Raw genomic sequence first — 113,348 nt, 5'->3', positions numbered from 1 at the left:
TCATCGGCCTGCTGCAAGGGCGCAACTTCGGCAAGCTGGTGGTCAAAGTGTCAGAGGCGTGAGCATTTGACGCCACCCGGAGGCGCGGGTATAAACCGCGTCTCGTTGTTTTTGTCAGGCGTTTACCCCATGAGCTTCAGCCCACTGATCCGCCAACTGATCGACGCCCTGCGCACCTTGCCAGGCGTGGGTCAGAAATCCGCCCAACGCATGGCGCTGCAACTGCTGGAGCGTGACCGCAGCGGCGGCACCCGGCTGGCCCAGGCCTTGAGCCAGGCCATGGAAGGCGTGGGCCACTGCCGCCTGTGCCGCACGCTGACCGAGCAGGACCTGTGCCCGCAATGCGCCGACCACCGCCGTGACGACACCCTGCTGTGCGTGGTGGAAGGCCCGGTGGACGTGTATGCGGTGGAGCAGACCGGCTACCGTGGCCGCTACTTCGTGCTCAAGGGTCACCTGTCGCCGCTGGACGGCCTGGGCCCGGAGGCCATCGGCATTCCGCAACTGATGGCGCGCATCGAAGCGCAGGGCACCTTCACCGAGGTGATCCTGGCCACCAACCCTACGGTTGAAGGCGAGGCCACGGCCCATTACATCGCCCAGCTGCTGGCCAGCAAGGGCCTGGTGGCCTCGCGCATTGCCCACGGCGTGCCGCTGGGTGGCGAGCTGGAGATGGTCGACGGCGGCACGCTGGCGCATTCTTTTGCCGGGCGCAAGCCGATCAGTCTTTGAATTGGCGGTGCGGCGGACGCGGCCTGCGGCCGCTGCTACACAACCCGTAGCAGCGGCCGCAGGCCGCGTCTGGCATTACATGTCGGTCAACGCAAAGTTGGTCAGGCAGAACGTCGGAATACCCATGTCTTCCAGGCGCTGGGAACCCAGCAGCTCCGGCAGGTCGATGATCGCGCTGGCTTCATGCACGCGCGCGCCCATCCGGCGCACCAGGTTGGCGGCGGCGATCAGGGTGCCGCCGGTGGCGATCAGGTCGTCGAACAGAATCACCGAGTCGCCTTCGCACAGGCTGTCGGCGTGCACTTCCAGGAACGCTTCGCCGTATTCGGTCTTGTAGCCCTCGGCCAGCACGTCGGCGGGCAGCTTGCCCTGCTTGCGGAACAGGATCAGCGGCTTGTTCAGCTCGTGGGCGACGATGGAGCCGATCAGGAAGCCGCGGGCGTCCATGGCGCCGATGTGGGTGAAGTCGGCGTCGATGTAGCGGTGCACGAAGCTGTCGATCACCATGCGCAGCGCCTTGGGCGACTGGAACAGTGGGGTGATGTCACGGAAGATGACACCGGGCTTGGGGAAGTCCACGACGGGGCGGATCAGGGATTTGAAGCTGAAGGTATCGATAACCATCGTGGGAAGGTCCTGGCAGGCAAAATATGCCCGCCAGTATACCTGTTCGATCGGTCAGGTCGAAATCAGGCTTCCAGGGTGCCGCCGGCCAGGGCGCACAACTGGATGGGGTCGAGGATGTGGATCTCCTTGCCCTCGGCGGCAATCAGCTCGCTTTGCTGGAAGCGTGTGAACACCCGCGACACCGTCTCCACGGCCAGGCCCAGGTAATTGCCGATCTCGTTGCGCGACATGCTCAGGCGGAACTGGTTGGCCGAGAAGCCGCGGGCGCGGAACCGCGCCGAGAGGTTGACCAGGAACGTGGCGATCCGTTCGTCGGCGGATTTCTTCGACAGCAGCAACATCATCTGCTGGTCGTCGCGAATCTCCCGGCTCATGACGCGCATCAGCTGGCGCCGCAGCTGCGGCAATTGCACGCTCAGTTCGTCCAGGCGTTCGAAGGGTATTTCACACACCGAGGTGGTTTCCTGGGCCTGGGCGGTGACCGGGTAGGCCTCCGCGTCCATGCCCGACAGGCCCACCAGTTCGCTGGGCAGGTGGAAGCCGGTGATCTGCTCTTCGCCACCGTCGCTGAGGCTGAAGGTTTTCAGCGCGCCGGAGCGTACGGCGTACACGGAACCGAAGCGGTCGCCCTGGCGGAACAGGTATTCGCCTTTCTTCAGCGGGCGGCCACGCTTGACGATCTCGTCCAGGGCGTCCATGTCTTCCAGGTTCAACGACAGGGGCAGGCACAGGGGTGCCAGGCTGCAATCCTTGCAGTGGGCCTGAGTGACAGTACGTACTTTTACTGGCTCGGACATCAGTTCAAATCCTTTGGAAAAACACACAATGACTGTAAGGGTACGCTTTTGAAACGTATGAGACCAGCCGCGGTTTAGTCATGGAAAGCGCCTCATGTTATTTATTTCATTGTCGATACAAATGACATCACGCTATCCGCATGGAGCCTTGCGATGCTCACTTTCGACCCGCGCAACACGCCGACCACCAGTCAATGGCAGATTCATGACAGTAATCCGCAGCCCGCGGCCAGCAATGATGGCACCGAGCCTGCAGCCACGCCGGCGGTGTCCGTGACCCTGTCTGCGGTAGGGGTGAGCAAGGCCGCGAGCCAAAGTAACAATAAGGACATAGAGGAAAGCGGGTTGCCGCCGACCATCCAGCAAACCCTGAAAATGATCCGCGAATTGAAGAAGCAGTTGGCCGAGAAAATCGCCGAGCTGCAGGCCCTGGTCAACGACAAGGACTTGCCTGCACAGCAGCGTCAGGCGCGTATGGCCGCGCTGCAAAGTGCGATCAACGCTATCAACGCAGCGTTGCTGGTGGCCACCAACAGCCTGGGGCAAGCCATGAAGGACCAGAACCTGTCGCCCGAGCAGGTGATCCAGGCCGGGGCGCTGGCGGCGAAGTAAGCCGGCGAGCTCAGATGACACGGGAGAAACGCTGGCGGTTGTGCGGTTCAAGGTGTGCGTCGAACAGCATGCACAATGAGCGCACCAGCAGGCGGCCCACCGGGCGTACGGTCATGCCCGCGTCGTTCAATTCAATCAGGCCATCGGCGGCCATGGCCTGCAGTTGCGGCCAGATGTCGGCGAAGTAGCCGCGAAAATCCACGTTGAAGCGTTGCTCGATGTCGGCAAACGCCAACTCGAAATGGCAGATCAGCTGCTGGATCACCGCCCGCCGCAGGCGGTCATCGGCGCTGCAGCCCAGGCCACGGGCGGTGGCCAGCTGGGCATCGGCCAGGGCGGCCTGGTATTCGTTGAGGTCGCTGCTGTTCTGGCTGTAGAGGTCGCCCACCTGGCTGATGGCTGACACGCCCAGGCCGATCAGGTCGCAATGGCCGTGGGTGGTGTAGCCCTGGAAGTTGCGCTGCAGCTGGCCTTCTTCCTGGGCGATGGCCAGGTCGTCATCGGGCAGGGCGAAATGGTCCATGCCGATGTAGCGGTAGCCGGCGCCGGTCAGCTGCTCGATGGTGCGCTGCAGCATCTGCAGTTTTACCCCCGGCGGTGGCAGCTCGACGTGGTCGATGCGCCGCTGGGGCATGAAGCGCTCGGGCAGGTGCGCGTAATTGAACACCGAGAGGCGGTCGGGCTGCAGCTGGATCACCTCGTCGACGGTGCGCCCGAAGCTCTCGACGCTCTGGCGCGGCAGGCCGTAAATCAGGTCCAGGTTCACCGAGCGGTACTGCAGGGTGCGCGCGGCCTCGATGATGGCGCGGGTCTCCTCCAGGCTCTGCAGGCGGTTCACCGCGCGCTGCACCTGCGGGTCGAAGTCCTGCACGCCGATGCTGACGCGGTTGAAACCCAGCTCGCGCAGCAGGCCCATGGTCGACCAGTCGGCCTCGCGCGGGTCGATCTCGATGCCGTAGTCGCCACTATCGTCCAGGCGCAGGTTGAAGTGGCTGCGCAGGGTGGCCATCAGTTGGCGCAGTTCGTCATGGCTGAGAAAGGTCGGCGTGCCGCCGCCCAGGTGCAACTGCTGCACGGGCTGGCGCGGATCGAGGTGGCAGGCGATCAGCTGGATTTCCTGTTCCAGGCGTTGCAGGTAGGGCTGGGCGCGACCGCGGTCCTTGGTGATGACCTTGTTGCAGGCGCAGTAGTAGCAAATGTGCGCGCAGAACGGCAGGTGCACGTACAGCGACAACGGGCGCATGGCCTTGCGGCTGTCGCGCAGGGCATGCAGCAGGTCGAATGAGCCAACCTGGTTGTTGAATTGAACCGCGGTTGGGTAGGACGTGTAGCGCGGGCCTGGCTGATCGTGACGGCGGATCAGGTCAGCGTCCCAGACAAGGGTGTCGAGCATGCGGGTTCCCCGGGTTTGCGTGCATGCTCGCTAGTCTAGGGACGCCCGTGCCAACCGGTATTGACGTGCATCAAGCGCCGCTCAATGGCCCATCAGCCAGTGCTGGTGCGGGCCGGGCAGGGTCCACAGGCCAAACGCGATCACCAGCAGGCCACCGGCCGCACGCACTCCGCGCCGGCGCAGCAGCTGGCGAGTGCGCTCGGCGGCCAGGCCGGTGGCCAGCAGGACCGGCCAGGTGCCCAAGCCGAAGGCCAGCATCAACAGCGCGCTGCGGCCGGCGTTGCCCTGGCTGGCGGCCCATAGCAGGGTGCTGTACACCAGCCCGCAGGGCAGCCAACCCCATAGCCCGCCCAGCAGCAACGCCCGCGGCAGGCTGCTGACGGGCAGCAGGCGCCCGGCCACGGGCTGGATCAACCGCCACAGGCCACGGCCCAGGCGTTCGATGTGCACCAGGCCGCTCCACCAGCCGCCCAGGTACAGGCCCATGGCAACCAGCAGCAGCGCCGCCACCACCCGCAAGGCCATGGCTGCGGGGCTGGTGGCCAGCGCCCAGCCGGCCAGGCCCAGCAGCAGCCCGGCGCAGGCGTAGCTGCCGATGCGCCCCAGGTTGTAGGCCAGTAACAGGCGCAGGCGGCGGCCGCGCTGCTCGGGCGGGATGGCCAGGGTCAGGGCGCCCATCAGGCCGCCGCACATGCCCAGGCAATGGCCGCCGCCCAACAGCCCCAGGATCAGCGCCGAGACCAGTTGCGGCGCCAGCTCAAGCATGGGGCGGCGCCTTGTCCTTGAGGGCGTTGTCCTTGGCGGTGTTGGCCTCGTCGACGGCGGCCTGGTGGCGTGGGTCCTGGTCGTCGAACAGGATGCTGTGGGCCGGGCCGTCGAGGTCGTCGTACTGGCCGCTGTCCACTGCCCAGAAGAACACGTAGATGGCGATGGCGACCACCACCAGTGCGGCAGGAATCATGATGTAGAGGGCGGGCATGCAAGCTCCGGTGTCGCAAGGGTGGCGGGCGTCGCTGCCGGGCGTCGGGGCGCGGGCACCCGGGCCAGGCGCAGGGCGTTGAGCACCACGGTCAGGGAGCTGGCCGACATGCCCAGTGCCGCCCAGATCGGCGTGATCAGCCCAGCGGCGGCGAAGGGCAGCATCAGGCCATTGTACAGCGCCGCCCACACCAGGTTCTGGATAATCACCCGGCGGGTGCGACGGGCCATGTGCAGGGCCTGCACCAGGGTGGCCAGGCGGTTGTTGAGCAGCACGGCGTCGGCGCAGGTGCGGGCCAGGTCCGTGGCGCTGCCCATGGCCACGCTGACATCGGCGGCGGCCAGCAGCGGCACGTCGTTGACGCCGTCGCCCACCACCAGCACCTTGCGCCCTTGGCCGCGCAGGCGCTGCAGCACGGCCAGCTTGGCGTCCGGCGCCAGGCTGCCCTGGGCCTGGTCGATGCCCAGGGCGGCGGCGACGCCGTGGACCATGGGCGAGCTGTCGCCGGACAGTAGCCAGGTCTGCCAGCCGCGGGCACGGCAGGCGTCCAGCAAGGCCTTGGCGTCCTCGCGCAGGCGGTCATCGAGGCCGAACCAGGCCAGCGGCTGGCGGTCGTCGGCCAGCAGCAGCCACTGGCCGTGGTCGTCGGGTGGCATGGGGGCCGGGCTGGCGCTGAGGGCGCAGGCCCAGGCCGGGTTGCCGATGCGCAGCGGTTGACCCTCGACGCAACCCTGCAGGCCCAGGCCCGGCTCGCTGCGCACTTGCTCGGCCACCAGTCGCGCGTGACCGAAGGCACGGGCGATGGGGTGTTCTGAGCGGCTTTCCAGCGCGGCAGCCAGGGCCAGGCTATGGTCACCGTCCAGGTGCGCCAAGGGGTTGATGCTGGTGAGTTGCAGGCGGCCCTCGGTGAGCGTGCCGGTCTTGTCGAAGATTACCGTGTCGACCTGGTTCAGGCCTTCCAGCACATGCCCGCGGGTCAGCAGCAGGCCCAGGCGGTGCAGGCTGCCGGTGGCGGCGGTGAGGGCGGTGGGGGTGGCCAGCGACAGCGCGCAGGGGCAGTTGGCGACCAGCATGGCCAGCACCACCCAGAACGCGCGGTCGGCATCCAGGTGCCACCACAACAGGCCGATGGCCGCCGCGCAGCCCAGGGAAAACAACAGGAACCACTGCGCCGCGCGGTCGGCCAACTGCGCCAGGCGTGGCTTTTGCGCCTGGGCGCGTTCCAGCAGGCGGACGATGGCCGACAGCCGGGTGTCGCTGCCCAGGGCCGTGACTTCGACGGTCAGGCTGCTCTCGACGTTGAGGGTGCCGGCGGTGACGCTGTCGCCGGGCTGGCGCGGCAGCGGCAGGTATTCGCCGGTCAGCAGCGACTCGTCGACGCTGGACTGGCCGTGGAGGATGCGGCCGTCGGCAGGAATCACCGCGCCGGGCAGCACCTGCACGCGGTCGTGCAGGGCCAGTTCAGCCAGCAGGATGCGCTCGGCATGGCCTTGGCCATCCAGGCGCAGGCACGAGGGTGGCAGCAGGTTGACCAACTGCGCGGTGGCCGCCGCCGTGCGTTCGCGGGCGCGGCGCTCCAGGTAGCGGCCGGCCAGCAGGAACAGGGCGAACATGCCCACGGCGTCGAAGTACAAATCGCCGCTGCCGCTGATGGCGGTCCAGATACCCGCCAGGTAGGCGCCGCCGATGGCCAGCGACACCGACACGTCCATGGTCAGGTGGCGGGTGCGCAAGTCGCGCAGGGCGCCCTGGAAGAATGGCGCGCAGCTGTAGAAGACGATGGGCGTGGTGAGGAACATCGCCACCCAGCGCAGGATGGTGTGCAGCTGCGGGCTGAGGTCGATGTTGAATTCCGGCCAGGTGGCCATGGTTGCCATCATCGCCTGGAACCACAGCAGGCCGGCCACCCCCAGCTGGCGCAGGGCGCGGCGGTTGTCGGCGGCCAATTGCTCCGCGGCGCGGTCGGCCTGCCACGGATGGGCGGCGTAGCCGATGTGGCGCAGCTCGGCCAGCAGTTGGCTCAAGGTGTGCTGGTCGTCCGCCCATTGCACGAACAGGCGGTGGTTGGACAGGTTCAGCCGCGCCTCGACCACGCCTGCCAGGCTGCGCAGGTGTTTTTCGATCAGCCAGCCACAGGCCGCGCAGGTGATGCCTTCGACCATCAGGGTGGTGTCGCGCAGCGGGCCCTGGGCGTGGACGAAGCCCTGCTGCACATCGGCGCGGTCGTACAGCGCCAGTTCGTCGGGCAATTGGCGGGGCAGTGCCTGGGGGTTGGCCGAGGCCTGGTCGCGGTGCTGGTAATAGCTGGCCAGGCCACCGTCGACGATGGCCTGGGCCACGGCCTGGCAGCCCGGGCAGCAGAAGTCGCGCGGCTGGCCCAGCACCGTGGCCGTGAACGGGCGGCCGGGTGGCACGGGGAGGGCGCAGTGGTAGCAGGCGGTAATCATGCTTGCATCAACGCTGCGGTGCTTCGGCGGCCTGCAGGGGCTCGTCGCCCAGGGTCAGGGGCTTGTCCGGGTTGACCTGTTCTTCCTCGAACAGGCGCCAGGTCTTGCCGCCCTGTACGCCTAGCAGCTCGACGAAACGCCGGCCCTGCACCTGGTCCACCACATGGCCCACGTAGCGGCCGTTGCCGGCGGCGTTCAGGTCGATGCGACGGTCTTTCTCCGGCTGCGTCGGCGACACCAGGTTCAGAGTGATTTGCGCTGGCTGGCTGGCGCCGCTGAGCTGCACGTCGACCTCGCCGGTGAGGCTGTCCAGGGTCACGTCGGCGCGCTGCTTGAGGTCCACCGCCAGCTGCTCGCGCTCCAGCGAGCGGGCGATGCCCTTGCCGGCCTCGTAGTAGTTGTCGGTGACCAGGTTGTCGGGGTGCTCCACGGCGATGGTCACCATGGACAGGGTGAGGGCTACCGAGCAGGCCAGCATGGCGATGAGTATCCACGGCCAGAGGTGCTTGTACCAAGGGGTGGCGGCGTCAGCCGTGGCGTTGAACATGGGGGTTCCTTAGCGTACTTGGGGGCCGATGAAACGGCTTTTGGCCTGCACATGCACCGCGCCGTCGTCGGCGTCCTTGAGGCTGAAGTACACCTCGTTGGTGCTGGAAGGCAGTTGTTCGGGGGCTACCGACAGCTCGGCGGGCAGGCTGACGATGTCGCCGGCCGCCACGCGGATTTCGTTGCGGCCCTGCAGGCGCAGGTCGGGCAGGCCGCTGGCCTCGATCACGTAGGTATGCTCGCGCTGGTCCTTGTTCATGATCTTCAGGCTGTAGACGTTCTCGATGCGCCCTTCGGCGTTCTCGCGGTACAGCACGCGGTCCTTGCTCACGTCGAAACCCACCAGCGAGCGGGTCAGGAACGCCCCGGCCAGCACGCCCATCATCACCAGCAGCACCACGGCGTAGCCGATCAGCCGTGGCCGCCACTTGTGCGTCTGCTGGCCGGACAGGTTGTGCTCGGTGGTGTAGCTGATCAGCCCGCGCGGGTAGTCCATCTTGTCCATGATGCTGTCGCAGGCGTCGATGCAGGCGGCGCAGCCGATGCACTCGATCTGCAGGCCGTCGCGAATGTCGATGCCGGTGGGGCACACCTGCACGCACATCGTGCAGTCGATGCAGTCGCCCAGGCCCTGGGCCTTGTAGTCCGCGTCCTTCTTGCGCGGGCCGCGTTTCTCGCCGCGGCGCGGGTCGTAGGAGACGATGAGGGTGTCCTTGTCGAACATCACGCTCTGGAAGCGCGCGTAGGGGCACATGTAGATGCACACCTGCTCGCGCAGCCAGCCGGCGTTGCCGTAGGTGGCCAGGGTAAAGAAGCCGACCCAGAAGTACGACCAGCCGTCGGCGTGGCCGCTGAAGAAGTCCCCGATCAGCTCGCGGATGGGCGAGAAGTAGCCGACGAAGGTCATGCCGGTGACGAAGCCGATCAGCAGCCACAGGCCGTGCTTGGCGGCCTTGCGCCCGAACTTGCTGGCGCTCATGGGCGCCTTGTCGAGCTTGATGCGCTGGTTGCGGTCGCCTTCAGTGACCTTCTCGCACCACATGAAGATCCACGTCCACACGCTTTGCGGGCAGGTGTAGCCGCACCACACGCGGCCGGCGAACACGGTGATGAAGAACAGCCCGAAGGCGCTGACGATGAGGATGCCCGACAACAGGATGAAGTCCTGCGGCCAGAAGGTGGCGCCGAAGATGTAGAACTTGCGCTCCGGCAGGTTCCACCACACTGCCTGGTGGCCGCCCCAGTTCAGCCACACGGTGCCGAAATACAACAGGAACAGGAACGCCCCACCCACCCGCCGCAGGTTGCGGAACACCCCGGTGAAGGCCCGGGTGTAGATCTTCTCCCGCGACGCGTACAGGTCGACGCTGTCGCCTTTCGCGGCCGGCGGGGTGACATCATGAACCGGAATCTGCTTGCTCATCAGTGAGCCTCACGGTGGGGCGCGGTCGTTAGATCCTGTAGCAGCGGCCGTTAGGCCGCGTCACAGGCGCCGCATAGTGCCAGGCACGGCCAGTGTGTTGCCGGACGCCGCCTGGCGGCAGCTGCTATGGGTTACTCCTGGGGCTTTTCGTCTCCGTGGGAAAGGCTGTACACATACGCCGCCAGCAAATGCACCTTGTCCTTGCCTTGCAGCAGTTCCTGCGCCGGCATCTGGCCCTGGCGGCCGTAGCGGATGGTCTGTTGCAGCTGGGCGAAGCTTGAGCCGTAGATGAACGCCTGCGGGTGGGTGAGGTTGGGGGCGCCCATGGCCGGCGTGCCCTTGCCTTCGGGGCCGTGGCAGGCCACGCAGTTGGCGGCGAAGATTTTCTGGCCGTTGGCGGCATCGGCCTTGGCGTCGTCGGGCAGCTTGCGGCCGTCGAGCTGGCTGATGACGAAGGCAGCGACGTCGGCCACGCCCTGTTCGCCAATCACCTCGGCCCAGGCCGGCATCACCGCGTGGCGGCCGCCCAGGATGGTGGTCTCGATGGTGGCGGGCTCGCCGCCCCAGCGCCAGTCCTCGTCCGTCAGGTTGGGGAAGCCGTAGGCGCCCTTGGCGTCGGAACCGTGGCACACCGAGCAGTTGCTGGCGAACAGGCGGCTGCCCATTTTCAGCGCCTGCGGGTCCTTGGCCACCTCTTCGATGGGCATGGCCGCGAACTTGGCGTAGATCGGCCCGAAGCGGGCGTCAGCGCGGGCCATTTCCTTTTCCCACTCGTGCACGCCGGTCCAGCCGGTCTTGCCGTCGGAAAACTGCTTCTTGGTGTCGTTGTCCAGGTACTGGTAGCCGGGCAGCAGGCCGGTCCAGCTGCCCAGGCCGGGGTACAGGCTCAGGTAGCCGAGGGCGAAGATGATGGTGCCCACGAACAGCATGAACCACCACTTGGGCAGCGGGTTGTCGTATTCCTCGATGCCGTCGAACGAGTGGCCCACGGTTTCCTCGGTGGCCTCGCTGCGCTGCCCGCGGCGGGTGGAGAACAGCAGCCAGGTCAGGGACACGATGGTGCCCAGGGTGAGGACGGTTACGTACAGACTCCAAAACGTTGTCATTGCTTGTCACTCCTGGACGCGCGCGCTTGCGCCTGGGCTTGTTCCACCTTGGCGATGGCGTCGGGATCATCGGCGAACGGCAGCAAGGTGGCTTCGTCGAAGTCCTTCTTGCGCCGGCCGCTGAACACCCACAACGCCAGGCCGATAAAGGCCACCATCACCACGACGGTGCCCAGGCCTCGGATGGTTCCGATATCCATGTGCGTCACCGTTTGCTCTTGATGAGGGTGCCAAGGCCTTGCAGGTAGGCCACCAGTGCGTCCATTTCGGTCTTGCCCTTGACGGCCGCCTCGGCGCCGGCGATGTCGGCGTCGGTGTAGGGCACGCCCAGTTCACGCAGCACTTGCATCTTCTTCGCGGTCAGGCTGGCGTCGACCTTGCGCTCCACCAGGAACGGGTAGGCCGGCATCACCGACTCGGGCACCACGTTGCGCGGGTTGTACAGGTGCGCGCGGTGCCAGTCGTCCGAGTAGCGCCCGCCCACGCGGGCCAGGTCCGGCCCGGTGCGCTTGGAGCCCCACAGGAAGGGGTGGTCCCACACGCTTTCGCCGGCCACCGAGTAGTGGCCATAGCGTTCGGTCTCGGCGCGAAACGGCCGGATCATCTGCGAATGGCAACCCACGCAGCCGTTGGCGATGAACACGTCGCGGCCTTCCAGCTCCAGGGCCGGGCGCGGCTTCATGCCTTCGATGGGCTTGTTGGTGACGTCCTGGAAAAACAGCGGGACGATCTGGGTCAGGCCGCCGATGGCCACGGCGATGACCATGAAGAAGGCCAGCAGGCCGATGTTCTTCTCGAGCACTTCATGTTTCATCAGTGAGCCCCCACGACGGCGATCTGGGTGGCCGCCTCAGCTTCTTCAGGCGTGGAGGCGCGCACGGTGCGCCACACGTTATAGGCCATCAGCAGCATGCCGCTGGCGAAGAACGAGCCGCCCAGGGCGCGCACGATGTAGCCAGGGTGGCTGGCCTGCAGGGCCTCGACGAAGGAGTAGGTGAGCGTGCCGTCGTCGTTGATGGCGCGCCACATCAGGCCCTGGGTGATGCCGTTCACCCACATGGAGGCGATGTACAGCACGGTGCCGATGGTGGCCAGCCAGAAGTGCGCGTTGATCAGGCCGATGCTGTGCATCTGCGCGCGGCCGAACAGTTTCGGGATCATGTGGTAGACGGCGCCGATGGAGATCATCGCCACCCAGCCCAGGGCCCCGGCGTGCACGTGGCCGATGGTCCAGTCGGTGTAGTGGGACAGCGAGTTGACCGTCTTGATGGCCATCATCGGGCCTTCGAAGGTGGACATGCCGTAGAACGCCAGTGACACCACCAGGAAGCGCAGGATCGGGTCGGTGCGCAGCTTATGCCAGGCGCCCGAGAGGGTCATCATGCCGTTGATCATGCCGCCCCAGCTGGGCGCCAGCAGGATGATCGACATCACCATGCCCAGCGACTGCGCCCAGTCGGGCAGGGCGGTGTAGTGCAGGTGGTGCGGGCCGGCCCAGATATACAGGGTGATCAGCGCCCAGAAGTGCACGATGGACAGGCGGTAGGAGTAGATCGGCCGCTCGGCCTGCTTGGGCACGAAGTAATACATCATGCCCAGGAAACCGGTGGTGAGGAAAAAGCCCACGGCATTGTGGCCGTACCACCACTGGATCATGGCGTCGGTGGCGCCGGCGTAGGCCGAGTAGGACTTGAACAGGCTGACCGGCAGCGAGATGTGGTTGACGATGTGCAGCATCGCCGTCACCAGGATGAACGCCCCGTAGAACCAGTTGCCCACGTAGATGTGCTTGGTGTTGCGCTTGACGATGGTGCCAAAGAAGGTGATCGCGTAGCAGATCCACACGATCGCCAGCAGGATGGCGATGGGCCATTCCAGCTCGGCGTATTCCTTGGTGGTGGTGTAGCCCAGTGGCAGGGTGATGATGGCGCTGACGATCACCGCCTGCCAGCCCCAGAACGTGAACGCCGCCAGGCCGTCGGAAATCAGCCGCGTCTGGCACGTGCGCTGCACCACGTAGTAGGACGTGGAAAACAGTGCGCAGCCGCCGAAGGCGAAGATCACCAGGTTAGTGTGCAGGGGGCGCAGGCGGCCGAAGGTGGTGTAGGGCAGGTCGAAGTTGAGCTGCGGCCAGACCAGTTGCGAGGCGATGAACACCCCCAGGCCCATGCCGACGATTCCCCAGACCACCGTCATGATGGCGAACTGCCGGACCACCTTGTAGTTGTACGCAGTCGGAGCGATTACTGTGCTCATAGCGGGTTATCCACGGTTCAGGTGTTGTTATTGAATTTATAAACCGGCCGCAGTATGGAGAATGCAAAGGGGTGATGCAAGAGTTGCTAGCAATCATCGCTAGCAATTCTTGTCGGTCGCTCCGACGTCCACGTGGCGGGCCTTCCAGCGTTGCTGGGGGCTTTGCCGGGGTTGCTGGCGGAGGGGTTTCTGAACATCCGGAAACATATCCGTCCAGCCCAGTTTTCAACGCTATGAGCTTAGTCGCTGTGTGGACATACCGCACGCGTGCGCTGCCGCGTGGCGGCACCGACGTGGCATCATGGCGGCCGTTATTTTTTCACGGTGGAACCAGCATGAAAGAGCCGCAGCCTTGCAGCATTGACCAGGATCAATTGGCCGCGCTGGCCCAGGCCCGGGGCTGGCTGTGGAACGCGCCACAGGGCGCGCCTGTGGCCTGCCTGATACTGGCCCACGGCGCGGGCGCGCCCATGGACAGCGGCTTCATGGCCAGCATCAGCGAGCAGCTGGCGGCTAGGGGCGTCGGCGTGTTGCGCTTCGAGTTCCCCTACATGGCCCAGCGCCGCCTGGACGGCGGCAAGCGCCCGCCCAACCCCAAGCCCAAGCTGCTGGAATGCTGGCGCGAAGTGTACACCGAGGTGCGGCCGCTGGTGACCGGCACCCTGGCGATGGGCGGCAAGTCCATGGGTGGGCGCATGGCCAGCTTGTTGGCGGACGAGTTGGGCGCTGCGGCGCTGGTGTGCCTGGGGTATCCGTTCTATGCCGCGGGCAAACCGGAGAAACCAAGGGTTGAGCATCTGGCGGCGCTGGCGACGCAGACCCTTATCGTGCAAGGCGAACGCGACGCGCTGGGCAACCGGGCGGCCGTGGAGGGGTATGTGTTGTCAGGAAAAATCGAGCTGTGCTGGCTGGTGGCGGGGAATCATGACCTCAAGCCATTGAAGGCGTCGGGGTTCAGCCATGAGCAGCATATCGAGGCAGCGGCGCAGGCGGTCGCGCGGTTTCTACGCTGACCCGTGGCAGCGATTGTCTTGAAACGGCGTCGTCTGCATCGCGACTAAAGTCGGCTCCTACGCCGTACGTGGTAGGAGCCGGCCTTGGCCGCGATACAGGCGACGCGATCTACGAGGTACACGGGGCCCCGTAGCAGCGGCCCGAAGGCCGCGTCACAGGCACCGCGTGATTCCTGACGCGGCCTTTGGCCGCGGCTACGGGAGTTTTAGCGGTTGAAGCGTTCTACCAGCGAGTACTGGCTGTGCGCCGTGCGGGTCAGTTCTTCGCTCAGCAGGGCGGAGTTCTGCGCCTGCTCGCTGGTCTGGTCGGCCAGGTTGGCGATGGTGCTGATGTTGCGGCTGATCTCCTCGGCCACCGCGCTCTGCTCCTCGGTGGCAGCGGCGATCTGGGTGGTCATGTCAGTGATGTGCGCCACTGCCTCGCTGATACCCACCAGCGCCTGGTCGGCCTCCAGCACCCGTGCCACGCCTTCTTCGGCCTGGCGGTGGCCGGCTTCCATGGTCTGTACGGCGTTGCCGGCGGTCTGCTGCAGCTTGGCGATCAGCGCGTGGATCTGACCGGTAGACTCGCTGGTGCGCTGCGCCAGTTGGCGCACTTCGTCGGCGACCACGGCGAAGCCACGGCCCATCTCGCCGGCCCGGGCGGCTTCGATGGCGGCGTTCAGTGCCAGCAGGTTGGTCTGGTCGGCGATGCCCTTGATCACGTCCACCACGCCGCCGATCTCGTCGCTGTCCTTGGCCAGCTGGGTCACGGTCTGGCCGGTCTCGCCCACCACCACCGACAGGCGCTGGATGGCTTCGCGGGTTTCGCCGGCAATGCCACGGCCCTGGCTGGTCAGCAGGTTGGCCTGCTGGGTGGCGTCGGCGGTGCGCTGCACATGGCTGGCCACTTCCTGAGTGGTGGCGGCCATCTGGTTGACCGCGGCGGCCACCTGTTCGGTCTCCACGCGCTGGCGCTCCAGGCCCTCGGAGCTCTGGTGGGCCAGGCCGTCGGACTGCCGGGCCTGGTCGTTGAGGTGCTCGGCGGTGTCCTGCAGGCGGGTGAGGCAGGTCTTCAGGCGGGCGTCCTGGCTGAGGATGGACAGTTCCAGGCGCGCCTGGGCGCCGCGGCTGTCGGTGTACATCTGCGCGATCAGCGGGTCGGAGGTGGTCTGTTCGGCCAGGCGCAGCAGGCGCTTGATGCCCCGTTGCTGCCAGCTCAGGCCCACCAGGCCCAGCGGCACCGAAAGCAGGGCGGCCACGGCGAAGCCCCACCAGCTGCCCAGCCAGCTGCCGATCAGGAAGCCGACCTGGCTGACCAGAATGAACGGTAGCCAGTCCTGCACCACCGGCAACCAGCGGTCGCGGCGCGGCACGGCGGACTTGCCACTGTTCAGGCGTTCGTAGAGTGATTGGGCGCGACGAATCATCTCGGCGCTGGGCTTGACCCGCACCGACTCGTAGCCCACCACCTGGTTGTTGTCGAAGATCGGTGTGACGTAGGCGTTCACCCAGTAGAAGTCGCCGTTCTTGCAGCGATTCTTGACGATGCCCATCCACGGCTGGCCCTGGCGCAGGGTGGCCCACATGTGCTCGAACACTGCCGCTGGCACGTCCGGGTGGCGCACGGTGTTGTGCGGCGCACGGATCAACTCGTCACGGGAAAAACCACTGATCTCGACGAACGCGTCATTGCAGTAGGTGATCATTCCTTTGGCATCGGTGGTGGAAATCAGGCGCTGCTGGGCAGGAAACGTCCTTTCGCGCTGGGTGACGGGCTGGTTGTTACGCATGGCTGTGGGGTTCCGCAAGGCTTTCACAGGTTGTCGGCCGCGGCGCCACAAAATTGAAATTAAATTTCCCTGGTAGTCGCCACGGAACGGGCGACGCGCCCAATCCGTAGCAGCGGCCGCAGGCCGCGTCAGGCAGCCAGACGCCGCCTGCGGCAGCTGCTACGGGATCAAGGGGTCATGAGGCGATCAGCTGGCGCAGCACGTAGTGCAGGATGCCGCCGGCCTTGAAGTACTCCACCTCGTTGAGGGTGTCGATGCGGCACAGCACCGTCACGTTTTCCTGCTTGCCGTCCTCGTGGGTGATGCGCAGGGTCAGGTCCATGTGCGGGCGCAGGTCGGCGCCGCTAAGGCCAGTGATGTCGAGGGTTTCGCGCCCGCTCAGCTTCAGGGTCTTGCGGCTCTGGCCATCCTTGAACTGCAGCGGCAACACGCCCATGCCCACCAGGTTGGAGCGGTGGATGCGCTCGAAGCTCTCGGCGATCACCGCCTTCACGCCCAGCAGGTTGGTGCCCTTGGCCGCCCAGTCGCGGCTGGAGCCGGTGCCATATTCCTGCCCGGCAATGACCACCAGCGGCGTGCCGTCGGCCTGGTAGCGCATGGCCGCGTCATAGATGGCCAGGCGCTCGCCCGTGGGGATGTAGTAGGTGTTGCCGCCTTCCTCGCCGTTGAGCATTTCGTTGCGGATGCGAATGTTGGCGAAGGTACCGCGCATCATCACTTCATGGTTGCCGCGGCGCGAGCCATAGGAGTTGAAGTCGCGCGGCTCCACGCCTTTCTCCCGCAGGTAGCGGCCGGCGGGGCTGTCCGCCTTGATGTTGCCGGCGGGGGAGATGTGGTCGGTGGTCACCGAATCGCCCAGCAGCGCCAGCACCCGGGCCCCCTGCACGTCGACCACCGGCTTCAGCGCGCCGGTGATGTCATCGAAGAACGGCGGGTGCTGGATGTAGGTGGAGTCGTCCTGCCACACATAGGTAGCGGCCTGGGGCACCTCGATGGCCTGCCACTGGGCGTCGCCGGCGAACACCTCGGCGTACTCCTTGTGGAACATGGCAGTGTCGACGCTGCGCACCGCGTCGGCGATTTCCTGCTGGCTGGGCCAGATGTCGCGCAGGTACACCGGCTTGCCGTCCTTGCCGGTGCCCAGGGGTTCGCTGCTGATGTCGATGCGCACGCTGCCGGCCAGGGCGTAGGCGACCACCAGCGGCGGTGAAGCCAGCCAGTTGGTTTTCACCAGCGGGTGCACGCGGCCCTCGAAGTTGCGGTTGCCCGAAAGCACCGAGGCCACGGTCAGGTCGGCCTGCTGGATGGCCTTCTCGATGGGCTCGTCCAGCGGCCCGGAGTTGCCGATGCAGGTGGTGCAGCCGTAGCCCACCAGGTCGAAGCCCAGGGCGTCGAGGTACTGGGTCAAGCCGGCGGCCTTGTAATAATCGGTCACCACCTTCGAGCCGGGCGCCAGCGAGCTCTTCACCCAGGGCTTGCGCTGCAGGCCTTTTTCCACGGCCTTCTTCGCCACCAGCCCGGCGGCCATCATCACGCTGGGGTTGGAGGTGTTGGTGCACGAGGTGATGGCGGCGATCACCACGGCGCCGTCCTTGAGGTGGTGGGTCTGGCCCTGCCAGCTGTACTGCGCCTCGCCGGCCTGGGCAGCGTTGCCCACGGCCACGCCACCGCCGCCTTCGCTTTCCAGGCGGCCTTCGTCCTTGCTGGAAGGCTTGAGCTGCAGGCCGATGAAGTCCGAGAACGCCTGGGCCACTTTCGGCAGCGCCACCCGGTCCTGGGGCCGCTTGGGTCCGGCCAGGCTGGCTTCAACCGTGCCCATGTCCAGCGCCAGGCTGTCGGTGAACAGCGGTTCCTGGCCTGGCAGGCGCCACAGGCCCTGGGCCTTGGTGTAGGCCTCCACCAGTTTTACCGTGGCCTCGGGGCGGCCGGACAGGCGCAGGTAGTCCAGCGTGACCTCATCCACCGGGAAGAAGCCGCAGGTGGCGCCGTATTCCGGGGCCATGTTGGCGATGGTGGCGCGGTCCGCCAGGGGCAGGTCGGCCAGGCCGTCGCCGTAGAATTCGACGAATTTGCCCACTACGCCTTTCTTGCGCAGCATCTGGGTGACGGTGAGCACCAGGTCGGTGGCGGTAATGCCTTCCTTGAGCTTGCCGGTGAGCTTGAAGCCGATCACCTCGGGAATCAGCATCGACACTGGCTGGCCGAGCATGGCCGCCTCGGCCTCGATGCCGCCCACGCCCCAGCCCAGCACGCCCAGGCCGTTGATCATGGTGGTGTGCGAGTCGGTGCCCACCAGGGTATCGGGGAAGGCGTAGGTGCGGCCGTCCTCTTCCTTGGTCCACACGGTGCGGCCCAGGTACTCCAGGTTCACCTGGTGGCAGATGCCGGTGCCCGGCGGCACCACGCTGAAATTGTCGAAGGCGCTCTGGCCCCAGCGCAGGAAGGCGTAACGCTCGCCGTTGCGCTGCATTTCGATGTCGACGTTTTCGCCGAAGGCCTGGTTGTCGCCGTATTTGTCGACCATCACCGAGTGGTCGATTACCAGGTCCACCGGCGACAGCGGGTTGATGCGCTGTGGGTCGCTGCCGGCCTTGGCCACGGCGGCGCGCATGGCGGCCAGGTCGACCACCGCCGGCACGCCGGTGAAGTCCTGCATCAGCACGCGGGCAGGGCGGTACTGGATCTCGCGGTCGCTGCGGCGGTCCTTGAGCCAGGCGGCCAGGGCCTTGAGGTCGTCGCCGGTGACGGTCTTGGCGTCCTCCCAGCGCAGCAGGTTTTCCAGCAGCACTTTCAGGGACATGGGCAGTTGTTGCAGGCCACCCAGGCTCCTGGCGGCTTCGGGCAGGCTGAAATAGTGGTACTGACGGTCGTCGACCTGCAGGGTCTTGAGGGTCTTCAGGCTATCAAGCGAGGGCATGAAATCACTCCTTGGCGGCTGCCGCGAAGGTCCGCACGGCACGGACCCAGGGCATAAAGCGTAGCTAGCTATCATTACACCTGACTGTCCAGGCGTGTCGCCGGTTCCGAACTTCCTTTAGAATGCGCCGATTTCGGCAGCGCGCCAGTGGTGCGCTCGCCATGGCGGCGGCCTACTGTCGGGGCGCCGGTCCAGGAGTGGTTGATGAATACCCTGTTTATGCACTGCCGGCCGGGCTTCGAAGGCGAAGTCTGTTCCGAAATTTCCGAACTGGCCGCGTATTTCGACGTGGCTGGCTACGCCAAGGCCAAGCCGGCCAGCGCTTTCGCCGAGTTCGTCTGCCATGAACCGGCGGACCTTGAGCGGCTGATGGACGAGGTCAACTTCAGCGACCTGATCTTCCCGCGCCAGTGGGCGCGTGGCGCGTTCGTGGAACTGCCGGAAACCGACCGCATCAGCGTGCTGCTCGATGCCCTCGGCGCGTATCCGACCTGCGGCAGCCTGTGGCTGGAAGTGCTGGATACCAACGACGGCAAGGAATTGTCGACCTTCTGTCGCAAATTCGAAGGCCCGCTGCGCAAGGCCCTGCTCAAGGCCGGCAAGCTGGTGGAAGACGATGACCTGCCGCGTCTGCTGCTGACCTTCCGCAGCGGCCGCGAGGTGTTCCTGGGCCTGGCCCCGGCGCACAATTCGGCCATGTGGCCCATGGGCATCCCGCGCCTGAAGTTCCCCCGCGAGGCGCCCAGCCGCTCGACGCTGAAGCTGGAAGAGGCCTGGCACCACTTCATCCCGCGCGACGAGTGGGACGCGCGTCTGTCGGAAGACATGACCGGCGTCGACCTGGGCGCTGCCCCTGGCGGCTGGACCTACCAGTTGGTGCGCCGCGGCATGCTGGTGACGGCCATCGACAACGGCCCCATGGCCCAGAGCCTGATGGACACCGGCCTGGTCACCCACCTGATGGCCGACGGTTTCACCTACAAGCCGCGCCCCACCGTGGACTGGATGGTGTGCGACATCGTCGAGAAACCAGCCCGCAGCGCCTCCCTGCTGGAAACCTGGCTGGGCGAGGGCCTGTGCCGCGAGGCGGTGGTCAACCTGAAGTTGCCGATGAAGCAGCGCTACGCCGAGGTGCGCCGCCTGCTGGAGCGCATCGCCGACGGCTTCAAGGCCCGCGGTATCGAAGTGGAAATCGGCTGCAAGCAGCTGTATCACGACCGCGAGGAAGTGACCTGCCACCTGCGCCGTATCGACACCCCGACCAAGAAGGCCCCGCGCAAGGGGTGACCTGCGCCCGGGCATTGGCTGACAATGCCCGCACGTTTCTGGAGATTTGTATGTCTGAACCTGCTGAACTGGCCGTGGATGGCGTGCTCGACGCCACCGGCCTCAACTGCCCGGAACCGGTGATGATGCTGCACCAGCACGTGCGCGACCTGCCGGCCGGCGGCTTGCTGAAGGTGATTGCCACCGACCCCTCCACCCAGCGCGACATTCCCAAGTTCTGCGTGTTCCTGGGGCATGAACTGGTGGAGCGGCGTGAAGGCGAGGGCACCTACCTCTACTGGATCCGCAAGAAGCTCGATTGATGAGTGTGGGAGCTGGCTTGCCAGCGAGCTGTTGAAGCCCGAAAAGCTCGCCGGCAAGCCGGCTCCCACAACAATCACAACCGATAGAAATCCCGCGCATTGCCCCACAGCACCATCTGCGCACCATCGTCCCCCAGCATGTCCTCCACCAGCCCCAGGTCCTCGACCTGGAACGGCCGCGGCGCCCGCGTGGACGGCAGGTCGGTGCCGAACATCAGTGCGTGGGGATTGGCCGCGTAAATGGCCTGCAACGCCGGCCCCACGGGGAAATCCACCCGGCCGAAGCCGCAGGCCTTCACCCGCACGCCGCGTTCGGCCAGGCGCAACAGCGTGGGCAGGCCGTCACGGCTCAGGCCCAGGTGGTCGATGCTGACTTCCGGCAGGCGCAGCAGGCGCGCCTCCAGCGCGTGCAAATCACGGGAATCGACGTACAGCTCGGCGTGCCAGCCCAGCAGTTCATGCACGCGCTTGGCGAAGGGCTCCAGCTTGTCCAGCTGTTCGGAACCACCGCGCTTGAGGTTGAAGCGCAGGGCGCGCACGCCGTGGCGGTCCAGGTGCTGCAGCTCGGCGTCGGTGACTGAAGCCGGCAGCTGGGTCACCCCGACATAGCCGGGCCCCAGCCGCGCGAGGGCGTCCAGCAGGTACTGCTGGTCGAACACCTGGAACGAGCCCGACACCACCGCGCCGCCACATACGCCCAGCGGCGCGACCTGGGCCTGGTAGTCGTCCACCGTGTAGGTGGGGGGCAGGTAGCCGTCATTGGCGACCAGCGGGAAGCGCGGGTCAATGATGTGGCAGTGAGCGTCGAATACCGGGCGGGTCATGGCGCGCTCCAGGGCGTGATCAGCGGGCGATGTGGCTCACGTAGGTGCCGGTGCCGTCGAGAATGTTGCGCAGGGTTTCCTCGACTTCAGCCAGGTCTACCTGGCCCTTGTCATAGTGGATCACCAGTTCGGCGTCGCCGTTCAATACGTCGGCGTCATCGGCGGCCAGTTCGAACTTCAGGGTGTGCTCGTCCAGGGTGACCTTGAAGTCGCGCACGTAGCACGGCTCTTCTTCGCCCAGGGTGAATTCCACATCGTTGTCATCGGCCATGCGGGTGATGAGGATCATGCCGCCTTTTTCATCGTGGCAGCACACCAGCGCCATGTTGTCTTCTTCGTCGTCACAAGGGTTGACCATCAACTGGCTGGCTTGAAATTGCATGATTGTTTCCACGGTAAGAGGGCAGGCAGGGATTCTGACACTGTTTGCGTCGAATCTGAAACCTGTGTGTGCAACGCCCTGTGTAGCTCGTACGACAACTCCGGATTGACCGAATATGTCGCAGCCCTGCAAGTATCGAAGCTGTTGCCCTGGGTAAGCTGGGGAGTCGGCAAGCGGTCCATTTTGGTGCAACGTCCAAGGCACCGGTTCGGACCCTTGCCCTCGGTGCCGGCAACCTCCGGTATCGGGTTTTTCCTCCCCTCTTGCGGCGGGTTGGCTATGGTTGATCCCAGAGGGGAACACACGCGACGCTTCATTCAAAAACAAGCCCAAGCGGAGTACCACAGATGGCGTTCTTCACCGCAGCCAGCAAAGCCGACTTCCAGCAACAACTGAAAGCGGCCCTGGCGCAGCACGTTAGCGAGCAGGCCCTGCCACAAGTAGCGCTGTTCGCTGATCAGTTCTTCGGCATCATCTCGTTGGACGAACTCACCCAGCGCCGCCTGAGCGACCTGGCCGGCTGTACCCTTTCGGCCTGGCGCCTGCTGGAGCGGTTCGACCACGCCCAGCCCCAGGTAAGGGTGTACAACCCCGATTACGAACGCCACGGCTGGCAATCCACCCACACCGCGGTCGAGGTGCTGCACCACGACTTGCCGTTCCTGGTGGACTCGGTGCGCACCGAGCTCAACCGTCGCGGCTACAGCATCCACACCCTGCAGACCACCGTGCTCAGCGTGCGCCGCGGCGCCGATGGCAGCCTGCTGGAGCTGCTGCCCAAGGGCACCCAGGGCGAGGGCGTGCTGCAGGAATCGCTGATGTACCTGGAGATCGACCGCTGCGCCAACGCCGCCGAGCTCAAGCTGCTGGCCAAGGAGCTGGAGCAGGTGCTGGTGGAAGTGCGCGTGGCCGTGGCCGATTTCGAGCCGATGAAGGCCAAGGTCCGCGAAGTGCTGCAACTGGTGGACCAGAGCCCTTATGGGGTGGATGAAGAGGAAAAGGCCGAGGTCAAGACCTTCCTGGAATGGCTGGTGGCCAACCATTTCACCTTCCTGGGCTATGAAGAATTCGTGGTGGCCAACGACGCCGACGGCGGCCACCTGGTGTACGACGAAAGCTCGTTCCTGGGCCTGACCCGCCTGCTGCGCGCCGGCCTCAGCGCCGATGACCTGCGCATCGAAGACTACGCCGTCAACTACCTGAACGAACCGCTGCTGCTGTCCTTCGCCAAGGCCGCGCACCCCAGCCGCGTGCACCGCCCGGCTTACCCGGACTATGTCTCGGTGCGCCAGCTGGACGCCAACGGCCGGGTGATCAAGGAATGCCGCTTCATGGGCCTGTACACCTCCACGGTGTACGGTGAAAGTGTCCGGCAGATCCCGTACATTCGCCGCAAGGTCGCCGAAATCGAGCGCCGTTCGGGCTTCGATCCCAAGGCGCACCTGGGCAAGGAACTGGCCCAGGTGGTGGAAGTGCTGCCGCGCGACGACTTGTTCCAGACCCCGGTGGACGAGCTGTTCACCACGGTGATGTCCATCGTGCAGATCCAGGAGCGCAACAAGATCCGCGTGTTCCTGCGCAAGGACCCGTACGGGCGCTTCTGCTACTGCCTGGCCTACGTGCCGCGTGACGTCTACTCCACCGAGGTGCGGCAGAAGATCCAGCAGGTGCTGATGGACCGCCTCAAGGCCAGCGACTGCGAGTTCTGGACCTTCTTCTCGGAATCGGTGCTGGCGCGGGTGCAGTTGATCCTGCGCGTGGACCCGAAGAACCGCATCGACATCGACCCGCTGCAGCTGGAAAACGAAGTGGTGCAGGCCTGCCGTTCCTGGCAGGACGACTACGCCAGCCTGACCGTCGAGGCGTTCGGCGAAGCCCACGGCACCAACGTGCTGGCCGACTTCCCGAAAGGCTTCCCCGCCGGCTACCGCGAGCGCTTCGCCGCGCATTCGGCGGTGGTCGACATGCAGCACTTGCTGGCCCTGAACGACAAGCGCCCGCTGGTGATGAGCTTCTACCAGCCGCTGGCGCAGACCGGCAAGCAGCAGCTGCACTGCAAGCTGTACCACGCCGACACGCCGCTGGCGCTATCCGACGTGCTGCCGATCCTGGAAAACCTTGGCCTACGCGTGCTGGGCGAGTTCCCGTACCGCTTGCGCCACACCAACGGCCGCGAGTTCTGGATTCATGACTTCGCCTTCACCGCCGCCGAAGGCCTGGACCTGGACATCCAGCAGCTCAACGACACCCTGCAGGACGCCTTCGTGCACATCGTGCAGGGCGACGCCGAGAACGACGCCTTCAACCGCCTGGTGCTGACCGCCGGCCTGCCGTGGCGCGACGTGGCGTTGCTGCGTGCCTACGCCCGCTACCTGAAGCAGATCCGCCTGGGCTTCGACCTGGGCTACATCGCCAGCACCCTGAACAACCACACCGACATCGCCCGCGAGCTGACCCGGCTGTTCAAGACCCGTTTCTACCTGGCGCGCAAGCTCACCGGCGAAGACCTCGACGACAAGCAGCAACGCCTGGAGCAGGCCATCCTCACGGCGCTGGACGACGTGCAGGTGCTCAACGAGGACCGCATCCTGCGGCGCTACCTGGACCTGATCAAGGCCACTCTGCGCACCAACTTCTACCAACCTGATGCGAACGGCCACGCCAAGTCGTACTTCAGCTTCAAGTTCAACCCCAAGCTGATTCCCGAGCTGCCCAAGCCGGTGCCCAAGTTCGAGATCTTCGTCTACAGCCCTCGCGTCGAAGGCGTGCACCTGCGTTTCGGCAACGTCGCCCGTGGCGGCCTGCGCTGGTCGGACCGCGAGGAAGACTTCCGCACCGAGGTGCTGGGCCTGGTAAAAGCCCAGCAGGTGAAGAACTCGGTGATCGTGCCCGTGGGCGCCAAGGGCGGCTTCCTGCCGCGGCGCCTGCCCCTGGGCGGCAGCCGTGACGATATCCAGGCCGAGGGCATTGCCTGCTACCGCCTGTTCATCTCGGGCCTGCTGGACATCACCGACAATCTCAAGGACGGCGGCGTGGTGCCGCCAGCCAACGTGGTGCGCCACGACGACGATGACCCCTACCTGGTGGTGGCCGCCGACAAGGGCACCGCGACCTTCTCCGACATCGCCAACGGCATCGCCATCGACTACGGCTTCTGGCTGGGCGACGCCTTCGCCTCGGGTGGTTCGGCCGGCTACGACCACAAGAAAATGGGCATCACCGCCAAGGGTGCGTGGGTGGGCGTGCAGCGCCACTTCCGCGAGCGCGGCATCAACGTGCAGCAGGACGTGACCACGGTGATCGGCATCGGCGACATGGCCGGCGACGTGTTCGGCAACGGCCTGCTGATGTCCGACAAACTGCAGCTGGTGGCCGCCTTCAACCACCTGCACATCTTCATCGACCCCAACCCGGACCCGGCCAGCAGCTTCGCCGAGCGCCAGCGCCTGTTCGACCTGCCGCGCTCGGCCTGGAGCGACTACAACACGGCGCTCATGTCCGAAGGCGGCGGTATCTTCCCGCGCAGCGCCAAGAGCATCGCCATCAGCCCGCAGATGAAGCAACGCTTCGACATCCAGGCCGAAAAACTGACGCCTACCGAACTGCTGAACGCCCTGCTGAAGGCTCCGGTAGACCTGCTGTGGAACGGCGGCATCGGCACCTACGTCAAGGCCAGCAGCGAGTCCCACGCCGACGTGGGCGACAAGGCCAACGACGCCCTGCGCGTGAACGGCAATGAGCTGCGCTGCAAGGTGGTGGGCGAGGGCGGCAACCTGGGCATGACCCAGCTGGGCCGCGTGGAGTTCGGCCTGCTGGGCGGCGCCACCAACACCGACTTCATCGACAACGCCGGTGGCGTGGACTGCTCCGACCACGAGGTCAACATCAAGATCCTGCTCAATGAAGCGGTGCAGGCCGGCGACATGACCGAGAAGCAGCGTAACCTGCTGCTGGGCAGCATGACCGACGAGGTTGGCCACCTGGTGCTGGGCAACAACTACAAGCAGACCCAGGCCCTGTCCCTGGCCGCGCGCCGTGCCTACGAGCGCCTGGCCGAGTACAAGCGCCTGATGGCTGACCTGGAGAGCCGTGGCAAGCTGGACCGTGCCATCGAGTTCCTGCCGTCCGAGGAACAGCTGGTGGAGCGCGTGGCGAACAACCAGGGCCTGACCCGGGCCGAGCTGTCGGTGCTGATTTCCTACAGCAAGATCGATCTCAAGGAAGCCCTGCTCAAGTCCCAGGTGCCGGACGACGACTACCTGACCCGCGACATGGAGACGGCGTTCCCGCCGTCGCTGGTCAGCAAGTACGCCGAGTCCATGCGCCGCCACCGCCTGAAACGCGAGATTGTCAGCACCCAGATCGCCAACGACCTGGTCAACAACATGGGCATCACCTTCGTGCAGCGGCTGAAGGAGTCCACCGGCATGAGCCCGGCCAACGTCGCCGGTGCCTACGTAATCGTGCGCGACATCTTCCACCTGCCGCACTGGTTCCGCCAGATCGAGGCGCTGGACTACCAGGTGGCCGCCGAGGTGCAGCTGGCGCTGATGGACGAGCTGATGCGCCTGGGCCGCCGTGCCACGCGCTGGTTCCTGCGCAGCCGCCGCAACGAGCAGGACGCCGGTCGCGACGTGGCGCACTTCGGGCCGCATATCGCCGCGCTGGGCCTGAAGCTGGACGAGCTGCTGGAAGGCCCTACCCGCGAGGTGTGGCAGACCCGCTACCAGGGTTACGTCGAAGCCGGCGTGCCGGAATTGCTGGCGCGGATGGTCGCAGGCACCAGCCACCTGTACACGCTGCTGCCGATCATCGAGGCCTCGGACGTCACCGGCCACAACGCTGCGGAAGTGGCGCGGGCGTTCTTCGCCGTGGGCAGTTCCCTGGACCTGAACTGGTACCTGCAGCAAATCAGCAGCCTGCCGGTGGAAAACAACTGGCAAGCCCTGGCCCGCGAGGCGTTCCGCGACGACATCGACTTCCAGCAGCGGGCGATCACCATCTCCGTGCTGCAGATGGCCGATGGCCCTGCGGACATGGACGCCCGCGTGGAGCTGTGGGCTGAGCAGCACAAGGGCATGGTGGTGCGCTGGCGCGCCATGCTTGAAGAGCTGAAGGCCGCTACCGGCACCGATTACGCCATGTATGCGGTGGCGAACCGGGAGTTGATGGATCTGGCGTTGAGCGGTACATCCAACCCGTGATCCCGTAGGTCATCTAGAAAACCCGTCGCCTGCGACGGGTTTTTTTTACTCCTGCAAACCTGCCCGCTGGAGATCTTTTCGTCCTGCAATGTGCTGGTGCCCCACGTTATGTTGGGAATGTCAGCAGCCCGCTGACAGCGGGCAAAGCCCCGCTTCCAGAGACCAGGGAGGTCATCATGAAGGCGTTGATGGGTACTTCGTTCACCGCTCAGTTGTATAGCATCACCGAAGGGTTTCGCGGGCCAGTGGCCTTTTCCCAAGGCGAGGGCTCGATCAAGAGTGGTTGGATGTTGGTGGGGACTGAGCAAGCACCCGGCCCCCGATTCAGGTTCGACTTTTTAAGCGATCAGGATGATCGCTTCCACTACGCAATCAGGGGCGCTCAAGGCGCCGGCGAATACCAGGATGCGCACCTGGGGGTCAGCCAGGGCGGCTATGCCGGCCTGTATCACGTGGCCGCTGTACACAATGAATGGAAGATTGATTTCTCCGGCCATGAGGATGACCAGACCTTCTGGTTGCGTGACTACGACGGGTTCCGTCTCGGGGTGCTGCCTACGGCTATCGCGACGGGCAGCCGTTACAGCGCTGTATACGTCAGCAAGGAGCGAGTCCTTTACCTCAATGTGCGTGAAGGCACCGTCCTACAGCTCGTCCTGCTCAACCCAGAGCCATTGATCTAGGCAAAAAGGGGGAAGGGTGATGGATTCATTCATCGGACAATACTTTGTGGCCAAGCTTTACTGCGTAACCGAGGGGCATCGAGGCTTTGTCGCCTTGCATCGCGCCAGGGGGCTCGCGGGCGGTGGTTGGCTGGTGCGCAGTGACCAGGCCACCGACGCGGCGAAATTTGCCTTCAGGTACCTGGAGCAACGCGAGAAGCGGATTCATTTCGCCATCAGTGCTGCGGACGATGCTGGAGAGTTTGCCGGTGCCTCGCTGGACGTCAGTCATGGGGGGTACCTGGGCTTGTACCGGGGAGTCACGTCGCCTGTGGTGTGGAAGTTTGAATTGGTTGGCGGCAGCACGCCGGGCCGGGCCGCGCGGTTCGTGTTGCGTGACGCGCAGGGCCGGCGTACAGCGGTGAACCCCATCGTCGAATACACCGGCAGTCGCGGCGATGCTTACTCCGCAAGAGGGCGGCGGGTGGACTACCTGAATACCCGGTCCGGCACCCAGGTTGAATTCGAGACCCGCTGGGTGCGTGCCTTGTCGCCTGCATGAAATTCCGACTTCGAGGGCACGGCATCGTCCTTGGTAACCAGCCAATGTTTCCCGATACCGTGGTGCGGGAGCCCCGGTGTTCCTGCAGCTAGGGGTGGTTTGGCTTGTCTGCGCTTTCAGGAGGCAATAAAAAACCCCGTCACCAGGACGGGGTTTTTTTATTGCCGGTCGGGCTTAGGCCTGAACCACCGGAATGTTCGCGCTGGCAGCAGCCTCGCGGAATTCGGCGATCTGGTCGAAGCTCAGGTAGCGGTAAACGTCGGCAGCCATGCTGTCGATGTTTTTCGCGTACTCCATGTACTCCTCGACGGTTGGCAGCTTGCCCAGGATCGAGGCAACGGCGGCCAGTTCGGCGGAGGCCAGGAACACGTTGGCGCCATCGCCCAGACGGTTCGGGAAGTTACGAGTCGAGGTCGACACCACGGTGCTGTTCGGCTCAACACGTGCCTGGTTACCCATGCACAGCGAGCAGCCCGGCATTTCCATGCGCGCGCCAGCCTTGCCGTAGATGCCGTAGTAGCCTTCCTCGGTCAGCTGGTGGGCATCCATCTTGGTCGGCGGCGACAGCCACAGGCGGGTCGGCAGTTGGCCTTTCACCTGGTCCAGCAGCTTACCGGCAGCGCGGAAGTGACCGATGTTGGTCATGCACGAACCGATGAACACTTCGTCGATCTTCTGGCCTTGAACGGTGGACAGCAGGCGAGCGTCGTCCGGGTCGTTAGGGGCGCAGAGCACTGGCTCCTTGACGTCGGCCAGGTCGATTTCGATGATTTCGGCGTATTCGGCGTCGGCATCGGCGGCCAGCAGTTCAGGGTTGGCCAGCCAGGCTTCCATTGCCTGGGCACGACGTTCCATGGTGCGCGCATCGCCGTAGCCTTCGCTGATCATCCAGCGCAGCAGGGTGATGTTCGACTTCAGGTACTCGGCGATAGCCTTTTCCGGCAGCTTGATGGTGCAACCGGCGGCGGAACGCTCGGCCGAGGCGTCGGACAGTTCGAATGCCTGTTCAACAGTCAGCTCGTCCAGGCCTTCGATTTCCAGGATGCGACCCGAGAAGGCGTTGATCTTGCCTTTCTTCTCGACGGTCAGCAGGCCTTTCTGGATGCCGTAGTAAGGGATGGCATGTACCAGGTCACGCAGGGTGATGCCTGGTTGCAGTTTGCCCTTGAAGCGCACCAGTACCGACTCCGGCATGTCCAGCGGCATGACGCCGGTGGCAGCGGCGAAGGCGACCAGGCCCGAACCTGCAGGGAACGAGATGCCGATCGGGAAGCGGGTGTGCGAGTCACCACCGGTACCGACGGTGTCCGGCAGCAGCATGCGGTTCAGCCAGCTGTGGATGATGCCGTCGCCTGGGCGCAGGGAAACGCCGCCGCGGGTGCGGATGAAGTCCGGCAGGGTGTGGTGGGTGACCACGTCGATCGGCTTCGGATAGGCAGCGGTGTGGCAGAACGACTGCATGACCAAGTCAGCGGAGAAGCCCAGGCACGCCAGGTCTTTCAGCTCGTCGCGGGTCATCGGGCCGGTGGTGTCTTGCGAACCCACGGTGGTCATTTTCGGTTCGCAGTAGGTGCCAGGGCGCACGCCCTTGCCTACTGGCAGGCCGCAGGCTTTGCCGACCATTTTCTGTGCCAGGGTGAAGCCCTTGCCAGTGTCGACCGGCGCTTCCGGCAGCTTGAACAGGTCGGTTGGGCCCAGGCCCAGCTCGGCGCGCGCTTTTTCGGTCAGGCCACGGCCGACGATCAGCGGAATACGGCCACCGGCGCGGACTTCGTCCAGCAGCACCGGGGTTTTCATTTCGAAGGTGGTGATGACTTCGTCGGTACCGTGCTTGCAGACCTTGCCAGCGTGCGGGTACAGGTCGATCACGTCGCCCATGTTGATGTTCGAGACATCGAATTCGATCGGCAGGGCGCCGGCGTCTTCCATGGTGTTGTAGAAGATCGGGGCGATTTTCGAGCCGAAGCAGAAGCCACCAGCGCGCTTGTTCGGCACGTAGGGGATGTCGTCGCCGAAGAACCACAGCACCGAGTTGGTCGCCGATTTACGCGACGAACCGGTACCTACCACGTCACCGACGTAGGCGATCGGGAAGCCTTCGCCACGCATCTGCTCGATCTGCTTCATCGGGCCGATGGAGCCTTGCACGTCCGGCACGATACCGTCGCGGGCCATTTTCAGCATGGCCAGGGCGTGCAGCGGGATGTCAGGGCGCGACCAGGCGTCGGGGGCGGGGGACAGGTCGTCGGTGTTGGTTTCGCCGGTGACCTTGAACACGCGCAGGCTGATCTTGTCGGCCAGCACCGGGCGCTTCTTGAACCACTCGCCGTCGGCCCAGGATTGCAGCACGGCCTTGGCGTGCTCGTTGCCGTTCTTGGCCTTTTCAGCCACGTCGTGGAAGGCGTCGAACATCAGCAGGGTGTGCTTGAGCTGTTCGGCGGCAACAGCGGCCAGCTCGGCGCTGTCCAGCAGCTCAACCATGGTGGCGATGTTGTAGCCGCCCTGCATGGTGCCCAGCAGCTCGACGGCACGTTTCTTGTCGATCAGCGGGGAGGTGGCTTCGCCCTTGGCGATGGCGGAGAGGAAGCCGGCCTTCACGTAGGCCGCTTCGTCCACGCCTGGTGGAACGCGGTTGGTGATCAGGTCGACAAGGACGGCTTCTTCGCCAGCCGGAGGATTCTTCAACAGCTCGACCAGGCCGGCTGTTTGTTCGGCGTTAAGCGGCTGGGGCACGATACCCTGGGCGGCACGCTCTTCGATGTGTTTGCGGTAGGCTTCAAGCACAGTTATTACCCTCATCAGTGGTCCCTGTCCGGGACGCTCATCCAGTCACTTCTGCGCCCATGCACCGCACGGCTTCTCGAGCCGATGAGCCGGGGCTGCAGAAATTCCTTGTAGAAGCTGCTTTCAAAGTTTTACGCCTCCAGAACGGGGAGCTGATGAGGGCTGGCGCCAGGTACTTGTGCCTGCAAATACCTGCGCCAACGCCGTTCTGTCGGATAACTGTGCTCGTGACGCTTTGAAAACAGCTTCTAGCGGACATTGGTGCCTAAAAAGGCAGCGTGATTCTACGGCAAAAAAACAAGAAAGGTAAGTTAAGCCCTACCACTTCAGGGGTGATCATCCTTAGACAAAGGGCTAACATGGCCGCCTGTCTTCTTTGTCAAAGCGTTGCCGGCCCATGTCCAATCAGTCCATCAAGACCCCCTGTGTAGGCCTCTGCTCCACGGTTTACGGGGATCTTGTGTGCCGCGGCTGCAAGCGTTTCCACCACGAAGTGATCCACTGGAACGGTTACGACGACGACGCCAAGCGCGCCGTGTGGCTGCGCCTGGAGCAACTGCTGGTGCAGGTGATGGTGGCCAAGCTCGAAGTCTTCGACAAGGACAAGCTGCGCCTTCAGCTGGAGCAACGCAAGATCCGTTTTGTGCCGAACCAGTCCGAATACTGCTGGGCCTACCAGTTGATCGCCCGTGGCGCGCGGGTGATCAACCAGCTGGAGGCCTACGGCATGGTCCTGCTGCCCGAATTCCGCGACTGGGAGCTGCCGGAATTGCGCGATGCCATTGATCGGGAATTCTTCCTGCTGTCGGAGGCGCATTACGAGCGCTACATAGCGCCCGGTTTTTTGCAGGACGCGTTTCCCGAGGCGTGAGGGCCTGTGGGAGCTGGCTTGCCAGCGAGCTTTGAGGGCCTCAAAAACTCGCTGGCAAGCCAGCTCCCACACAAACTAGCCGCGGGCCAATTCTTCCAGGTGCGCGATGATCTCGTCGGTCTTGAGCACCAGCACGTCACTCTCCAGCGCATCCAGCACCACCTCCGCGGTATTGCCGATCAGCGCCCCTGACACGCCGGTGCGGGCCACGGTGCCGATCACCGTCACGGCGGCGTTGAGCTTCTGCGCGGTGAAGGGAATCAGCACGTCCGCAGGCCCCTCGGCGATGTGCAGGTGGGCGTCGTCGATGTCGAATTCGGCCTGGAATGCCGCGCACTGTTCGCGGTAGCGCGCCTCGATGGTTTCCTTGAGCTGGAACGCCGGGTCCTTGGCCGACAGCATCGGCGAGGGGTGGGCGGCGATCACGTGCAGGTCGCCCTTGGCCAGGCGGGCAATGTCGAAGCCATGTTCGACGATGTTCGCGTGCAGGTGCCGGTGTTCGCCGTCGGCATTGCCCACGTCGACCGCCGCCAGAATCACGCCGTGGGTCCAGGGCCGCTCGCTTTTCACCATCAGCACCGCGCAGGGGCAGTGGCGCAGCAGCTTCCAGTCGCTGGGCGTGAGCAGGAAACGCTTCAGCGCGCTTTCGTGGCGGTGCTGCTTGATCACCAGGCCGCAGCCTTCGGTCTGTTGCACCTTGATGATGGTCTTCTCCAGGTTGCCCTCCCAGGCCTGCTCGGCCGTGGCGCTGAAGCCGTCGTCGTGCAACTGGCTCTTGAGCAGGGTCAGCAGGGCGCTGTGGTCCTGGTGGTGGTCGCACATCAACAGGTGCAGGTGCGCCTGGGTGACGCCGGCGATCAGCTTGGCGCGGGTCAGCGCCTGGCTGTGGGCGTGTTCAGGGTCCAGCACCACCAACAGGCTGCGGATGGTTTGCATGACGGTTCTCCCGGGCGGGTAGGGGCAGGTAGGGTTCTACTATAGACAGCCGCCAGTCCGGCCCATTGACCTCTCTCAAGCATAGCGGCTGGCGATCTGCCGTGGGGTCCGTATAATCGCCGGCTTTTGCCCCGCCCCAGGAGTCGAGCATGCTGTCTGAAATCCATGAGTTCCTCGGTTGCAGGACGCCGCAGGCGTGGGTCGACGCAGCCCTGGTGAACCAGGAAACCATGCTGGTGGACCACAAGAACTGCGAGTTCAAGGCCGCCAGCACCGCGCTGAGCCTGATCGCCAAGTACTGCACCCACGCCGACCTGATCAACTTCATGTCGCGCCTGGCCCGTGAAGAGCTGGTGCACCATGAACAGGTGATCCGCCTGATGAAGCGCCGCAACGTCGAACTGCGGCCGCTGAACGCCGGGCGCTATGCCTCGGGCCTGCGCAAGGTGGTCCGCAGCCACGAGCCGGTGAAGCTGGTGGACACCCTGGTGGTAGGCGCGTTCATCGAGGCGCGCAGCTGCGAACGTTTCGAGGCGCTGGTGCCGCACCTGGACGAAGAGCTGGGCACCTTCTACCACGGCCTGCTGAAGAGCGAGGCGCGGCACTACCAGGGTTACCTGAAGCTGGCGCATCACTACGGTGAGGCCAAGGACATTGCCAAGACCATCGACAAGGTGCGCGAAGTCGAGGCCGACCTGATCCTCAGCCCCGACCCCGAGTTCCGCTTCCACAGCGGCGTGCCTGCCTTCGCTTGACCTTTCTGTAGCCGCTGCCGCCAGGCTGCGCTGGCCCTGATGTTCGCTGCAGTTTTTCAGTGGACTCGAAGACCAGCGCAGCCTGCGGCAGCGGCTACGCGTTTGCGCCTAAACTTTTCCTTCCGCCTGTCGTCCGAATACTAAGCAAGCTAATAAATTTATTTGACATTAGCTGCCTAGGCAGTAACATCTTGTATAAATTACTGCCTAGGCAGGCTTCTTGATGAGACATTTCACCCCGGAAAATTTCCAGCGCTGCACCATCGGCCTGCTGCTGGGCCGTGCGTCGCAGGTCAAGGATCGCATCCTGGACACCCACCTGGTGCCCGAAGGTGTGACCTCGGCGCAGTTCAAGGTGTTGATTTTCATTGACATGTACAAGGTCGATACGCCAGCGGAGCTGTGCCGCTACCTGTCTTTGGACAGTGGTTCCATGACCCGCATGCTCGACCGCCTGGAACAGAAAAACCTGATCACGCGCAAGCGCTGCGCCACGGACCGTCGGCAGATCCGCCTGGCACTGACCGCCGAGGGGCATTCCCTGGCGGAGCGCATGCCACACATTGGCGCCGATGCCATGAACGATTTGGTAGGGGTGCTGGAGCCGACCGAACTGGCGGACCTGGAACGAATCTTAACCAAAGTATTGCTGGCGGCCGGGGACACCCTCACCGCCTTGCGGGTAGGTGAAAAATGAGCGGCAAGTCCTTACGCAACCGGTTCAGCCTGGTGTTCCTGGCCATGAGCCTGGCCGGCTGTGCCAATTTCCATGGCCTGAACACCTCGGGCGTGGCCACCGATGCGAAAACCCTGCAGGCCGATGGCACGCTGAAAGGCGTGACCCTGTCGCCTGCCGCCTGGCCGAAAGCCGACTGGTGGAAAAGCCTGGGCGACGAGCAGCTGGACGGTTTGATCCGCGAAGCCCTGCGCGACAGCCCCGATATGCAGGTGGCCGCGGCCCGCGCCCACCAGGCCACGGCGGCCGCCCTGGCGGCGGACGCTGCGCGCATGCCGACTTTGGATGCCTCGGCGGGCGTGGTGCGTGAGCGCCTGCCCAAGGTGCAGGACCCGCAGGGCGTGGGTGGCCTGTACGCCACCGTGCGCGAGGCGCAACTGTCGTTCAACTACAGCTTCGACCTGTGGGGCGGCCAGCGTGACGCCTGGGAAGCCGCGCTGGGCCAGGCCCGCGCCGCCGAAGTCGACCGCCAGGCAGCCGGGCTTACCCTGGCTGCCGATGTCGCCCGCGCCTACAGTGACCTGGGCCAGGCCTACATCATGGACGACCTGGCCCAGGACGACCTCAAGCGCACCCAGCAGATGCTGAACCTGGGCCAGCGCCGCCTCAAGGCCGGCATCGACAGCGACTACCAGTTCCAGCAGACCGAGAGCCTGGCTGCCAGCTCCCAGGCTTCGGCCGAAGACGCCAAGAAGCGCCTGCAAAGCGCGCGCATCGCCCTGGCGGTGTTGCTGGGCAAGGGCCCGGACCGGGCCAACGAGATCGCCCGGCCGAAAGTGTTGCAGGCCAGCGCCGTGGCGCTGCCATCGGTGCTGCCCGCCGAACTGCTGGGCCGCCGCCCGGACCTGGTGGCCGCGCGCTGGCGCGTGGAGGCTGCGAGCAAGGACGTGGCCGCTGGCAAGACCCGCTTCTACCCCAATCTGAACCTCAGCGCCGCGGCCGGCACCCAGTCGCTGCTGGGTGATTCGCTGTTCGGCGGCGCCAGCCGCCTGTTGAGCATTTCGCCGACGGTGTCGTTGCCGATCTTCGACGGCGGCCGCCTGCGCGCCGACCTCGATGCCCGCGACGCCGACTACGACCTGGCGGTGGCGCAGTACAACAAGAGCCTGGTCAAGGCCCTTGGCGATGTCAGCGACACCATCAACCAGTTGCACGCCATCGACCTGCAGATCAAGGCCCAGGAACGCGCGGCCAGCATCGCCAAGCAGTCCTATGACACCGGCACCCTGCGTTATGGCTCCGGTATCGGCAACTACGTGGACGTGCTGACCATCGAGCAGCAACTGCTGCAGGCACAACGACAACTGGCCAGCCTCAACGCCGAACAGATCGACCTGTCGATCCAGTTGATGCAGGCCCTGGGCGGCGGCTTCTCGGGCGACAGCGTCGCCCAGGCCGCCACTCCTTCCGCACACGCAACGCAGACTGAATAAGCAAGGTATCTGTCATGGCTACTGCCTCCGCTACAAACTCGCCGGACAAGGCTCCGGCAACGGAACAACCCAACGCTGGCAACCCGCGCAAGCGTAAGGTGATGCTGTTCATTCTGCTGTTGCTGGTGATCCTCGGCGGCCTGGCTACCTGGGGCTGGTACGAGGTTTACGGCCGCTGGAACGAAAGCACCGACGACGCCTACGTAAACGGCAACGTGGTGGAAATCACCCCGCTGGTCACCGGCACCGTCACCAGCATTGGCGCCGACGACGGCGACCTGGTGCACGCCGGCCAGGTGCTGCTGGAGTTCGACCCGGCCGACGCCAAGGTCAACCTGCAAAGCGCCCAGGCTAACCTGGCCAAGGCCGTGCGCCAGGTGCGCGGGTTGTACAGCAACGTCGATGGCGCCAAGGCGCAGTTGCTGTCGCGCCAGACCGACCTGAAGAAGGCCCAGGACAACTATGACCGTCGCCGTACCCTGGCCGCCGGCGGGGCTATCTCGCAGGAAGAGCTGAGCCACGCCCGTGATGACCTCAATGCTGCCCAGGCCGCTGTCGTCAACGCCCAGCAGGGCCTGAAAAGCAACACCGCGCTGGTGGATGACACCACCGTGGCCACCCACCCTGACGTGATGGCGGCCGCCGCGCAGCTGCGCCAGGCGTACCTGGCCAACGCCCGTACCACGCTGATCGCGCCGGTCACCGGCTACGTCGCCAAGCGCACCGTGCAGCTGGGCCAACGCATCCAACCGGGCACCGCGACCATGGCCGTGATCCCGCTGGACCAGATCTGGATCGACGCCAACTTCAAGGAAACCCAGCTGAGCAAGATGCGCATCGGCCAGCCGGTGGACATCACCGCCGACCTGTACGGCAGCGACGTCAAGTTCACCGGCACCGTCGACAGCCTGGGCGCCGGCACCGGCAGCGCCTTCGCCCTGCTGCCGGCGCAGAACGCCACCGGCAACTGGATCAAGATCGTTCAGCGCGTGCCCGTGCGTATCCACCTGAACCCGGATGAGCTGAAGGACCACCCGCTGCGCATCGGCCTGTCCACCGTGGTCGACGTCAACCTGCACGACCAGAGCGGCCCGGTGTTGGCCCAGCAGCCGCCGCAGAAAGCCTCGTTCAGCACCCAGGTGTATGACCGTCAGCTGGGTGAGGCCGATGACATGATCACCCGCCTGATCCACGACAACAGCGTCGGCGCCGGCAACACCGCCCAACGCTGATTCGCCGATCCGCAGGCCCCGTGCGCTCGCGCGGGGCCTGTACGCCTCCAACTTCCAGGGATTTGCGATGAGTAACGCTTCCTTCAAGCCGCCCAGCCTGCTGCTCAGCACCATCGGCCTGTCGCTGGCGACCTTCATGCAGGTGCTCGACACCACCATCGCCAACGTGGCGCTGCCGACCATTTCCGGCAACCTGGGGGTCAGCTCCGAGCAGGGCACCTGGGTGATCACCTCGTTCGCCGTGAGCAACGCCATCGCCTTGCCGCTGACCGGCTGGCTGAGCCGTCGCTTTGGCGAGGTCAAGCTGTTCCTGTGGGCCACCATCCTGTTCGTGCTGGCCTCGTTCCTCTGTGGTATCTCCACGTCGATGCCTGAACTGGTCGGCTTCCGCGTGCTGCAAGGCGTGGTAGCGGGGCCGCTGTACCCCATGACCCAGACGCTGCTGATTGCCGTGTACCCACCGGCGAAAAGGGGGATGGCACTGGCACTGCTGGCCATGGTCACGGTGGTGGCGCCCATTGCCGGGCCGATCCTGGGCGGCTGGATTACCGATAGCTACAGCTGGCCGTGGATTTTCTTCATCAACGTGCCGATCGGTATCTTCGCCTGCCTGGTGGTGCGCCAACAGCTGGCCGCACGGCCGGTGGTCACCAGCCGCCAGCCCATGGACTACGTGGGCCTGATTGCCTTGATCATTGGGGTTGGCGCCCTGCAGATCGTGCTCGACAAGGGCAACGACGCCGACTGGTTCGAGTCCAACTTCATCATCATCGGTGCGGTGATCTCGGCCATTGCCCTGGCGTTCTTCGTTATCTGGGAGCTGACCGACGAGCACCCGGTGGTCAACCTGAAGCTATTCAAGTACCGCAATTTCCGCTTCGGCACCATTGTGCTGATCCTGGGGTATGCGGGCTTCTTCGGCATCAACCTGATCCTGCCGCAGTGGCTGCAGACGCAGCTGGGCTACACGGCGACCTGGGCGGGGCTGGCGGTGGCACCGCTGGGTATCCTGCCGGTGCTGATGTCACCGTTCGTGGGCAAGTACGCCACCAAGTTCGACCTGCGCATCCTGGCAGGGCTGGCGTTCCTGGCCATCGGCACCAGCTGCTTCATGCGGGCCGGCTTCACCAACGAGGTGGACTTCAACCACGTGGCGCTGGTGCAGATGTTCATGGGGATCGGCGTGGCGCTGTTCTTCATGCCGACCCTGACCATTCTGCTGTCGGACCTGCCACCCAACCAGATCGCCGACGGCTCGGGCCTGGCCACCTTCCTGCGGACCCTGGGCGGCAGCTTCGCGGCCTCGCTGACCACCTGGATCTGGATTCGCCGGGCGGACCAGCACCATGCCTACCTGACGGAAAGCGTGACCGCCTACGACCCGGCCACCCAGCACACCATCCAACAGATGGGCGGCGCAGGGCTCAAGACCTACCAGCAGCTGGACGGTATCGTCGAGGCGCAGGCGTACATGCTCTCCACCGTGGATTACTTCACGCTGCTGGGCTGGATGTTCATGGGCCTGATCCTGATCGTGTGGCTGGCCAAGCCGCCGTTCGCCGCCAAGGCAGGGCCGGAGGCGGCAGGGCACTGATATCGGCGCCGGCCTTCCCGACCTTCAGGCTCTGTATGAAATGTGTGGAGCTTGCGTGAAATACTGTGGGAGCTGGCTTGCCAGCGAGCTTTTGAGGCCCGAAAAGCTCGCTGGCAAGCCAGCTCCCACACCGTTCATACAGAACCTAGAAAGGGAATGCCGCCAGCGACATGCCCTGTTCATCCACCTGCAACGCCCAGCCATCCTTGTCCCAATCCCCCAGCACAATCCGCCGCGCGGGCGCATCGCCCACGTGCAGCTTGTGGATGGCCGGGCGGTGGGTGTGGCCGTGGATCAGGGTGTTGACCTTGTACTGCGCCATGATCCGTGGCACCTCTTCAGGCGTCACGTCGACGATGTCGTTGGCCTTCATGCGCGTCTGCGCGCGGCTTTCGCTGCGCAGCTTGCGCGCCAGCTTGTGGCGGGTGCGCAGGGGCAGGTGGCGCAGGATGAACAGCGTCAGCGGGTTGCGCAGGATACGGCGCATTTTCATGTAGGCTTCGTCGCGGGTGCACAGGCTGTCGCCGTGCATCAGCAGTACCGGCTCACCGTAGAAATCGACCACGCTGGGGTCTGTCAGCAGCGTGGCGCCGGCCGCCTTGCAGAAGCGCTTGCCAATCAGGAAATCGCGGTTGCCGTGCATCAGGAAGATCTTCGTGCCGCTGTCGCTGAGTGCGCGCAGGGCCTCGCCGATCGAATGCTGGTAGGGGCTCATGCCATCGTCGCCAATCCAGGCTTCGAAAAAGTCCCCCAAGATATAAAGAGCGCTCGCCGAGCGCGCGCGCCCGGCGAGAAACTCCAGGAACGCCCGGGTAATGTCCGGGCGTTCTTCCTGCAGGTGCAGATCGGAGATCAGCAGAATCACTCAATGATCTCGGCTTTCTCGATGACCACGTCTTCTACCGGTACGTCCTGGTGGCCCGACTTGGAGCCAGTGGCCACGCCCTTGATCTTGTCGACCACGTCGTTGCCTTCGATCACTTCACCGAACACGGCGTAGCCCCAGCCTTGCACGGTCGGTGCGCTGTGGTTCAGGAAGGTGTTGTCGGCGACGTTGATGAAGAACTGCGCCGAAGCCGAATGCGGCTCCATGGTGCGGGCCATGGCAACGGTGTACTTGGTGTTGGAGAGGCCGTTGTTGGCTTCGTTCTGGATGCTTGGGCGCTTGTCTTTCTTTTCCTTCATGCCTGGCTCGAAACCGCCGCCCTGGATCATGAAGTTGCTGATGACACGGTGGAATACGGTGTTGGCGTAGTGGCCAGCGTTGACGTACTCGATGAAGTTGGCCACGGTTTTCGGGGCTTTTTCAGCGTTCAGCTGCAGCACGATGTCGCCGAAGTTGGTAGTCAGTTTTACTTTGGACATTTCAGGATTCGCTCTTCTTTAGAGAATTTGGCGGGTCGTTTATAACCCTGACGCGCAGTTTACAGGTCGCGATACGCATTTCGAGGCTGTTTTTTCGCAGACGGCCGGCGAAACCCGGCAGACTGGCCTGTCAGCGACTTGACAGCTTCGGCTATGATAAGCGCTTTGATTTAGTCGGCCTACCCATGGCCACAGGTACGTTTTCAAGGATCCTATGAGCAAGCCCACCGCCGATAACGCTCCCAATGCCGCAAACGCCAAAGGCGCGCCGGTAGTTCCCACCAATTTCCTGCGGCCGATCCTGCAGGCCGACCTGGACTCGGGCAAGCACGCCAGCATCGTCACCCGCTTCCCGCCGGAGCCCAACGGCTACCTGCACATTGGCCACGCCAAGTCGATCTGCGTGAACTTTGGCCTGGCCAAGGAACTGGGCGGCGTCTGCCACCTGCGCTTCGACGACACCAACCCGGCCAAGGAAGACCAGGAATACATCGACGCCATCGAGCGCGACGTGAAATGGCTGGGCTTCGACTGGGCCGGCGAAGTGCGCTACGCCTCGCAGTATTTCGACCAGCTGCATGACTGGGCCGTCGAGCTGATCAAGGCCGGCAAGGCCTACGTCTGCGATCTGACCCCCGAGCAGGCCCGCGAATACCGCGGCAGCCTGACCGAGCCAGGCAAGAACAGCCCGTTCCGCGAGCGTGCGGTGGAAGAGAACCTGGACCTGTTCGCGCGCATGAAGGCCGGCGAGTTCAAGGACGGCGAGCGCGTGCTGCGCGCCAAGATCGACATGGCCTCGCCGAACATGAACCTGCGCGACCCGATCCTGTACCGCATTCGCCATGCCCACCACCACCAGACCGGTGACACGTGGTGCATCTACCCCAACTATGACTTCACCCATGGCCAGTCCGACGCCATCGAAGGCATCACCCACTCCATCTGCACCCTGGAGTTCGAAGGCCATCGCCCGCTGTACGACTGGTTCCTGGACAATCTGCCGGTGCCCAGCCACCCGCGCCAGTACGAGTTCAGCCGCCTGAACCTGAGCTACACCGTGACCAGCAAGCGCAAGCTCAAGCAACTGGTCGACGAGCAGCACGTGCATGGCTGGGACGACCCGCGCATGTCCACCCTGTCGGGCTTCCGCCGTCGTGGCTACACCGCCGCGTCGATTCGCAACTTCTGCGAAATGATCGGCACCAACCGTTCCGACGGCGTGGTGGACATGAACATGCTGGAATTCAGCATCCGTGACGACCTGGACCGCAACGCCCCGCGCGCCATGTGCGTGCTGCGCCCGCTGAAGGTCACCATCACCAACTACCCGGAAGGCCAGGAAGAAACCCTGGAGCTGCCACGCCACCCGAAAGAAGACATGGGCATGCGCGTGCTGCCGTTCGCCCGCGAGATCTACATCGACCGCGACGACTTCATGGAAGAGCCGCCCAAGGGCTACAAGCGCCTGGAGCCAGCCGGTGAAGTGCGCCTGCGCGGCAGCTACGTGATCCGCGCCGACGAAGCCATCAAGGACGCCGACGGCAACATCGTCGAACTGCTGTGCAGCTACGACCCCGACACCCTGGGCAAGAACCCCGAGGGCCGCAAGGTCAAGGGCGTGATCCACTGGGTGCCGGCCGCCGCCAGCGTCGAATGCGAAGTACGCCTGTACGATCGCCTGTTCCGCTCCCCGAGCCCGGAAAAGGCCGAGGAGGGCGCAAGCTTCCTGGACAACATCAACCCTGATTCGCTGCAAGTGCTGACTGGTTGCCGCGCGGAGCCATCGCTGGCCCACGCACAGCCGGAAGACCGCTTCCAGTTCGAGCGCGAAGGCTACTTCTGCGCCGACCTGAAAGACACCCAGCCTGGTCGTCCGGTATTCAACCGTACTGTCACCCTGCGCGACTCGTGGGGCAGCTAAGGAATCATCGTGCTATCGATCTACAACACGCTCACCAAGAGCAAGGAAGTCTTCAAGCCGCTGGACGGCAACAAGGTGCGGATGTACGTGTGCGGCATGACCGTGTACGACTTCTGCCACATTGGCCATGGCCGCAGCATGATCGCCTTCGACCTGGTGACCCGTTGGCTGCGCCATAGCGGCTACGACCTGACGTACGTGCGCAACATCACCGACATCGACGACAAGATCATCAACCGCGCGCGGGAAAACGGCGAAAGCTTCGACGCCCTCACCGAACGCATGATCGCCGCGATGCACGAGGACGAGGCGCGCCTGAACATCCTCAAGCCGGACCTGGAGCCGCGTGCCACCGACCATATCGCCGGCATGCACGCCATGATCCAGACCCTGATCGACAAGGGCTTCGCCTACGCCCCGGGCAACGGCGACGTGTACTACCGCGTCGGCAAGTTCGTGGGTTACGGCAAGCTGTCGCGCAAGAAGATCGAAGACTTGCGCATCGGTGCCCGCATCGAAGTCGACGAGGCCAAGCAGGACCCGCTGGACTTCGTGCTGTGGAAAGGCGTGAAGCCGGGCGAGCCAAGCTGGGAGTCGCCATGGGGCCCGGGCCGTCCGGGCTGGCACATCGAGTGCTCGGTGATGTCGACCTGCTGCCTGGGCGACACCTTCGACATCCACGGCGGTGGCAACGACCTGGAGTTCCCGCACCACGAGAACGAGATCGCCCAGAGCGAGGCCGCCACCGGCCAGCAGTACGCCAACGCCTGGATGCACTGCGGCATGATCCGCATCAATGGCGAGAAGATGTCCAAGTCCCTGGGCAACTACTTCACCATTCGCGATGTGCTGGCCAAGTACCACCCGGAGGTGGTGCGCTACCTGCTGGTGTCCAGCCACTACCGCAGCTCCATCAACTACTCGGAAGAGAGCCTGAAGGAGTCCAAGGGCGCGCTGGAGCGCTTCTACCATGCGCTCAAGGGCCTGCCGAGCGTGGCCGCCGCCGGTGGCGAAGAGTACGTGACGCGTTTCACCGACGCCATGAACGACGACTTCGCCACCCCGGAAGCCTGCGCGGTCCTGTTCGACCTGGTGCGCGAGATCAACCGCCTGCGCGACAGCGACCTCGACGCCGCCGCCGGCCTGGCCGCGCGCCTGCGCGAGCTGGGCAGCCTGCTGGGCGTGCTGCAGCTGGAAGCCGATGACTTCCTGCGTGCTGGTGCCGAAGGCAAGGTTGACGCCGCTGAAGTCGACGCGCTGATCGCCGCGCGCCTGGCGGCGCGTGCCGGCAAGGACTGGGCCGAGTCGGACCGCATCCGCGACCAGCTGACCGCCATGGGCGTGGTGCTGGAAGACGGCAAGGGCGGCACCACCTGGCGCCTGGCCGACTAAGCGGCATGCTGTAGAAAAAAAACCGGCCAATTGGCCGGTTTTTTTGTGTTCAGGTTATGGATTGTCCTGCTGGTTGGTGAGCTGCATGACCAGCTTGCGTTCGTTGGCCAGCAGCCGCTGGTCGAGCTTCCTGATGCGCTCGCCGATCTGCTCCATGGTCTCGTCCGGGTAGCGGTCGGTGAGCGCCAGCACCTGCGCCTCGTAGTCGTTGCGCAAGCCCTGGAAGCGCTCGGCTTGGGTTTCGCGCAGGTAATCAGTCCAGAACGATTGGTCGGCGGCAAAGTCCAGGAACGGCTGGCCCTGCTCGCCACGGCCCACTTCACTGCGGGCCAGGTTCAATTCGCCCGGGCGTAGGTCGGCCGAGCCCTCATACAGCATGCGCGACGGCGGAATCGGCAGGTCCATTTCCTGGGCGAGGTGCAAGCGGTAGGCCAGGCGCACCTCGGCTTCGTCGCGGGCGCCGGCGTTGCGCACCGCCAGGTCATCGAGGGCGTTCAGGCGGAAAAGCCGTCGCACCAGGTTTTGCAACTGCGGGCCGCGGCCCTCGCCGGTGATGGTGCGTGTGGCCTGGCGGGTGAACACCTGCACCTCCATCTGGTTGAACGCCAAGCGAATGCCGTCCGGGCAAGTGCCATGGACGGCCAGCAGTTGCAGGGGCTCTTCGGCCATGCCGTTGAGCAGCAGGCGCAGTTCATGGTCTTCGGCCGCCTGCTCCAGCACGGTCCACACGCGCCGCACCAGTTCGGGCCGGGTCCTGGTGCTACGGTAGTCGGCAGTCTGGCGCAGGCGGTTGATCAGGTTCAGCAGGTAGGTCGCAGCGGAGTCGCCCTGTACGCCGTCCCAGATCTGGCGCAGTGACGCCTCCTGGTCGAGCGCGTCGTGCAGCCAGGGTTCGGCGGAGGGCGCGTCGACTTCGGTGGACAGGCCCGGGCTGTGCAGCGAATGTTGCGAAGCGCTGGACGTGGGGCCGTCCGAGCTGTGGGACTCGCTCTGAGTCAGCTCGGCGATGTCGTCGGGCAGGTCCATGTCGAAGGCGAAGGGGCGAGAGTACGACTCCGACACATGGGCGCGACGCATGGTCTCGTGGCCCAGTGGGTTGCCACGTAGCTCGATGGTGGCGTGGCCGGTGTCGCGGCGATGGTTTTCCAACAGGTACTCGGGCAGTTCGATCAAGCCGTTGTCGCACAGGTTGACGCGCCCCAGATAGTCCGGGATGAGGCTGTCCAACCAGTGCGGCCAGGCGGTGATGCCCATGCGTTCCAGGCTCAGCAGGTCGAGATTGCGATTGCGTAGCGCCGACACCTCGCTGATGGTGCCCAGGGTGTTGCCGTCGAGGCTCAGGTGCTGTAGCTCGGAAATGCCGGCGAAGAAGTCCATGGCGGCCTGGTCTATCACCAGGCCCTGGTCGACCAGGTGCAGGCTGCGCAGGGACGGCAGCTCCAGCAGTGCCGCCGGCAAGCCGGGCAGGGGCGTGGGCGCGCCATCGATGGTCAGCCGTTCCAGTTGCGGGAAGGCCCGCAGTAGCCGGTTCAGCTCGGTGGGGCTGGTCGTAGGCTCGTTAAGCTGCAGGTCCAGCACTTCTCGGTAGAAAAAGTCTGGCAGCGTGTGGGGGAATTGCGCCGCGGCCGCGCCGTTCAATTCCAGCACCGGCGCGGCATTTTCGGCGATGAGGATGCGCCAGAACTGGGTAATGGCGTGGCCCACCGAGTGGCGCGTGGCCAGGGTCGCCTCGCTGGGCGGCGCAGATGAGCTGGAGGCGTCGCGCCAGTCGGTAACAGCGCGCTGCAAAGCCCGTTGCTGGCTGATGCTGGCCTCGACGCTGGCGCGCGGTAGGTCGGTTTCAAACGTATATCGACCGTCGGGCTGTTCGCTTTCGATGGCCGTGCGCATGGTTTCGCGGTTCAGGCGGTTGTCGGTCAGCACCAGGCGGGTGCTGCGGCCAGTGCCGGTAGGGTTCTCCAGCAGGTGGTCGGGCAGGGCCAGCAAGCGGTTGCCGCGCAGGGACACCTCGCTGGCGTGATCGAGCAGCGCCGGGCTGAACAGGTCGGGCTGGAACTCGCTCCATTCATCGCTCAGGGAGTCCAGGCCGAGGTAGTCCAGGTTCAGGTTGGAAAAATCCAGTGGCTCGTAGAAGCGGTTGCCGCTCAGGTCCAGGTGCCGGAGCTGGGCAAGGCTGCGGATCTCCCGCAGGCGCGTGCTGCCAATCGGCAGGCGCAGGTTCACCAGGCGCAGTTCGGTCAGTCGCGGGTAGCGTGAGGCGATCAGCGTCGTCCAGTCGCTGAACAGGCTGTAGGGGCCCAGGGCGCCGCCTTCGTTGATGCTCACGGCGGTGACATGCTCGAACTGGGCGAAAAATCCTTCTACGGTGTCGCGGTCGCGCTGGATCGCGTCCAGCAGGGCCAGGGACGGGCGCCGTTCAACCGGGCGGACGCTAAGCAGATCGAGGTGTTGCACGCGGTCGCGGATGAAGGTTGGCAGGTCAGGGGGAAAATCGTCGAGGTACACCGCCTCAAGACGCAGGGCGTGGCCCGCCGGGGTGGCGTGCGGCAGGCTGCTGGCGCGCCAGAATTGCTGCAGCGCCTCACCGATGCGCTGGCGGCTGAGCTGGCGTGCCGGGGAAAGGTGCTGGCTGGCGGAATCCAGTGTCCATTGGTCGAGGTGCGCCTGCAGCTGGCGTTGCTCGCCGAACAGTTGGTTGAGCCGCTGGTCGATGGCTGCCCGGTCCAGCCCCTGGGCGTAGAGCCGGTCAAGGATGCCCTGGGCGTCGGTATCCAGCGCGGCTTCCAGTTCCAGCAGGCGTAGTTTGTCCAGCAGCGATTCTTCAAGGATGATGCGCGGCGTTTCGCTCACGGGCATGCCGGCGCGGCCATCGGCCAGCTCCATGGGCGACTTGGCGCCGGGCTTGTCGGGGGCCATCTGCAGCAGCTCCTGCACCTTGCGCCTTGGTGGCAAGGACGCCTCACGCACCACGCCGATCGGCGCCGGCTGGGCGGCCGACCAGCCCGGCAGCGACGCTGCGGTGTGCTGTTGCAGCAGGGTGCTGTCCGCAGTGTTGATCGAGTCCAGGTATACCCCTTCATACGCCCTGTTCACTCGCAGCTTGGCCTGGTAGGCACGGGCCTCGTCGGCCAGGCGTGGTGGCACGCTGGCATCGCGCATCAGCGCTTGCTCGGCCGGGTTGGCATGGGCGGCCAGTTCCTCGGCGACGGAGACCGGCAGGTCGGGGAACCGGGCCCTTATCAGCGCGGCCAGTGGGTCGGTCGTGGCCTGGGTGGCCTGGTAGCGGCGGTTGAACAGTTCGGTGCGCCGCGTTGTGGCGTTTTCCAGCAGCTGCTGGCGCAGGATGAGCCTGGCGTAGGGGCCAGGCTCAGTGCCCAGCAGTGCATGGACCTCGTCGGGGTGCAAGCTGTCGAGCACCACCTGCAGCGCGTCGAGCTCATTGTCGTGAACAAGGATGGTGGTGTCGCGGGCAGCTGTGAACTGGCGGATTACCCTGCCATCCGGGCTTTCCAGGCGCAAGGCCTTGTCTGTTGGCCAGCGAGGATGTTCAGCCAGCAGCTGCAGCAGCAACTGCGGATCGGCCGGTGGCTGCTGGGCTTCGAGCTGGGTGATGACGGTGTCCAGGTCCTGGTCGAGCTTGAAGCGTTGCAGGGTGTCCTCCAGCAGCGCTGGCGGCTGTTCAGCCTCGGCCAGGCACAGGCGCAGCGTCGCTTCGTGGGTGTCGCTGACGCGCATGATGCGCCCGGCCGTGGTGTCGGAAATGCCGTCGGTTACGGGCCCCAGCTTGCGGAACAGGTCCGGCCCCTGCCAGGTGTGTGGCGTGTCGGCCTCGCTGATCCAGCTGCCCTTGCCGTTGGTGCGCAGCGGCGGCTCATAGCCGCCTGCCTTGCCAGGGTGCGCCAGCCGGTAGGGCAGGCCATCCTCCGGGGCCTTGACGCAATAGACGCCGTCGTCGCGCTTGAGCCATTGCTTGCCCTCATGGTTGTACAGGCCCTGGTTGTCAGGCCTTGCCGAGGCTGGCAGTTCGACCTCGTGCTGGTAAGGTGCGATGTCAGGCTTCCACAGCCGTGTGACGCCGTTGGGCAGGGGGATCTGCTTTAGCGTGCCGATGACTTTGGGCAACACGTATTGGCTGGCGATGTAGCCCGCGCCGGCGAAGGCGGCCAACATGGCGACGTTTTCCGCCACGCCCAGGAAGTGGCCAATGGCGGCTTCCTTGTCGCCTTCCAGCAGGCTCTCGAAGCCTTCAATGGTGTTCCAGCACAGCTCAACGGCGGTCATCACCAGTAGCGCTTCGCCAAGGCCGGGTACGAAGAACGCGGCCACGTTCAGGGCCATGAAGAATCTGCCCTTGAGGTAGTCGGCGTGCTCTTGCTGGCTCTTGCGGTCCTCGGCTTCGGTGGTGACCAGGTGAAACAGGGCGTCATCCTTGAGGGTGTTGACCTTGTGCCGCACCAGTTCCTCTAGCAGGAAGTCCTCGAACGCCGTGGCCCTGGCCTTGATGTCGGCATCAGGGTCGCTGCCCGCGACCCAGCGTTGGTTGGCGTTGTCCCAGGCCTTGGGGTGCAGCGCCGTGTCCAGTTGGTGAAACAGCGTGGCGCGCTCGCGGGCCGGTACGAAGCGGGCGAGAAACTGCAGGTAGCCAGGCTTGAACAGGTTGGCGCGCAGGGCGCTGACGAACGCCGGGACCGAGGGGTAGGTTTTCAGCGGGGTGAACGGGTCGTCCGGTAGGTAGGCGGTCACGCGCACCGGCTGGTCTGGCAGGGTGCTGCGCTCCCGGACCAGGATGATGCCCTTGAGCACGGTCTTGAACAGCCGCAGGGAATGGCAGCGGCTGGAACTCTTGTTGTGCGCGACCTTGATCATGTCCTCGTGGGTGGCCGGGTCGATGTCCCCCTTCATGTAGGCGATGTGGGTCTGCAGCAGCAGCGATGAGCGCTCGAACAGCTTCATCTGCGCCGTGCTGTTGGCCAGTGCGCTGTCGGGGGCGTCGCCCGGACGATAGGTCCAGTTCAGCGCCACCTGGATGCGCTCCTGGTAGCGCTGGCCCAGGTCCAGTTCGCGGCACAGCTGGGCGAAGGCGTGGGCGGGAATGCCCACCGGCGTGCCGCTGATGGTGAGGTTGTCGATGCTGAAAGCCATGTAGATGTCGGCCTTGAGGTCGCCGTTGTCCATGCCGTGGCGCTCGGCGTCCTTGGCTTCGAAGTTCTGCATGGCGGCCTGCAACAGCGTGGAGGTCGCCGCGTGCATGGCCTGTTCGCGACGTGCCTTGCGGTCGGCATTGAAGGTCGCGAGGTCGACGTCGGCTTCGTGGCCGAACTCGTAGGTCGGCGGCACGACCACGCGTTGGGCGTTGAACAGGAAGGTCTGGGTGCTATCGATGTCTTCATCGAAGCGTCGCTTGATCGCCTGCTCCAGCAGGGGGCGGGCGAAGGCCTCGGGGGATGGAATGCGCGCCATGATGGCGTTGACCTGCTCGCTGTCGTGGCGGTGCAGCCTGTGCGCCTGCTGGAATTGCGCCACCACGTCCGGCATCTCCCGCAGGGCCTTTTCGTACCAGGTCATGGGCGGCAGGGGCTTGCTCTTGATGGCGGCGTGGAGGTCCGGATGGACCTTCTCCATCCAGCCTGGCAATTGCCGCTTGAGCAGTTCGTAGTGAGGGGTGGTGCGGATATCGAACGTCGATGGGGTGTCGCGCAGCATGGTCATGGCCCTTTGGCTGGTTCAAAGGGCGGCATTGTGTTTTTCCTTGCCGGGGCAAGGGTGCTCAATAGTTATGGGTGGCGCAGGTATAAAAAAACGCCGCACCCGGTGACGGCGTGCGGCGTTTTTTCATGGCAGGGCAATCACTCAGGCATGCAGCGTTTCGCAGGCATACAGGGTGTTTTCCAGCAGGCAGGCGCGGGTCATGGGGCCCACGCCGCCCGGCACCGGGGTGATCCAGCCGGCGCGGGGCAGGGCGGTGTCGTACACCACGTCGCCAACCAGCTTGCCGTCTTCCTGGCGGTTGATGCCAACGTCGATGACGATGGCGCCTTCCTTGATCCACTCACCCTTGACCAGGCCAGGCTTGCCGGCGGCCACCACCACCAGGTCGGCACGGCCGACGTGGCCGGCCAGGTCCTTGGTGAAGCGGTGGGTGACGGTGACGGTGCAGCCGGCCAGCAGCAGCTCCATGGCCATGGGGCGGCCAACGATGTTGGACGCGCCAACCACGACCGCGTTCATGCCGTACAGGTCCTGGCCGGTGCTTTCCAGCAGGGTCATGATGCCTTTCGGGGTGCACGGGCGCAGCAGCGGAATGCGCTGGGCCAGGCGGCCGACGTTGTAGGGGTGGAAACCGTCCACGTCCTTGTCGGGGCGAATGCGCTCCAGCAGCTTGGACGCGTCCAGGTGCTCGGGCAGCGGCAGTTGCAACAGGATGCCGTCGATGTCGGCATCGTCGTTGAGGCGGTCGATCAGGCTTTCCAGTTCCAGCTGGGTGGTCTGTGCAGGCAGGTCGAACGCCTGGGACAGGAAGCCGACCTCTTCACAGTCTTTACGCTTGTGCGAGACATATACCTGGGAGGCAGGATCGCTGCCGACCAGGATCACGGCCAGGCCCGGGGTGCGCAGGCCTTGCTGGCGGCGCTCGGTGACCCGTTGGGCGATCTGCTGGCGCAGGCTGGCGGCGATCGCCTTGCCGTCGATTAGTTGTGCAGTCATGTCGCGTGGTTAACCATCGAGAGGGAAGAAAATGTGTGCGCATTCTCGCACGCCGGGCGCGATGGGCAAAGGCGCTTGGTCCGACGATTCCGCTAAGCCCTTAAATAAAATGAATTTTTTGCAGAAAAAGATTGACGACCCTACCGACCGTCTATAACATTCGTCGCACTTGTCGGGCAGAGCCTAGCACTGGTGAAGAAGGTCAGGCAGAGTTGAGTATTTAACTCCGCAGGACTGAAGCTTAAAATTTGTAGTCGTCACAGAATGCAGATTAAATAAGCGCCCGTAGCTCAGCTGGATAGAGCATCCGCCTTCTAAGCGGATGGTCGCAGGTTCGAGTCCTGCCGGGTGCGCCATTAGGCAGCTTTGGCACAAGTAGCGCAATATGGTGGGCGTAGCTCAGTTGGTAGAGCACAGGATTGTGACTCCTGTTGTCGTGGGTTCGATCCCCATCGTCCACCCCATATTTCGAAAGGCGCCTGATGAAAGTCTGGCGCCTTTGCTTTAAAAGCTTCACATGCGGACGTGGTGAAATTGGTAGACACACTGGATTTAGGTTCCAGCGGCGCAAGCTGTAAGAGTTCGAGTCTCTTCGTCCGCACCATTCAAGCTGTATCGCCCCGTTTGTAGTGGGGCACTGCAACACCGTTTTATGGTGGGCGTAGCTCAGTTGGTAGAGCACAGGATTGTGACTCCTGTTGTCGTGGGTTCGATCCCCATCGTCCACCCCATATTTCGTGAAAAAGGCGCCTGATGCGAATCAGGCGCCTTTTTTGTTTGCGTGAGATTAAGTGTGACTTGATCCTTCGTCTCACGCCGTCAGGCCATGGTGCAGCGCAAAAACTGTGGCAGCAACTGTCTTGTGGGAGCTGGCTTGCCAGCGAGCTTTTATGGCCCCAACAGCTCGCTGGCAAGCCAGCTCCCACAGGATGTAGCAGCTGCCGCAAGGCGGCGTCGCGCCGCGTGGGCGGCGCTCGATCTCAAGAGCGGTAGAAGAATCAGGGCCTGCCCCTTTGAGGCATGGCGCGATTTCACCCCGGCTGTGGCGGGGAGGGGGCTGAAGGTCCCCGCTGGGGATTGCGTCGCGCTCACCGGATGCTCGCCGATGTTGTTTAGTTGCTGTTGGGATCGAGCGCCGCCCGCGCGGCGCGACGCAGCCTGGCGGCAGCTGCTACATTCGTGGCAACGTGCCATGGCCTGGTGGAGAGGCGTCGCTGGCCTTGTCTGCCCGCTTTGGGTCAATGGGCGGCAGGACTTTTCACCAGCCACAAAAAAGCCCGCCTTCCATCGAAAGGCGGGCTTTTTCATTCATTCAACGATCAACGATCAACGATACCAGCCGCGGTGGTAGCCGCCACCGCCATGGCCGTGGTCCGGGAAGATGATGCACCCGGAAGTGCTGAGGATGGCGACGGCTGCCAGGGCTGCCACGGTAAGTTTGGTGAGTTTGTTGAACACGGTTGTCTCCTGATGTCGGGGGTAATGCGCCCGTTCTGATGTATCAGACATCGAAATTTTGTAACTGTTTGTCTACGAACGTAAATATTTTGCAAAGATCCGCGTGCGCGATATCAGTGCGTGGTGTTCGTGGAAATGCCGTCGGTCGCATGGCCGAGGGCGCTGAAAACACCGTCCATGGCCCTGCCAAGCCCTTTGCAGGCGGGCTTTTGCGGCGGTTTTTCCATTCCTTGTTTCAAGCTGTCTTGCACAGGGTGACTTCTTGTGTTCGACCCTCTAGAATGCATGCCCTTGATTGGGGTCGGAAATGGCCGGCTAACGTCTGTGCAACGAGGAAAATCCATGCAAGTTTCTGTTGAAAACACTTCCGCTCTCGAGCGCCGCATGACCATCGGCGTGCCTGCCGAGCGCATCGAGACCGAAGTCAACAAGCGTCTGCAACAGACTGCCCGTCGCGCTAAGGTTCCAGGCTTCCGTCCTGGCAAAGTGCCGATGAGCGTGATTCGTCAGCGCTACGAAGATTCCGCACGTCAGGAAGCCCTGGGCGACCTGATCCAGGCGACTTTCTACGAAGCCGTGGTTGAGCAGAAGCTGAATCCAGCCGGTGCCCCGGCTGTAGAACCTAAAGTGTTCGAAAAGGGCAAGGACCTGGAATACATCGCTACTTTCGAAGTATTCCCAGAGTTCGCTGTCGCAGGTTTCGAGTCCATCAACGTCGAGCGCCTGAGCGCCGAAGTGGCTGATGCCGACCTGGACAAAATGCTGGAAGTGCTGCGCAAGCAGAACGTTCGCTTTGAAGCTGCCGACCGTGCCGCTGCAAACGAAGACCAGCTGAACATCGATTTCGTCGGCAAGATCGACGGCGAAGCCTTCGCCGGTGGTTCGGCCCAGGGCACCCAGCTGGTGCTGGGTTCCGGCCGCATGATTCCAGGCTTCGAAGAAGGCCTGGTGGGCGCCAAGGCGGGTGAAGAGCGCGTGCTGACCCTGACCTTCCCAGAGGACTACCAGAACCTGGACCTGGCCGGCAAGGCCGCCGAGTTCACCGTTACCGTCAACAGCGTTGCCGCACCGACCCTGCCTGAACTGAACGAAGCCTTCTTCAATCAGTTCGGCATCAAGGAAACCGGTCTGGAAGGCTTCCGCACCGAAGTTCGCAAGAACATGGAGCGCGAACTGCGCCAGGCGATCAAGACCAAGGTGAAGAACCAGGTCATGGACGGCCTGCTGGCTGCCAACCCGATCGAGGTGCCAAAGGCCCTGCTGGAAAACGAAGTGAACCGCCTGCGCGTTCAAGCCGTTCAGCAGTTCGGTGGCAACATCAAGCCTGATCAACTGCCGGCCGAGCTGTTCGAAGAACAAGCCAAGCGCCGCGTGGTACTGGGCCTGATCGTCGCCGAAGTGGTCAAGGCCAACGAGCTGAAGCCGGACGAAGCCCGCGTACGTGAAATGATCCAGGAAATGGCCTCGGCCTACCAGGAGCCAGAGCAGGTCGTGGCGTGGTACTACAAGAACGACCAGCAACTGAACGAAGTCCGTTCGGTTGTGCTGGAAGAGCAAGTTGTGGATACTGTTCTGCAGAAAGCTAGTGTGACCGACAAAGCGGTCTCCTACGAAGAAGCAGTCAAGCCGGCCGAAGCACCACAAGCCGACTGATTCCTTCCAGCGTTGGAACACCACCATAAGCCAGCCTTCGCGCTGGCTTATGCGTATTCAAGACTTGACTATTTGGGAGTGAGTGCGAGACATGTCCCGCAATTCTTATATTCAGCACAGTTCTGACATCCAGGCCGCTGGCGGCCTGGTCCCGATGGTTGTCGAGCAATCGGCTCGTGGCGAACGCGCCTACGATATCTACTCGCGCCTGTTGAAAGAGCGAGTGATCTTCCTGATTGGCCCGGTAGAAGACTACATGGCCAACCTGGTGTGCGCGCAATTGCTGTTCCTCGAAGCCGAGAACCCGGACAAGGATATCCATCTCTACATCAACAGCCCTGGCGGCTCGGTCACTGCGGGCATGTCGATCTACGACACCATGCAGTTCATCAAGCCGGACGTGTCCACCACCTGCATCGGCCAGGCCTGCAGCATGGGCGCCTTCCTGCTGGCCGGTGGTGCCAAGGGCAAGCGTTACTGCCTGCCGAACTCGCGTGTGATGATTCACCAGCCACTGGGCGGTTTCCAGGGCCAGGCGTCGGACATCGACATTCACGCCCGCGAAATCCTCTCGATCCGTCACCGCCTGAACGAGCTGCTGGCGTTCCACACCGGCCAGACCCTCGAGCAGATCGAGCAGGACACCAATCGTGACAACTTCATGAGCGCCGACCGCGCGGCCGAGTACGGCCTGGTCGACTCCGTGATCAACAAGCGTCAGATGCCTGCCTAAGCGGAGCAAATGCCAGGTGGTTGGCACAACCAGCCACCTGTGGACTTGAAAAACCCCGCGATTGCCTTCATCTTGTGTTGCAAGCCTATCGGATTTGGATCGATCGAATGACTGACACCCGCAACGGCGAGGACAACGGCAAATTGCTCTATTGCTCCTTCTGTGGCAAAAGCCAGCATGAAGTGCGCAAATTGATTGCCGGCCCCTCGGTCTTTATCTGCGACGAGTGCGTCGACCTGTGCAACGACATCATCCGCGAGGAGGTGCAAGAAGCCCAGGCCGAGAGCAACGCGCATAAATTGCCTTCGCCCAAAGAAATCAGCGGCATCCTTGATCAGTACGTGATTGGTCAGGAACGCGCTAAAAAGGTTTTGGCGGTAGCGGTGTACAACCACTACAAGCGCCTCAATCAACGTGACAAGAAGGGTGACGACGTCGAGCTGGGCAAGAGCAACATCCTGCTCATCGGCCCGACCGGTTCGGGCAAGACGCTGCTGGCTGAAACCCTGGCGCGCCTGCTCAACGTACCCTTCACCATCGCCGACGCCACCACGCTGACCGAAGCGGGTTATGTCGGTGAAGACGTTGAGAACATTATTCAAAAGCTGTTGCAGAAATGCGACTACGATGTCGAGAAGGCCCAGATGGGCATTGTCTACATCGACGAAATCGACAAGATCTCGCGCAAATCCGACAACCCGTCCATCACCCGCGACGTGTCGGGCGAGGGCGTGCAGCAGGCACTGTTGAAGCTGATCGAGGGCACCGTTGCCTCGGTACCGCCACAAGGCGGTCGCAAGCACCCTCAGCAGGAGTTCCTGCAGGTAGACACCCGTAACATCCTGTTCATCTGCGGTGGTGCGTTCTCGGGCCTGGAAAAGGTCATCCAGAACCGTTCCACGGCTGGCGGCATCGGTTTCAACGCCGAAGTGCGCAGCAAGCAGGAAGGCAAGAAAGTGGGCGAGTCCCTGCGTGAAGTCGAGCCTGACGACCTGGTCAAGTTCGGCCTGATCCCGGAATTCGTGGGTCGTTTGCCGGTGCTGGCCACCTTGGACGAGCTCGATGAGGCTGCCCTGGTGCAGATCCTGACCGAGCCCAAGAACGCCCTCACCAAGCAATACGCCAAGCTGTTCGAGATGGAAGGCGTGGACCTGGAATTCCGTGCCGACGCGCTGAAATCCGTGGCCCATCGTGCGCTGGAGCGCAAGACCGGTGCCCGTGGCCTGCGTTCCATCCTGGAAGGCGTGCTGCTGGACACCATGTACGAGATCCCTTCGCAGACAGACGTCAGCAAAGTGGTGATCGACGAAAGCGTCATCGAAGGAAAGTCCAAGCCACTGTTAATCTACGAAAACAGTGAGACGCCGGCCAAGGCTGCGCCAGACGCATAAGTCGTACTGCGGCTTGAAACAGGAAGGGGCCTTCGGGCCCCTTTGCTTTTCCTGCCCCGCAGCGCTTGTTTTTTTTGGGGGCTGCCCCCACATTGACTACAAGCTCAATTCCACTGTCTACGGCCCTAGGGCCGCTGTAGAGGCGAAATCATGAAGACCACCATCGAATTGCCTCTCCTGCCATTGCGTGATGTCGTCGTGTATCCGCACATGGTGATCCCGCTGTTCGTGGGGCGCGAGAAATCCATCGAAGCCCTCGAGGCCGCGATGACGGGTGAAAAGCAGATCCTGCTGCTGGCCCAGAAGAATCCTGCCGACGATGATCCAGGCGAAGACGCCCTGTATCGCGTGGGTACCGTTGCTACCGTGCTGCAACTGCTCAAGCTGCCTGATGGCACCGTCAAGGTGCTGGTCGAGGGCGAGCAGCGCGGCACCGTCGAAAGTTTCATGGAAGTTGACGGCCATTGCCGCGCCGAAGTGCAGCTGATCGACGAAGTCGATGCCCCGGACCGCGAGTCCGAAGTGTTCGTGCGCAGCCTGCTGGCCCAGTTCGAGCAATACGTGCAGCTGGGCAAGAAAGTCCCTGCCGAAGTCCTGTCCTCGCTGAACAGTATCGATGAGCCTGGCCGCCTGGTAGACACCATGGCCGCGCACATGGCGCTGAAGATCGAGCAGAAGCAGGAAATCCTCGAGATCATCGACCTGTCCGCCCGGGTCGAACACGTGCTGGCCCTGCTGGACGCCGAAATCGACCTGCTGCAGGTCGAGAAGCGCATTCGCGGCCGCGTGAAGAAACAAATGGAGCGCAGCCAGCGCGAGTACTACCTGAATGAGCAGATGAAGGCCATTCAGAAAGAGCTCGGCGACAGCGACGAAGGCCACAACGAAGTCGAAGAGCTGAAAAAGCGCATCGACGCCGCCGGCCTGCCCAAGGATGCCCTGGCCAAGGCCACTGCCGAGCTGAACAAGCTCAAGCAGATGTCGCCGATGTCGGCCGAGGCCACCGTGGTGCGTTCCTACATCGACTGGCTGGTGCAAGTGCCGTGGAAGGCCCAGAGCAAGGTGCGCCTGGACCTGGCGCGCGCCGAGGACATTCTCGACGCCGACCACTACGGCCTGGAAGAGGTCAAGGAGCGCATCCTTGAGTACCTCGCCGTGCAGAAGCGCGTGAAGAAGATTCGTGGCCCGGTGCTGTGCCTGGTAGGCCCGCCTGGCGTGGGCAAGACCTCGCTGGCCGAGTCCATCGCCCATGCCACCAACCGCAAGTTCGTGCGCATGGCCCTGGGTGGCGTGCGTGACGAAGCCGAGATTCGTGGCCACCGCCGCACCTACATCGGCTCCATGCCTGGCCGCCTGATCCAGAAGATGACCAAGGTAGGGGTGCGCAACCCGCTGTTCCTGCTGGACGAAATCGACAAGATGGGCAGCGACATGCGTGGCGACCCGGCGTCGGCGCTGCTGGAAGTGCTCGACCCCGAGCAGAACCACAACTTCAACGACCACTACCTGGAAGTCGACTACGACCTCTCGGACGTGATGTTCCTCTGCACCTCGAACTCCATGAACATCCCGCCAGCGCTGCTGGACCGGATGGAAGTGATCCGCCTGCCGGGTTACACCGAGGACGAGAAGATCAACATCGCCACCAAGTACCTGTCGCCCAAGCAGATCACCGCCAACGGCCTGAAGAAGGGTGAGCTGGAGCTGGAAGTGGCGGCCATCCGCGACATCATCCGCTACTACACCCGCGAAGCCGGTGTGCGTGGCCTGGAGCGCCAGATCGCCAAGGTCTGCCGCAAGGTGGTCAAGGAACACGCCCGCGACAAGCATTTCTCGGTGAAAGTGACCTCCGACTCGCTCGAGCACTTCCTGGGCGTGCGCAAGTTCCGCTACGGCCTGGCCGAGCAGCAGGACCAGATCGGCCAGGTGACTGGCCTGGCGTGGACCCAGGTGGGCGGCGAACTGCTGACCATCGAAGCCGCCGTGGTACCGGGCAAGGGCCAGCTGATCAAGACCGGTTCGCTGGGTGACGTGATGGTCGAATCCATCACTGCCGCGCTGACCGTGGTGCGCAGCCGTGCCAAGAGCCTGGGCATTCCCCTGGACTTCCACGAGAAGCGCGACACCCACATCCACATGCCTGAAGGTGCCACGCCCAAGGATGGTCCAAGTGCCGGTGTCGGTATGTGCACCGCCCTGGTCTCGGCCCTGACGCAGATTCCAGTGCGTGCCGACGTGGCCATGACCGGCGAGATCACCCTGCGTGGCCAAGTGCTCGCAATCGGTGGCTTGAAGGAGAAATTGCTGGCTGCCCACCGTGGTGGGATCAAGACTGTGATCATTCCCGAAGAGAACGTGCGTGATTTGAAGGAAATTCCTGACAATATTAAGCAGGATCTTCAGATTAAACCGGTTAAATGGATTGACGAAGTGCTCCAGATTGCGCTGCAATACGCCCCGGAGCCCTTGCCCGATGTGGCTCCGGAGATAGTCGCGAAGGACGAGAAACGCGACACGGATTCCAAGGAAAGAATCAGCACGCACTAGCACGTATTTCGGCCGGGGGGCCTTCCTTGACAGCTTTTTCAGGCCCTTGTTATAAAGCGGCACTTACCGGTGTCAGCAGCCTCCCGGCACAGTTTTAGCTTTACCACATACTTAGAAACAAACTCATATAGATATAAGGGGACTTAAGAGTGAACAAGTCGGAACTGATTGATGCTATCGCCGCATCTGCTGATATCCCGAAAGCTGTAGCTGGCCGCGCGCTGGACGCAGTTATCGAATCCGTCACTGGCGCTCTGAAGGCTGGCGACTCCGTGGTACTGGTAGGTTTCGGTACTTTCTCTGTGACTGACCGCCCAGCTCGCGTTGGCCGTAACCCACAGACTGGCAAGACCCTGGAAATCGCTGCTGCCAAGAAGCCTGGCTTCAAAGCCGGCAAAGCACTGAAAGAAGCGGTAAACTAAGCCTTTCACGCCTTTGCCCGACCGGGGCGGGAAAAATTTCCGACCTGGAAGCGGAGCAGCCATTGAGCTGGTCTCAAGCCGACGCACGGCGCCGGCGCTTGCTCCGCCTGTTACGAGAAGGCGCATCCTCGGATGCGCCTTTCTTCTATCCGGATTCTACCCACTCTCCGCGGTTGCTTAATCAGTACAACCGTTTCTGGGGGACGCATGCTGCAGAATATCAGGGACAATTCACAAGGCTGGATTGCCAAGACCATCATCGGTGTCATCGTTGCCTTGATGGCACTGACTGGCTTCGATGCCATTTTCAAAGCCACCAGCCACACCGCCGACGCGGCCAAGGTCAATGGCGACGCCATCACCCAGAGCGAGCTGGCCCAGGCGGTCGAGTTGCAACGCCGCCAGCTGATGCAACAGCTGGGCAAGGATTTCGACGCCTCCATGCTCGACGAGAAGATGCTGCGTGAAGCGGCCCTCAAGGGCCTGATCGACCGCAAGCTGCTGATCCAGGGCGCTACCGATGCCAAGTTCAGCTTCTCGGAAGCCGAGCTGGACCAACTGATCCTGCAAACGCCTGAATTCCAGGTGGACGGCAAGTTCAGCGCCGATCGCTTCGATGCCGTGATCCGCCAGATGGGCTACTCGCGCCTGCAATTCCGCCAGATGATGGCCCAGGAAATGCTGGTCGGCCAACTGCGCGCCGGTGTCGCCGGCAGCAGCTTCGTCACCGACGCCCAGGTGCAGGCCTTCGCCCGCCTGGAAAAGCAGACGCGCGATTTCGCCTCGCTGACCTTCAAGGCTGACCCGTCGGCCATCAAGGTCACCGACGATGAAGTGAAGAAGCACTATGACGAGCACGCCAAGGAGTTCATGAGCCCCGACCAGGTGGTGATTGACTACATCGAGCTGAAGAAGTCGTCGTTCTTCGACAAGGTCACCGTCAAGGACGAAGACCTGCAGGCCGCCTACAAGGCCCAGACCGCCGCGCTCACCGAGCAGCGTCGTGCCGCGCACATCCTGATCGAGGTCAACGCCAAGACCACCGACGCCCAGGCCAAGGCCAAGATCGAAGAGATCCAGGCGCGCCTGGCCAAGGGTGAAGACTTCGCCAAGCTGGCCAAGGAATTCTCCCAAGACCCGGGTTCGGCCAACAATGGCGGTGACCTGGGCTACGCCGGCAAGGGCGTCTACGACCCGGCCTTCGAGACGGCGCTGTACGCGTTGAACAAGGACCAGGTATCGGCGCCGGTGCGCAGCCAGTTCGGCTGGCACCTGATCAAGCTGTTGGGTGTGGAGGCTCCTCAGGCGCCTACCTTCGCCAGCCTGAAAGACAAGCTGACCCGTGACGCCAAGACCGCCCAGGTCGAGCAGATGTACGTGGACGCTGCCAAGAAACTGGAAGACTCCTCGTACGAAGCCTCCGACCTGGTGCAGCCAGCCGCTGACCTGGGCCTGAAGGTCCAGACCTCCGCGCCGTTTGGCCGCGAAGGTGGCAGCGAAGGTGTGACCGCCAACCGTGCCGTGGTGCAAGCCGCGTTCAGCCCGGAAGTGATGGACGAAGGCGCCAACAGCTCGGCCATCGAGCTGGACCCGGAGACCACCGTGGTGGTGCACGTGCGTGAACACCGCAAGCCGGCGCAACTGCCGCTGGAAGCTGTGTCCGACGCGATCCGCAAGCACCTGGCGCAGGTCAAGGCCAGCGAGCAGGTCAAGGCCAAGGTCGATGCCCTGGTGGCCGGCCTGCGCGACGGCAAGGTCCCATTGGCGGCGACGCAGGAAGGCCAGGCCTGGAAAACCCAGGAAGCCGTGTCGCGTAGCCAGGAAGGTATCGATCCGACCGTGCTGCAAGACGTATTCCGCATGACCAAGCCCGTGGGCAAGGACAAGCCGGTCTACGACAGCGTCAGCCTGTCCGATGGCAGCTACGTGCTGGTCCGCCTGAACGGTGTCAACGAAGCTGCTGCCGCCAGCGATGCCGAGAAAGCGCAATACCGCCGCTTCCTGGCCTCGCGTGCTGGCCAGCAGGACTTCGCGGCCTACCGCAAGGCGCTGGAAACCAAGGCGGATATCACGCGCTACTAAGCCGTGATGCCCACCTGAAAAAGGCCGCGCAAGCGGCCTTTTTCATTTCCCGGCCGCAATACCGCCTCGCCTGTACCGCCCCGTAGCAGCGGCCGCAGGCCGCGTCCCCCAGCGCCACGGTCTTCCTGGAATACCGCACCGCCCTGGACGCCGCCTGCGGCAGCTGCTACGGGAGGGTGCGCTTCAGCAGGTAGGTGTCCATGATCCAGCCGTGGCGCAGCCGTGCCTGGTCGCGCACGTGCTCGATCTGGTCGGCCACCTGGTCCAGTGGCCCGGCAATCAGGATCTCATCGGCGCTGCCCACGTAGGCGCCCCACCAGATATACAACCCCTGGCCACGCAAGCGGTTGAAGGCCTGATGGGCGTCCAGCATCACCACCTGGCTGTCACCGGCACCCAATGCATCGCTCAGCTGCCGCCCCGGGCTGATGCGCACCGAGCCACCGATCTCGTTCAGCGGCACCCGATGGGCTGCGGCCAGCGCCTGCACGGCGGTGATGCCGGGTATCACCTGGTACTCGAACACCTCACGGCCGGCGGCCAGGATCGCCTGCAAAATCCGCAGGGTGCTGTCGTACAGGGCCGGGTCGCCCCACACCAGGATGCCCGCGCACTGGCCATCGGCGACTTCATCGGCGATTAGCCGTTCGATCAGCCGCTGCTTGTCGTCGTTGAGCTGCTGCACCGCACCCGCATAGCTGTCGCCGTCAGGCCCGCGCGGCGGGTTGTCGGCTTCCACCATGCGCCAGGGCCGCTCGGTGGCCAGGCGCGTGCACAGGTCACGGCGCAGGTCGTTGAGCCCGTGCTTGGCCGGGCCCTTGTCGAACAGCAGGAACACGTCGACGCGGTTCAGCGCCTTCAGCGCCTGCAAGGTCAGGTGGTCAGGGTTGCCGGCACCGATGCCGATGACCAGGACGGTTTTCATGGGCCATGCCTCAGGGCAGGTATTGAATGTGCGGGCGGCCATGGTGGGCGGAGGGGCTGACCACGCAGCGCACGCCGTAGACCTGGGCGACCCGCTCGGCGGTGAGGACCTGTTCCGGGCTGCCGCTGGCCACCACCCGGCCCTGTTGCAGCAGCACCAGGCGGTCGCAGAACATCGCGGCCAGGTTCAGGTCATGCAGGGCCATCACGCAGGTCACCGGCAGGCCCTGAATCAGTTGTAGCAGCTGCAGCTGGTGTTGGATATCCAGGTGATTGGTGGGCTCGTCCAGCAGCAGTTCGCTGGGGCCCTGGGCCAGGGCACGGGCGATCTGCGTGCGCTGGCGTTCGCCCCCCGACAGGCTGTGCCAGCTGCGCAGCCGCAGGGCGCCCAGGCCGGTGCGCGCCAGGGCCTGCTCGACGATGGCCTGGTCTTCCTGGGTCCAGGCCGACAACGCGCCGCGGTGCGGGGTGCGGCCCAGGCGCACGATGTCCTGCACGCGAATGTCCACCTCGGTGCCGGCGTGCTGTTCCACCAGCGCCACGCGCCGGGCCACGGCCTTGCGCGGCCATTGCGCCAGTGGGCGGCCGTCGAGGCTGACGCTGCCCTGGCTGGGCGTGCGCAGGCCGGCCAGCAGGCGCAGCAGGGTCGATTTGCCGGAGCCGTTGGGGCCAATCAGGCCCAGGGTGCCCTGGGCGGGCAGATCCAGGCTGATGCCGTCGATGATCACCTGGCCGTCGACGCTCCAGCCGACGTTGTCGGCGCGCAGGCTCATGGCGCCGCCCGGTTGCGGTAGAGCAGGGCGGCGAACACCGGCGCGCCGACCAGGGCGGTGACCACGCCAATGGGCAGCACCTGGCCGGGCACGATCAACCGTGAGGCGATGTCGGCCAGCACCATGAAGTTGGCGCCGATCAGCACGCAGGCCAGCAGCAGCCGCACGTGCCGCGGGCCTACCAGCAGGCGGGCGATGTGCGGCACCACCAGGCCGACGAAACCCACGGCGCCGACGATGCTCACCAGGGTGGCGGTGATCAGCGCCGTCACTCCGAACAGCAACCAGCGCAGGCCCGCCACCGGCACGCCGAGGCTGGCGGCGGCGTCGTCGCCGAAAACGAAGGCATCCAGGGTGCGCGCGCAGTACAGGCACACCAGCAGGCCGGCGCCCACCACCGCAGCGGCCAAGCCGACGTCCGCCCAGCGCACGCCGCCCAGGCTGCCCAGCAGCCAGAACATCACGCTGCGCGCCTGTTCGGCGTTGGCCGAGGTGGAGACGATCCAGGCGGTCAGGGCGTTGAACAGCTGCGCGCCGGCCACGCCGGCCAGTATCACCTGGGCCGGGCCGCCGCGGATGCCGGTGGCCAGCAGCACCACCAGGCCGAACGCCAGCGCGGCGCCGAGGAAAGCCCCCAGGGATATGCCGATCAAGCCGCCGCCCAGGCCCAGCAGCATCACCAGCACCGCGCCGGTGGAGGCGCCGGCGCTGATGCCCAGCACGTACGGATCGGCCAGGGCGTTGCGCAGCAGCGCCTGCAACACCGCGCCGCACAGCGACAGGCCAGCGCCGCAGCAGGCGGCCACCAGCGCGCGGCTCAGGCGGTATTCCCAGATGATGCCCTGCTGGATCCGCGGCACCTCATAGGCACCCAGCCCCAGGCCGTTGAGCAGCGCCTTGAGGGTCACGGCCAGGGGAATGTCCAGCTCACCCAGGGACACCGCCAGGGCAATCGACAGGCCCAGGCTGAGTAGCGCCAGCAGAGCCAGCGCCCAACGGCGGAGGCCGGAACTTTCCAGTCGCATCAAGGCGCCTTGCCCGTGTCGGCCAGGCCCTTGGCGATCTGTTCGATGGCGTCGACCACGCCCATGGACGGGTTCAGGGTGTTGGCGTCGACCACGATCAGGCGGCCGTTGCGCACCGCCTTGAGTTCGCGGGTCACCGGGTCGTTGCGCAGGAAGGCCAGCTTCTTCTCGACGTCGTCGGCGGGGTAGAGGCGGCGCTGCATGCGCGCCAGCACGATCACGTCGGGGTCACGGGCGGCAATGCTCTCCCAGCTCACCCCGGGCCATTCCTCATCGCTGTCGATGACGTTGCGCAGGCCCAGCACCTGGGAGATATAGCCCGGCGCACCGTGCTTGCCGGCCACCCACGGGTCGCCTTCCAGGCGCGTGCTGGAGAACCAGTACAGCACCGACAGCGGTGGGTGCGCGGTGGCGTTGGCCAGTTTCACGGCGGCCGCCACGCGTGCATGCAGGTGTGCGCTGAGGGCCTGGCCGGCGGCGGGCACGTCGAAGATGGTCGCCAGTTCGCTGATTTCCTTGTCCACCAGGGCCAGGGAATACAGCTGGCTGCGGCTGCCATCGGCGTTGGAGGTGGCGGTCACGCCCTTGCCGTCGCAGTCGCTGGGCGACACGTAGGAGGGGATACCCAGCTTCAGCAACTGCTCGGGCGTCGCCACCTCGCCCTGGGGGCCGATGTGGTAGGTGTACTGCGCCACGACGATGTCCGGCGCGGTCTTGGCCACGGCCTCGAAGCTGGGGGCGTTGTCGGCCAGGCGCGGCACCTTGGCGCCGGCGGCCGCCAGCGACGGCGGCAGCGGCCCGAACCACACGCCGGTGCCGACCATGCGCGGGCCCAGGCCCAGGGACAGCAGCAATTCAGTGCTGGCCTGGCCCAGGCTGACCGCCCGTTGTGGTGGGGCGTCGATGCGCACGCTGTGGCCGCAGTTCTGCACGGTCAGCGGGTAGTGGCTGGCCGGCGCGGCGGCTACGGCTGAGGCGGCGGATAAAGACAGGCAGGCAAAGGCAAGGCGGCGTAACAGCATGCAGCGGCTCCCGGGATGGCGCGTCCGTTGGGCGAAAGAAATGGCGTGCAGCAAGGTCTGGCTTTCGGGAGGCCCGAACACAGTGGCGCGACCGCGCCGGAGTTGCACCGGCTTCCTGCTGCACGCATGAAAAAGCCCGCAGAGGGTAAGTGGCATTGCCCAAGAGAGCAACCTGCCGTTCACCTTCCCAGGGGCAAACGCTGTAGCCGCTGCCGCCAGGCTGCGCTGGCCCTGGCGTACGCTGGAGATTTTCAGCGTGGGCAAGGGCCAGCGCAGCCTGCGGCAGCGGCTACGCAGTCATGCGGGGTTCATGCGCTGGTAAATGCCAGCGCCTTGAGGCCGCCTTCGGCCTCGGCGTCGGGGAATTCCGGCGGGTTTTCCAGCCGGTGCTGGAAGGTCAGCTGCGGCGCTTCCTCGGCCATGCTCTGGATCAGGAAGTCGGAGCCAATGGCCGGGTCATTGACGCAGGCCAGCACCACGCCCTGTTCGGTCAGCAGCTCGGGCAGCTTGCGCAGCACCTTGCGGTAGTCCTGGGTGAGCACGAAGCTGCCGCGCTGGAACGACGGCGGGTCGATGATCACCAGGTCATAGGGGCCGCCACGCTTGACCTTGCCCCACGATTTGAACAGCTCGTGGCCCAGGAAGCTCACGCGGTCCAGGTCGTGGCCGTTCAGGCGGTGGTTGTCACGGCCGCGGCTCAGGGCGGCGCGGGCCATGTCCAGGTTCACCACGTGCTCGGCGCCGCCGGCGATGGCCGTCAGCGAGAAGCCGCAGGTGTAGGCGAACAGATTCAGCACGCGCTTGCCGGCGGCGTGCTCGCGCACCCATTGGCGGCCGTAGCGCATGTCCAGGAACAGCCCGATGTTCTGCTTGCGGCCCAGGTCCAGCTGGTAGCGCAGGCCGTCCTCGTCGATGAACCATTGCTCCACCGGCTCGCCCAGCAGCCATTCGGCGGCGCTGTCGGGCAGGTAGCGGTGCTGCAGGATCAGGCTGTGCACCTGTGGGGTGGCCTGGGCCAGTGCCAGCAGCAGCGGCTTCAGCGCAGCCAGCTCGTCGGCGGCGGGTTCGCGGAACAGCGACACCAGCAGCACACCTTGCAGCCAGTCCACGGTGATCTGCTCCAGGCCCGGCCAGCAGCGGCCGCGGCCGTGGAACAAGCGGCGGGTTTCGGCAGGCGGGTGTTGCAGGGCGGTGCTGAGGTGTTGCTGCAATATAGCGAGGGCGTCGGCGTTCATGAAAGACTTTTGGCAGGGCATAAAGCGCCCATGGTAAACGCTGGCGCAGGGCCGTGGGAAATCCACGGCCGTGCGCGCCAGGATCACTGATGCTTGGCTTGCAGTTCCTTGGCCATTTTCAGGTGCTCCTGCAGCTTGGGCAGGGTCTGTTTGGCGAAGTCCTTGAGCTCGGCCTTGTCGGAGGATTCGACCTCTTTCTGGAACAGCTCGATGGTGTCTTCGTGGGCCTTCACCTGATTGGCGGCGTAGGCCTTGTCGAAGGACTCGTCGCGCATTTCGAGGATTTTCTTCTTCGCCTGGTCCATCAACGTGGCGTCGTCGGGCACCACCAGGTCCAGCTTGTGCGCCAGCGCCGCCAGCTTCTGGTTGGCCGCGCCGTGGTCCTTGATCATCATCTGGGCGAAGCTCTTCACGTCCGCCGAGCTGCTTTTCTGCAGCGCCAGCTTGCCAGCCTCGACTTCGGTGATGCCGCCTGCGGTGGCATCGGCGACAAAGGCGCTGGTGGCAGCGGCGAATGCGGGGCTTGCCAGCGCGCCGGTCAGGGCCAGCACAAGCGTGCCTGCTTTGAATGCGTCCATGGGAAATCTCCGTCGTTATTGTTCGGGAAGCGAGAGGGTGACGCCTCGCTCACTACAATTGATTGCCCGGCCACCGCGTTGGTGCTTGGGCGGCGACGAACGGTCTTTCGACTATGGTCCAGCATCAATCTTGCTCATTCATGCATTAAGCTGATCGGATAAATAAAATTCGGCATGAGTGACCGGGATGAGCATCAATTTCGACCTGAACGACCTGCAGGCCTTTCGCGCAGTGGTGGAGAAGGGCAGTTTTCGCAAGGCCGCCGAGGCCATCAGCATCTCCCAGCCGGCGCTGAGCCGGCGCATCGAAAAGCTGGAAAGCGCGCTCAACGTGCGGTTGTTCGACCGCACCACCCGCCGCGTCAACCTGACCATGGTCGGCCGTGCCTTCGCCCCCAGCGCCGAACGCCTGCTCAATGACCTGGACATCGCCCTGCTGGGCATCAGCGAAGTGGCCTCCACGCGCCTGGGCAACGTCACCGTGGCCTGCGTGCCGTCGGCCGCCTATTACTTCATGCCCAAGGTGGTGGCCCGCTACCACAAGCTTTACCCGCGCATTCGCGTGAAGGTGCTCGATGCCAGCGCCAACGACGTGCAGCAGGCCGTGCTCAGCGGCGAGGCCGACCTGGGCCTGAGCTTTACCGGCAACCTGCCGCCGGAGCTGGAATTCGAACTGCTGGTGCAGGAGCACTATGTGGCCGCCTGCCGCCGCGACCACCCCCTGGCCGGGCGCAAGCAGCTGAGCTGGGAAGAGTATTTCCAGCACGACTACATCTCGGTGGACAAGACCTCCGGCAACCGCTTCGTGCTGGACCAGGCGTTGCTGCACATCCGCCCGGCGCGGCCGAGCATCTGCGAGACCCGCCATGTGACGACCATGCTCGGGCTGGTTGAGGCGGGCTTGGGGATTGCGGCGGTGCCGTCCATGGCCTTGCCGTTGGGCGAGCACCAGTGGATGACCAGCATCCCGCTGGTGGAGCCCGAGGTGCTGCGCAGCGTGGGGTTGATCCGCCGCCGGGGCCGGCTGTTGACCCCGGCGGCGCTGGAACTGGAGCAGTTGATCAGGGAGTTCAAGAAACCCCTGGAAGATCAGTGAGGCACTGAGTCCAGGCCGGTGCCGGTGACCACCGACTGCGCCTGGGCCGAAGCCATGTAGTCGAGCAGGGCCTTGGCCTCGGCCGGGTGCGCGGCGCCTACCGGGATGCCGGCGGCGAAGCGTGTCACCGACTGCAGCGGCTCGGGGATCTTGCCCACGTAGGTCACGCCGGCGATGGGCAGCAGCTCGCTGACCTGTTGCAGGCCCAGCTGCGGCTCGCCCTTGGCCACTTCACCGGCCACCGGAATGCGCTCGATCATCTTCGCCTTGGGCTTGAGCTGGGCTTCGATGCCCAGGCGTTTGAACAGCTGGTCCTGTACGTAGACGCCGCTGGCGCTGTCGGAATAACCCACGGACCTGGCCTGCAGCAACGCCTGCTTGAAGGCGGCGACGCTGCTGATGTCCGGCTTCGGCTCGCCGGCTTTCACCACCAGGCCGATGCGCGAATCGGCCAGCTCCACCCGCGAGGCGGGCAGCACCTTGCCTTGCTTGATCAGGTCGTCCAGGGCGTAGCCGACCATGATCACCACGTCGGCCTGCTCACCGCGTGCCAGGCGGTTGGGGATAGCCTCGGCGGCCTTGCCCATGGACGGGCCCAGCACGGTGTTCAGCTGGTCGCCATGGGCCGCGGCGAACTGCGGGCCGAGGATCTTGTAGGCGGCAGTGAAGCCGCCGGAGGTCATCACGGTCAGGTCCTGGGCCTGGGCCAGGCCCGCGGCGGCCAGCCCCAGGGTCAGGGCGGCCAGGCTGTTGAGCAATTTCTTCATGGCCACGCCCCTCACACGGCGGCGCGCAGCTGGGCGCTGCCGCGGCGGTACAGGTACAGGGTGGCGCACAGGGCACACAGGGCGGCGAAGCTCATCCAGTAGCCGGGCGCGGCCTTGTCGCCGCTGCTGTGGATCAGCGCGGTGGAGATGGCCGGGGTAAAGCCGCCGAACACCGCGGTCGCCAGGCTGTAGGCCAGGGAGAAACCGGCCACGCGCACTTCCACCGGCATGATTTCGGTCAGCGCCGGGATCATCGCGCCGTTGTACATGCCGTACATGAACGACAGCCACAGCAGGGTTTCCAGCATGTGCGCGAAGCTCGGCGCCTGGGCCAGGAACGACAACGCCGGGTACGAGGTGGCGATGGCCAGCACGGTCATGGCGATCAGCATCGGCTTGCGGCCGATACGGTCGGACAGCGCGCCGCCGATAGGCAGCCAGATGAAGTTCGACACACCCACCAGCAGGGTCACCATCAGCGCGTCGGCGGTGCTCAGGTTGAGCACGCTCTTGCCGAAGGTGGGCGCGTACACGGTGATCAGGTAGAAGGCGGTGGTGGTCATGGCCACCATCAGCATGCCGGCCACCACGATGGTCCAGTTGGCCACCAGCGTGTTGTACACCTCGCGCATGGCCGGGCGGTGACGGCGGGCGCTGAACTCTTCGGTCTCTTCCAGCTTGCGACGCAGCAGGAAGATGAACGGCACGATCATGCAGCCCACGGCGAACGGAATGCGCCAGCCCCAGGCGGCGATGTCGTCACCGCTCATCCACTGGTTCAGGCCGTAGCCCAGCGCCGCAGCCACGACGATGGCGACCTGCTGGCTGGCCGACTGCCAGCTGGTGTAGAAGCCTTTCTTGCCGGGGGTGGCCATTTCCGCCAGGTACACCGACACGCCGCCAAGCTCGGCGCCGGCCGAGAAGCCCTGCAGCAGGCGGCCCAGCAACACCAGGGCGGGGGCCAGCAGGCCGATGGTCTCGTAGCCGGGCACCAGCACGATCAATATCGTGCCGCTGGCCATGATCGACAGGGTCACGATCAGGCCCTTGCGGCGGCCTACGTCGTCGATATAGGCGCCAAGGATCACCGCGCCCAGCGGCCGCATCAGGAAGCCTGCGCCGAACACGGCGAAGGTCATCATCAGCGAAGCGAATTCACTGCTGGCGGGGAAGAAGGCGGCGGCGATGTGGGTGGCGTAGAACCCGAACAGGAAGAAATCGAACTGTTCGAGGAAGTTGCCCGAGGTGACACGGAATACCGCGCCGGCTTTGGCGCGAGCGGACGCGGACGCGCCCTGGGGTGAGGACTGCATGTGCATCTCCCATCATTTTTATGACACGTGCAACGGGGCACATGGGTTTTTTGTAGGGGGACGATGGTCGCGGAAATATTTTGAAATGATAACTGCATATTTCTGATGTATTGATGCGCGGATGTTATCACTCAGCGCATCAGTCGCCCGCGGCGCAGCCGTATAGGGCCGCTGCCGATGCGGTCCGGGGCCAAAGTGGCTTCGCCTTGAGTGATGCGCAAAACGTCGGCTTGGGCCAGGCACGAGGCCACCCGGCGGATGTCCGGCATCAACGCGCGCCACAGCGCCTCGTCGGCGCTGAGCACGCGGGCGACGTCGCTGGGGCAGATGGAGTCTTCGGGGGCGCGTTGGGAGAGCAGGGCGAAGATCGCCCGGGTGATCATGCTGTCGTCGATGTTCATGGGGGATGCGCGGCAGTAACGAAAACGTCTTTGTAACACCTCAGCCAACGCCGATCCATCAGGCCATGGCACGTTGCAACAAATGTAGCTGCTGCCGCAAGGCTGCGGCCCGCCGTGTGGACGGCGGGTGGTGGCCGTTGCGCGATTCCCCCCAGGCGCGCGTCCTGCCTCAGCGGTGGGCTTCGGCCACCGGGGTAGCGGCGGCCTCGGCCTGCTTGCCGAACGCCACGAAGTACGCCAGGCCCACGAACACCGCGCCACCCACGGCGTTGCCGAGGAACACCGCCACCAGGTTGTTGGCGCACTGGCTCCAGTCCAGGGCACCGGCGAAGATGGCCGCCGGGATCACGAACATGTTCGCCACCACGTGCTGGAAGCCGATGGCCACGAAGCCCATCACCGGGAACCACATGCCCAGGATCTTGCCGGTGACTTCCTTGCTGGCGTACGACAGCCACACCGCCAGGCACACCATCCAGTTGCAGCCGATGCCCGAGACGAACGCGTGGGTGAAGTTGGCGCTGGCCTTGGCGTTGGCAATCGCCAGGGTCTTGGCCAGGAACGGGCCTTCGGTCAGGCCCAGCACGTGGCCGAAGCAGTAGGCCACGAACAGCGCGCCCAGCAGGTTGGCCACGGTCACCAGCAGCCAGTTGCGCAGCAGCGCGGCCAGGCTGATCTTGCCGCTGAACAGGGCCATGGGCAGGGTCATCATGTTGCCGGTCAGCAGTTCGCCGCCGCCCAGGATCACCAAAATCAGGCCCAGCGGGAACACGGCGGCGCCGAGCAGGTTGCCCAGGGACGACCAGGCGCCGGGGATCATGGTGCTGACGTGGATGTCGAGCAAAAAGCCCAGGGCGATGAAGGCGCCGGCCAGGAAGCCCAGCACCAGGATCGCGGGCAGCGAGGCCTGGGCTTTCTTGGTGCCGGTTTCGATGGCCATCTCGGCGATCTGCTGGGGGGTGTTCAAGGACATGGACGGTACTCGCGAGCCAGGTGGAAAAAGGGTGCGCTGTCTTACGCTGCGCCATCCTGGCCCTGCGACGATTTGCGACATTGATTGCCGCGAAAGCTAATGGCTCAACGCCTGCACGTCTAATCGCTTGTTTCGATAGCGCGATTGACCCTGTCGATGGGTCACGAATCCCTGTGGGAGCTGGCTTGCCAGCGAGCTGTTTGCCGCCAAAAAAACTCGCTGGCAAGCCAGCTCCCACAAGGCAGGTCAATAAACTTGTGAGCATTCGCGCCAAGCGGTATAGAATTCCTTATCCATCAAGAGATTAAACGTTCCGTACACGGGGCAGTCTATCTCGGCGATTATTCATGAAAGGCAGGCCGGATCTTGGAACAGCTAAAACGCCTTGAAAGCGGTATTGAAGGGCTCGACCTCCTGTTGAAGGGCGGGCTGGTCGCAGGTTCGTCCTACATCGTCCAGGGGCGACCGGGGTCGGGCAAGACCATCCTGGCCAACCAGCTGGGCTTCAACCACGTGCGCAATGGCGGGCGAGTATTGGTGGCCACGCTTTTGGCCGAGTCCCACGAGCGACTCTTCCAGTACCTGTCGACCCTGCGGTTCTTCGACGCCGGCCGTATCGGCAACGAGATCCAGTTCGTCAGCGCCTTCGACACCCTGGAAAACGAAGGCCTGGACGAGGTGGTCAAGCTGCTGCGCCGCGAGATCAGCCGGCAGAAGGCCACGGTGCTGATCGTCGACGGCCTGCTCAATGCGCGCTCCAAGGCCGAGTCGCAGATCGACACGAAGAAATTCATCTCCGAACTGCAGGGCCACGCCGCCTTCGCCGGCTGCACCGTGCTGTTCCTCACCAGCTCGCGGCTGGACGATGGCAGCCCCGAGCACACCATGGTCGACGGCGTCATCGAACTGGGCGAAGAGCTGTTCGGCACCCGCTCGGTGCGCCGCATCCAGCTGCGCAAGACCCGCGGCAGCGGCGCGCTGTCGGGCCTGCACGAATGCGAGATCACCGACGACGGCCTGGTGGTGTACCCGCGCCTGGAAAGCCTCTACAGCCACCCGTCGCGCCCCGACAGCGCCGACCTGACGCGCCTTCCAAGCGGCGTGCCGGCGCTGGACAAGCTGATCGGCGGCGGCCTGCCGCGCTCGTCGGTGACCCTGGCCATGGGCCCCTCGGGCATCGGCAAGACCTCCCTGGGCATTCACTTCCTGGGCGCCGGCAGCCACGTCGAGCCGGCGTTGCATTTCGGCTTCTACGAGTCGCCGCAACGCCTGGCCATCAAGGCCAAGGCCCTGGGCTACGACTTCCAGGCCATGCAGGACGCCGGCGCGCTGTTCGTGTCCTGGCAGCCCACCACCGAAGGCCTGGTCGACGGCCTGGGCGCACGCCTGCTCAAGCAGGTGGACGAGCACCGCATCAAGCGCGTGCTGATCGACAGCCTGGGCGGCATGACCCGCTGCGCCACCAACCAGGCGCGCCTCACCGAGTTTTTCAGCGCCCTGATGGGCGAGCTGCGCGCCCGCGGCGTGACGGTGTTCGTGACCTGGGAGATCCGCGGCCTGTTCGGCCCCGAGATCACGTCGCCGACGCCGGACCTGTCGAGCATCGTCGACAACATCCTGCTGCTGCGGTTCGTGGAATATGAAGCTGAACTAAAACGCTTGCTGTCCATCCTTAAAGTAAGGGACAGCGTTTATGACCCGTCGCTGTTGGAGCTGGTCATCGACGAAAGCGGCATCGATCTGAAGAAGGCGTTCAAGCATGCAGAGGCAGTGTTATCCGGAAGCGCCTCGGCGGTCAGCAAGCCTTGAAGACGCCCCGGTCGAGCTGACATGAGCACTATCCTGATCGTCGACGACGAATTCATGATTGCCAACATCCTTGAACTGGCGTTCGAGGATGAGGGCTATGAGGTCGTCAAGGCAGCCAATGGCCGCAAGGGCCTGGAAGTGCTGGAGCGCGAGCGGCCGGCGCTGGTGATCACCGACTTCATGATGCCGGTGATGGACGGTCTGGAAATGGCCCGCAAGATCCGCGAGCACGCGCTGTACAAGGACATGCCCATCCTGCTGATGAGTGGTGCCCAGGGCAGCATTGGCCGTGCTACCCCGCAGCTGTTCGCCGCCGTGTTCGACAAGCCGTTCAAGATCGATGACGTGGTGGCCAAGGTCCGCGAACTGATCGGCCCGCCGGGGCATTCACCGCACTGATTCCAGCAACCCCAGCAGCCGCGCGACCATGGCCTGGCGGGTGGCGTCGTCCAGGGTCAGGGGCGGCAGCAGGCGGATGGTCTGGCCACGGGCAATGTTGATCAGCACGCCGTGCTCACGCGCGGCCAGCTCCGCCAGGTGGCGCGCCGGGAATGCCAGGTCGATACCGATCATCAAGCCGTGGCCGCGCACCGCCAGCACCTGGGGGTGGCCCTTCAACGCCGTGCGCAGTTCGTCCAGCATCAGCCGGCCCTGGCGCTCGGCGTTCGCCACCAGCCCTTCTTCCTCCATGATCTCCAGCACCGTGCACGCCACCCGGCAGGCCAGCGGGTTGCCGCCGAAGGTGCTGCCGTGGCTACCGGGGCCGAACAGCTCGGCCGCGGCGCCGGCGGCCAGGCAGGCGCCGATGGGCACGCCGTTGCCCAGGGCCTTGGCCAGGGTCATCACGTCCGGCACCACGCCTTCATGCCGGCCGGCGAACCAGCGGCCGGTGCGGCCCAGGCCGGTCTGGATCTCGTCCAGCATCAGCAGCCAGTGCTGTTCATCGCACAGGGCCCGTAACGCCGCCAGGTAGCCACCGGGCGCCACCTGCACGCCGCTTTCGCCCTGTACCGGTTCCACCAGCACGGCGGCAATGCGTTGGCCGTGGCTCTGCGCCAGGGCCTGGATGGCCAGCACGTCGCCGAACGGCACCTTGATGAAACCGTCCATCAGCGGCGCGAAGCCGGCCTGGCAGCTGGGGCTGTCGCTGGCCGACAGGGTGGCGAAGGTGCGGCCATGGAAACTGTTCTCCATCACCACCACCAGCGGCTGGCGGATGCCCTTGCGCTGGGCATGCAGCCTCGCCAGCTTCAGCGCGGTTTCGTTGGCCTCGGCGCCGGAGTTGCAGAAGAACGCCCGCTGCATGCCGGCCAGCGCCGTCAGCTGCTGCGCCAGCTGCACCTGCCAGTCGATGCGGTACAGGTTGGAGGTGTGCAGCAGCAGGCCGGCCTGCTCGCGAATGGCCTCGACGATGCGCGGGTGGCTGTGGCCCACCGAGGTCACTGCCACGCCGGCCAGGGCGTCCAGGTACTCGCGGCCCTCGCTGTCCCACAACCGGCAGCCTTCACCGCGGGTGAAACTGATGGGCAGCGGCTGGTAGTTGTTCATCAGGCTGGGGTGGTTGCCGGGCAGGGCTTGGGGGGCATTCATGGGGGCCGTCTCCTTGTAGTGGGCCAGCTCAGTATGTTTATCCAGCAAGGCGGGATAAACGGCTCTACACTGAAAGGACTTTAAAGCAGGAGTGGCTAATGGACCTGTTTCAGGCTATGGGCGTATTCGTCCAAGTGGTGGAGGGCGGCAGCATGACCGCCGCCGCCGAAGCGTGCGGCATGTCCACCACCATGGTGGGCAACCATTTGCGCGCGCTGGAGCAGCGCCTGGGCGTGAGCTTGCTGCGCCGCACCACCCGGCGCCAGAGCCTCACCGAGTTTGGTAGCGCCTACTACCAGCGTTGCCTGGACATACTCGGCCAGGTCAGCGCCGCCGAGCAGTTGGCCGAGGAGGTGCAGGCCGTGCCCCATGGCACCCTGCGGGTCACCGCGCCGCCGACCTTCGGCGCCGAATGCCTGATGCCCTGCCTGGCCGGCTACCTGGCCGCCAACCCGGCGGTGAACCTCGACGTGGTGCTGACGGACCGGCTGGTGGACCTGGTGGAGGAGGGCTTCGACGCCGCCATTCGCCTGGGCACCCTGGAGAACTCCAGCCTGGTGGCGCGGCCACTGCACGACTACGGCCTGACGTTGTGCGCGGCCCCGGCGTACCTGGCCCGGCGCGGCGTGCCGACAACGGTGCAGGCGCTGGCCGCGCACGATTGCCTGGCGTTCGCCTACCCGGCCGGCACCGAATGGCGCTGGACGCAGAAGCACTGGCGGTTGACCGGGGCGGATGGCGAGGTAACGGTGGATGTCAGCGGGCGCATCGCCGTCAACAGCGCCCCGGCGTTGAAGCGCGCGGCGTTGTCGGGGCTGGGCATCGTGATGCTGCCCGATGCGCTGGTGCGCGAGGAACTGGACGATGGCCGGCTGCTGCCGTTGCTGGCGGACTGGCACCTGCCGGTGCGGCCGATGCACCTGGTCTACCCCCAGGAGCGCTACCGGTCGCCGAAGCTGCGCAGCTTCGTCGACTATATCGTGCAGCACATGGGGCGCGGTTAACCCTACGACGCTGAAATGCGTAGCCGCTGCCGCAGGCTGCGCTGGCCATCACCTACGCTGGACATCTCCAGTGTACGTCAGGGCCAGCGCAGCCTGTCGGCAGCGGCTACGCAAGCGGTGTGGGGGTTAGACTTCCAGGCGTTTCACTTCACCCAGCAGGAACAGGTACGCCAGCGCACCCGCCAACGCCACGCCACCAATGAACCACAGCGCGCCGGTGAACGAACCGCTGCTGGAGACGATGAAACCGATCACCAGCGGGGTGCTGATGCCCGCGATGCCAGTTACCAGGTTGAACACCCCGGCGCTCAGGCCGATGAGTTTTTTCGGCGCGATATCGGAGATCACCGTCCAGCCCAGGCCGACCATGCCCTGGCCGAAGAAAGCGATGGACAGGATGGCGATCACCGCCTGGTCGCTTTTCACGAAGTTGGCCAACACGATGCTGCTGGCCATCAGCAGGCCGGCGATGATCGGCAGTTTGCGGCCCAGGCTGGCGTTGCCGGTACGCTGGATCAGGCGGTCGGAGAACCAGCCGCCCAGCATCACCCCGCAGCCGGCGGCAATGAACGGCAGCACGGCGAAGAAGCCCATCTTCATCCAGCCCATGTGACGCTCGGTGGACAGGTAGGTGGGGAACCAGGTCAGGAAGAACACCAGGGTGGAGTTACCGGCAAACTGGCCCAGGCAGGCGCCCCAGATCTGCCGGTAACCCAGCAGCTTGCGCAGGCTGGCCCACGAGAACGGGGTTTTCTTCTGCTCTTTCGGCGCCAGGCCACCACCGGCCTCGATGTAGTCCAGTTCCGCCTGGTTGACGCTGGTGCACTCGTGCGGCTCGCGGTAGCGCACCTTCCACACCAGGGCGAACACCAGGCCGATGATGCCGGTCAGCACGAACAGCGAGCGCCAGCCGTAGTGGGCCAGCAGCATGAACAGCAGCGGGCTGAGGAACGCCAGGCCGATGTACTCGCCCACGGTGTAGATGCTGGTGGCGCGCGCCCGTTCCTGCTGCGGGAACCAGGTGGCGACCACGCGGCTGTTGGTGGGGAAGCAGGTGGCTTCACTCACGCCCAGCAGCAGGCGCAGGCCGATCAGCGAGGCGAAGCCGCTCACCAGGCCATGCAGCAGGGTAGTCAGCGACCAGGCGCTGGCGGCGACGAAGTAGGTTTTGCCGCTGCCGAAGCGGTCGAGCAGGGCGCCGCCGGGCACTTGGGCCAGCACGTAGCTCCAGGCGAAGGCGGAGAACATCACGCCCATCAGCGCCGGGTCGATGCCCAGTTCGCCGGTCATGGTCGGGGCGGCAATCCCGAGGATGCTGCGGTCCAGGTAGTTGATGATGGTACCGACCGCCAGCAAGGTCAAAATTACAAAGCGGGCACGGCTGGGGCGCACGGCAGAGGCAGCAGCGGAACGAGTCGCGGCGGCGATCGTCACTGCGCCCGAGTTGTTATCAGGCATGGGGTGATTCTCGTCTTTGTAGTTGTTGCCCGGCAGGCTATTGAAGCCGCTACCCAGGGTCAAGCCAAAATGTACGAACCGGTTCGATGATCGGCCAATCGGCCGCTCTGCGGCGGGCTGTCGCACTATCTACCTGGAAAGGTTAAGAATTTTTCATCTGCGAAGCTACCCGCCGAAGGGCTACTGGCCGCCGTCGGGGCGGTTGGTTACCCTAGGTGCCTTGTCTTCTTGCGTCACCACTGCCATGGCCATCGCCACCCCGCCCGACCTCAGCAACACCGAAATTCCCGTGCAGCCGCTGGCGCGCACTTACCCGCGCGGGCTGTTCGTGGAGCCTCACGAACATGTGTGGGGGCAGTTGCTGTACGCGGTCAGCGGGGTGATGTGGGTGGAAACCCCAACCGAGGCGCTGGTCGTGCCGCCGCAGCGCGCGGTGTGGCTGCCGCCCGGGGTGCCCCACGGCATTCGCGTGGTCACCGACCTGCAGATGCGCAATATCTACTTGCGCCCGGCCATTGCCGCCACCCTCGACCGCCATGTGCAGGTGCTGGAGGTGGGCAGCCTGTTGCGCGAGCTGATCCTGACCCTGGTGGGCCATGAAGCGGAGCGCCAGGGCGAGTATTACCAGGCGCTGGCGCAACTGGCGGTGCTGGAGCTGCACAAGGCCCGCCGCAGCGCCATGCGCGTGCCGCTGCCCGATTCCTCTGACCGGCGGCTGATGAACCTGTGCCAGGCGGTGATGGCCCAGCCGTCGCTGGAGGTTTCCTTCGAGCAGCACGCCGCCAGCGCGGGCGCCAGCGTGCGCACCCTGGCGCGGCTGTTCCAGGCCAGCCTGGGCATGGGCTTCGCCGAATGGCGCCGGCAGGTGCAGTTGGCCACGGCGGCAGCCGAGCTGATCCAGGGCGTGCCAGTGAGCACCATCGCCCGCACCATGGGCTATTCGCCCAGCAGCTTCAGCGACATGTTCAAGCGCGCGTTAGGCGTGGCGCCTTCCCAGTTCACTTCCGGCGCCCCGTAACAGGGACTGACTTGTGGGAGCTGGCTTGCCAGCGAGCTTTTATGGCCCCAACAGCTCGCTGGCAATCCAGCTCCCACAGGTTGTAGCAGTTACCGCGGGCTGCTACGCGGGATTCGGGAGACGTTATGGCCGACAGGATGAAGCGCTTGACCGACACCCCGGCCCCGTCGGCCATAGACTGCCCGGCATCAACCCCAGGGAGTTCCCCATGAAAGCGCTGCAATTCAACCGCACCGGTGATCTGGCCAACCTGAACCTCGTCGAACTGCCCACCCCGGTGCCCGTCCAGGGCCAGGTGCTGGTGCAGGTCAAGGCCGCCGGCCTGAACCCCAGCGACGTCAAGAACGTGCTCGGGCGTTTCCCCTACACCACGCTGCCACGGGTGCCGGGCCGCGATTTCGCCGGCGTGGTCATCGAAGGCCCGCAGCACCTGCTGGGGCAGGACGTGTGGGGCACCGGCAGCGACCTGGGCTTCAAGCACGACGGCAGCCACGCCCAGTACCTCACCGTGCCCGCCGACGGTGTGGCGCTGAAACCCAAGGCCTTGAGTTTCACCCAGGCCGCCAGCCTGGGCGTGCCCTACACCACGGCGTGGGATGCGGTGGAACGCAGCCAGGTGACCCAGGGCACGCGCTTCCTGGTGCTGGGCGCCAACGGCGCGGTCGGCACGGCGGCCATGGCCCTGGCCCGGGTGCGCGGCGCCCAGGTGCTGGCGGCCGTGCGTCGCCCGGAGCAGGCCAAGGCGCTGCAGGCCCAGGGCTATGAGGTGATTCTGCTGGACCAGGCCGAGACCCTGGCGGCCCAGGTGGAGGCGGTGTTCCCCGGCGGCGCCGAGGTGATCTTCGACACCACCGGCTTCTGGCTGCCGGCCGCGGTCGGCGCCCTGGCCACCTTCGGCCGCATCGCCATCATTGCCGCGCCGGTCAACGGCCTGGTGGAGTTCTCGGCGCTGGGCCTGTACCGCAAGGGCGGCGTGCTGGTGGGCGTCAACAGCCTGCTGTACAACTGCGCCGCCTGCGCGCGCATGCTCGAACAGTTCGGCCAGCACTTCGACAACGGCACCCTGCCGTTGCCCGTGGACCTGCTGGAAGTACCGCTGGCCGACGGCCTGGCCGCCTACGCCGACGTCAACGGCGGCAGCAGCCAGAAGGTCATTTTGCTGCCTTGAGCCGGCTGTTCCACAGGAAGGCCACCAGGCCCACCAGTGGAATCGCACACCCCACCTTGACGATCAACGCCCAGCCGCCGGCCTCGTACAGGCTGCTGGCGATCGCCGAGCCCACCGCGCCGCCGACGAAGATGCTGGTCACGTACAGCGCATTCAGGCGGGCGCGGCTGCTGGCGTCCAGGCTGTAGATGATGCGCTGGCCCAGCACCATGTTCATCTGCACGGCGAAGTCCAGCAGCACCCCGGTCAGGGCCAGGGCAACCACGGCATGGCCGGGCACCAGCAGGGCGGTGGTGAAGCTCAGCGGTGCCAGCACCATGGCCACCAACGAGGCGCGGCGGGTGTGGCCGGCGTCGGCCAGGCGCCCGGCGATGGGCGCGGCAATGGCGCCGATGGCCCCCACCAGGGCAAAGATGGCGATCTGGCTCTGGCTCAGGCCGTGCACCCGCGACAGCTCCAGCGGCACGGCGGTCCAGAACAGGCTGAAGGTGGCGAACATCATGCCCTGGTACAGCGAGCGCTGGCGCAGCAGCCGGTGGCGGCGCACCAGGGTGCCCAGCGAGGCCAGCAACTGGCCGTAGCTGGCGCTGTGGTCGGGTTGGCGGTGGGGGATGGTACGCGCCATCACCAGGGTAATTGCCACCATTACCACGGCGGCGACGTAGAACACCGCGCGCCAGCCGAAGTGGTCGGCGATCACGCTGGACAGCGGCCGCGCCAGCAGGATACCCACCAGCAGGCCACCCATGATGCTGCCCACCACGCGGCCGCGCGAGCTTTCGTCGGCCATGTGCGCGGCCAGCGGAATCAGCATCTGCACCGACACCGAACTGAAGCCGATCAGCAGCGACACTACCAGGAATACACTGGGCTGCTGGCTCAGCGCCGCGCCGATCAGGCTGAGCGTGGCGAGCAGGGTGGTGGCGAGCATCAGCTTGCGGTTTTCCAGCAGGTCGGCCAGCGGCACCAGGAAGAAGATGCCGGCCGCGTAGCCGATCTGCGTCAGCGACACGATCAGGCTGGCGCCGTGGGCCGACAGGCCGATGTCCGGGGCGATCAGCTCGATGATCGGCTGCGCGTAGTAGATGTTGGCGACGATGGCGCCGCAGCAGAAGGCGAACAGCGCCACCATGGCGCGGGTCATGGTGGGGTGCTTCATGTGCACGGGCTCGGTGAGGCTGGTCATGGGGCGGGGCTCTGTCAGATGGCGTAGACGCTGCTGTTCGTGGGAGCTGGCTTGCCAGCGAGTTGTTGGGGCCATAAAAGCTCGCTGGCAAGCCAGCTCCCACAAAACGAATTTGCGTGCCAAGGCTAAGCCTATGGGAAGCCGCAGGCCAGAGCGTTTGCGTTAATAGTCACCATGCGCCAGGGCGATAAACAAAAACGACCCCTCTATAACCATTACACAGACGACGCTGGCCAGGGCCTGGGTTAGCCTGCCTCATCACAAGAATTTCATTTCCAGCGAGCAGAGGTTTGCATGGCGCGCATCATTGGCGGTCTCGCCGTTTCCCACACGCCTACCATCGGTTTTGCCGTAGACAACAACAAGCAGGAAGAAGCGGCGTGGGCGCCGATTTTCAAGGATTTCGAGCCGATCAAGGCCTGGCTCGAAGAGAAACAGCCCGATGTGTTGTTCTACATCTTCAACGACCATGTGACCTCGTTCTTCTTCGACCACTACTCCGCCTTCTGCCTGGGCGTGGACGAGCGCTACGAAGTGGCCGACGAAGGCGGTGGCAAGCGCGCCATCCCGGCCATCGGCGGCCATGCCGAGCTGTCGCGGCACATCGGCCGCAGCCTGATGGCCGATGAATTCGACATGTCGTTCTTCCGCGACAAACCCGTGGACCACGGCCTGTTCTCGCCCATGTCGGCGCTGCTGCCGTTCGACACCGAGTGGCCGGTGAAAGTGGTGCCGCTGCATGTGGGCGTGCTGCAATTCCCCATCCCCAGCGCCAAGCGCTGCTACAAGCTGGGCCAGGCCCTGCGCCGCGCCATCGAAAGCTTCCCCGAGGACATCAAGGTCGCCGTAGTGGCCACCGGCGGCGTGTCGCACCAGGTGCACGGCGAGCGCTGCGGCTTCAACAACCCGGAATGGGACGCGCAATTCCTCGACCTGCTGGTGAACGACCCGCAGCGCCTCACCGACATCACCCTGGCCGAATACGCCGAGCTGGGCGGCATGGAAGGCTCGGAGGTGATCACCTGGCTGATCATGCGCGGCGCGCTGTCGTCCAACGTCATCAAGCGCCACCAGGGCTACTACCTGCCATCGATGACCGGCATCGCCACCCTGGTCCTGGAAAACCAGGCCCGCGAGGTGCCGGTGGACGTGCTGGCGCGCCACCGCGAGCACATCGACCATCAGCTCAAGGGCGTGGAGAACCTGCCTGGCACCTACCCCTTCACCCTGGAGCGCAGCCACAAGGGCTACCGCCTCAACCGTTTCCTGCACGGCTTGATCGTACCGGCGTTCCGCGAGCGTTTCCTCGCCGACCCCGAGGCGTTGTTCGCAGACGCCCAGTTGAGCGAGGAAGAGCGCGAGCTGGTGCGCCGCCGCGACTGGCTGGGGCTGCTGCAGTACGGCGTGATCTTCTTCCTGCTGGAGAAGCTGGGCGCGGTGGTGGGGGTGTCCAACCTGCACATCTACGCAGCCTTCCGTGGCCTGTCCCTGGAAGACTTCCAGAAGACCCGCAACCAGCAGGTGCTTTACTCGGTGGCCGGCAAGCGCTGAGCCACCTCGGCGCGAATCTGCTCCATCAACGCCTGGGCCGCTGGCGCGTGCAGGCCGGCGCTGCGGTAGGTGAGGCCGATGGGGCGGGCGGTGAGCGGCAGCGCCAGGTCCAGGGGCTGCAGCTCGCCGCTGTCGATCTCGTGGCCCAACTGGTGGGCTGACACCGCGGCGATCATGTCCGAGCCCAGCAGCAGGCCGCGGATGATCGCCAGGTCAGCGCTTTCCACCACCGGCAACGGCGCGGCAAAGCCCCAGGCGGCGAACTGGTTGTTCAGCAGGCCGCGAGCCGGGCTGCCGGCGCGCGGCAGCACCCAGCGCATGCGCTGCAGGTGGGCCGGGCCGATGGCCTGGCCTTGCAGCGGGTGATCGCGGCGGGCCAGCAGCACCATGGCCTCGGTCAGCAGCGCCTCGCCGTGCAGGTCGCTGGCAAAGTCCGCCGGGCGCAGGGCGCCGAAGACAAAATCCACATCCCCCGCACGCAACTCCGACGCCAGCAGCTCGAACGGGCTTTCATTGGTGGCCACCCGCACGCCCGGGTGCTGGGCGGTCAGGGCGACGATGGCGGCCGGCAGCAGGCGGTTGCGGCCCAAGGGCAGGGCACCGACGTTGACCGTGCCCTGCAGCGAACCGCGCAGGGCGGCCAGGTCGGCGTCGATGTGGCGCAGCTCGTTCAGGGCGCGGCGCAGCGGCGCGAGGATCTCGCTGGCGGCGCGGGTGGGTTGCAGGCCGCGGGACGAGCGTTCGAACAGCAGGCAGCCGCTGCCGCCCTCCAGCACCTTCAGCGCCGCGCTCACCGCCGGCTGCGTCAGGCCGTAGAGGCTGGCCACGGTCTGCATGTGGCGGGTCTGGCACAGGGCGATGAACAGCTCCAGGCGCCGGGCGTTGAGCAGGTACAGCGGCTCGGCGGCATGGCCGGCGACGTTGCCCAGCAGCGCCGGCACGCTCTCCAGCTCCGCCAGAGTGCGCCGCGCCCGGGCCAGCACGCGCTTGCCCTGGTCGGTCAGCAGCATGCCGCTGGCGTGGCGCTCGAACAGCGGCACGTCCAGGCGCACCTCCAGGTCGCGAATAGCCCGGGTGACCACCGATTGGGCGCGAAACATCAGGGTCGAGGCGCGGGAGATACTGCCGTGTTCGGCCACGCGCACAAAGGCGCGGACCTGCAGCAGGTTGGGCAGTTCGTCGACCATGGCGCAGGTCCCGATAAATAAAAAGTATACCTAGCGTAACCGAAGGCAATATTCCCCGCCAAGGCCGGGTGCCAGGATGAAGCCATTCCCAACACAGGAGCCCACCATGTCTGCCAACACCAACAAGACCGCCCTGGTGGTCAGCGCCCACTCCGCCGACTTCGTCTGGCGCGCCGGCGGTGCCATCGCCCTGCACGCCAAGCAAGGCTACGACGTGCACATCGTCTGCCTGTCGTTCGGCGAGCGTGGCGAGTCGGCGAAAATGTGGCGCAAGGGCCCGGGCATGACCGAGGAAATCGTCAAGGCCGGCCGTCGCCAGGAAGCCGAGGCCGCCGCCGAGGTGCTGGGCGCCACCGTCGAGTTCTTCGACATCGGCGACTACCCGATGCGCGCCGACACCGACACCCTGTTCCGCCTGGCGGACGTGTTCCGCCGCGTGCAGCCGGAGTTCGTGCTCAGCCACTCGCTCAAGGACCCCTACAACTACGACCACCCGCTGGCCACCCACCTGGCCCAGGAAGCGCGCATCATCGCCCAGGCCGAAGGCTACAAGCCGGGCGAGAAGATCGTCGGCGCACCGCCCGTGTACAGCTTCGAGCCGCACCAGCCCGAGCAGTGCGAGTGGAAGCCCGACGTGCTGCTGGACATCACCGAGGTGTGGGACCAGAAGTACGCCGCCATCCAGTGCATGGCCGGCCAGGAGCATTTGTGGGAGTACTACACCCGCGTCGCCCTGCAGCGTGGCGTGCAGGCCAAGCGCAACATCGGCATCACCGCGAAGAAAGACATCATCTACGGCGAGGGCTACCAGAGCATCTTCCCTCGCGTGACGGAGAACCTGGGATGAGCCTCGTAGGAAAGACCGGCGTCGTAGTCCGTAATATCCAGCGTGCCGACAGCGCCCTGATCGACGAGTTGCGCCAGTACGGCGTGGCCACCGTGCACGAAGCCCAGGGCCGCAAGGGCCTGCTGGCGCCGTTCATGCGCCCCATCCAGCAAGGCGTGGCCATCAGCGGCTCGGCGGTTACCGTGCTGGTGGCGCCTGGCGACAACTGGATGTTCCACGTCGCCGTGGAGCAGTGCCAGGCCGGTGACATCCTGGTGGTGGCGCCCAGCTCGCCCTGCACCGACGGTTACTTTGGCGACCTGCTGGCCACCTCCTTGCAAGCCCGCGGTGTGCGCGGCCTGATTCTGGAAGCCGGCGTGCGCGACACCCACACCCTGCGCGACATGGGCTTCCACGTGTGGTCCAAGGCCGTGCATGCCCAGGGCACCATCAAGGAAACCCTGGGTTCGGTGAACATCCCGGTGATCTGCGCCGGCCAGCTGGTAGAGCCCGGCGATGTGGTGCTGGCCGACGACGACGGCGTGGTGGTGGTGCGTCGCGCCGAGCTGCCGGCCGTGGTCGAGGCCGCCCGCAAGCGTGCCGACCTGGAAGAGAGCAAGCGCCTGCGCCTGGCCAGCGGCGAGCTGGGCCTGGACATCTACAACATGCGCCCACGCCTGGCCGAGAAGGGCCTGCGCTACGTGGACGACGCCAGCGAACTGGAGGACTGACACCGTGGCCCAGCGTCGAATTCCTTGCCTGATGATCCGTGGTGGCACCTCCAAGGGGGCCTACTTCCTGGCCAGCGACCTGCCTGACGACAGCGCCGCCCGCGACCGCCTGCTGCTGGCCGCCATGGGGTCGCCCGATGCCAGGCAGATCGACGGCATTGGCGGCGGCGACTCGCTGACCAGCAAGGTGGCGATCATCAAGCCTTCGACGCGCCCCGGCGTTGACGTCGACTACCTGTTTGCCCAGGTGGTGGTGGATGAACCGCGGGTGGACTACGGCCAGAACTGCGGCAACATCCTCGCCGGCGTCGGCCCCTTTGCCCTGGAGCGCGGCCTGGTCAAGGCCAGCGGCGACGTCACCGCCGTGCGCATCTTCATGGAGAATACCGGCCAGACCGCCACCGCCCAGGTGCAGACCCCGGGCGGCGAAGTGGCCTACGCCGGTGACACCCGTATCGACGGCGTGCCGGGCACCTCGGCGGCCATTGTCATCGACTTCGACGACATCGCCGGCTCCAGCTGTGGCGAACTGTTTCCCACCGGCAACGTCGTCGATACCTTCGACGGCGTGGCGGTAACCTGCATCGACAACGGCATGCCGGTGGTGCTGATCCGCGCCGCCGACCTGGGCCGCACGGGCTACGAAAGCCGTGCCGAGCTGGACGCCGACACGCAATTGAAGGCGCGCATCGAGGCCATCCGCCTGCAGGCGGGCCCAGCCATGAACCTGGGCGACGTCAGCGCGCGTACGGTGCCGAAGATGTGCCTGGTGGCGGCGCCGCAGCAGGGCGGGGCCATCAGCAGCCGCAGCTTCATCCCGCACAAGTGCCATGCATCCATTGGCGTGTTTGGCGCAGTCAGCGTCGCCACGGCGTGCCTGTACCCAGGCTCAGTGGCCGATGGCCTTGGCGTGGTGCCCGAAGGCGCCTACAAGCGCCTGGCGGTGGAACATCCCACCGGTGAATTCACCGTGGCGGTGCACACCGATAACGGCCAGGTGATCAGCTGTGGCCTGGTGCGTACGGCGCGGTTGCTGTTCGATGGCCAGGTGTGTATCGGCTGACCCCGTAGCCGCTGCCTGACGGCAGCGGCTACGGATTTGCATCATAGGCCTGCGAACTGGCGCAACCCGTTGCAGTCGGATTTACTGGTACCCTCATAGGGTCAACGTTTTTCCGACTCCAACAGGTGCCAATGGACCGCTACGCCCCCCACCAATGGCTGCCCCACGAAAAGCCGACGCTGCCCGGTTCACCGTCGACGCCGCTGCATTCCACGCCCAAGCGCCTGGCGTTCGGCGCGGTCGGGCTGCTGGTGGCCATCACCGGCGGCCTGGGCAACGCGCTGGTCACCGCCAACCTGCAATTCCTGCAGGGCGCCCTGGGCGCCACCCAGGCGGAAATGGCCTGGCTGCCGGCCGCCTACGTCATGACCAACATCTCCATGAACCTGGTGCTGGTGAAGTTCCGCCAGCAGTTTGGCCTGCGCGCGTTCACCGAAGGCTTCCTGGTGCTGTACGCCCTGGTGACCTTCGCCCACCTGTTCGTCAACGACCTCGACTCGGCCATTGCCGTGCGCGCGGCCCACGGCATGGTGGGGGCGGCGCTCAGCTCCCTGGGCCTGTATTACATGACCCAGGCCTTCCCGGCGAAATGGCGGCTCAAGGCCCTGGTGCTGGGGCTGGGCTCATCGCAGCTGGCCTTGCCCCTGGCCCGGGTGTTCTCCGAAGACCTGCTGCAGATCGCCGAATGGCGCGGGCTCTACCTGTTCGAACTGGGCCTGGCGCTGACCGCCCTGGGCTGCGTGTTCATGCTCAAGCTGCCGCCCGGCGACCGCTTCAAGACCTTCGAACCGCTGGACTTCCTCACCTTCGGCATCCTCGCCACCGGCTTTGCCCTGCTATGCGCGGTGCTGTCCCTGGGGCGCATCGACTGGTGGCTGGCGGCGCCGTGGATCGGCTGGGCCTCGGCGGCGGCCATCGTGCTGATCTTCACCGGCCTTGCCATCGAGCATAACCGCAGCAACCCCATGCTCATGACCCGCTGGCTGGGCAGCGGCGTGGCCATCCGCCTGGCGCTGGGGGTGATCCTGATCCGCATGGTGGCTTCGGAACAATCCACCGGCGCGGTGGGCTTCCTGCAGGCGCTGAACATGAGCCAGGAGCAGATGCGCAGCCTGTATTTCGTGATGCTGGTGGGCGCGGTGGCGGGGCTGGCGGTCAGCGCCTGGACCATCCGCCCCGAGCACCTGTTCATGCCGCTGATCGTCTCCCTGGCGCTGATGGCCACCGGGTCCTACATGGATTCGTTCTCCAACAACCTCACGCGGCCCTGGAACATGTACTTCAGCCAGTTCCTGCTGGCCTTCGGCGGCACGTTCTTCGTCGGCCCGACCATGGCCCTGGGCACCCGCAACGTCATCACCAACCCGCGCAACCTGATCAGCTTCTCGGTGCTGTTCGGTATCTGCAATAACCTGGGCAGCCTGATCGGCGCGGCACTGCTGGGCACCTACCAGATCGTGCGGGAGAAATTCCATTCCAGCGTCATCGTCGAGCAGCTCACCTTGATGGACCCGTTGGTGGTGGCCCGCGTGCAGAGCAGCGCGGCCAGCTATGCTTCCACCGTGGCCGACCCCTCGGCGCGCACCAACCTGGGCTACCGCGCGCTGTCCACCGTGGCCACCCGCGAGGCCAACATCCTCGCCTACAACGACGTGTTCATGTTCATCGCCGGCGTCGCGGTGCTGACCATGCTCTGGATCTTCATCCGCAGCCTGTGGCTGCTGACTACCACCACCCAGGCGGCCCCACCGGCGCCGCCTTCCGTACCTGCCAGCGGCGCGCCCCCTTCATGACCGAACCGACCACCACGACCACCAACGCCATCGCCTCCACCCCCGAGGGCGTGGCCCCGCCTGCCACGGCGCCACGCTCGCTGCGGGTGCGGGTGATTTCCTCGCTGATGTTCGCCAGCGTCGCCATCGTCGGCGTGCTGATCGTGCTGTACGCCTGGGAACTGCCGCCGTTCAGCAGCAAGATCGAGAGCACCGAGGATGCCCTGGTGCGCGGCCAGACCACCATCATCGGCCCGCAGCTGAGCGGCTACGTGTTCGAGGTGCCGGTGCAGGACTTCCAGTTCGTCAAGACCGGCGACCTGCTGGTGCGCCTCGACGACCGCATCTACAAGCAGAAGGTCGACCAGTCCCTGGCGCAGTTGGACCAGGCCAAGGCCTCCCTGGCCAACAACCTGCAGCAGCGGCGCAGCGCCGAAGCCACCATCGACCAGCGCCAGGCCGCGATCGGCGACAGCGACGCCCAGGCGCGCAAGAGCGCCGCCGACCTGCGCCGCAACGAAGACCTGATCAGCGACGGCTCGGTGTCGCGCAGCCAGCTCGACGTGACCCGCGCCGCCAACGCTGCGGCCATCGCCTCCCTGGCCCAGGCCAAGGCCGCGCTGGAAATCTCGAAACAGGACCTGCAGACCGTCATCGTCAACCGCGCCTCCCTCGAAGCCGCCGTCAGCAGCGCCGAAGCTGCCGTGGAACTGGCGCGCATCGACTACGCCAACACCCGCATCACCGCCCCGCGCGACGGCCAGCTGGGGCAGATCAGCGTGCGCCTGGGCGCCTACGTCAACTCCGGCGCCCAGCTCATGGCCCTGGTGCCGGACAACCTCTGGGTCATCGCCAACATGAAGGAAACCCAAATGGCCAATGTGCGCGTCGGCCAGCCCGCCACCTTCACCGTCGACGCCCTCAACCACCTGCGCCTGCGCGGCCACGTGCAACGCATCTCGCCAGCCACCGGCTCGGAATTCAGCCTGCTGCAGGCCGACAACGCCACCGGCAACTTCGTCAAGATCGCCCAGCGCATCCCGGTGCGCATCACCGTCGACAAGGACCAGCCGGAGGCGCAACGCCTGCGGCCGGGGATGTCGGTGGTGGTGAGTATCGATACCGGGTATGTGGTGGAGGGGGAGCGTGGGGTGCCGGAGGAGGGGGTTGAGGATTGAGGGCGTGGCTGACAGTGGATAACTAAAGACTAAGCACAGTTAGGAGTTAGGAAGTTTTTTGTCGTTGCCGCTAGAGCCGAAGCCACGTGCCAAGAAAAGTCCGCTGTGTTTGAGCGGCGGCGACGATAAAGTTGGTGATCTGGCCTCCCCGGGGGGATTGGTGTCTGGCGATGCGCGTTGGCGTTGTTCAATCGCTATTGCTGCTTTTTTGACAAATGAAGGTACCCCTGAGAAAGACACTCGGATTTTTTGAGTGGCTGCAGCCGTTGCTATGTTGTGCTGATGGACGATTGTTAGCGCACCGTGGAAAAAACCTGGCTTTGCCGAAATTGAGGTGATTTTCTCCAACTCGATTGAGGAAAGCTTGGTTGCTCCAGATTTGGCTACGTGCAAAAAAATTAGCCTTAAGTCCGTCAATGTAATCAGCCAGAGATGTTGGTCGACTTGCCCCATGCAACTGGCAAGCTTCATTTCTTCCTTCAAGAGAACCGCAGGTAAATAAGCGCGTTCACGTTGAGTCAGCCAAAGCTCTCGTTTTTTATCAACTTGCTCATTCCATTCATATATAAATTTAATTAATGTGCTCATGATGGGTGACCATAAAATTATGGAGTGGGTGACTAGGGTTTTGTATGGGTTTGTTGGATTTGTTAAAGTTGGTTTTTCATAGTGAGAAGTATGGGTGTCTTAAGTTTGGTCGAGCTGTGTTTATCCGCGCCGCCACCGACCGATGACAAAGACCAAATGTTAAAAGGCTGGCCTGTTCCTTGATGCCAGCCACGTCCGATCGAGATGTAAGTTATTTCCTGAAAATAGGTTGAAATTGTTCTCTTTTTTTAACGTGCTTAAAGGGTGATGTTTTTCAGTGTGTTGGCGAGTGCCGCCGCATTCAGCGAATTTTTGGCAAACGCATCTCTGTTATCGGGTGGTGCTCCGGGCGAGTGCTGGTGGCCGGCCAGTTGCGTGTTCATTCGCTCCACCAATGTCAGTAGCTCAATGAGCACCTGCAAGACATTGATCGTTTCCGAGCCTAACCACGTTCGTGGCGCCTGCAGGCGCTGGGAGATGTTGGCGATGCTGGTGCGCACGCCCTTAATGGTTTCATGCAAGTCGGCACCGACGGTGCAGTACTGGTTGCCAGCGGCCAGCAGGTTCACATTACCGCCGGTGGCCAGGTTCATGTCGTCCAGGCTGGTAAAGTCCATTGTTCCTGCGCAGTCCAGGCGCAAGGCTCCCAGCGCTTCCAGGCTTTTTACTCCCCCCACGGACTCATGACTGTGCTCCGCCACAACCTGGTCGCTGCTTTGGTACGACTCGTGGTTGTTGATCGCCTCTATCGTGCGCGCGCTGCTGCGGTCGTGTATGCCTTGGTCGGTCTGGCGCAACCAGTTGCCGTCGGCGTCCGCGCGTTGTTGCACGTGGTCGCTGTGTTGCCAGAGCTGGTCGCCACGCGGCAAAGGGCGAAGCGTCAGATCATGGGGTAGTACCTGCAGGATGAACGGCTTGTGGGGTAGGCCGTAGGCGAAGCTGATCACCACGAGCGTGCCTTCTTCGGGAAAGCCAAAAAAACCTTGCTCGTTGCCACCGGCAGGGATCGGCAGGGGAACCGCTGCCAATAGCGGCGTTTGTGAATCAGGTTCGCCATTGGCATCCAGGACCTGTACATCCACGGCATAGCGAGGTCGGTACTCGTCGCACAGACCGGGTTGCGCGAGTGGATCCGCCACGCCAACCACCCGGGCGAAACGAGGCAGGTGGTAGCCGCTGACCAGCTCGGGAAAGCGGCGCTCGACGATGCGATTTACTGTGTCTTCCATTTCACGGCCATCTTGCTGTCGCTGAGCGTGATCGAGACGATTCGCTGGCGATGGTTGAAGGAGGCGCCGGGCCGCAGCCCAGGCAGTGCGGCAATCAGGGCGCGTTGGTTGCCCTGGACTGCTTCGAATAGTTGCGGCGGCAGTTCCAGCGGGGCGCGCTGGCCCCATTCGCTGTCCGCCCATGCACCTGCGAAGAGGCGGCCATCGCTTTGCTGTTGCCAGACGAAATCATCGATGGCGAACACTTGGCGCAGGCTGTCCACGGCCTGCAGGCCGTTGCCCAATGAATAAAAACAAGGGGCTCGGTGACGGGCATACGCCGCTTCGGGAACCTGCAGTTCCATGCCTGTGAGCCGCCCGATTTCGCCAAGCACTTGCGCCAGGTCGGCATGGCGCAAGGCCAGGGGCATGGGGGTGTGCAGGACTGCGGTCAGTTCGCGGCAGTACACCTGCTGCTGTTGCGCGTTGATCGGTACGCAGCGCTCAACCTGGCCAGTGAACAAACGCTGCAGTGGATCGTTGTTGTAGCCCAGGTCCAGGCTGACGGCGCCTTGCAGGGGGGCCTGCGCGTGCACGGTAAACGACGCTCGACCCGGGTTTTGCAGCTCCAGGCGCACTTCTTCCCTGATCAGGTGCACATCCTGCCCAGCGATTATCAAGCGTTTATGCAGCTTCATGGCGCGGGTCCTCCACCTGGCAATTGGGCGAGGACCTTTTCCAGGATAGTCTGGCCCTGGCTGGTCGAAGCGGGCCGGCGCCCCTCCGCTCGCTCCGGGTTGGAGTGCTGTTCGATCAGGCCGAACTGCACCTGCTACGCGTGCAGGTGATCGTCCTCGCGAATACTCAGGTTGTCGCTGAATTGCACCTGCCGTACCCCGAACGCTTCGGCGCTGTCGTTGACCAGCCGGTAGGTATGCAATTGGCCGTCTGCTGCCGTGGCTTCGGCCAGCCGGATAAGTGCTTCGAGGTGGGAGCGGTCCACATAAGGCACTATCAGCGAGACTGTGAGGGTCTTGGGTTTGAAACCAGTGTGCGCCCGGCCGGTTTGGCTGGTCTGGCCCGACAGGTCTTCACTCTCGATGCGCAGGTTGGCGGACACCTTCAGGGCCTTGCCATGCACTTTCTGGCCATCCAATAACAGCGTCATAGCCCCACCAGTTCGCTGACGCAAGCCAGCGCCTGTTGGTCGCCAACCAGTATGGCTCCGGCGCACATGATCCATTCGTGCCCGGGTTTGTCGCCTTCCAGCAGCTGGCGCCGAAGTTCCTGGAGGTTACCGGGGCCAACCCGGCGCACTTGGACGTTGCGGACTTCGCCGGTGTTTGCCGGGTTGCCCTGGGCAGCGGCCAAACGTTGCTCGGTGGCCTGTTGGTGCGCGACTTTTCGCTCCGCCAGGTGTTGGAGTGCGTGCAACGGAGGTTGCGCGGCAACGCTGGTTTCCATCAGTCTCAGTTGGCTGCGCAGTGCCTGGTGTGCTTCGCGGACTACCGGGGTCTGGGCCAGGGCAACCGTGCCCCACTGTGGCAGCGGGGCAGCGACCGGCTTGTGCCATTTCTCGTTTTCCAGCGTGGCCAGCAACCGCGCGCGGCGTTCGCACCGCTGCAGTTCCAGGAGTGGCAAGAGTGTGTTGAAGGTCGCCAATGATGTCGCCAGCTCCGCCGGGCTCGCTGCCAGGATCATGATGGCCAAGGCATAGTGGTCTTCGTGCCGAGTGGCCTGGGCGTCCAGCAGATGGTTGCCCAACTGGTCGAGCAGATTGTTGGCGGACAGGAAGCGGTGCTTGCCCTGGCCTTGGCCGATTCCTGGCTGGAAAGGGGTGAGCACCAGGCAGGCGGGTGCCTGCTCGAAGTGCTGGGTGAGCGATTGGTTTGCCTTGCTCAGGAGGTCGTCGGCGACTGAGGTCACTGGCAACTCGTGTGCCGTGCTTTCCAGCTTTGCCAGGCGCAGGTTTGTAAGCCGCTGCTGCTGGGCCGCGTGTTCCTTTAGCGTGTCGAGGCCGGCCAGCCATTTGATTTTTTGTTGGGGCCATTGTCGGGCCATGGGCTGCCAGGTCATAGGGGCATACTCCATTCCAGGGCCTTCAGGGCGGGCAAGTCCTGATTCGCGACAGCGTGATCGGCAGCGCGCTGCAGGCGATCCAGTTGAAGTGCAGCGGCTTGGTTCGCCAAGGCGAGGTCTTCAACAACCTGGCGCAGTTGCTCGCGGGTGTGAGGCCGGTAGCGACGGTCCGATTGCTCGTCGTGGCAGGGGTACTCTGCATCAAGGTTGGCGGTCACCAGTTCAAGCAGGCTCATTCGGTCGGCCAGCCGGCTGCCGTAGCGATGCGGCGTGCCCAAAGCAGAAGAGGAGACACCCGCCCTCAGATGGTCCTGGTGGTGTTGCTCGAAACCGGCCAGTTTGGCCGCATGCAGTGACGAGAGGACGGCGTGGAGGTCGTCTACCCATTGGCCGCTTTTCCACACTTGATGGGGCGCGGGCTTTTTCAGGGTGTAGCCGTTGGGCAGCGGGCCAACCTGGTCGATGGTCATCGGTTCACAGGTCTGGACGTTGTAGACGACCAAACCTCCGAAGTAGTCCAGCAAGTGCCAGTCGGGGCTGATCCAGCAGGCGATCTTGAATTCGGGCGCGGGGGGCGGAGGCACCTCCACGCAGCCGGCGGGCAGCAGGAATACGCCAGGTTCCAGTGGTGATTCATCGGCCTCGACGGGGCCAACGTAGAGGCCCAGGTAATTGGTCTGGTAGACGGTCTTGGTGGTCATGGGCGGCCTCAGAATTTGATGCAGTAGAGGAGGGCGGTGTTGAATGGGCGGGATTCGTTACCGCCTGCATGATTTACGGTAATGGGGTGAGCATGATTACCTGCAGCGTGAACAACGATGCCGTGCGAATGTTCGCCCGTGCCGTCAATATGCAGGCCATGAGCGTGGTGCCCACTGACCGAGGAGGTACTCCAGGCCCTCACTGCCCTGGTCATGTCATCGCCGGATGTAAGTATTTCATCCGCTCCTCCCCATCCGATGTCACCTTCCTTGATGTTATGGGAGTGCTCGCCCGCTCCTGCTGTGCTGCCAGAGTGACTGTGGTGGCCTGCGTTGTGGCTGCCGGCTCCATGGGCGTGATCGCCTGAGTGTCCGGAGCCGGCTGAATGGTTGTGCGACCCGTTCTGCCAATCCTGATGACTGCCGATAACCCGTCCCGCATCCAACCCTGCACCATCACTCCAACCCCGCAAAAACCGGCCACGAAGATCGGGCAGGTTGAAGGTCACGGTGCCGTCCCCCGCCCCATAAGTCGTACCCACCGCCGCAAACAGCTTGGCGAAGGTGATGCGCGAAACCGCTGTACCGTTGCACTTGAGCCAACCCGCGGGAGCGGCAACCATGGCGAAGGGAGCCACCATGCCAACCAGCGAATCACTGATCTGTGCCTGCAGATGGGCCAATGCTGCTGTGGTCGCCAATACCTCGCTGCTATTGTTTGCAGGGTCGTCGCTCTTGGCGTTGGGCAGTTGGGACAGCCCGACGTCTTCCTTGGTCGTGGCCCGGGCACGCAGCGTGGGGTAGTCACCGACGCGCGCTGCCAAGTGGTGGATCAAACCGCCGTTGGCGCGCAGTACAGTACGTCGGTCCTTGATGGTGGTGGCGTCCGCCAGGTCGGCGATTCTGACGCGCTCGTGGACCAGCCCTGCGCTATCCGTGAAGCTGGCCGCAACCTCGGCACCCCACAGCGGTGAGCAGTGCGCCACGACATCGCCCGCGCCTTCCGGCCGGAGAACCACGTCCAGCCAAAGCGTGTTGGGATACGTGGCAGGTCCCACCGGCAGCGCTTCAGCCGCGGTCACGCGGATGCCGTTGAGGTACGCAAGCCCCGGCTGCAGCGACAATTTGCCGTCGGCCAGGGTCAGTGCGAAGGCCGCGTTGTAGAACAGCGCGTCGCCGAACAAATCCCTGTTGGACAGCTGTTCCCGGCCGTCGATGCCGCGCAGGCGCACGGTGAAATCGTGTTGCCAGGTGCTGGCATCCACCGTCACTTCGGTCAGCGCCTGGGCGCCGTCGAACAGCAGCATGAAATTACGCGTGACATTGTTGCCCACCTGATGAGGAGGAATGTTTTTGCGCTTCTGCTGCAGAGGGACGTGGGCCACGCTGACCAGCACGCCCTCAGCGCTTTCCAGGGCAATCCAGTTCCAGTCGAAATCGCCCACCTCGCTGCCCAGCATCAGGCTGTAGACCACCTGGTTGGGGTTGACGAAACCAGCCTGGGTGACAGCGGTCCGGTGCACGATATGTTCGGCAGCAGGGGCGGCGGCGTCGCGGTCAATGGGGGCGGTGCTGTCCAGCTCCGGGACATGTGCCAGCACGAAGTGCTCGATCAGCAGCCCCTGGCGGGCCGCGAGCTTTTCGGCGATCAGGCGTTCGCCGGCGGTGGTGATAATGGCCATGATGCGTTCCTAAAGGCGGGCGACCAGCGTCTGCTGGTCGTCGTTGAAGTCGAGGGCGGCTACCAGCAGCCCCACGCGGGTATGGGTGACAAAGTCGTAGCGCCGGCAGGTGCGGCCGTATTGCTGGGCAATGACACGGAGCAGTTCGGGGCTGTCCGACAGCTGTGAATCGCTGAGTTTGAGCAGCACCACGTCCCAGTCGCGGTCGGGCAGGCGCTCCTCGATCTCCACGTAGCCCACCCCAAGGCGCTGCAGGATGCGCTTGAGGCCCGCGCTGGAGCCTGCATCCGCGGCGTTGATGAAGGCGTGCTTGACCCGCAGGCGGTAGAGGTTGTCCGGTTCGTCCCGGTAGCGAGTGATGTCCCGCTGCCACGCCAGCAGATCAAGCAGTGTCGAGTGGCAGGTCTGGGCGTCCGCCTGGTGCAGCGGCCACTGGCACCATCCCTCGACCTGTTGCCACCACGCTTGCGCAGCAGCCTGCAGGCGTGCCAACTGCGGGCCGGCCAGCCAGAACGGCAAGTTGAGCTTAATCATGGAGGCGGACCTCCAGCTGTTCCAGCCGGGGTATTTCCAGCTCGCTGACGACGTCGGCCTGGGCGAAGCGCAACGACTCGATCTGCGGGAATTGTTCGTGCAGCTCTTCGCCCAGGCGACTGAACGAGAAGCGTGATTGCGGCAGGGTCAGGGTAGGTTGGTAGTCCTGGGTGGAGCTTTCCCGGAACGCCGCGCGGATGAACAACTCAACCTGGCGGTGCAACTGGATGCGCACGTCGCGGCCCAGATTGGGTTTCAGCCACAGGTCCATGGCCAGCGGGTGGCGGGTTTCAGGCATGGGCAGCACCAGCAGGTCGTCGCCATGGCCGTGATGGCCTTCATCGCGAATGTGCTGGTTGATGCGCGCCAGATACTCCTGGGCCGGTGCCCCGGCCTCGAATAGCACCAGGGCATTGGCGCTGCCAGGCCCGCGCGGGGCGCCGTGCTGGAAATAGATGCCGTCGGGGCGTACGCCAGGGAAGGAGGCGATCATGGCCCTGTAGACGGCGTCGGTGTGCCACTGGTTGACGGCGGAGAACTGGTTGCGCGTGCGCAGCCGCAGGGCGTCGTCCGGTTCAGGGTCGGCGCCCGGGTTGGTCAGCCAGTGGTCGTCGTTGATTACCTGGACAATGCCGGGCACGGGCACTGGAAGAATGGCGTAGTAGCCGGGGGCCAGGTTGTAGCCGCTGCCGCTCTCCAGCGCTTTCACGGGAACGCTCAATTGCGTTTCACCGTCGTCGAACCAAGCGGTATCCAGGGTCAGCAGTTCATAGATATGGCCGTTTATGGCCGCCGATTGCACCCGGGTGCCGGCCGCAAGCTCCAGCTTTCCCGCCGCCAAGGCGCGAGTGAACAACAGGTGGCCTTGGGCGTGAGTAGCGGCCTTGCGCTCGGTGTTCACCGCCCAGGCAAGGGTATCCAGCCAAGGGCCGCGGGCGGTCTTGACGAAAAAGTTGGGCAGTACGGTGTCGCTCACGAACTTCAACAGCCACAGCACGGGTTGAGTGACCAGCGTGCTGACGATCCGCCAGAACGGTGAATAGGCACCGGTGTTGTTCAGGGGGCTCCCCTGGCGGGCCACCTCCGCTTCCCAGGCTTCACGCAGTTCGGCTTCCTGGGTCGGAATGCCCGCGTCACGCATGGCCTGCTTGAAATTGATGTCGCTCACAATGTCACCTCCACGGCGCCGAAGCGCGCGCTGTTGGCTGTTACCTGAAAGAGGCCGGGGCGAGGATGGGTGATGCGCACGGTCCCCGGCACCAGTCGTGGATCGTCTTCCACCAGTAGTTCGATGCGTTGCAAGCAATCGCGTTGGCGCAGCCGATCGCGTTCCGCCACCAGTTCCACCAGCAGGCCGCTTTCACGAATCAGGTGGGCGATGTCCTGGGCGATGCTGGCCAGCCCGTCCACCAGGCGTGGTTGATGGGAGGGGTCCAGCACCAGGTCGTTGTTGGCAATCAGCAGGTCGATATGCGGGCTCATCCGGTCATCTCCAGCAGCCCCTGCAGGTCGTGGCTGGTCATGGGTTTGCTGGTGTGGATCTCCACCTTCTCGACGTGGGTGCCACGGTTTTGCTGGGTGGAGTTCTGGATGCTGTTGAGCAGGCCACCGGCGGGCACCTTGTTGGCGTCGGCGGTCGTGATCAGGCTGGGCGTTGCAGCGCTGATGGAGGCGCTGGCGCGGTCCACGGCTGAAAGTTGTTCCTGGCCAGGAGGTTCAGGCAGCGCGCCGAAGCGGGTCTCGATGTTGACCCCGGGAATGCTGTTGAGCATCTCGATCAGGGCGTTGAGGGATTGGTTGAACACGGCGACGATGCTGTCCCACGCGGCGCTGGCAAGGCCCGACCAGCCGCCCATGGAGTTGAACCAGGCGGACAGGGATTCAAACCAGGCGGCCACGGTCTTGAAGGCTTCGGATTCCAGGAGGGCGGTGGTCCATTCGTCCCAGTAATAGATAGCAGCCGCCAGGATGGCGATATAGGCAATAACGGCTGCAACCATAGGTGATATGGGGTTCGCGTATAAAGCGATGTTCAACAACCAGGCAGCCGCTGTGCAGGCGGCATTTACTGCGGCGCAAGTACCCAATACTACGGCCAAGGCAGTTAGTGAAACAATGTGCAGTGCTTTCACTGCAATGCTTTTCAGTGACGCCAAGTAGTTAAACGTTACCAGTTTGGTCAACAATCCCCACGCGGCAGCCATCAACGCTTGGACAGCAAGATAGGTCAGGCAGATGACTTTTAGCGCAGTCATCGCAACTGCCAACACGGAGATGGCAAGCGCGGTGAATGTTATCGCCTTGCCTAATAGAGGGAAGCGCTCGAGTATCGTCTTGACCACAGTGGCCAGCGCGGCGACAGCGTCGGCAACCACCGCGAGTTGGGGGGCAAGGTAAACCCCCAGGCTGAACCACACAGCTTTGACTGAACTGTCAATTTTTGACCAGGCGTCAATCATGGCATTGGCCACTTCTATCGCCGGGCCCAAGCTGTCCACCTGCTGTACCTCCATGAGCGTGGTCTTGAACCTTGTCGAGTGAGTGATCAGGTGCTCGAGCAGGGTGGCCGCCTTTTCGCTGCCGAAGGCTTTACTCAATTCGTCCCGTTCTGCTGCATCGACTACCTCTCCATACTTCGCCTGCAAGCCGTCCAGCATTGTCGTAATACTTGCTACGCCTCCTTGCTCGTTGCTGAAGTTCAGCTTCAAGAGGCTTCCAGCTGTTCCCGAGTTCTCCAGAATTGATGTGTAAGCAGACCCAGCTTCGGTTCCTGGCATATGGGCCGAGCCGAATGCGGTTACGGTCATTATTTCTGCGGGCACAATGCCTGCAGCTGTTGCGACAGGGGCGGCAATGTTGAGATTTTCCTGCATTTTCTCGGGGGCAAGGTTCACGCGCGTTGCCAACAGTGCCGTGCGCCCGGCAAAGGTGTTGAAGAATTGAGCGGTCCCCACTTCTTGCTCGGTGGTTTTGAAGACTTTCGATAGTGTTTCCAGATAGTCGACTACCACGATCGTTTCGCTACCCAGTGCTTTGGCAAGCGTTGCGGTAGCGAATGCGGTCTCGATTTTCAGGTTGTGGTTGAAACCAGCGAAACGCTCATTGATATGGTCGAATGCCCGAAGGAGGCGGTCTGGGCCTTCACCGAACTGAATTGAAAAGTCAAGGTTTCGCGTTTTAAGTGCGGTTAGGTCTTCTTCTGGCATCCCGTGTGCAGCTTTGGGTTGAGTAATTCGCTCTACAGTCATCGGTGTGTTTATTATCGGAGGGGTCTTCTCTGTAATAGTAGTAAGTTTGTTTGCTTGCTCGATTTTTTTGTAAAGGTTATCTTGGGTTTTGCTGCTGCTTTGAAGGGTGCGATGAATCAGGTTTTTAAGTTTGGTGTCGTGATCTTCATATCTGGTGCTTAAGGTTGAGGCTGGCCCGTTCATGATGTAGTCCTGCTCCGATATATTTGTGGGATAGGTCTGCGGTTGTTGTCTGATAGCTCTCTTTTGCCTTGGGGTACATGTTTGTGGGTGACAATTTTCGTGTTCCTCTATTAGTATTTTTCCAATGGAAAGGGGCGGGTTGGCTGCTTCTTTGTCTCCGAGATTTTTACCGTGAACCGAATTTTTCGATTTCCAATTATGTTAATCCTGCTGTTCGTGATTGCTGGATGTGGGGGCTCAGACCTAGTGGTCAGGCTTGGTCAGGCTTCCCACGTATTAATCGTGATTAATAAGGACGAATCGGGTGAGATAGAAAATGCGCAGCTCGGGTTTTCGGGGTTCTTAGATACCGGCGGTAAAGTGGGGTTGAGTTTTTTCATGCCGCCTGCTGTTCTTGCGGAAGGTTATGAGAATAATGGTGACTGGCTGAATGAACATTTTGTATCCCTCCTGGTGGTTCATAAAGGTGAGGCGAAAGAGGTGTATAAGGCGTTTGATAATATTCGGTTTAAAATTGTTAACAGAACTCCTGGCCGATTGGTGTTTTCAGTTGCGGGAAGGTACTTTGATGCGGGAAATAATCAGTACGCATCGGTGGAGCCCATGACTCTCACTTGGTACGGCGATCTATTACAGGATATCTCTAAGTAACCTCTACCCCCCAAACGCCTTAGCAATCCCATTCCCCACCGCAATCTCCATCCGCCGCCAATACTCATCCTCCAGCCACTTCGCCGTACCCAGGTTTTCCGCGCTGGGTTCGGCGCCTGGTAGCCAGCGCTCGCCCAGGGCGAGCAACTGGCCCAAGCCGTCGTCGTTCAATCGCTCGGCGCGGCCGAGGGCTTTTTTACGACTACTTCGATGTCCGGTGAGTAGTCTTCCAGCAGTGCGCCGGCGATCTGCATGGTCAACACCGGGTTACCCAGCAAGGGTCGCAGCGCAGCAAGCTGTTCTGCCTTGACGGTGGTGGTGAGCAGGTTGTTGGAAGGCGCCACCTTGTTGGTGGGCGTCACCGCGTTGAAGTACTTCGCCACGTCCTGGGGGCTGAGGCCGAAAGTGAATTCGCTTTCGCCAACTTGCAGGGTGATATCGCGTCGATCAGTCATGTGCAGCATCCTTTCAGGGGTAGCGGGCCGAACTCGGTCGGCCCGTTTGAGATGATGAATTCAGTTCAGGCCGTCTATTTCGCTGGCATCCAGATACGGCACGCCATTGATGCGGATGAAATCCGGACTGGTGACGTCAAAGGGCACCTTGTGGGTGGTCTTGTTGCCGCCCTTGGGGTCGATGTCCAGCAGGCTGGAGATTTTCAGCCGGCAGCCGAACGCCTCTACTCGCAATTCCTCCTCGCCGGTGCGGGCGAAGAACAGGATGTCGAAGGGCGCCAGCTTGCGGAACGCGCCGGCGCGGCCCGCTGCCTGGATCAGTAGGGAGAAGTTGTTGCTGTCGAATTCGAATTCGCCACTGGCGGCCACGTCGCCATCGATGTGGCCGTCAGGCAGGCCGCGGGTCTGGCCGACGGCGCTGTTATCGGTAATGTCCAGGGTGGCTTTCTGGATATGCACCTGCAGGTCGCCCAGGTTCACATCAAAGTTCATGCCGCTGATACGGGCCATGGTTCATTCCTCATCCAGAGACAGGTCCAGGGCGATGTTCGCCGTCAGGTCCTTGGGGCAGTTGTAGGGGCGCACGCGCAGGTAGGCTTCGATGGTGGTGCGGTTCTTCCAGAGCAGGGTAATGTCGTCATCCAGTGGCGACTGGATATCGCCGGGGTAGGGCACCCCGGCGAAGGTGGCGGACCGCGACATTTCCCGCAGGGGACGCATGAGCGCGGTCTTGGTGGCAGCCATGCTGTTGGGGGAGTTGTTGACCTTTCGATCGGCCACTCGCTGGATCAGCAGCAGGCGAACGCGCCGGGCAGCCTTGTCCACGATGCGCAGGTTTTCCAGCACGGTGAAATCGCTGCCAGGGGCGTCCAGCAGATTGGCGTCGCCCCAGTAAACACCGGGGTAGTCGGGGTAGGTCTGGGGGACCGACAGGCGCGCCTTGTCCAGCTCACTGAGCGTGGCGCTGGACAGGTTCGCGCCGGCACTGTCCCGTGGCGCCTGGCCCAGGCCGACCAGTGCACCGCTGGCCACGCGCATGGGGCTGTCGGCAACGCTGGCCTGGGCGTTGGCGAGGCGGCCGGCCAGCACGCCCAGGTCGTTGCCGTGCAGTTGCGGAACCGCCAATACTCGCCCCGCAGCCACGTCACGGGTGATGGCGCGTTGGGTGGCGAGGTATTCCTCCCAGGTTTGTGCCTGGCTGATACCTGGCGTGGCTGCCATGATGAACAGGCGCCGGCCGTGGCGCGCGCTCAAGGCTGCGGTGGCGGCCTGCATGGCGCTGAGTTCTTCGGCTGCACTGACCGGCTTGGTAATGACCACAGCCTCCACCGAGGCGTTTTCCTGCTGGGCAACGGCAAGTGCATCTTGCCAATTGCCATCTGCTGGCAAGCCCAGGGCCAGGCATGCCCAGCGCGAGCCGCCGTTGGCCCGGGCGGCCTGCAGCTGTAGTTTCAGGTCGCTGTCGGCTCCGCCGAACAAGGTATCCAGGTTGGACTGTGTATCGACGGCAACCAACCTGCCCACGTTGTGGGCGGCAGGGCCGATGAAGAGGAAGAAGCGTTCGATCTCGGTGACCGGGCCTTGGCCCAGGTTGAGATTGTTCACGCTGACGTTACCTTGAGCCATGGTGTGGCCTCGCAAGTCGGTTATGGGGGAGATGAGTCAAAGGGAGCGACCGCGGTCGAGGACGGCGGCTTGTTCGGCTGTCCACAAGTCGTACGGTACGAAGCCCCAGCGTTTGCCGAACGCTTCGAATTCGCCTTCGGGTTCCTCGCTGAGCCAGACGGCTTCGTTGAAAACCAGCAGCAGCTGCAGGTGGTGGTGCTGGTCCACCTGGGGGGAAACGGTGCAGCCGGGGATGTCCAGCTTGCGCAGTTCGGTGTCGTTGTCGTGGCGTTGCAACCAGGCGGCGACCAGGGCCATCAGGCGCAGGGGAGCGATGTCCGTGCGGTAACACTCAAGCACGGCGCGGTAGTTCAACTGGCCCATGCACATGCCCAGGCTGGAGGGCTTCCAGTTCATTTGCAGGTTGATGTGCTCCGCCCGGCTGGAGAGTTGATCAGGGGCCAGTAGCTCGCTTTCGAGCAGGTAGTTGGACAGCGCACGTAACTTTTCCACGTTGCAGCTCCGGATGGGTTCGGGTGCTGACCACGTTAGAAAAGAGCGCCGCTGGGTGACAAACACTTGGGTTTCGATGGCTTCCGATAACGCGAAAATCGAATGCCATCGGAAAAACGCCGGTGTACAAATACGCGTTCAGATGGCCGGGTCAGACCAGCCCATTCCAATGAATGGGGCGGTTGCTTTCAGTCACAGTTTGGTGAGGGGCGAGCGCGGCAAATAGCGGAAATCTGGTGAATACTGGGGGCGTGTTTTCATCGGCAATGACCAGGAGTTAAGGCAATGCAGATCCGCTGCCGCGAGTGCGAAGGACGCGCCATCATCACTACCACCAACCGTTTGAGCAATGAGTTCACACGCCTGTATTGCGCCTGCCGCACGGCCGAGTGTGGCCATAACTTCGTGATGCAGTTGAGCTACTCCCACCCGCTGCGATTGCCGTCGAGCAAGTTGGACCAGCAACTGGTGAATCAGCTTCGCGAGCTGCCGCCGGAGCGGCTGGAAGCCTTGCTGGATGCCCTACGGCAGGCGCGGTAGGGCCGTGGACGCGGCCTTCGGCAGCTGCTACGGGGAACGCGTTTCCCGCGTTATCCGGCCATGTAGCAGCGGCCAAAGGCCGCGTCCGGAACGCTGCGCTATCAACGCACCATGCACGGCTTCTTGTTATCGAACTTCCAGCCCGGAATCAGGAACTGCATGGCCACGCTGTCGTCCCGTGCGCCCAGGCCCATGCCTTTGTAGAGTTCGTGGGCCTTGGCCACGGCGTCCATGTCGATGTCCACGCCCAGGCCCGGCTTGGCCGGGACCTTGACGAAGCCGCCTTCGATCTGCAGCGGCGCCTTGGTCAGGCGCTGGCCGTCCTGCCAGATCCAGTGGGTGTCGATGGCGGTGATGTCGCCGGGGGCGGCGGCGGCCACCTGGGTGAACATGGCCAGGGAAATGTCGAAGTGGTTGTTGGAGTGCGAGCCCCAGGTCAGGCCCCATTCGTGGCACATCTGCGCCACGCGCACCGAGCCCTGCATGGTCCAGAAGTGCGGGTCGGCCAGGGGGATGTCCACCGATTGCAGCTGGATGGCGTGGCCCATTTCGCGCCAGTCGGTGGCGATCATGTTGGTGGCGGTGGGCAGGCCGGTGGCGCGGCGGAACTCGGCCATCACTTCGCGGCCCGAGTAGCCGTTTTCAGCGCCGCAGGGGTCTTCGGCGTAGGCCAGCACCTTGTGCTGGTCGCGGCACAGGGAGATGGCTTCCTTCAGCGACCAGGCGCCGTTGGGGTCCAGGGTGATGCGCGCGTCGGGGAAGCGTTCGGCCAGGGCGGTGACGGCTTCGATTTCCTCTTCGCCGCGCAGCACGCCGCCCTTGAGCTTGAAGTCGTTGAAACCGTACTTGGCCTTGGCGGCTTCGGCCAGGCGCACCACGGCTTCGGGGGTCATGGCCTTTTCGTGACGCAGGCGGCTCCACTCGTCGCTGGCGTCGGGCTCGCTGCGGTAGGCCAGGTTCGTCGCGCTGCGGTCGCCGACGTAGAACAGGTAGCCGAGCATTTTCACCGCGTCGCGCTGCTGGCCTTCGCCCAATAGGGCGGCCACCGGCACTTCCAGGAACTGGCCCAGCAGGTCGAGCAGGGCGGCCTCCATGGCGGTGACGGCGTGGATGGTGATGCGCAGGTCGAAGGTCTGCAGGCCACGGCCGGCGGCGTCGCGGGCGGCGAAGGTGGTGCGCATCTGGTTGAGCACGCGCTGGTACTGGCCGATGGGCTGGCCCACCACCAGGCTGCGGGCGTCTTCCAGGGTTTCGCGGATGCGTTCGCCGCCCGGTACTTCGCCCACGCCAACGTTGCCGCTGCTGTCGGTGAGAATCACGATGTTGCGGGTGAAGTACGGGCCGTGGGCGCCGCTGAGGTTCATCAGCATGCTGTCGTGGCCGGCCACGGGGATCACTTGCAGTTGGGTGACGACGGGGGTGCGTTGAGTGCTCATGTCGGGTTCCTGTGTGTTCGGGAAATCAGTGGGCCTTGCCCAGCGCGGTGCCGTGCAGCGGCGCGCTTGGGGTGGCGGTCGGGGCTTTGGGCTGGGTGCGGGCGAAGAACACCAGCACCGCGGCCAGGATCGAGGTGGCGGTCAGGCCGTACAGGCCGCCCTGAATGGAGCCGGTGCTCTGTTCCAGCAGGCCGAAGGTGGCCGGGGCGACGAAACCGCCCAGGTTGCCCAGGGAGTTGATCAGGGCGATGACGGCGGCGGCGATGCGCACGTCCAGGTACGCCTGGGGAATGGGCCAGAACAGCGACGAGGCCGACTTGAAGCCGATGGCCGCGAAGCACACGGCGACGAAGGCAAACACCGGCCCGCCGGTGGTGGACAGGAACATGCCGGCGGCGGCGATCAGCAGCGCGGTGGCGACCCAGGCCTGCTGGAAGCGGAACTTGCCCGACAGCGCGGCGAAGCCGTACATGGCAATGATCGAGATCAGCCACGGGATGGAGTTGAAGAAGCCCACCTGGAGGTCGCTGAGGTCGCCCATTTTCTTGATGATGCTGGGCAGCCAGAAGGTGGCGGCGTAGATGGTCAGCTGGATGCAGAAGTACAGCACGCAGAAGATCAGGATCTGGCCGTCCTTGAGCAGCTTGCCCAGGGTGGGCTTGACCGTTTGCAGCGCCTCGCGGTCCTTCTGTTCCTGGTCGATGGCGGCCACTAGGCTGTCCTGTTCCTCGCGGCTCAGCCACTTGGCGTCATGGGGCTTGGAGTCCAGCCAGAACCAGACGAAGAAGCCCAGCAGCACTGAGACCATGCCTTCGATGGCGAACATCCACTGCCAGCCGTGCAGGCCCAAGCCGTCCAGCTGCAGCAGTGCGCCGGACAGCGGGCCGGAGATCAGCGAGGCCGCGGCCGAACCACTGAGGAAAATGGCGATGGCCTTGCCGCGTTCGGCGCCGGGCAGCCAGCGGGTGAAATAGTACAGCACGCCGGGGAAGAAGCCGGCCTCGGCCACGCCCAGCAGCACCCGCAGGATGTAGAACTGGGTTTCGTTCTGCACGAACGCCATCAGCGTGGCGACGATGCCCCAGGTGAACATGATGCGCGTCAGCCACACGCGGGCGCCGACTTTCTGCAGCAGGATATTGGAGGGCACTTCAAACAGCGCGTAACCGATGAAGAACAGCCCGGCGCCCAGGCCATAGGCCGCGGCACCGATGCCCAGGTCGTGCTCCATGTGCGTACGCACGAAGCCAATGTTGACCCGGTCGATGTAGTTGACGATGAACATCAAAACGAAGAGTGGGAGCACATGGCTCTTCACTTTGGCGACGGCGCGCGCCAGGAGCGGATCGCCGTCGACGACGGCAGAGGACTGCGTTGAATTGCTCACAATTCAAAATCTCCCACTGATTATTTTTATGCGGGTAGGTGACAGGGTGGCCCCTGTTGACAGTCATCGTACAAGTAGAGGGGCGTTGAAGCAATGGGTTTTGCTGGAATGAGTTGATCTAGCCAGTGGTGACTAACCGCTAATTTAGATCTAGACCCCTGCCGTAGGAGCCGACCTTGGTCGCGATAGGCGCGACGCGTGGCGCACGCCTGGCCGATTGGCGGAGGCCCGATCGCGACCAAGGTCGGCTCCTACCAGTTGTACGCTACTCATCATACAAGTTTGCTGCGCTGGTGTGGCGCTTTGCCACACAGTGATGGCCATTTGAAATTGATCTGGATCAATTTCACCAACAAGCCCCGCTACAAGAATGGCGCACCTCCACCGAGTAGCCGCCATGACCGCTCATTTCGCCTTTCTGAACAAGCCGCTGGCCCGGGAAATAACCCTGGTGCTGGTGCTCAAGCTGGTGCTGCTGGTGGGGATCCGCCTGGTGTGGTTTGGCCCGGCGGCTGACGTCAAGGACGACGGCACGAACCTTGGCCGACACCTGTTCGGCACCCCCTCCGCCCCCCTTGAGAAGAGTCCGAAATGATTTCCGAATCAGTCGTCGACCTATCCCGGCTGCAGTTCGCGATGACCGCGCTGTATCACTTCCTGTTCGTGCCCCTGACCATTGGCATGACCTTCCTGCTGGCCATCATGGAGTCCGTCTACGTGATGACGGGCAAGCAGGTGTACAAGGACATGACCCGTTTCTGGGGCAAGCTGTTCGGTATCAACTTTGCCCTGGGCGTTACCACCGGGCTGACCATGGAGTTCCAGTTCGGCACCAATTGGGCCTATTACAGCCACTACGTGGGCGACATCTTCGGCGCGCCGCTGGCCATCGAAGGCATGATGGCGTTCTTCCTGGAATCGACCTTCATTGGCCTGTTCTTCTTCGGCTGGGAGCGCCTGAGCCGGGTGCAGCACCTGGGCGTCACCTGGCTGGTGGCGATTGGCTCGAACCTGTCGGCGCTGTGGATTCTGATCGCCAACGGCTGGATGCAGAACCCGGTGGGTGCCGAGTTCAACTTCGTCACCATGCGCATGGAACTGGCCAGCTTCAGCCAGTTGCTGCTCAACCCGGTGGCGCAGGTGAAATTCGTGCACACCGTGGCGTCGGGCTACGTCACCGGCTCGATCTTCGTGCTGGCGATTTCCAGTTGGTACCTGCTGAAGGGCCGCGACATCGGCTTTGCCCGGCGCTCGTTCGCCATTGCCGCCGCGTTCGGCATGGCCTCGATCCTGTCGGTGATCGTGCTGGGCGACGAGTCCGGCTACGAGATCGGCGACGTGCAGAAGACCAAGCTGGCCGCCATCGAGGCCGAGTGGGACACCGAGCCCGCGCCCGCCGCCTTCACCCTGTTCGGCCTGCCCAACCAGGCCGAGCAGCGCACCGACTACGCGGTGAAAATCCCTTACGTGATGGGCATCATCGCCACCCGTTCGGTGGACAAGCAGGTCACTGGCATCAAGGACCTGGTGGCCGAGCACGAAGGCCGCATCCGCAACGGCATGCTTGCCTACGAGGCGCTGGGGCGCCTGCGCGGCGGCGACCACAGCGACCAGGCCCTGGCTGCCTTCAACGCGGTGAAAAAAGACCTGGGCTACGGCCTGCTGCTGAAGAAATACACCGACCAGGTGGTGGACGCCAGCGAGACGCAGATCAAGCAGGCGGCGCTGGACTCCATTCCCGGCGTGGCCTCGATCTTATGGACCTTCCGGCTGATGGTGCTCAGCGGCTTCCTGATGCTGTTGCTGTTCGTGTGTGCGTTCTGGGCCTCGGCGCGCAAGAACGAAACCCGCAAGCGCTGGCTGCTGCGCTGGGCGCTGCTGAGCCTGCCGCTGCCGTGGGTGGGCACGCAGACCGGTTGGTACGTGGCCGAGCACGGTCGCCAGCCGTGGTCGATCGGCGAGGTGCTGCCGGTGCACCTGTCGGCCTCGAGCCTGTCGGCAAGCGACGTGTGGGGCTCGCTGCTGGCGCTGGTGGCGTTCTACAGCGTGCTGCTGGTGATCGAGATGTACCTGATGATCAAGTTCGCCCGCCTGGGCCCGAGCAGCCTGCACACCGGCCGGTATCACTTTGAAAACGGCGCCGCCGCTGCACCTGCCGCCGCCCATTCGCCCGTGCTGCAAGGAGCCGTGTGATGTTCGACTATGAAAACCTCAAGCTGATCTGGTGGGTGCTGGTGGGCGTGCTGCTGATCGGCTTCGCCCTGACCGACGGCTTCGACCTGGGCGCCGCGGCGCTTATGCCCTTGGTAAGCCGCAACGACCAGGAGCGGCGGGTGGTGATCAACACCATCGCGCCGCACTGGGACGGCAACCAGGTGTGGCTGATCACCGCCGGTGGCGCGCTGTTCGCCGCCTGGCCGCTGGTGTATTCGGCGGCGTTCTCCGGGCTGTACTGGGCGCTGCTGCTGGTGCTGTTCGCGCTGTTCGTGCGGCCGGTGGGCTTCGACTACCGCAGCAAACTTGAAAACACCCGCTGGCGCCGGGGCTGGGACTGGGCGCTGTGCATTGGCGCGCTGGTGCCCTCGCTGGTGTTTGGCGTGGCGTTCGGCAACCTGTTGCTGGGCCTGCCGTTCCAGTTCGATGACAGCCTGCGCAGCAGCTACCACGGTTCGTTCTGGCAACTGCTGAGCCCCTTCGCGCTGCTGGCGGGGGTGGTCAGCCTGAGCATGCTGTGCCTGCACGGCGGCACCTGGCTGATGATGCGCACCGAGGGCGTCATGGCCCAGCGGGCGCGCAAGGTTTCGCAAGGGCTGGCCTTCGTCTACCTGGCGGCGTTCCTGGGCGCCGGCGCCTGGCTTGCGGCCGGCGATATCAACGGCCTGGTGATCAGCTCCAGCTTCGACCCCAACGTGGCGCTGAATCCCTTGGCCAAGACCGTGGCAGCGGGCAACCCCGGCTGGCTGGGCAATTACGTGACTTACCCGATCACGACCATCGCGCCGCTGCTGGGGGTGTTCGGCGGCCTGCTGGCGCTGATCGCGGCGCTGGGCGACCGGCCACGCATCGCCTTCCTGGGCAGCAGCCTGGCCATCGTCGGCACCCTGTGCACGGCCGGTTTCGCCCTGTTCCCGTTCGTGATGCCGTCCAGCCTGGACCCGGCGTCCAGCCTGACCGTGTGGGACGCGGTGTCGAGCCATACCACGCTGGTCATCATGCTGGTGGCGGCGTCGATCTTCGTGCCGCTGATCCTGTGCTACACGCTGTGGTGCTACGCGAAAATGTGGGGCACCGTCACCCCCGCGCACATCAACGACAACCCCCACGGCCTTTACTGAGGACTGAACACATGTGGTATTTCGCCTGGATTCTGGGAGTGCTGCTGGCGTGCAGCTTCGGCATCATCAATGCGTTGTGGCTGGAGGCGTCCGGTGCGCTGGACGAGGAGGGCAGCGGTGCACGCTGAAACCCTGGGGCCGCTGCGCCGGCCCGCCAGCCGCTGGCTGTCGCTGGCACTGGTGCTGCCGTTGAGCCTGACCCTGCTGCTGCACCCGGTGCTGCTGCTCGACAGCCGCGGGCAGTACAGCCATGGCGTGCTGATGTTGATGTTGTGGGGCATTGCCGCCGGCTACGTGCACGGGGTGGGCTTCGACCCACAGGCGCGGGCGTGGCGGCTGGTGTTCCACCCGCTGCTGGCCTGGTCACTGATGGCCCTGGCCTACGCGGCGCTACTAACCCCGTAGCAGCGGCCGCAGGCCGCGTCCCGTCCGCCATGGCCTATGGCTGATACACCGCGTGGGGCGGACGCAGCCTGCGGCAGCTGCTACGGGGGTTCGGTGGTAAGCTTGGGGCTGACTATTTCGCGGAATGTGTTGGCATGCACGACCCAAGCAACGCCCCCACGCGCAAGCGCGCCACCAGCCTGGCCCACGACCTGGTCGAGGTGCTGAGCCAGCAGATCCTGCTGGGGCAATTCCGCCCCGGCGACAAGCTGCCGTCCGAACCGACCATCGTGCGCGAGCACGGGGTCAGCCGCACGGTGGTGCGCGAGGCTATCTCCAAGCTGCAGGCCTCGGGGCTGGTGGAAACCCGCCACGGCATCGGCACCTTCGTGCTGGAGCGCGAATCGCAACTGGGGCTGCGCCTGAGCCTGGACACCGCCGCCAGCGTGCGCGGCATTCTTGAGCTGCGCATGGGCCTGGAGGTGCAGGCCGTGGCCCTGGCGGCCGTGCGCCGCAGTGATGAACAGCTGCGGCGCATGCGCCAGGCGCTGGACGACTACCAGGCCTCGCTGGCCAACAACGACAGCTGCGTGGAAGAGGACAAGCGCTTCCACCAGCTGATCGCCGAGGCCACCGGCAACACCTATTTCACCGAGATCATGCAGCACCTGGGCGACACCATGATCCCGCGCACGCGGGTCAAGGGCGATGAGCGCGGCGACGCCGACTTCGCGCGCCTGGGCTACCTGGCCAACCAGGAGCACGAGGCCATCCTCAACGCCATCCGCAAGCAGGACCCGGACGCCGCGCGGGCGGCGATGGTGCTGCACCTCACCAACAGCCGCGAGCGTTTTTCCGGCAACTGAGAGTCTGTGGGAGCTGGCTTGCCAGCGAGCTGTTGGAGGGCCTCAAAAGCTCGCTGGCAAGCCAGCTCCCACGCCTATTTCATTGCCAGCCGAAGCGGCGGATATAGAACCGCTTCATGGCCTGGGTCAGCGCCACGTACGCCACCAGAATCACCGGCAGGAAGGCGAAGTACAGCGGCGGCAGCGCCTGCAGCTTGAAGTAGTGCGCCAGCGGGCCCATGGGCAGGAAGATGCCGATGGCCATGATCACCCCGGTCATCACCATCAACGGCATGGCCGCGCGGCTCTGCAGGAACGGCACTTTCGGCGTGCGGATCATGTGCACCACCAGGGTCTGGGTCAGCAGGCCGACGATGAACCAGCCGGACTGGAACAGGGTCTGGTGCTCCGGGCTGTTGGCGCCAAACACGTACCACATCAGCGCGAAGGTGGTGATGTCGAACACCGAGCTGATCGGCCCGAAGAACAGCATGAAGCGGCCTACCTCGCCCGGCTGCCAGCGCTGCGGCTTCATCAGCATCTCGTCGTCGACGTTGTCGAACGGCACGGCGATCTGCGAAATGTCGTACAGCAGGTTCTGCACCAGCAGGTGCATCGGCAGCATCGGCAGGAAGGGGATGAACGCACTGGCCACCAGCACCGAGAAGACGTTGCCGAAGTTGGAGCTGGCGGTCATCTTGATGTACTTGAGCATGTTGGCGAAGGTGCGACGGCCTTCCAGCACGCCTTCTTCCAGCACCATCAGGCTCTTTTCCAGCAGGATGATGTCGGCCGCTTCCTTGGCAATGTCCACCGCGCTGTCCACCGAAATACCGATGTCGGCAGTGCGCAGGGCCGGCGCGTCATTGATGCCGTCGCCCATGAAGCCGACCACGTGGCCGTTGGCCTTGAGCAGGCGCACGATGCGTTCCTTGTGCGCAGGCGTCAGCTTGGCGAAGACGTTGGTGGTTTCCACGGCCACCGCCAGTTGCGCGTCGGTCATGTCCTCGATGTCGTTGCCCATCAGCAGGCCTTGCTGGGCCAGGCCCACCTCGCGGCAGATCTTGGCGGTGACCAGCTCGTTGTCGCCGGTCAGCACTTTCACCGCCACGCCGTGGGCCGCCAGGGCCTTGAGCGCGGGCGCGGTGCTTTCCTTGGGCGGGTCGAGGAAGGCCACGTAGCCGATCAGGGTCAGCTCGCGTTCGTCATGGATGCCATAGTTTTCCTGGGTAGGCGGGCGCTCGCTGGCGGCCACGGCCACTACGCGCAGGCCTTCGGCGTTGAGCTCGGCGGTGACCTGGCGGATGCGCGCCAGCAGGCTGTCGGACAGCGGCTCGACCTGGTCGCCGTGGCGCACCTGGTGGCACACCGAGAGAATCTCTTCCACCGCGCCCTTGCAGATCAGCACGTGGTGCTGGTCGTGCTCGGCCACCACCACCGACATGCGCCGGCGGTTGAAGTCGAACGGAATCTCGTCGACCTTGCGGAAAGCGGTGGCCACCTGCAGGTCGCGCTGCACGTCCACGTGTTCCAGCACGGCCACGTCCAGCAGGTTCTTCAGGCCGGTCTGGTAGTAGCTGTTGAGGTAGGCCATCTCCAGCACTTCATCGGACTCCTGGCCCCACACGTCGACGTGGCGGGCGAGGAAGATCTTGTCCTGGGTCAGGGTGCCGGTCTTGTCGGTGCACAGCACGTCCATGGCGCCGAAGTTCTGGATGGCGTCCAGGCGCTTGACGATGACCTTCTTGCGCGACAGGAACACCGCGCCCTTGGCCAGGGTCGAGGTGACGATCATGGGCAGCATTTCCGGGGTCAGGCCCACGGCGATGGACAGCGCGAACAGCACCGCTTCCATCCAGTCACCCTTGGTGAAGCCGTTGATGAACAGCACCAGCGGCGCCATCACCAGCATGAAGCGGATCAGCAGCCAGCTGATCTTGTTGACGCCGGTCTGGAACGCCGTGGGCGCACGGTCGGTGGCGCCGACCCGTTGCGCCAGGGCGCCGAAGTAGGTGCCGTTGCCGGTGGCGACCACCACCGCGCTGGCGGCGCCGGACACCACGTTGGTGCCCATGAACAGGATGTTGTCCAGCTCCAGGGGGTTGCGCGTGGCCGGGTCGCGCAGCTGCACGAACTTTTCCACCGGCATGGATTCGCCGGTCATGGCGGCCTGGCTGACGAACAGGTCCTTGGCGCTGAGCAGGCGGCAGTCGGCGGGGATCATGTCGCCGGCGCTGAAGATCACCACGTCGCCGGGCACCAGCTGCTTGATCGGCAGTTCCACGCGCAGGTGCCCGTCGGCGTTGCGGCGGCGCACGGTGGCGGTGTTGCTGACCATGGCCTTGAGGGCGTCGGCGGCCTTGTTCGAACGGGCTTCCTGCCAGAAGCGCAGCAGGGTCGAGAGCACCACCATGCTGCCGATCACCAGGGTAGCCTTCATGTCTTCGGTGATGAACGAGACGATGGCCAGCAGGGTCAGCAGCAGGTTGAAGGGGTTCTTGTAGCACTGCCACAGGTGCACGTGCCAGGCCAGCGGCTGCTCGTGCTCCACCTCGTTGAGGCCCACGCGGGCGCAGGTGTCCTGGGCCTGGGCTTCGCTGAGGCCATCGGCGTGGCTGCCCAGGCGTTCCAGCAGGGCCTGGCTGTCACCGCCCGCGGCCGCCACCAGGCTGTGGGCCAGGGTGGGGGGTATCTCGCGGCTGACGTTGGCGTCATTCAGGCTTTCGAACAGCGCCAGGCGGCGGAAGTGCCGGGCGATGTGGCGAGTCCGCAGGAAGCCTGCGAAAAATTCTTTGAGCAGGGTGAAATTCATGGCGCTGCTTTCCCCAGTTGGCAGTGGGGAGACCATCGCGCAGGCACGTGCGCTGTCCTGGCTGCAACGTTGCAGGCCGGGGCAGGGGAGTCTGTGGAGAAGGGAAGGCTGCGGCGCCCCGCATGGGGGGCGCCGGCAGTATTGCCGTCTCTCGCGTCAAGGCGAGACACGGCAGGGAAGCTGCGCGTTATCTCGCCGAGAAAATGCCGGTATCGATGACCGGCCGACTACTGTCGCTCGAACAAGTGCCCACGTGGGGTCTCCGCGGTGATTGAAAACGCGCGCAGCATACGCTTGGGGTTTGCTCCCGACAATAGTGGGTGTCGATCATGAGGGAAGTTTCATATTTGCTGGCCAAACGCGCCGTACCCGCATATTGCGTCGTCTGCATCGCGACTAAAGTCGGCTCCTACGCTGTCCGTGGTAGGAGCCGACTTTAGTCGCGATGCAGGCGGCGCGGTTTTTTGTCAGGAAGACGTGTTACGCACCAAGTTCAAGTGCGAACAGTTCCTGCAGCGTCTGGCGGCGGCGAATCAGCTGTACCTTGTCACCGTCCAGCAGCACCTCGGGAATCAGCGGGCGGCTGTTGTAGTTCGACGACATCGACGCGCCGTAGGCGCCAGTGGTGTGGATCACCAGCAGGTCGCCGACCTCGGCGCGCGGCAGCGGGCGCGGGGCCACCAGGCCGCCTTCGTGCTGGGTGAAGACGTCGCCGGACTCGCACAGCGGGCCGGCCACCACGGTGGGGCGCAGCTCGCCGGTGCGCGGCTGGCCGTCGCGGTCCAGCAGGGTGAAGCCGTGGTAGCTGCCGTACATGGACGGGCGCATCAGGTCATTGAAGCCGGCGTCCACCAGCACGAAATGCTGGCTGCCCATGTCCTTGATGGCGCGCACTTCGGTCACCAGGGTGCCGGACTCGGCCACCAGGAAACGCCCCGGCTCGATTTCCAGGCGCACCGGGTGGCCCAGGTGGGCGGCCACGCGCTGGCGGGCGGCGTCCCAGATGGCGGCGTAGCGCTCGGTGTCCACCGGCTGCTGGTCATCCTTGTAGGGCACCGACAGGCCGCCGCCGGCCGAAATGGCCTCCAGGTCGTGGCCCATGCCGATCACCGCGTCGGCCATTGCCGTGCACACTTCTTCCAGGTGCGCGTAGTCCACGCCCGAGCCGATGTGCATGTGCAGGCCCACCAGTTGCAGGTCGTACTGGCGCACCACGGCCAGGGCTTCGCCCAGCTGGCTGTGCCACACGCCGTGCTTGCTGTTCTCGCCGCCGGTGTTGGTCTTCTGGCTGTGGCCGTGGCCGAAGCCGGGGTTCAGGCGGATCCACACGCGGTGGCCGGGGTGCTGCTGGCCCAGTTGGCGCAGCATGTCGATGGAGCCGCAGTTGACCTCCACGTCCAGCTCGATGATGCGCGCCAGGGTGGCGCGGTCCAGCAAGTCGCAGGTGAACACCACGCCCGCCGGCTCGCCCTGGGGGCTGTAGCCGGCCAGCAGCGCACGCTCGATCTCGCCCAGCGACACCGCGTCCACCTGCACGCCCTGTTCGCGCATCAGCTTGAGGATGTGCACGTTGGAGCAGGCCTTCTGGGCGAAGCGGATCACGTCGAAGCCCTGCAGCTGGCTGATGCGCTGGCGGATGATGGCGGCGTCGTAGGTCCAGA

100 protein-coding genes, 4 tRNA genes and 1 riboswitch (2 of these 105 running past the window's edge) are annotated in these 113,348 nt (G+C 64.5%); of the genes, 47 read left to right on the top strand and 57 right to left on the bottom strand.

What is annotated here, in order from left to right:
• Both RAM80_RS08755 and recR read left to right on the top strand, forming a co-directional pair.
• Positions 1 to 62, top strand: partial view of an NADP-dependent oxidoreductase gene (locus RAM80_RS08755; protein WP_416425876.1) — the final stretch only. Its footprint begins 973 nt before the window's first position; the window shows 62 of its 1,035 coding nt (coding positions 974–1,035); the start codon falls outside the window, past its left edge; it ends in the stop codon at positions 60 to 62.
• A gap of 67 nt (positions 63 to 129) precedes the next feature.
• Complete coding sequence (recR, locus tag RAM80_RS08750) at positions 130 to 732, top strand: recombination mediator RecR (RefSeq protein WP_416425874.1); 603 nt, start codon at positions 130 to 132, stop codon at positions 730 to 732.
• Between the two features lie 75 nt (positions 733 to 807).
• On the opposite strand, the gene RAM80_RS08745 is transcribed toward recR, so the two are convergent.
• Both RAM80_RS08745 and fnr read right to left on the bottom strand, forming a co-directional pair.
• The gene (locus RAM80_RS08745) at positions 808 to 1,356 is read right to left on the bottom strand and encodes an adenine phosphoribosyltransferase (protein ID WP_416425873.1); all 549 of its coding nucleotides are present in this window, start codon (positions 1,354 to 1,356) and stop codon (positions 808 to 810) included.
• Positions 1,357 to 1,421: 65 nt separating this feature from the next.
• Positions 1,422 to 2,156, bottom strand: coding sequence for a fumarate/nitrate reduction transcriptional regulator Fnr (gene fnr, locus RAM80_RS08740; RefSeq protein ID WP_416425871.1), 735 nt, complete (start codon positions 2,154 to 2,156; stop codon positions 1,422 to 1,424).
• Positions 2,157 to 2,309: 153 nt separating this feature from the next.
• Between fnr and RAM80_RS08735 the strand changes: the two genes are divergently transcribed.
• On the top strand, positions 2,310 to 2,768 hold the full coding sequence (locus tag RAM80_RS08735; protein ID WP_416425870.1) for a hypothetical protein: 459 nt from the start codon (positions 2,310 to 2,312) through the stop codon (positions 2,766 to 2,768).
• Between the two features lie 10 nt (positions 2,769 to 2,778).
• On the opposite strand, the gene hemN is transcribed toward RAM80_RS08735, so the two are convergent.
• The 10 genes from hemN to ccoN form a co-directional block, all read right to left on the bottom strand.
• Positions 2,779 to 4,161 (bottom strand): oxygen-independent coproporphyrinogen III oxidase, encoded by a 1,383-nt coding sequence (hemN, locus tag RAM80_RS08730; protein ID WP_416425868.1) that lies wholly within the window; start codon positions 4,159 to 4,161, stop codon positions 2,779 to 2,781.
• A gap of 81 nt (positions 4,162 to 4,242) precedes the next feature.
• Entirely contained in the window at positions 4,243 to 4,926 is a 684-nt protein-coding gene (locus tag RAM80_RS08725; protein ID WP_416425867.1) for a sulfite exporter TauE/SafE family protein, read from the bottom strand.
• A complete protein-coding gene (gene ccoS, locus RAM80_RS08720) occupies positions 4,919 to 5,140 on the bottom strand; it encodes a cbb3-type cytochrome oxidase assembly protein CcoS (RefSeq protein WP_416425866.1) in 222 nt (73 codons plus the stop codon). Before ccoS ends, RAM80_RS08725 begins: the two co-directional genes overlap by 8 nt.
• Positions 5,119 to 7,587 (bottom strand): heavy metal translocating P-type ATPase, encoded by a 2,469-nt coding sequence (locus RAM80_RS08715; RefSeq protein WP_416425864.1) that lies wholly within the window; start codon positions 7,585 to 7,587, stop codon positions 5,119 to 5,121. Before RAM80_RS08715 ends, ccoS begins: the two co-directional genes overlap by 22 nt.
• A 7-nt stretch (positions 7,588 to 7,594) precedes the next feature.
• Positions 7,595 to 8,134, bottom strand: coding sequence for a FixH family protein (locus tag RAM80_RS08710; RefSeq protein WP_416425862.1), 540 nt, complete (start codon positions 8,132 to 8,134; stop codon positions 7,595 to 7,597).
• Between the two features lie 9 nt (positions 8,135 to 8,143).
• Positions 8,144 to 9,556, bottom strand: a complete 1,413-nt coding sequence (ccoG, locus tag RAM80_RS08705) for a cytochrome c oxidase accessory protein CcoG (RefSeq protein WP_416425861.1) — start codon at positions 9,554 to 9,556, stop codon at positions 8,144 to 8,146.
• A gap of 131 nt (positions 9,557 to 9,687) precedes the next feature.
• Positions 9,688 to 10,662 (bottom strand): cytochrome-c oxidase, cbb3-type subunit III, encoded by a 975-nt coding sequence (gene ccoP, locus RAM80_RS08700; RefSeq protein ID WP_416425860.1) that lies wholly within the window; start codon positions 10,660 to 10,662, stop codon positions 9,688 to 9,690.
• A complete protein-coding gene (locus RAM80_RS08695) occupies positions 10,659 to 10,862 on the bottom strand; it encodes a cbb3-type cytochrome oxidase subunit 3 (RefSeq protein WP_416425859.1) in 204 nt (67 codons plus the stop codon). Before RAM80_RS08695 ends, ccoP begins: the two co-directional genes overlap by 4 nt.
• A 5-nt stretch (positions 10,863 to 10,867) precedes the next feature.
• Entirely contained in the window at positions 10,868 to 11,476 is a 609-nt protein-coding gene (ccoO, locus tag RAM80_RS08690; RefSeq protein ID WP_416425858.1) for a cytochrome-c oxidase, cbb3-type subunit II, read from the bottom strand.
• Positions 11,476 to 12,918 carry a cytochrome-c oxidase, cbb3-type subunit I gene (gene ccoN, locus RAM80_RS08685; protein ID WP_416425856.1) on the bottom strand — a complete coding sequence of 481 codons (1,443 nt, stop codon included), beginning with the start codon at positions 12,916 to 12,918 and terminating at the stop codon, positions 11,476 to 11,478. Before ccoN ends, ccoO begins: the two co-directional genes overlap by 1 nt.
• Before the next feature lie 335 nt (positions 12,919 to 13,253).
• On the opposite strand from ccoN, the gene RAM80_RS08680 reads away from it, so the two are divergent.
• Positions 13,254 to 13,931 (top strand): alpha/beta family hydrolase, encoded by a 678-nt coding sequence (locus RAM80_RS08680; protein ID WP_416425855.1) that lies wholly within the window; start codon positions 13,254 to 13,256, stop codon positions 13,929 to 13,931.
• Between the two features lie 206 nt (positions 13,932 to 14,137).
• On the opposite strand, the gene RAM80_RS08675 is transcribed toward RAM80_RS08680, so the two are convergent.
• Both RAM80_RS08675 and acnA read right to left on the bottom strand, forming a co-directional pair.
• On the bottom strand, positions 14,138 to 15,703 hold the full coding sequence (locus RAM80_RS08675) for a methyl-accepting chemotaxis protein (RefSeq protein WP_416425854.1): 1,566 nt from the start codon (positions 15,701 to 15,703) through the stop codon (positions 14,138 to 14,140).
• Positions 15,704 to 15,878: 175 nt separating this feature from the next.
• A complete protein-coding gene (gene acnA, locus RAM80_RS08670) occupies positions 15,879 to 18,620 on the bottom strand; it encodes an aconitate hydratase AcnA (RefSeq protein ID WP_416425853.1) in 2,742 nt (913 codons plus the stop codon).
• Positions 18,621 to 18,824: 204 nt separating this feature from the next.
• Here acnA and rlmM point away from each other — a divergent pair, with 204 nt between their 5' ends.
• Both rlmM and tusA read left to right on the top strand, forming a co-directional pair.
• On the top strand, positions 18,825 to 19,907 hold the full coding sequence (gene rlmM, locus RAM80_RS08665; RefSeq protein WP_416425852.1) for a 23S rRNA (cytidine(2498)-2'-O)-methyltransferase RlmM: 1,083 nt from the start codon (positions 18,825 to 18,827) through the stop codon (positions 19,905 to 19,907).
• 50 nt (positions 19,908 to 19,957) lie between these two features.
• Entirely contained in the window at positions 19,958 to 20,209 is a 252-nt protein-coding gene (gene tusA, locus RAM80_RS08660) for a sulfurtransferase TusA (RefSeq protein ID WP_416425851.1), read from the top strand.
• A 74-nt stretch (positions 20,210 to 20,283) separates the two neighbouring features.
• Here tusA and RAM80_RS08655 read toward each other — a convergent pair whose 3' ends face one another.
• A complete protein-coding gene (locus RAM80_RS08655) occupies positions 20,284 to 21,033 on the bottom strand; it encodes an amidohydrolase family protein (protein WP_416425850.1) in 750 nt (249 codons plus the stop codon).
• A 19-nt stretch (positions 21,034 to 21,052) separates the two neighbouring features.
• Entirely contained in the window at positions 21,053 to 21,415 is a 363-nt protein-coding gene (locus tag RAM80_RS08650) for a hypothetical protein (protein ID WP_416425849.1), read from the bottom strand.
• Between the two features lie 347 nt (positions 21,416 to 21,762).
• Here RAM80_RS08650 and RAM80_RS08645 point away from each other — a divergent pair, with 347 nt between their 5' ends.
• From RAM80_RS08645 to RAM80_RS08635, 3 genes are all read left to right on the top strand, one after another.
• Positions 21,763 to 26,619, top strand: coding sequence for an NAD-glutamate dehydrogenase (locus RAM80_RS08645; RefSeq protein ID WP_416425848.1), 4,857 nt, complete (start codon positions 21,763 to 21,765; stop codon positions 26,617 to 26,619).
• Positions 26,620 to 26,795: 176 nt separating this feature from the next.
• The gene (locus tag RAM80_RS08640) at positions 26,796 to 27,302 is read left to right on the top strand and encodes a hypothetical protein (RefSeq protein WP_416425847.1); all 507 of its coding nucleotides are present in this window, start codon (positions 26,796 to 26,798) and stop codon (positions 27,300 to 27,302) included.
• A gap of 19 nt (positions 27,303 to 27,321) precedes the next feature.
• The gene (locus RAM80_RS08635) at positions 27,322 to 27,843 is read left to right on the top strand and encodes a hypothetical protein (RefSeq protein ID WP_416425846.1); all 522 of its coding nucleotides are present in this window, start codon (positions 27,322 to 27,324) and stop codon (positions 27,841 to 27,843) included.
• 174 nt (positions 27,844 to 28,017) lie between these two features.
• Here RAM80_RS08635 and acnB read toward each other — a convergent pair whose 3' ends face one another.
• Positions 28,018 to 30,627 (bottom strand): bifunctional aconitate hydratase 2/2-methylisocitrate dehydratase, encoded by a 2,610-nt coding sequence (gene acnB, locus RAM80_RS08630; protein WP_416427438.1) that lies wholly within the window; start codon positions 30,625 to 30,627, stop codon positions 28,018 to 28,020.
• A 397-nt stretch (positions 30,628 to 31,024) separates the two neighbouring features.
• Between acnB and RAM80_RS08625 the strand changes: the two genes are divergently transcribed.
• Positions 31,025 to 31,498, top strand: a complete 474-nt coding sequence (locus tag RAM80_RS08625) for a DUF1289 domain-containing protein (protein ID WP_416425845.1) — start codon at positions 31,025 to 31,027, stop codon at positions 31,496 to 31,498.
• A 75-nt stretch (positions 31,499 to 31,573) separates the two neighbouring features.
• Here RAM80_RS08625 and RAM80_RS08620 read toward each other — a convergent pair whose 3' ends face one another.
• On the bottom strand, positions 31,574 to 32,434 hold the full coding sequence (locus tag RAM80_RS08620; RefSeq protein ID WP_416425844.1) for a universal stress protein: 861 nt from the start codon (positions 32,432 to 32,434) through the stop codon (positions 31,574 to 31,576).
• A gap of 149 nt (positions 32,435 to 32,583) precedes the next feature.
• On the opposite strand from RAM80_RS08620, the gene RAM80_RS08615 reads away from it, so the two are divergent.
• The 5 genes from RAM80_RS08615 (at position 32,584) to RAM80_RS08595 (ending at position 38,184) form a co-directional block, all read left to right on the top strand.
• Positions 32,584 to 33,189, top strand: a complete 606-nt coding sequence (locus tag RAM80_RS08615) for a tRNA-(ms[2]io[6]A)-hydroxylase (protein ID WP_416425843.1) — start codon at positions 32,584 to 32,586, stop codon at positions 33,187 to 33,189.
• 223 nt (positions 33,190 to 33,412) lie between these two features.
• Positions 33,413 to 33,886 (top strand): MarR family winged helix-turn-helix transcriptional regulator, encoded by a 474-nt coding sequence (locus RAM80_RS08610; protein WP_416425842.1) that lies wholly within the window; start codon positions 33,413 to 33,415, stop codon positions 33,884 to 33,886.
• Positions 33,883 to 35,358 (top strand): efflux transporter outer membrane subunit, encoded by a 1,476-nt coding sequence (locus RAM80_RS08605; protein WP_416425841.1) that lies wholly within the window; start codon positions 33,883 to 33,885, stop codon positions 35,356 to 35,358. Before RAM80_RS08610 ends, RAM80_RS08605 begins: the two co-directional genes overlap by 4 nt.
• A 14-nt stretch (positions 35,359 to 35,372) precedes the next feature.
• Positions 35,373 to 36,590 (top strand): efflux RND transporter periplasmic adaptor subunit, encoded by a 1,218-nt coding sequence (locus RAM80_RS08600; protein ID WP_416425839.1) that lies wholly within the window; start codon positions 35,373 to 35,375, stop codon positions 36,588 to 36,590.
• A 67-nt stretch (positions 36,591 to 36,657) separates the two neighbouring features.
• Positions 36,658 to 38,184, top strand: coding sequence for a DHA2 family efflux MFS transporter permease subunit (locus RAM80_RS08595; RefSeq protein WP_416425838.1), 1,527 nt, complete (start codon positions 36,658 to 36,660; stop codon positions 38,182 to 38,184).
• A 145-nt stretch (positions 38,185 to 38,329) separates the two neighbouring features.
• Here RAM80_RS08595 and lpxH read toward each other — a convergent pair whose 3' ends face one another.
• Together lpxH and RAM80_RS08585 are read right to left on the bottom strand one after the other, a co-directional pair.
• On the bottom strand, positions 38,330 to 39,049 hold the full coding sequence (lpxH, locus tag RAM80_RS08590; protein ID WP_416425837.1) for a UDP-2,3-diacylglucosamine diphosphatase: 720 nt from the start codon (positions 39,047 to 39,049) through the stop codon (positions 38,330 to 38,332).
• Positions 39,046 to 39,549: a peptidylprolyl isomerase gene (locus tag RAM80_RS08585; protein WP_416425836.1), complete on the bottom strand. Its 504-nt coding sequence runs from the start codon at positions 39,547 to 39,549 to the stop codon at positions 39,046 to 39,048. The genes lpxH and RAM80_RS08585 overlap by 4 nt, the downstream gene beginning before the upstream one ends.
• 214 nt (positions 39,550 to 39,763) lie before the next feature.
• On the opposite strand from RAM80_RS08585, the gene RAM80_RS08580 reads away from it, so the two are divergent.
• Positions 39,764 to 41,470: a glutamine--tRNA ligase/YqeY domain fusion protein gene (locus tag RAM80_RS08580; RefSeq protein WP_416425835.1), complete on the top strand. Its 1,707-nt coding sequence runs from the start codon at positions 39,764 to 39,766 to the stop codon at positions 41,468 to 41,470.
• Positions 41,471 to 41,479: 9 nt separating this feature from the next.
• A complete protein-coding gene (cysS, locus tag RAM80_RS08575) occupies positions 41,480 to 42,862 on the top strand; it encodes a cysteine--tRNA ligase (protein WP_416425834.1) in 1,383 nt (460 codons plus the stop codon).
• Positions 42,863 to 42,916: 54 nt separating this feature from the next.
• Here cysS and RAM80_RS08570 read toward each other — a convergent pair whose 3' ends face one another.
• Together RAM80_RS08570 and folD are read right to left on the bottom strand one after the other, a co-directional pair.
• Positions 42,917 to 48,565 carry an NEL-type E3 ubiquitin ligase domain-containing protein gene (locus RAM80_RS08570; RefSeq protein WP_416425832.1) on the bottom strand — a complete coding sequence of 1,883 codons (5,649 nt, stop codon included), beginning with the start codon at positions 48,563 to 48,565 and terminating at the stop codon, positions 42,917 to 42,919.
• A 147-nt stretch (positions 48,566 to 48,712) separates the two neighbouring features.
• A complete protein-coding gene (gene folD / locus RAM80_RS08565; protein ID WP_416425830.1) occupies positions 48,713 to 49,567 on the bottom strand; it encodes a bifunctional methylenetetrahydrofolate dehydrogenase/methenyltetrahydrofolate cyclohydrolase FolD in 855 nt (284 codons plus the stop codon).
• 279 nt (positions 49,568 to 49,846) lie between these two features.
• Here folD and RAM80_RS08560 point away from each other — a divergent pair.
• From RAM80_RS08560 to RAM80_RS08545, 4 genes are all read left to right on the top strand, one after another.
• Positions 49,847 to 49,923: transfer RNA gene (locus RAM80_RS08560), tRNA-Arg, on the top strand.
• 32 nt (positions 49,924 to 49,955) lie between these two features.
• A tRNA-His gene (locus RAM80_RS08555) sits at positions 49,956 to 50,031 on the top strand.
• 55 nt (positions 50,032 to 50,086) lie between these two features.
• Positions 50,087 to 50,171: transfer RNA gene (locus RAM80_RS08550), tRNA-Leu, on the top strand.
• A gap of 51 nt (positions 50,172 to 50,222) precedes the next feature.
• Positions 50,223 to 50,298 (top strand) — tRNA-His (locus RAM80_RS08545).
• Between the two features lie 595 nt (positions 50,299 to 50,893).
• Here the strand turns inward: RAM80_RS08545 and RAM80_RS08540 are convergent.
• The gene (locus RAM80_RS08540) at positions 50,894 to 51,025 is read right to left on the bottom strand and encodes a hypothetical protein (protein WP_416425829.1); all 132 of its coding nucleotides are present in this window, start codon (positions 51,023 to 51,025) and stop codon (positions 50,894 to 50,896) included.
• Positions 51,026 to 51,367: 342 nt separating this feature from the next.
• Between RAM80_RS08540 and tig the strand changes: the two genes are divergently transcribed.
• From tig to RAM80_RS08510, 6 genes are all read left to right on the top strand, one after another.
• A complete protein-coding gene (gene tig, locus RAM80_RS08535; RefSeq protein ID WP_416425828.1) occupies positions 51,368 to 52,678 on the top strand; it encodes a trigger factor in 1,311 nt (436 codons plus the stop codon).
• Positions 52,679 to 52,769: 91 nt separating this feature from the next.
• Positions 52,770 to 53,411 (top strand): ATP-dependent Clp endopeptidase proteolytic subunit ClpP, encoded by a 642-nt coding sequence (gene clpP / locus RAM80_RS08530; RefSeq protein ID WP_416425826.1) that lies wholly within the window; start codon positions 52,770 to 52,772, stop codon positions 53,409 to 53,411.
• Positions 53,412 to 53,518: 107 nt separating this feature from the next.
• Positions 53,519 to 54,802, top strand: coding sequence for an ATP-dependent Clp protease ATP-binding subunit ClpX (gene clpX / locus RAM80_RS08525; protein WP_416425824.1), 1,284 nt, complete (start codon positions 53,519 to 53,521; stop codon positions 54,800 to 54,802).
• 150 nt (positions 54,803 to 54,952) lie between these two features.
• Positions 54,953 to 57,349, top strand: a complete 2,397-nt coding sequence (gene lon, locus RAM80_RS08520; protein ID WP_416425823.1) for an endopeptidase La — start codon at positions 54,953 to 54,955, stop codon at positions 57,347 to 57,349.
• A 149-nt stretch (positions 57,350 to 57,498) separates the two neighbouring features.
• Positions 57,499 to 57,771, top strand: a complete 273-nt coding sequence (locus RAM80_RS08515) for an HU family DNA-binding protein (RefSeq protein WP_166359462.1) — start codon at positions 57,499 to 57,501, stop codon at positions 57,769 to 57,771.
• A 207-nt stretch (positions 57,772 to 57,978) separates the two neighbouring features.
• The gene (locus RAM80_RS08510) at positions 57,979 to 59,853 is read left to right on the top strand and encodes a SurA N-terminal domain-containing protein (RefSeq protein WP_416425820.1); all 1,875 of its coding nucleotides are present in this window, start codon (positions 57,979 to 57,981) and stop codon (positions 59,851 to 59,853) included.
• 166 nt (positions 59,854 to 60,019) lie between these two features.
• On the opposite strand, the gene cobF is transcribed toward RAM80_RS08510, so the two are convergent.
• From cobF to RAM80_RS08480, 6 genes are all read right to left on the bottom strand, one after another.
• Complete coding sequence (gene cobF, locus RAM80_RS08505) at positions 60,020 to 60,778, bottom strand: precorrin-6A synthase (deacetylating) (RefSeq protein ID WP_416425818.1); 759 nt, start codon at positions 60,776 to 60,778, stop codon at positions 60,020 to 60,022.
• 10 nt (positions 60,779 to 60,788) lie between these two features.
• Positions 60,789 to 61,550, bottom strand: a complete 762-nt coding sequence (locus RAM80_RS08500; protein WP_416425816.1) for an ABC transporter ATP-binding protein — start codon at positions 61,548 to 61,550, stop codon at positions 60,789 to 60,791.
• The gene (locus RAM80_RS08495) at positions 61,547 to 62,575 is read right to left on the bottom strand and encodes a FecCD family ABC transporter permease (RefSeq protein WP_416425815.1); all 1,029 of its coding nucleotides are present in this window, start codon (positions 62,573 to 62,575) and stop codon (positions 61,547 to 61,549) included. Before RAM80_RS08495 ends, RAM80_RS08500 begins: the two co-directional genes overlap by 4 nt.
• Positions 62,575 to 63,597, bottom strand: coding sequence for an ABC transporter substrate-binding protein (locus RAM80_RS08490; protein ID WP_416425813.1), 1,023 nt, complete (start codon positions 63,595 to 63,597; stop codon positions 62,575 to 62,577). The genes RAM80_RS08495 and RAM80_RS08490 overlap by 1 nt, the downstream gene beginning before the upstream one ends.
• Before the next feature lie 43 nt (positions 63,598 to 63,640).
• Positions 63,641 to 63,723: riboswitch (adenosylcobalamin (AdoCbl) riboswitch) on the bottom strand.
• Positions 63,724 to 63,905: 182 nt separating this feature from the next.
• Positions 63,906 to 64,832, bottom strand: a complete 927-nt coding sequence (locus RAM80_RS08485; RefSeq protein WP_416425811.1) for a class I SAM-dependent methyltransferase — start codon at positions 64,830 to 64,832, stop codon at positions 63,906 to 63,908.
• A gap of 83 nt (positions 64,833 to 64,915) precedes the next feature.
• A complete protein-coding gene (locus RAM80_RS08480) occupies positions 64,916 to 65,410 on the bottom strand; it encodes a DUF4142 domain-containing protein (RefSeq protein WP_416425809.1) in 495 nt (164 codons plus the stop codon).
• 187 nt (positions 65,411 to 65,597) lie between these two features.
• Between RAM80_RS08480 and RAM80_RS08475 the strand changes: the two genes are divergently transcribed.
• On the top strand, positions 65,598 to 66,506 hold the full coding sequence (locus tag RAM80_RS08475) for a LysR family transcriptional regulator (protein ID WP_416425808.1): 909 nt from the start codon (positions 65,598 to 65,600) through the stop codon (positions 66,504 to 66,506).
• Here RAM80_RS08475 and RAM80_RS08470 read toward each other — a convergent pair.
• The 4 genes from RAM80_RS08470 to RAM80_RS08455 form a co-directional block, all read right to left on the bottom strand.
• A complete protein-coding gene (locus RAM80_RS08470) occupies positions 66,500 to 67,273 on the bottom strand; it encodes a substrate-binding domain-containing protein (RefSeq protein ID WP_416425807.1) in 774 nt (257 codons plus the stop codon). The two genes, RAM80_RS08475 and RAM80_RS08470, sit on opposite strands and share 7 nt — an antisense overlap.
• A gap of 11 nt (positions 67,274 to 67,284) precedes the next feature.
• Positions 67,285 to 68,586: an MFS transporter gene (locus tag RAM80_RS08465; RefSeq protein WP_416425806.1), complete on the bottom strand. Its 1,302-nt coding sequence runs from the start codon at positions 68,584 to 68,586 to the stop codon at positions 67,285 to 67,287.
• A 131-nt stretch (positions 68,587 to 68,717) separates the two neighbouring features.
• Complete coding sequence (locus RAM80_RS08460) at positions 68,718 to 68,987, bottom strand: DUF3253 domain-containing protein (RefSeq protein WP_416425804.1); 270 nt, start codon at positions 68,985 to 68,987, stop codon at positions 68,718 to 68,720.
• 169 nt (positions 68,988 to 69,156) lie between these two features.
• Entirely contained in the window at positions 69,157 to 69,960 is an 804-nt protein-coding gene (locus RAM80_RS08455) for a formate/nitrite transporter family protein (protein WP_416425802.1), read from the bottom strand.
• A gap of 363 nt (positions 69,961 to 70,323) precedes the next feature.
• Between RAM80_RS08455 and RAM80_RS08450 the strand changes: the two genes are divergently transcribed.
• A complete protein-coding gene (locus RAM80_RS08450; protein WP_416427437.1) occupies positions 70,324 to 71,769 on the top strand; it encodes an ATPase domain-containing protein in 1,446 nt (481 codons plus the stop codon).
• 21 nt (positions 71,770 to 71,790) lie between these two features.
• A complete protein-coding gene (locus tag RAM80_RS08445) occupies positions 71,791 to 72,168 on the top strand; it encodes a response regulator (RefSeq protein WP_416425800.1) in 378 nt (125 codons plus the stop codon).
• Here the strand turns inward: RAM80_RS08445 and RAM80_RS08440 are convergent.
• On the bottom strand, positions 72,157 to 73,359 hold the full coding sequence (locus RAM80_RS08440; protein ID WP_416425799.1) for an aspartate aminotransferase family protein: 1,203 nt from the start codon (positions 73,357 to 73,359) through the stop codon (positions 72,157 to 72,159). The genes RAM80_RS08445 and RAM80_RS08440 overlap by 12 nt on opposite strands.
• 98 nt (positions 73,360 to 73,457) lie before the next feature.
• Between RAM80_RS08440 and RAM80_RS08435 the strand changes: the two genes are divergently transcribed.
• Positions 73,458 to 74,363, top strand: coding sequence for a LysR family transcriptional regulator (locus RAM80_RS08435; protein WP_416425797.1), 906 nt, complete (start codon positions 73,458 to 73,460; stop codon positions 74,361 to 74,363).
• A 126-nt stretch (positions 74,364 to 74,489) separates the two neighbouring features.
• Here RAM80_RS08435 and RAM80_RS08430 read toward each other — a convergent pair whose 3' ends face one another.
• Positions 74,490 to 75,755 (bottom strand): MFS transporter, encoded by a 1,266-nt coding sequence (locus RAM80_RS08430; RefSeq protein ID WP_416427436.1) that lies wholly within the window; start codon positions 75,753 to 75,755, stop codon positions 74,490 to 74,492.
• Positions 75,756 to 76,065: 310 nt separating this feature from the next.
• Here RAM80_RS08430 and RAM80_RS08425 point away from each other — a divergent pair, with 310 nt between their 5' ends.
• Both RAM80_RS08425 and RAM80_RS08420 read left to right on the top strand, forming a co-directional pair.
• Positions 76,066 to 76,839 (top strand): AraC family transcriptional regulator, encoded by a 774-nt coding sequence (locus RAM80_RS08425; RefSeq protein WP_416427435.1) that lies wholly within the window; start codon positions 76,066 to 76,068, stop codon positions 76,837 to 76,839.
• 208 nt (positions 76,840 to 77,047) lie between these two features.
• Positions 77,048 to 78,007, top strand: coding sequence for a quinone oxidoreductase family protein (locus RAM80_RS08420; protein ID WP_416425795.1), 960 nt, complete (start codon positions 77,048 to 77,050; stop codon positions 78,005 to 78,007).
• On the opposite strand, the gene RAM80_RS08415 is transcribed toward RAM80_RS08420, so the two are convergent.
• Positions 77,991 to 79,193 carry an MFS transporter gene (locus tag RAM80_RS08415; RefSeq protein ID WP_416425794.1) on the bottom strand — a complete coding sequence of 401 codons (1,203 nt, stop codon included), beginning with the start codon at positions 79,191 to 79,193 and terminating at the stop codon, positions 77,991 to 77,993. The genes RAM80_RS08420 and RAM80_RS08415 overlap by 17 nt on opposite strands.
• A 294-nt stretch (positions 79,194 to 79,487) precedes the next feature.
• Here RAM80_RS08415 and RAM80_RS08410 point away from each other — a divergent pair, with 294 nt between their 5' ends.
• On the top strand, positions 79,488 to 80,744 hold the full coding sequence (locus tag RAM80_RS08410) for a gallate dioxygenase (protein WP_416425792.1): 1,257 nt from the start codon (positions 79,488 to 79,490) through the stop codon (positions 80,742 to 80,744).
• On the opposite strand, the gene RAM80_RS08405 is transcribed toward RAM80_RS08410, so the two are convergent.
• Positions 80,720 to 81,931: a LysR family transcriptional regulator gene (locus RAM80_RS08405; RefSeq protein ID WP_416425790.1), complete on the bottom strand. Its 1,212-nt coding sequence runs from the start codon at positions 81,929 to 81,931 to the stop codon at positions 80,720 to 80,722. The two genes, RAM80_RS08410 and RAM80_RS08405, sit on opposite strands and share 25 nt — an antisense overlap.
• A gap of 106 nt (positions 81,932 to 82,037) precedes the next feature.
• On the opposite strand from RAM80_RS08405, the gene galB reads away from it, so the two are divergent.
• The 5 genes from galB (at position 82,038) to RAM80_RS08380 (ending at position 87,501) form a co-directional block, all read left to right on the top strand.
• Complete coding sequence (gene galB / locus RAM80_RS08400; RefSeq protein WP_416425788.1) at positions 82,038 to 82,778, top strand: 4-oxalmesaconate hydratase; 741 nt, start codon at positions 82,038 to 82,040, stop codon at positions 82,776 to 82,778.
• Positions 82,775 to 83,488, top strand: a complete 714-nt coding sequence (locus RAM80_RS08395; RefSeq protein ID WP_416425787.1) for a 4-carboxy-4-hydroxy-2-oxoadipate aldolase/oxaloacetate decarboxylase — start codon at positions 82,775 to 82,777, stop codon at positions 83,486 to 83,488. Before galB ends, RAM80_RS08395 begins: the two co-directional genes overlap by 4 nt.
• Before the next feature lie 4 nt (positions 83,489 to 83,492).
• Entirely contained in the window at positions 83,493 to 84,551 is a 1,059-nt protein-coding gene (locus RAM80_RS08390) for a 4-oxalomesaconate tautomerase (RefSeq protein ID WP_416425785.1), read from the top strand.
• 131 nt (positions 84,552 to 84,682) lie between these two features.
• On the top strand, positions 84,683 to 86,344 hold the full coding sequence (locus RAM80_RS08385; protein ID WP_416425784.1) for an MFS transporter: 1,662 nt from the start codon (positions 84,683 to 84,685) through the stop codon (positions 86,342 to 86,344).
• Positions 86,341 to 87,501, top strand: a complete 1,161-nt coding sequence (locus RAM80_RS08380; RefSeq protein WP_416425782.1) for an HlyD family secretion protein — start codon at positions 86,341 to 86,343, stop codon at positions 87,499 to 87,501. The genes RAM80_RS08385 and RAM80_RS08380 overlap by 4 nt, the downstream gene beginning before the upstream one ends.
• Before the next feature lie 39 nt (positions 87,502 to 87,540).
• Here RAM80_RS08380 and RAM80_RS08375 read toward each other — a convergent pair whose 3' ends face one another.
• The 11 genes from RAM80_RS08375 to RAM80_RS08325 all read right to left on the bottom strand — a co-directional run bounded on the left by RAM80_RS08375 (position 87,541) and on the right by RAM80_RS08325 (position 97,724).
• Positions 87,541 to 88,089: a PH domain-containing protein gene (locus tag RAM80_RS08375; protein ID WP_416425781.1), complete on the bottom strand. Its 549-nt coding sequence runs from the start codon at positions 88,087 to 88,089 to the stop codon at positions 87,541 to 87,543.
• Between the two features lie 257 nt (positions 88,090 to 88,346).
• A complete protein-coding gene (locus RAM80_RS08370) occupies positions 88,347 to 89,318 on the bottom strand; it encodes a hypothetical protein (protein ID WP_416425780.1) in 972 nt (323 codons plus the stop codon).
• Complete coding sequence (locus RAM80_RS08365) at positions 89,303 to 89,995, bottom strand: hypothetical protein (RefSeq protein WP_416425779.1); 693 nt, start codon at positions 89,993 to 89,995, stop codon at positions 89,303 to 89,305. Before RAM80_RS08365 ends, RAM80_RS08370 begins: the two co-directional genes overlap by 16 nt.
• A gap of 134 nt (positions 89,996 to 90,129) precedes the next feature.
• The gene (locus tag RAM80_RS08360) at positions 90,130 to 90,465 is read right to left on the bottom strand and encodes a hypothetical protein (RefSeq protein WP_416425778.1); all 336 of its coding nucleotides are present in this window, start codon (positions 90,463 to 90,465) and stop codon (positions 90,130 to 90,132) included.
• Complete coding sequence (locus RAM80_RS08355; RefSeq protein ID WP_416425776.1) at positions 90,462 to 91,373, bottom strand: hypothetical protein; 912 nt, start codon at positions 91,371 to 91,373, stop codon at positions 90,462 to 90,464. Before RAM80_RS08355 ends, RAM80_RS08360 begins: the two co-directional genes overlap by 4 nt.
• On the bottom strand, positions 91,370 to 92,077 hold the full coding sequence (locus tag RAM80_RS08350) for a hypothetical protein (protein ID WP_416425774.1): 708 nt from the start codon (positions 92,075 to 92,077) through the stop codon (positions 91,370 to 91,372). The genes RAM80_RS08355 and RAM80_RS08350 overlap by 4 nt, the downstream gene beginning before the upstream one ends.
• Before the next feature lie 8 nt (positions 92,078 to 92,085).
• A complete protein-coding gene (locus RAM80_RS08345) occupies positions 92,086 to 93,759 on the bottom strand; it encodes a phage tail protein (RefSeq protein ID WP_416425772.1) in 1,674 nt (557 codons plus the stop codon).
• A 9-nt stretch (positions 93,760 to 93,768) separates the two neighbouring features.
• Positions 93,769 to 94,293: a phage tail protein gene (locus tag RAM80_RS08340; RefSeq protein ID WP_416425770.1), complete on the bottom strand. Its 525-nt coding sequence runs from the start codon at positions 94,291 to 94,293 to the stop codon at positions 93,769 to 93,771.
• Positions 94,286 to 95,461 (bottom strand): baseplate J/gp47 family protein, encoded by a 1,176-nt coding sequence (locus RAM80_RS08335; protein ID WP_416425768.1) that lies wholly within the window; start codon positions 95,459 to 95,461, stop codon positions 94,286 to 94,288. The genes RAM80_RS08340 and RAM80_RS08335 overlap by 8 nt, the downstream gene beginning before the upstream one ends.
• Positions 95,458 to 95,775 carry a DUF2590 family protein gene (locus RAM80_RS08330; RefSeq protein ID WP_416425767.1) on the bottom strand — a complete coding sequence of 106 codons (318 nt, stop codon included), beginning with the start codon at positions 95,773 to 95,775 and terminating at the stop codon, positions 95,458 to 95,460. Before RAM80_RS08330 ends, RAM80_RS08335 begins: the two co-directional genes overlap by 4 nt.
• Entirely contained in the window at positions 95,772 to 97,724 is a 1,953-nt protein-coding gene (locus tag RAM80_RS08325) for a phage tail tape measure protein (protein ID WP_416425766.1), read from the bottom strand. Before RAM80_RS08325 ends, RAM80_RS08330 begins: the two co-directional genes overlap by 4 nt.
• Before the next feature lie 198 nt (positions 97,725 to 97,922).
• Here RAM80_RS08325 and RAM80_RS08320 point away from each other — a divergent pair, with 198 nt between their 5' ends.
• Positions 97,923 to 98,375, top strand: coding sequence for a hypothetical protein (locus RAM80_RS08320; protein WP_416425765.1), 453 nt, complete (start codon positions 97,923 to 97,925; stop codon positions 98,373 to 98,375).
• Between the two features lie 3 nt (positions 98,376 to 98,378).
• Here the strand turns inward: RAM80_RS08320 and RAM80_RS08315 are convergent, their stop codons facing one another.
• From RAM80_RS08315 to RAM80_RS08295, 5 genes are read right to left on the bottom strand one after another with little or no spacing between them, the layout of a single operon-like run.
• Positions 98,379 to 98,522 (bottom strand): DUF6890 family protein, encoded by a 144-nt coding sequence (locus tag RAM80_RS08315; RefSeq protein WP_416427434.1) that lies wholly within the window; start codon positions 98,520 to 98,522, stop codon positions 98,379 to 98,381.
• Between the two features lie 20 nt (positions 98,523 to 98,542).
• A complete protein-coding gene (locus tag RAM80_RS08310) occupies positions 98,543 to 98,830 on the bottom strand; it encodes a putative phage tail assembly chaperone (protein WP_416425764.1) in 288 nt (95 codons plus the stop codon).
• Positions 98,831 to 98,890: 60 nt separating this feature from the next.
• Complete coding sequence (locus RAM80_RS08305; protein ID WP_416425763.1) at positions 98,891 to 99,340, bottom strand: phage protein; 450 nt, start codon at positions 99,338 to 99,340, stop codon at positions 98,891 to 98,893.
• Between the two features lie 3 nt (positions 99,341 to 99,343).
• Positions 99,344 to 100,456 carry a DUF2586 domain-containing protein gene (locus RAM80_RS08300; RefSeq protein WP_416425762.1) on the bottom strand — a complete coding sequence of 371 codons (1,113 nt, stop codon included), beginning with the start codon at positions 100,454 to 100,456 and terminating at the stop codon, positions 99,344 to 99,346.
• Between the two features lie 36 nt (positions 100,457 to 100,492).
• Positions 100,493 to 100,948 (bottom strand): phage tail protein, encoded by a 456-nt coding sequence (locus tag RAM80_RS08295; protein WP_416425761.1) that lies wholly within the window; start codon positions 100,946 to 100,948, stop codon positions 100,493 to 100,495.
• Between the two features lie 285 nt (positions 100,949 to 101,233).
• Between RAM80_RS08295 and RAM80_RS08290 the strand changes: the two genes are divergently transcribed.
• The gene (locus RAM80_RS08290) at positions 101,234 to 101,488 is read left to right on the top strand and encodes an ogr/Delta-like zinc finger family protein (protein WP_416425760.1); all 255 of its coding nucleotides are present in this window, start codon (positions 101,234 to 101,236) and stop codon (positions 101,486 to 101,488) included.
• A gap of 101 nt (positions 101,489 to 101,589) precedes the next feature.
• Here RAM80_RS08290 and gudD read toward each other — a convergent pair whose 3' ends face one another.
• Entirely contained in the window at positions 101,590 to 102,924 is a 1,335-nt protein-coding gene (gudD, locus tag RAM80_RS08285) for a glucarate dehydratase (protein WP_416425759.1), read from the bottom strand.
• Positions 102,925 to 102,949: 25 nt separating this feature from the next.
• On the bottom strand, positions 102,950 to 104,230 hold the full coding sequence (locus RAM80_RS08280) for an MFS transporter (RefSeq protein WP_416425758.1): 1,281 nt from the start codon (positions 104,228 to 104,230) through the stop codon (positions 102,950 to 102,952).
• A gap of 478 nt (positions 104,231 to 104,708) precedes the next feature.
• Here RAM80_RS08280 and cydP point away from each other — a divergent pair, with 478 nt between their 5' ends.
• The 6 genes from cydP (at position 104,709) to RAM80_RS08250 (ending at position 108,896) form a co-directional block, all read left to right on the top strand.
• Positions 104,709 to 104,906 (top strand): cytochrome oxidase putative small subunit CydP, encoded by a 198-nt coding sequence (cydP, locus tag RAM80_RS08275; RefSeq protein WP_416425757.1) that lies wholly within the window; start codon positions 104,709 to 104,711, stop codon positions 104,904 to 104,906.
• Positions 104,903 to 106,504, top strand: coding sequence for a cytochrome ubiquinol oxidase subunit I (locus RAM80_RS08270; RefSeq protein WP_416425756.1), 1,602 nt, complete (start codon positions 104,903 to 104,905; stop codon positions 106,502 to 106,504). The genes cydP and RAM80_RS08270 overlap by 4 nt, the downstream gene beginning before the upstream one ends.
• Positions 106,504 to 107,646: a cytochrome d ubiquinol oxidase subunit II gene (gene cydB / locus RAM80_RS08265; RefSeq protein WP_416425755.1), complete on the top strand. Its 1,143-nt coding sequence runs from the start codon at positions 106,504 to 106,506 to the stop codon at positions 107,644 to 107,646. The genes RAM80_RS08270 and cydB overlap by 1 nt, the downstream gene beginning before the upstream one ends.
• 11 nt (positions 107,647 to 107,657) lie before the next feature.
• Positions 107,658 to 107,774 carry a cytochrome bd-I oxidase subunit CydX gene (gene cydX / locus RAM80_RS08260; RefSeq protein WP_416425753.1) on the top strand — a complete coding sequence of 39 codons (117 nt, stop codon included), beginning with the start codon at positions 107,658 to 107,660 and terminating at the stop codon, positions 107,772 to 107,774.
• The gene (locus tag RAM80_RS08255) at positions 107,764 to 108,051 is read left to right on the top strand and encodes a cyd operon YbgE family protein (RefSeq protein ID WP_416425752.1); all 288 of its coding nucleotides are present in this window, start codon (positions 107,764 to 107,766) and stop codon (positions 108,049 to 108,051) included. The genes cydX and RAM80_RS08255 overlap by 11 nt, the downstream gene beginning before the upstream one ends.
• Before the next feature lie 134 nt (positions 108,052 to 108,185).
• Positions 108,186 to 108,896: a FadR/GntR family transcriptional regulator gene (locus tag RAM80_RS08250; RefSeq protein ID WP_416425750.1), complete on the top strand. Its 711-nt coding sequence runs from the start codon at positions 108,186 to 108,188 to the stop codon at positions 108,894 to 108,896.
• A 79-nt stretch (positions 108,897 to 108,975) separates the two neighbouring features.
• Here RAM80_RS08250 and mgtA read toward each other — a convergent pair whose 3' ends face one another.
• Together mgtA and lysA are read right to left on the bottom strand one after the other, a co-directional pair.
• The gene (mgtA, locus tag RAM80_RS08245; protein WP_416425749.1) at positions 108,976 to 111,687 is read right to left on the bottom strand and encodes a magnesium-translocating P-type ATPase; all 2,712 of its coding nucleotides are present in this window, start codon (positions 111,685 to 111,687) and stop codon (positions 108,976 to 108,978) included.
• A 480-nt stretch (positions 111,688 to 112,167) separates the two neighbouring features.
• A protein-coding gene (gene lysA, locus RAM80_RS08240; RefSeq protein ID WP_416425747.1) for a diaminopimelate decarboxylase crosses the window boundary here: on the bottom strand, positions 112,168 to 113,348 show its 3' portion. The gene runs 46 nt beyond the window's last position; the window shows 1,181 of its 1,227 coding nt (coding positions 47–1,227); its start codon lies off the right edge, out of view; the stop codon is at positions 112,168 to 112,170.

Origin of the sequence: Pseudomonas sp. App30 (genome assembly GCF_047947025.1) — a bacterium.
Lineage (GTDB): Bacteria > Pseudomonadota > Gammaproteobacteria > Pseudomonadales > Pseudomonadaceae > Aquipseudomonas.
This window is presented reverse-complemented; position numbering and strand designations above follow the sequence as displayed.

Bases quoted from the DNA above. Each gene is read 5' to 3' on its own strand.
- rlmM (WP_416425852.1), top strand. From the start codon at position 18,825: ATGAATACCCTGTTTATGCACTGCCGGCCGGGCTTCGAAGGCGAAGTC.
- RAM80_RS08655 (WP_416425850.1), bottom strand. From the start codon at position 21,033: ATGACCCGCCCGGTATTCGACGCTCACTGCCACATCATTGACCCGCGC.
- RAM80_RS08650 (WP_416425849.1), bottom strand. From the start codon at position 21,415: ATGCAATTTCAAGCCAGCCAGTTGATGGTCAACCCTTGTGACGACGAA.
- acnA (WP_416425853.1), bottom strand. From the start codon at position 18,620: ATGCCCTCGCTTGATAGCCTGAAGACCCTCAAGACCCTGCAGGTCGAC.
- clpP (WP_416425826.1), top strand. From the start codon at position 52,770: ATGTCCCGCAATTCTTATATTCAGCACAGTTCTGACATCCAGGCCGCT.
- RAM80_RS08595 (WP_416425838.1), top strand. From the start codon at position 36,658: ATGAGTAACGCTTCCTTCAAGCCGCCCAGCCTGCTGCTCAGCACCATC.
- fnr (WP_416425871.1), bottom strand. From the start codon at position 2,156: ATGTCCGAGCCAGTAAAAGTACGTACTGTCACTCAGGCCCACTGCAAG.
- RAM80_RS08435 (WP_416425797.1), top strand. From the start codon at position 73,458: ATGGACCTGTTTCAGGCTATGGGCGTATTCGTCCAAGTGGTGGAGGGC.
- RAM80_RS08510 (WP_416425820.1), top strand. From the start codon at position 57,979: ATGCTGCAGAATATCAGGGACAATTCACAAGGCTGGATTGCCAAGACC.
- RAM80_RS08610 (WP_416425842.1), top strand. From the start codon at position 33,413: ATGAGACATTTCACCCCGGAAAATTTCCAGCGCTGCACCATCGGCCTG.
- RAM80_RS08675 (WP_416425854.1), bottom strand. From the start codon at position 15,703: ATGCGTAACAACCAGCCCGTCACCCAGCGCGAAAGGACGTTTCCTGCC.
- tig (WP_416425828.1), top strand. From the start codon at position 51,368: ATGCAAGTTTCTGTTGAAAACACTTCCGCTCTCGAGCGCCGCATGACC.
- ccoS (WP_416425866.1), bottom strand. From the start codon at position 5,140: ATGCCCGCCCTCTACATCATGATTCCTGCCGCACTGGTGGTGGTCGCC.
- RAM80_RS08330 (WP_416425767.1), bottom strand. From the start codon at position 95,775: ATGAGCCCGCATATCGACCTGCTGATTGCCAACAACGACCTGGTGCTG.
- RAM80_RS08325 (WP_416425766.1), bottom strand. From the start codon at position 97,724: ATGAACGGGCCAGCCTCAACCTTAAGCACCAGATATGAAGATCACGAC.
- RAM80_RS08600 (WP_416425839.1), top strand. From the start codon at position 35,373: ATGGCTACTGCCTCCGCTACAAACTCGCCGGACAAGGCTCCGGCAACG.
- RAM80_RS08625 (WP_416425845.1), top strand. From the start codon at position 31,025: ATGTCCAATCAGTCCATCAAGACCCCCTGTGTAGGCCTCTGCTCCACG.
- RAM80_RS08415 (WP_416425794.1), bottom strand. From the start codon at position 79,193: ATGACCAGCCTCACCGAGCCCGTGCACATGAAGCACCCCACCATGACC.
- RAM80_RS08615 (WP_416425843.1), top strand. From the start codon at position 32,584: ATGCTGTCTGAAATCCATGAGTTCCTCGGTTGCAGGACGCCGCAGGCG.
- RAM80_RS08375 (WP_416425781.1), bottom strand. From the start codon at position 88,089: ATGAGCACATTAATTAAATTTATATATGAATGGAATGAGCAAGTTGAT.
- RAM80_RS08340 (WP_416425770.1), bottom strand. From the start codon at position 94,293: ATGATTAAGCTCAACTTGCCGTTCTGGCTGGCCGGCCCGCAGTTGGCA.
- RAM80_RS08680 (WP_416425855.1), top strand. From the start codon at position 13,254: ATGAAAGAGCCGCAGCCTTGCAGCATTGACCAGGATCAATTGGCCGCG.
- RAM80_RS08465 (WP_416425806.1), bottom strand. From the start codon at position 68,586: ATGCAGTCCTCACCCCAGGGCGCGTCCGCGTCCGCTCGCGCCAAAGCC.
- RAM80_RS08645 (WP_416425848.1), top strand. From the start codon at position 21,763: ATGGCGTTCTTCACCGCAGCCAGCAAAGCCGACTTCCAGCAACAACTG.
- RAM80_RS08620 (WP_416425844.1), bottom strand. From the start codon at position 32,434: ATGCAAACCATCCGCAGCCTGTTGGTGGTGCTGGACCCTGAACACGCC.
- RAM80_RS08345 (WP_416425772.1), bottom strand. From the start codon at position 93,759: ATGGCCATTATCACCACCGCCGGCGAACGCCTGATCGCCGAAAAGCTC.
- RAM80_RS08635 (WP_416425846.1), top strand. From the start codon at position 27,322: ATGGATTCATTCATCGGACAATACTTTGTGGCCAAGCTTTACTGCGTA.
- ccoN (WP_416425856.1), bottom strand. From the start codon at position 12,918: ATGAGCACAGTAATCGCTCCGACTGCGTACAACTACAAGGTGGTCCGG.
- RAM80_RS08570 (WP_416425832.1), bottom strand. From the start codon at position 48,565: ATGCTGCGCGACACCCCATCGACGTTCGATATCCGCACCACCCCTCAC.
- RAM80_RS08410 (WP_416425792.1), top strand. From the start codon at position 79,488: ATGGCGCGCATCATTGGCGGTCTCGCCGTTTCCCACACGCCTACCATC.
- RAM80_RS08385 (WP_416425784.1), top strand. From the start codon at position 84,683: ATGGACCGCTACGCCCCCCACCAATGGCTGCCCCACGAAAAGCCGACG.
- RAM80_RS08395 (WP_416425787.1), top strand. From the start codon at position 82,775: ATGAGCCTCGTAGGAAAGACCGGCGTCGTAGTCCGTAATATCCAGCGT.
- RAM80_RS08310 (WP_416425764.1), bottom strand. From the start codon at position 98,830: ATGACTGATCGACGCGATATCACCCTGCAAGTTGGCGAAAGCGAATTC.
- recR (WP_416425874.1), top strand. From the start codon at position 130: ATGAGCTTCAGCCCACTGATCCGCCAACTGATCGACGCCCTGCGCACC.
- tusA (WP_416425851.1), top strand. From the start codon at position 19,958: ATGTCTGAACCTGCTGAACTGGCCGTGGATGGCGTGCTCGACGCCACC.
- RAM80_RS08695 (WP_416425859.1), bottom strand. From the start codon at position 10,862: ATGGATATCGGAACCATCCGAGGCCTGGGCACCGTCGTGGTGATGGTG.
- RAM80_RS08715 (WP_416425864.1), bottom strand. From the start codon at position 7,587: ATGATTACCGCCTGCTACCACTGCGCCCTCCCCGTGCCACCCGGCCGC.
- RAM80_RS08455 (WP_416425802.1), bottom strand. From the start codon at position 69,960: ATGTCCTTGAACACCCCCCAGCAGATCGCCGAGATGGCCATCGAAACC.
- RAM80_RS08460 (WP_416425804.1), bottom strand. From the start codon at position 68,987: ATGAACATCGACGACAGCATGATCACCCGGGCGATCTTCGCCCTGCTC.
- RAM80_RS08580 (WP_416425835.1), top strand. From the start codon at position 39,764: ATGAGCAAGCCCACCGCCGATAACGCTCCCAATGCCGCAAACGCCAAA.
- RAM80_RS08440 (WP_416425799.1), bottom strand. From the start codon at position 73,359: ATGAATGCCCCCCAAGCCCTGCCCGGCAACCACCCCAGCCTGATGAAC.
- RAM80_RS08745 (WP_416425873.1), bottom strand. From the start codon at position 1,356: ATGGTTATCGATACCTTCAGCTTCAAATCCCTGATCCGCCCCGTCGTG.
- hemN (WP_416425868.1), bottom strand. From the start codon at position 4,161: ATGCTCGACACCCTTGTCTGGGACGCTGACCTGATCCGCCGTCACGAT.
- RAM80_RS08445 (WP_416425800.1), top strand. From the start codon at position 71,791: ATGAGCACTATCCTGATCGTCGACGACGAATTCATGATTGCCAACATC.
- RAM80_RS08475 (WP_416425808.1), top strand. From the start codon at position 65,598: ATGAGCATCAATTTCGACCTGAACGACCTGCAGGCCTTTCGCGCAGTG.
- RAM80_RS08725 (WP_416425867.1), bottom strand. From the start codon at position 4,926: ATGCTTGAGCTGGCGCCGCAACTGGTCTCGGCGCTGATCCTGGGGCTG.
- RAM80_RS08370 (WP_416425780.1), bottom strand. From the start codon at position 89,318: ATGGAAGACACAGTAAATCGCATCGTCGAGCGCCGCTTTCCCGAGCTG.
- RAM80_RS08405 (WP_416425790.1), bottom strand. From the start codon at position 81,931: ATGGTCGACGAACTGCCCAACCTGCTGCAGGTCCGCGCCTTTGTGCGC.
- cydX (WP_416425753.1), top strand. From the start codon at position 107,658: ATGTGGTATTTCGCCTGGATTCTGGGAGTGCTGCTGGCGTGCAGCTTC.
- mgtA (WP_416425749.1), bottom strand. From the start codon at position 111,687: ATGAATTTCACCCTGCTCAAAGAATTTTTCGCAGGCTTCCTGCGGACT.
- RAM80_RS08365 (WP_416425779.1), bottom strand. From the start codon at position 89,995: ATGAAGCTGCATAAACGCTTGATAATCGCTGGGCAGGATGTGCACCTG.
- RAM80_RS08495 (WP_416425815.1), bottom strand. From the start codon at position 62,575: ATGCGACTGGAAAGTTCCGGCCTCCGCCGTTGGGCGCTGGCTCTGCTG.
- lon (WP_416425823.1), top strand. From the start codon at position 54,953: ATGAAGACCACCATCGAATTGCCTCTCCTGCCATTGCGTGATGTCGTC.
- RAM80_RS08290 (WP_416425760.1), top strand. From the start codon at position 101,234: ATGCAGATCCGCTGCCGCGAGTGCGAAGGACGCGCCATCATCACTACC.
- RAM80_RS08380 (WP_416425782.1), top strand. From the start codon at position 86,341: ATGACCGAACCGACCACCACGACCACCAACGCCATCGCCTCCACCCCC.
- ccoO (WP_416425858.1), bottom strand. From the start codon at position 11,476: ATGAAACATGAAGTGCTCGAGAAGAACATCGGCCTGCTGGCCTTCTTC.
- cydB (WP_416425755.1), top strand. From the start codon at position 106,504: ATGTTCGACTATGAAAACCTCAAGCTGATCTGGTGGGTGCTGGTGGGC.
- RAM80_RS08640 (WP_416425847.1), top strand. From the start codon at position 26,796: ATGAAGGCGTTGATGGGTACTTCGTTCACCGCTCAGTTGTATAGCATC.
- RAM80_RS08585 (WP_416425836.1), bottom strand. From the start codon at position 39,549: ATGTCCAAAGTAAAACTGACTACCAACTTCGGCGACATCGTGCTGCAG.
- RAM80_RS08735 (WP_416425870.1), top strand. From the start codon at position 2,310: ATGCTCACTTTCGACCCGCGCAACACGCCGACCACCAGTCAATGGCAG.
- RAM80_RS08605 (WP_416425841.1), top strand. From the start codon at position 33,883: ATGAGCGGCAAGTCCTTACGCAACCGGTTCAGCCTGGTGTTCCTGGCC.
- RAM80_RS08350 (WP_416425774.1), bottom strand. From the start codon at position 92,077: ATGACCACCAAGACCGTCTACCAGACCAATTACCTGGGCCTCTACGTT.
- cobF (WP_416425818.1), bottom strand. From the start codon at position 60,778: ATGAAAACCGTCCTGGTCATCGGCATCGGTGCCGGCAACCCTGACCAC.
- ccoP (WP_416425860.1), bottom strand. From the start codon at position 10,662: ATGACAACGTTTTGGAGTCTGTACGTAACCGTCCTCACCCTGGGCACC.
- folD (WP_416425830.1), bottom strand. From the start codon at position 49,567: ATGACTGCACAACTAATCGACGGCAAGGCGATCGCCGCCAGCCTGCGC.
- cydP (WP_416425757.1), top strand. From the start codon at position 104,709: ATGACCGCTCATTTCGCCTTTCTGAACAAGCCGCTGGCCCGGGAAATA.
- RAM80_RS08300 (WP_416425762.1), bottom strand. From the start codon at position 100,456: ATGGCTCAAGGTAACGTCAGCGTGAACAATCTCAACCTGGGCCAAGGC.
- gudD (WP_416425759.1), bottom strand. From the start codon at position 102,924: ATGAGCACTCAACGCACCCCCGTCGTCACCCAACTGCAAGTGATCCCC.
- RAM80_RS08490 (WP_416425813.1), bottom strand. From the start codon at position 63,597: ATGCTGTTACGCCGCCTTGCCTTTGCCTGCCTGTCTTTATCCGCCGCC.
- RAM80_RS08250 (WP_416425750.1), top strand. From the start codon at position 108,186: ATGCACGACCCAAGCAACGCCCCCACGCGCAAGCGCGCCACCAGCCTG.
- RAM80_RS08270 (WP_416425756.1), top strand. From the start codon at position 104,903: ATGATTTCCGAATCAGTCGTCGACCTATCCCGGCTGCAGTTCGCGATG.
- RAM80_RS08500 (WP_416425816.1), bottom strand. From the start codon at position 61,550: ATGAGCCTGCGCGCCGACAACGTCGGCTGGAGCGTCGACGGCCAGGTG.
- clpX (WP_416425824.1), top strand. From the start codon at position 53,519: ATGACTGACACCCGCAACGGCGAGGACAACGGCAAATTGCTCTATTGC.
- RAM80_RS08425 (WP_416427435.1), top strand. From the start codon at position 76,066: ATGGCCATCGCCACCCCGCCCGACCTCAGCAACACCGAAATTCCCGTG.
- ccoG (WP_416425861.1), bottom strand. From the start codon at position 9,556: ATGAGCAAGCAGATTCCGGTTCATGATGTCACCCCGCCGGCCGCGAAA.
- RAM80_RS08480 (WP_416425809.1), bottom strand. From the start codon at position 65,410: ATGGACGCATTCAAAGCAGGCACGCTTGTGCTGGCCCTGACCGGCGCG.
- galB (WP_416425788.1), top strand. From the start codon at position 82,038: ATGTCTGCCAACACCAACAAGACCGCCCTGGTGGTCAGCGCCCACTCC.
- RAM80_RS08485 (WP_416425811.1), bottom strand. From the start codon at position 64,832: ATGAACGCCGACGCCCTCGCTATATTGCAGCAACACCTCAGCACCGCC.
- RAM80_RS08320 (WP_416425765.1), top strand. From the start codon at position 97,923: ATGTTAATCCTGCTGTTCGTGATTGCTGGATGTGGGGGCTCAGACCTA.
- RAM80_RS08420 (WP_416425795.1), top strand. From the start codon at position 77,048: ATGAAAGCGCTGCAATTCAACCGCACCGGTGATCTGGCCAACCTGAAC.
- RAM80_RS08710 (WP_416425862.1), bottom strand. From the start codon at position 8,134: ATGTTCAACGCCACGGCTGACGCCGCCACCCCTTGGTACAAGCACCTC.
- RAM80_RS08305 (WP_416425763.1), bottom strand. From the start codon at position 99,340: ATGGCCCGTATCAGCGGCATGAACTTTGATGTGAACCTGGGCGACCTG.
- RAM80_RS08470 (WP_416425807.1), bottom strand. From the start codon at position 67,273: ATGAAGAAATTGCTCAACAGCCTGGCCGCCCTGACCCTGGGGCTGGCC.
- RAM80_RS08360 (WP_416425778.1), bottom strand. From the start codon at position 90,465: ATGACGCTGTTATTGGATGGCCAGAAAGTGCATGGCAAGGCCCTGAAG.
- RAM80_RS08355 (WP_416425776.1), bottom strand. From the start codon at position 91,373: ATGACCTGGCAGCCCATGGCCCGACAATGGCCCCAACAAAAAATCAAA.